The sequence below is a fragment of the Halomonas sp. GXIMD04776 genome (assembly GCF_049808615.1).
Classification (GTDB): Bacteria; Pseudomonadota; Gammaproteobacteria; order Pseudomonadales; family Halomonadaceae; genus Modicisalibacter.
The window spans coordinates 57,521-170,208 of record NZ_JBNCAN010000004.1 but is presented as its reverse complement, the minus strand read 5'-3'; the positions used below and the strand labels follow the sequence as shown (position 1 = coordinate 170,208).

Annotated in this window: 108 protein-coding genes, 5 tRNA genes, 1 pseudogene and 1 riboswitch (2 of these 115 running past the window's edge); of the genes and pseudogenes, 72 read left to right on the top strand and 42 right to left on the bottom strand. The window is 58.3% G+C overall.

Features of this window, described 5'->3' with window-relative positions; translation table 11 throughout:
- From rpe to ACPF7Z_RS04120, 5 genes are all read left to right on the top strand, one after another.
- A protein-coding gene (rpe, locus tag ACPF7Z_RS04140; RefSeq protein ID WP_425191899.1) for a ribulose-phosphate 3-epimerase crosses the window boundary here: on the top strand, positions 1-332 show its 3' portion. It extends 391 nt beyond the left edge of the window; only the last 332 of its 723 coding nucleotides appear in the window; its start codon lies beyond the left edge, outside the window; the stop codon is at positions 330-332.
- A gap of 7 nt (positions 333-339) precedes the next feature.
- Positions 340-651 (top strand): GIY-YIG nuclease family protein, encoded by a 312-nt coding sequence (locus tag ACPF7Z_RS04135; RefSeq protein ID WP_425191898.1) that lies wholly within the window; start codon positions 340-342, stop codon positions 649-651.
- Between the two features lie 110 nt (positions 652-761).
- Positions 762-2,030, top strand: coding sequence for a PQQ-dependent sugar dehydrogenase (locus ACPF7Z_RS04130; RefSeq protein ID WP_425191897.1), 1,269 nt, complete (start codon positions 762-764; stop codon positions 2,028-2,030).
- 72 nt (positions 2,031-2,102) lie between these two features.
- Entirely contained in the window at positions 2,103-2,435 is a 333-nt protein-coding gene (locus ACPF7Z_RS04125; RefSeq protein ID WP_425191896.1) for a c-type cytochrome, read from the top strand.
- Positions 2,436-2,527: 92 nt separating this feature from the next.
- Positions 2,528-3,193 carry a phosphoglycolate phosphatase gene (locus ACPF7Z_RS04120; protein ID WP_425191895.1) on the top strand — a complete coding sequence of 222 codons (666 nt, stop codon included), beginning with the start codon at positions 2,528-2,530 and terminating at the stop codon, positions 3,191-3,193.
- Positions 3,194-3,249: 56 nt separating this feature from the next.
- Here ACPF7Z_RS04120 and ACPF7Z_RS04115 read toward each other — a convergent pair whose 3' ends face one another.
- Complete coding sequence (locus tag ACPF7Z_RS04115) at positions 3,250-3,381, bottom strand: hypothetical protein (RefSeq protein ID WP_425191894.1); 132 nt, start codon at positions 3,379-3,381, stop codon at positions 3,250-3,252.
- Positions 3,382-3,454: 73 nt separating this feature from the next.
- Between ACPF7Z_RS04115 and trpE the strand changes: the two genes are divergently transcribed.
- From trpE to trpC, 4 genes are all read left to right on the top strand, one after another.
- Positions 3,455-4,942: an anthranilate synthase component I gene (gene trpE / locus ACPF7Z_RS04110; RefSeq protein ID WP_425191936.1), complete on the top strand. Its 1,488-nt coding sequence runs from the start codon at positions 3,455-3,457 to the stop codon at positions 4,940-4,942.
- Between the two features lie 61 nt (positions 4,943-5,003).
- On the top strand, positions 5,004-5,594 hold the full coding sequence (locus ACPF7Z_RS04105; protein ID WP_425191893.1) for an anthranilate synthase component II: 591 nt from the start codon (positions 5,004-5,006) through the stop codon (positions 5,592-5,594).
- A 64-nt stretch (positions 5,595-5,658) separates the two neighbouring features.
- Entirely contained in the window at positions 5,659-6,681 is a 1,023-nt protein-coding gene (gene trpD, locus ACPF7Z_RS04100) for an anthranilate phosphoribosyltransferase (RefSeq protein WP_425191892.1), read from the top strand.
- 30 nt (positions 6,682-6,711) lie between these two features.
- Entirely contained in the window at positions 6,712-7,518 is an 807-nt protein-coding gene (gene trpC / locus ACPF7Z_RS04095) for an indole-3-glycerol phosphate synthase TrpC (protein ID WP_425191891.1), read from the top strand.
- Between the two features lie 42 nt (positions 7,519-7,560).
- Here the strand turns inward: trpC and ACPF7Z_RS04090 are convergent, their stop codons facing one another.
- Together ACPF7Z_RS04090 and ACPF7Z_RS04085 are read right to left on the bottom strand one after the other, a co-directional pair.
- On the bottom strand, positions 7,561-9,378 hold the full coding sequence (locus ACPF7Z_RS04090; protein ID WP_425191890.1) for a cation:proton antiporter: 1,818 nt from the start codon (positions 9,376-9,378) through the stop codon (positions 7,561-7,563).
- 19 nt (positions 9,379-9,397) lie between these two features.
- Complete coding sequence (locus tag ACPF7Z_RS04085; protein ID WP_425191889.1) at positions 9,398-12,634, bottom strand: FAD-binding and (Fe-S)-binding domain-containing protein; 3,237 nt, start codon at positions 12,632-12,634, stop codon at positions 9,398-9,400.
- Between the two features lie 157 nt (positions 12,635-12,791).
- On the opposite strand from ACPF7Z_RS04085, the gene crcB reads away from it, so the two are divergent.
- Together crcB and serS are read left to right on the top strand one after the other, a co-directional pair.
- Entirely contained in the window at positions 12,792-13,169 is a 378-nt protein-coding gene (gene crcB, locus ACPF7Z_RS04080) for a fluoride efflux transporter CrcB (protein ID WP_425191888.1), read from the top strand.
- 25 nt (positions 13,170-13,194) lie between these two features.
- Complete coding sequence (gene serS / locus ACPF7Z_RS04075; protein ID WP_425191887.1) at positions 13,195-14,472, top strand: serine--tRNA ligase; 1,278 nt, start codon at positions 13,195-13,197, stop codon at positions 14,470-14,472.
- Here serS and ACPF7Z_RS04070 read toward each other — a convergent pair.
- Entirely contained in the window at positions 14,462-15,244 is a 783-nt protein-coding gene (locus ACPF7Z_RS04070; RefSeq protein WP_425191886.1) for an SIMPL domain-containing protein, read from the bottom strand. The two genes, serS and ACPF7Z_RS04070, sit on opposite strands and share 11 nt — an antisense overlap.
- 83 nt (positions 15,245-15,327) lie before the next feature.
- Between ACPF7Z_RS04070 and ACPF7Z_RS04065 the strand changes: the two genes are divergently transcribed.
- A complete protein-coding gene (locus ACPF7Z_RS04065; protein ID WP_425191885.1) occupies positions 15,328-16,233 on the top strand; it encodes a cobalamin-binding protein in 906 nt (301 codons plus the stop codon).
- A gap of 7 nt (positions 16,234-16,240) precedes the next feature.
- On the opposite strand, the gene cobO is transcribed toward ACPF7Z_RS04065, so the two are convergent.
- From cobO to ACPF7Z_RS04025, 8 genes are all read right to left on the bottom strand, one after another.
- Positions 16,241-16,840 (bottom strand): cob(I)yrinic acid a,c-diamide adenosyltransferase, encoded by a 600-nt coding sequence (cobO, locus tag ACPF7Z_RS04060; RefSeq protein ID WP_425191884.1) that lies wholly within the window; start codon positions 16,838-16,840, stop codon positions 16,241-16,243.
- Positions 16,841-16,935: 95 nt separating this feature from the next.
- Positions 16,936-17,229 (bottom strand): winged helix-turn-helix domain-containing protein, encoded by a 294-nt coding sequence (locus ACPF7Z_RS04055; protein WP_425191883.1) that lies wholly within the window; start codon positions 17,227-17,229, stop codon positions 16,936-16,938.
- A 96-nt stretch (positions 17,230-17,325) separates the two neighbouring features.
- Positions 17,326-18,399 carry a PA0069 family radical SAM protein gene (locus ACPF7Z_RS04050; protein WP_425191882.1) on the bottom strand — a complete coding sequence of 358 codons (1,074 nt, stop codon included), beginning with the start codon at positions 18,397-18,399 and terminating at the stop codon, positions 17,326-17,328.
- Between the two features lie 85 nt (positions 18,400-18,484).
- Complete coding sequence (locus tag ACPF7Z_RS04045; protein WP_425191881.1) at positions 18,485-20,092, bottom strand: glucan biosynthesis protein; 1,608 nt, start codon at positions 20,090-20,092, stop codon at positions 18,485-18,487.
- A gap of 347 nt (positions 20,093-20,439) precedes the next feature.
- A complete protein-coding gene (locus ACPF7Z_RS04040) occupies positions 20,440-20,817 on the bottom strand; it encodes a hypothetical protein (RefSeq protein ID WP_425191880.1) in 378 nt (125 codons plus the stop codon).
- An 11-nt stretch (positions 20,818-20,828) separates the two neighbouring features.
- Positions 20,829-22,184 (bottom strand): molybdopterin-dependent oxidoreductase, encoded by a 1,356-nt coding sequence (locus ACPF7Z_RS04035; protein WP_425191879.1) that lies wholly within the window; start codon positions 22,182-22,184, stop codon positions 20,829-20,831.
- Between the two features lie 191 nt (positions 22,185-22,375).
- Complete coding sequence (locus ACPF7Z_RS04030) at positions 22,376-24,247, bottom strand: TonB-dependent receptor domain-containing protein (protein ID WP_425191878.1); 1,872 nt, start codon at positions 24,245-24,247, stop codon at positions 22,376-22,378.
- Between the two features lie 147 nt (positions 24,248-24,394).
- Positions 24,395-24,600: riboswitch (cobalamin riboswitch) on the bottom strand.
- Between the two features lie 43 nt (positions 24,601-24,643).
- Positions 24,644-25,426, bottom strand: a complete 783-nt coding sequence (locus ACPF7Z_RS04025; protein WP_425191877.1) for a glycerophosphodiester phosphodiesterase family protein — start codon at positions 25,424-25,426, stop codon at positions 24,644-24,646.
- Positions 25,427-25,578: 152 nt separating this feature from the next.
- Between ACPF7Z_RS04025 and ACPF7Z_RS04020 the strand changes: the two genes are divergently transcribed.
- The 3 genes from ACPF7Z_RS04020 to ACPF7Z_RS04010 all read left to right on the top strand — a co-directional run bounded on the left by ACPF7Z_RS04020 (position 25,579) and on the right by ACPF7Z_RS04010 (position 27,495).
- Positions 25,579-26,349 (top strand): 3-hydroxybutyrate dehydrogenase, encoded by a 771-nt coding sequence (locus ACPF7Z_RS04020; RefSeq protein ID WP_425191876.1) that lies wholly within the window; start codon positions 25,579-25,581, stop codon positions 26,347-26,349.
- Between the two features lie 117 nt (positions 26,350-26,466).
- Positions 26,467-27,039, top strand: coding sequence for a hypothetical protein (locus ACPF7Z_RS04015; RefSeq protein ID WP_425191875.1), 573 nt, complete (start codon positions 26,467-26,469; stop codon positions 27,037-27,039).
- 18 nt (positions 27,040-27,057) lie between these two features.
- A complete protein-coding gene (locus ACPF7Z_RS04010; RefSeq protein WP_425191874.1) occupies positions 27,058-27,495 on the top strand; it encodes a GNAT family N-acetyltransferase in 438 nt (145 codons plus the stop codon).
- Between the two features lie 130 nt (positions 27,496-27,625).
- Here ACPF7Z_RS04010 and ACPF7Z_RS04005 read toward each other — a convergent pair.
- From ACPF7Z_RS04005 to ACPF7Z_RS03995, 3 genes and pseudogenes are all read right to left on the bottom strand, one after another.
- Positions 27,626-27,787: pseudogene (locus ACPF7Z_RS04005) on the bottom strand (ISL3 family transposase); the annotation flags it as partial.
- Between the two features lie 182 nt (positions 27,788-27,969).
- Positions 27,970-28,896, bottom strand: coding sequence for a DMT family transporter (locus ACPF7Z_RS04000; RefSeq protein ID WP_425191873.1), 927 nt, complete (start codon positions 28,894-28,896; stop codon positions 27,970-27,972).
- A 94-nt stretch (positions 28,897-28,990) separates the two neighbouring features.
- Positions 28,991-29,107 carry an SDR family oxidoreductase gene (locus ACPF7Z_RS03995; protein ID WP_425191935.1) on the bottom strand — a complete coding sequence of 39 codons (117 nt, stop codon included), beginning with the start codon at positions 29,105-29,107 and terminating at the stop codon, positions 28,991-28,993.
- 144 nt (positions 29,108-29,251) lie between these two features.
- Between ACPF7Z_RS03995 and ACPF7Z_RS03990 the strand changes: the two genes are divergently transcribed.
- From ACPF7Z_RS03990 to ACPF7Z_RS03975, 4 genes are all read left to right on the top strand, one after another.
- Complete coding sequence (locus tag ACPF7Z_RS03990) at positions 29,252-30,133, top strand: LysR substrate-binding domain-containing protein (RefSeq protein WP_425191872.1); 882 nt, start codon at positions 29,252-29,254, stop codon at positions 30,131-30,133.
- Positions 30,134-30,501: 368 nt separating this feature from the next.
- Positions 30,502-31,050, top strand: a complete 549-nt coding sequence (locus ACPF7Z_RS03985; RefSeq protein WP_425191871.1) for a DUF488 family protein — start codon at positions 30,502-30,504, stop codon at positions 31,048-31,050.
- A gap of 153 nt (positions 31,051-31,203) precedes the next feature.
- Complete coding sequence (locus ACPF7Z_RS03980) at positions 31,204-32,181, top strand: NADPH:quinone reductase (RefSeq protein ID WP_425191870.1); 978 nt, start codon at positions 31,204-31,206, stop codon at positions 32,179-32,181.
- A 39-nt stretch (positions 32,182-32,220) separates the two neighbouring features.
- Positions 32,221-32,643 (top strand): septal ring lytic transglycosylase RlpA family protein, encoded by a 423-nt coding sequence (locus ACPF7Z_RS03975; RefSeq protein ID WP_425191869.1) that lies wholly within the window; start codon positions 32,221-32,223, stop codon positions 32,641-32,643.
- A 98-nt stretch (positions 32,644-32,741) separates the two neighbouring features.
- Here ACPF7Z_RS03975 and ACPF7Z_RS03970 read toward each other — a convergent pair whose 3' ends face one another.
- From ACPF7Z_RS03970 to betI, 4 genes are all read right to left on the bottom strand, one after another.
- On the bottom strand, positions 32,742-35,192 hold the full coding sequence (locus ACPF7Z_RS03970; protein ID WP_425191868.1) for an acyl-CoA dehydrogenase: 2,451 nt from the start codon (positions 35,190-35,192) through the stop codon (positions 32,742-32,744).
- A gap of 156 nt (positions 35,193-35,348) precedes the next feature.
- Complete coding sequence (gene betA, locus ACPF7Z_RS03965) at positions 35,349-37,034, bottom strand: choline dehydrogenase (RefSeq protein ID WP_425191867.1); 1,686 nt, start codon at positions 37,032-37,034, stop codon at positions 35,349-35,351.
- Positions 37,035-37,257: 223 nt separating this feature from the next.
- Positions 37,258-38,742, bottom strand: coding sequence for a betaine-aldehyde dehydrogenase (gene betB, locus ACPF7Z_RS03960; RefSeq protein ID WP_425191866.1), 1,485 nt, complete (start codon positions 38,740-38,742; stop codon positions 37,258-37,260).
- 42 nt (positions 38,743-38,784) lie between these two features.
- Positions 38,785-39,381, bottom strand: a complete 597-nt coding sequence (gene betI / locus ACPF7Z_RS03955) for a transcriptional regulator BetI (protein WP_425191865.1) — start codon at positions 39,379-39,381, stop codon at positions 38,785-38,787.
- Positions 39,382-39,503: 122 nt separating this feature from the next.
- Between betI and ACPF7Z_RS03950 the strand changes: the two genes are divergently transcribed.
- The 13 genes from ACPF7Z_RS03950 (at position 39,504) to ACPF7Z_RS03890 (ending at position 51,579) form a co-directional block, all read left to right on the top strand.
- The gene (locus ACPF7Z_RS03950; RefSeq protein WP_425191864.1) at positions 39,504-40,457 is read left to right on the top strand and encodes a choline ABC transporter substrate-binding protein; all 954 of its coding nucleotides are present in this window, start codon (positions 39,504-39,506) and stop codon (positions 40,455-40,457) included.
- Between the two features lie 66 nt (positions 40,458-40,523).
- Positions 40,524-40,600, top strand: a tRNA-Met gene (locus tag ACPF7Z_RS03945).
- 191 nt (positions 40,601-40,791) lie between these two features.
- A tRNA-Asn gene (locus ACPF7Z_RS03940) sits at positions 40,792-40,867 on the top strand.
- 28 nt (positions 40,868-40,895) lie between these two features.
- Positions 40,896-40,971 (top strand) — tRNA-Asn (locus ACPF7Z_RS03935).
- 28 nt (positions 40,972-40,999) lie between these two features.
- Positions 41,000-41,075 (top strand) — tRNA-Asn (locus ACPF7Z_RS03930).
- A 222-nt stretch (positions 41,076-41,297) separates the two neighbouring features.
- Positions 41,298-42,641 (top strand): flavin-containing monooxygenase, encoded by a 1,344-nt coding sequence (locus ACPF7Z_RS03925; RefSeq protein WP_425191863.1) that lies wholly within the window; start codon positions 41,298-41,300, stop codon positions 42,639-42,641.
- Positions 42,641-43,066 (top strand): RidA family protein, encoded by a 426-nt coding sequence (locus ACPF7Z_RS03920; protein WP_425191862.1) that lies wholly within the window; start codon positions 42,641-42,643, stop codon positions 43,064-43,066. The genes ACPF7Z_RS03925 and ACPF7Z_RS03920 overlap by 1 nt, the downstream gene beginning before the upstream one ends.
- A complete protein-coding gene (locus ACPF7Z_RS03915) occupies positions 43,063-43,737 on the top strand; it encodes a DUF1028 domain-containing protein (protein WP_425191861.1) in 675 nt (224 codons plus the stop codon). Before ACPF7Z_RS03920 ends, ACPF7Z_RS03915 begins: the two co-directional genes overlap by 4 nt.
- A 33-nt stretch (positions 43,738-43,770) precedes the next feature.
- The gene (gene argE / locus ACPF7Z_RS03910) at positions 43,771-44,982 is read left to right on the top strand and encodes an acetylornithine deacetylase (protein ID WP_425191860.1); all 1,212 of its coding nucleotides are present in this window, start codon (positions 43,771-43,773) and stop codon (positions 44,980-44,982) included.
- Positions 44,983-45,159: 177 nt separating this feature from the next.
- A complete protein-coding gene (locus ACPF7Z_RS03905) occupies positions 45,160-46,110 on the top strand; it encodes a LysR family transcriptional regulator (RefSeq protein ID WP_425191859.1) in 951 nt (316 codons plus the stop codon).
- 226 nt (positions 46,111-46,336) lie between these two features.
- Positions 46,337-47,824, top strand: coding sequence for an aldehyde dehydrogenase (locus tag ACPF7Z_RS03900; protein WP_425191858.1), 1,488 nt, complete (start codon positions 46,337-46,339; stop codon positions 47,822-47,824).
- Positions 47,825-47,914: 90 nt separating this feature from the next.
- Positions 47,915-49,330: an APC family permease gene (locus tag ACPF7Z_RS03895; protein WP_425191857.1), complete on the top strand. Its 1,416-nt coding sequence runs from the start codon at positions 47,915-47,917 to the stop codon at positions 49,328-49,330.
- Between the two features lie 179 nt (positions 49,331-49,509).
- Positions 49,510-51,579 (top strand): FAD-dependent oxidoreductase, encoded by a 2,070-nt coding sequence (locus ACPF7Z_RS03890; protein ID WP_425191856.1) that lies wholly within the window; start codon positions 49,510-49,512, stop codon positions 51,577-51,579.
- Here ACPF7Z_RS03890 and ACPF7Z_RS03885 read toward each other — a convergent pair.
- Positions 51,557-51,703: a hypothetical protein gene (locus ACPF7Z_RS03885; RefSeq protein WP_425191855.1), complete on the bottom strand. Its 147-nt coding sequence runs from the start codon at positions 51,701-51,703 to the stop codon at positions 51,557-51,559. The genes ACPF7Z_RS03890 and ACPF7Z_RS03885 overlap by 23 nt on opposite strands.
- Positions 51,704-51,736: 33 nt before the next feature.
- On the opposite strand from ACPF7Z_RS03885, the gene ACPF7Z_RS03880 reads away from it, so the two are divergent.
- From ACPF7Z_RS03880 to ACPF7Z_RS03855, 6 genes are all read left to right on the top strand, one after another.
- Positions 51,737-52,483: a hypothetical protein gene (locus ACPF7Z_RS03880; RefSeq protein WP_425191854.1), complete on the top strand. Its 747-nt coding sequence runs from the start codon at positions 51,737-51,739 to the stop codon at positions 52,481-52,483.
- A gap of 48 nt (positions 52,484-52,531) precedes the next feature.
- Positions 52,532-53,131, top strand: coding sequence for a cysteine hydrolase family protein (locus tag ACPF7Z_RS03875; protein WP_425191853.1), 600 nt, complete (start codon positions 52,532-52,534; stop codon positions 53,129-53,131).
- Between the two features lie 350 nt (positions 53,132-53,481).
- Positions 53,482-54,867, top strand: coding sequence for a tyrosine-type recombinase/integrase (locus ACPF7Z_RS03870; RefSeq protein ID WP_425191852.1), 1,386 nt, complete (start codon positions 53,482-53,484; stop codon positions 54,865-54,867).
- 97 nt (positions 54,868-54,964) lie between these two features.
- Positions 54,965-55,762, top strand: coding sequence for a hypothetical protein (locus ACPF7Z_RS03865; RefSeq protein ID WP_425191851.1), 798 nt, complete (start codon positions 54,965-54,967; stop codon positions 55,760-55,762).
- 89 nt (positions 55,763-55,851) lie between these two features.
- The gene (locus tag ACPF7Z_RS03860) at positions 55,852-56,157 is read left to right on the top strand and encodes a hypothetical protein (RefSeq protein WP_425191850.1); all 306 of its coding nucleotides are present in this window, start codon (positions 55,852-55,854) and stop codon (positions 56,155-56,157) included.
- Between the two features lie 364 nt (positions 56,158-56,521).
- A complete protein-coding gene (locus tag ACPF7Z_RS03855) occupies positions 56,522-59,011 on the top strand; it encodes an AAA family ATPase (protein WP_425191849.1) in 2,490 nt (829 codons plus the stop codon).
- 524 nt (positions 59,012-59,535) lie between these two features.
- On the opposite strand, the gene ACPF7Z_RS03850 is transcribed toward ACPF7Z_RS03855, so the two are convergent.
- The 3 genes from ACPF7Z_RS03850 to ACPF7Z_RS03840 form a co-directional block, all read right to left on the bottom strand.
- The gene (locus ACPF7Z_RS03850; protein WP_425191848.1) at positions 59,536-59,853 is read right to left on the bottom strand and encodes a hypothetical protein; all 318 of its coding nucleotides are present in this window, start codon (positions 59,851-59,853) and stop codon (positions 59,536-59,538) included.
- 95 nt (positions 59,854-59,948) lie between these two features.
- Positions 59,949-60,389 (bottom strand): hypothetical protein, encoded by a 441-nt coding sequence (locus ACPF7Z_RS03845; RefSeq protein WP_425191847.1) that lies wholly within the window; start codon positions 60,387-60,389, stop codon positions 59,949-59,951.
- A gap of 353 nt (positions 60,390-60,742) precedes the next feature.
- Positions 60,743-60,819: transfer RNA gene (locus tag ACPF7Z_RS03840), tRNA-Pro, on the bottom strand.
- A gap of 224 nt (positions 60,820-61,043) precedes the next feature.
- Between ACPF7Z_RS03840 and ACPF7Z_RS03835 the strand changes: the two genes are divergently transcribed.
- Both ACPF7Z_RS03835 and ACPF7Z_RS03830 read left to right on the top strand, forming a co-directional pair.
- Positions 61,044-61,406, top strand: coding sequence for a CidA/LrgA family protein (locus tag ACPF7Z_RS03835; protein ID WP_425191846.1), 363 nt, complete (start codon positions 61,044-61,046; stop codon positions 61,404-61,406).
- Positions 61,403-62,131, top strand: coding sequence for an LrgB family protein (locus tag ACPF7Z_RS03830; protein ID WP_425191845.1), 729 nt, complete (start codon positions 61,403-61,405; stop codon positions 62,129-62,131). The genes ACPF7Z_RS03835 and ACPF7Z_RS03830 overlap by 4 nt, the downstream gene beginning before the upstream one ends.
- Positions 62,132-62,141: 10 nt before the next feature.
- On the opposite strand, the gene ACPF7Z_RS03825 is transcribed toward ACPF7Z_RS03830, so the two are convergent.
- Positions 62,142-62,540, bottom strand: a complete 399-nt coding sequence (locus tag ACPF7Z_RS03825; protein WP_425191844.1) for a hypothetical protein — start codon at positions 62,538-62,540, stop codon at positions 62,142-62,144.
- A 228-nt stretch (positions 62,541-62,768) separates the two neighbouring features.
- On the opposite strand from ACPF7Z_RS03825, the gene ACPF7Z_RS03820 reads away from it, so the two are divergent.
- The 5 genes from ACPF7Z_RS03820 to ACPF7Z_RS03800 all read left to right on the top strand — a co-directional run bounded on the left by ACPF7Z_RS03820 (position 62,769) and on the right by ACPF7Z_RS03800 (position 67,342).
- The gene (locus ACPF7Z_RS03820; protein ID WP_425191843.1) at positions 62,769-62,942 is read left to right on the top strand and encodes a DUF2970 domain-containing protein; all 174 of its coding nucleotides are present in this window, start codon (positions 62,769-62,771) and stop codon (positions 62,940-62,942) included.
- Positions 62,943-63,073: 131 nt separating this feature from the next.
- On the top strand, positions 63,074-64,192 hold the full coding sequence (gene coxB / locus ACPF7Z_RS03815; RefSeq protein ID WP_425191842.1) for a cytochrome c oxidase subunit II: 1,119 nt from the start codon (positions 63,074-63,076) through the stop codon (positions 64,190-64,192).
- Between the two features lie 41 nt (positions 64,193-64,233).
- Positions 64,234-65,883 carry a cytochrome c oxidase subunit I gene (ctaD, locus tag ACPF7Z_RS03810; protein WP_425191841.1) on the top strand — a complete coding sequence of 550 codons (1,650 nt, stop codon included), beginning with the start codon at positions 64,234-64,236 and terminating at the stop codon, positions 65,881-65,883.
- Between the two features lie 38 nt (positions 65,884-65,921).
- Positions 65,922-66,485: a cytochrome c oxidase assembly protein gene (locus ACPF7Z_RS03805; protein WP_425191840.1), complete on the top strand. Its 564-nt coding sequence runs from the start codon at positions 65,922-65,924 to the stop codon at positions 66,483-66,485.
- Positions 66,482-67,342, top strand: coding sequence for a cytochrome c oxidase subunit 3 (locus ACPF7Z_RS03800; RefSeq protein WP_425191839.1), 861 nt, complete (start codon positions 66,482-66,484; stop codon positions 67,340-67,342). The genes ACPF7Z_RS03805 and ACPF7Z_RS03800 overlap by 4 nt, the downstream gene beginning before the upstream one ends.
- 35 nt (positions 67,343-67,377) lie before the next feature.
- Here the strand turns inward: ACPF7Z_RS03800 and ACPF7Z_RS03795 are convergent, their stop codons facing one another.
- Complete coding sequence (locus ACPF7Z_RS03795; RefSeq protein ID WP_425191838.1) at positions 67,378-67,572, bottom strand: DUF2909 family protein; 195 nt, start codon at positions 67,570-67,572, stop codon at positions 67,378-67,380.
- Positions 67,573-67,587: 15 nt separating this feature from the next.
- On the opposite strand from ACPF7Z_RS03795, the gene ACPF7Z_RS03790 reads away from it, so the two are divergent.
- Genes ACPF7Z_RS03790 through cyoE form a run of 4 tightly spaced genes read left to right on the top strand, consistent with a single transcriptional unit; the run spans position 67,588 to position 70,886 of the window.
- Positions 67,588-68,310 (top strand): SURF1 family protein, encoded by a 723-nt coding sequence (locus tag ACPF7Z_RS03790; RefSeq protein ID WP_425191837.1) that lies wholly within the window; start codon positions 67,588-67,590, stop codon positions 68,308-68,310.
- Positions 68,307-68,891, top strand: a complete 585-nt coding sequence (locus tag ACPF7Z_RS03785; protein WP_425191836.1) for a hypothetical protein — start codon at positions 68,307-68,309, stop codon at positions 68,889-68,891. The genes ACPF7Z_RS03790 and ACPF7Z_RS03785 overlap by 4 nt, the downstream gene beginning before the upstream one ends.
- A gap of 14 nt (positions 68,892-68,905) precedes the next feature.
- Entirely contained in the window at positions 68,906-69,982 is a 1,077-nt protein-coding gene (locus tag ACPF7Z_RS03780; protein WP_425191835.1) for a COX15/CtaA family protein, read from the top strand.
- Positions 69,975-70,886 carry a heme o synthase gene (gene cyoE / locus ACPF7Z_RS03775; protein WP_425191834.1) on the top strand — a complete coding sequence of 304 codons (912 nt, stop codon included), beginning with the start codon at positions 69,975-69,977 and terminating at the stop codon, positions 70,884-70,886. The genes ACPF7Z_RS03780 and cyoE overlap by 8 nt, the downstream gene beginning before the upstream one ends.
- A gap of 98 nt (positions 70,887-70,984) precedes the next feature.
- Here the strand turns inward: cyoE and ACPF7Z_RS03770 are convergent, their stop codons facing one another.
- Positions 70,985-72,445: an SLC13 family permease gene (locus ACPF7Z_RS03770; protein WP_425191833.1), complete on the bottom strand. Its 1,461-nt coding sequence runs from the start codon at positions 72,443-72,445 to the stop codon at positions 70,985-70,987.
- A gap of 150 nt (positions 72,446-72,595) precedes the next feature.
- Between ACPF7Z_RS03770 and ACPF7Z_RS03765 the strand changes: the two genes are divergently transcribed.
- Positions 72,596-73,063: a DUF2489 domain-containing protein gene (locus tag ACPF7Z_RS03765; protein ID WP_425191832.1), complete on the top strand. Its 468-nt coding sequence runs from the start codon at positions 72,596-72,598 to the stop codon at positions 73,061-73,063.
- 346 nt (positions 73,064-73,409) lie between these two features.
- The gene (locus tag ACPF7Z_RS03760) at positions 73,410-74,309 is read left to right on the top strand and encodes an OmpA family protein (protein WP_425191831.1); all 900 of its coding nucleotides are present in this window, start codon (positions 73,410-73,412) and stop codon (positions 74,307-74,309) included.
- Between the two features lie 87 nt (positions 74,310-74,396).
- Here ACPF7Z_RS03760 and ACPF7Z_RS03755 read toward each other — a convergent pair whose 3' ends face one another.
- The 3 genes from ACPF7Z_RS03755 to ACPF7Z_RS03745 all read right to left on the bottom strand — a co-directional run bounded on the left by ACPF7Z_RS03755 (position 74,397) and on the right by ACPF7Z_RS03745 (position 78,183).
- Complete coding sequence (locus ACPF7Z_RS03755) at positions 74,397-75,320, bottom strand: LysM peptidoglycan-binding domain-containing protein (protein WP_425191830.1); 924 nt, start codon at positions 75,318-75,320, stop codon at positions 74,397-74,399.
- Positions 75,266-76,138 (bottom strand): acyltransferase, encoded by an 873-nt coding sequence (locus tag ACPF7Z_RS03750; protein ID WP_425191829.1) that lies wholly within the window; start codon positions 76,136-76,138, stop codon positions 75,266-75,268. Before ACPF7Z_RS03750 ends, ACPF7Z_RS03755 begins: the two co-directional genes overlap by 55 nt.
- Positions 76,139-76,233: 95 nt before the next feature.
- The gene (locus ACPF7Z_RS03745; protein ID WP_425191828.1) at positions 76,234-78,183 is read right to left on the bottom strand and encodes an acetoacetate--CoA ligase; all 1,950 of its coding nucleotides are present in this window, start codon (positions 78,181-78,183) and stop codon (positions 76,234-76,236) included.
- Positions 78,184-78,579: 396 nt separating this feature from the next.
- Between ACPF7Z_RS03745 and ACPF7Z_RS03740 the strand changes: the two genes are divergently transcribed.
- On the top strand, positions 78,580-79,908 hold the full coding sequence (locus tag ACPF7Z_RS03740) for an MFS transporter (RefSeq protein WP_425191827.1): 1,329 nt from the start codon (positions 78,580-78,582) through the stop codon (positions 79,906-79,908).
- Positions 79,909-79,939: 31 nt separating this feature from the next.
- Here the strand turns inward: ACPF7Z_RS03740 and ACPF7Z_RS03735 are convergent, their stop codons facing one another.
- From ACPF7Z_RS03735 to ACPF7Z_RS03705, 7 genes are all read right to left on the bottom strand, one after another.
- Positions 79,940-80,707, bottom strand: coding sequence for a DUF1338 domain-containing protein (locus ACPF7Z_RS03735; protein WP_425191826.1), 768 nt, complete (start codon positions 80,705-80,707; stop codon positions 79,940-79,942).
- Between the two features lie 188 nt (positions 80,708-80,895).
- Complete coding sequence (locus ACPF7Z_RS03730; RefSeq protein WP_425191825.1) at positions 80,896-81,171, bottom strand: GrxA family glutaredoxin; 276 nt, start codon at positions 81,169-81,171, stop codon at positions 80,896-80,898.
- A 154-nt stretch (positions 81,172-81,325) separates the two neighbouring features.
- Positions 81,326-82,147: an inositol monophosphatase family protein gene (locus ACPF7Z_RS03725; protein ID WP_425191824.1), complete on the bottom strand. Its 822-nt coding sequence runs from the start codon at positions 82,145-82,147 to the stop codon at positions 81,326-81,328.
- Between the two features lie 74 nt (positions 82,148-82,221).
- Positions 82,222-82,764, bottom strand: a complete 543-nt coding sequence (locus ACPF7Z_RS03720) for a response regulator transcription factor (RefSeq protein ID WP_425191823.1) — start codon at positions 82,762-82,764, stop codon at positions 82,222-82,224.
- A 25-nt stretch (positions 82,765-82,789) separates the two neighbouring features.
- Complete coding sequence (locus tag ACPF7Z_RS03715) at positions 82,790-84,067, bottom strand: ATP-binding protein (RefSeq protein WP_425191822.1); 1,278 nt, start codon at positions 84,065-84,067, stop codon at positions 82,790-82,792.
- Positions 84,068-84,145: 78 nt separating this feature from the next.
- Positions 84,146-85,300: a hypothetical protein gene (locus ACPF7Z_RS03710; protein ID WP_425191821.1), complete on the bottom strand. Its 1,155-nt coding sequence runs from the start codon at positions 85,298-85,300 to the stop codon at positions 84,146-84,148.
- A gap of 22 nt (positions 85,301-85,322) precedes the next feature.
- A complete protein-coding gene (locus ACPF7Z_RS03705; RefSeq protein ID WP_425191820.1) occupies positions 85,323-85,490 on the bottom strand; it encodes a hypothetical protein in 168 nt (55 codons plus the stop codon).
- Positions 85,491-85,763: 273 nt separating this feature from the next.
- Here ACPF7Z_RS03705 and ACPF7Z_RS03700 point away from each other — a divergent pair, with 273 nt between their 5' ends.
- Genes ACPF7Z_RS03700 through ACPF7Z_RS03690 form a run of 3 tightly spaced genes read left to right on the top strand, consistent with a single transcriptional unit; the run spans position 85,764 to position 88,637 of the window.
- On the top strand, positions 85,764-87,353 hold the full coding sequence (locus tag ACPF7Z_RS03700; RefSeq protein ID WP_425191819.1) for a peptide chain release factor 3: 1,590 nt from the start codon (positions 85,764-85,766) through the stop codon (positions 87,351-87,353).
- A 19-nt stretch (positions 87,354-87,372) separates the two neighbouring features.
- Entirely contained in the window at positions 87,373-87,855 is a 483-nt protein-coding gene (gene mscL, locus ACPF7Z_RS03695) for a large conductance mechanosensitive channel protein MscL (protein ID WP_425191818.1), read from the top strand.
- Positions 87,856-87,869: 14 nt separating this feature from the next.
- Positions 87,870-88,637 carry a TatD family hydrolase gene (locus ACPF7Z_RS03690; protein WP_425191817.1) on the top strand — a complete coding sequence of 256 codons (768 nt, stop codon included), beginning with the start codon at positions 87,870-87,872 and terminating at the stop codon, positions 88,635-88,637.
- 22 nt (positions 88,638-88,659) lie between these two features.
- Here ACPF7Z_RS03690 and ACPF7Z_RS03685 read toward each other — a convergent pair whose 3' ends face one another.
- Complete coding sequence (locus ACPF7Z_RS03685) at positions 88,660-89,706, bottom strand: YgfZ/GcvT domain-containing protein (protein ID WP_425191816.1); 1,047 nt, start codon at positions 89,704-89,706, stop codon at positions 88,660-88,662.
- Between the two features lie 284 nt (positions 89,707-89,990).
- Between ACPF7Z_RS03685 and ACPF7Z_RS03680 the strand changes: the two genes are divergently transcribed.
- From ACPF7Z_RS03680 to ACPF7Z_RS03625, 12 genes are all read left to right on the top strand, one after another.
- Positions 89,991-90,161, top strand: a complete 171-nt coding sequence (locus ACPF7Z_RS03680; RefSeq protein ID WP_425191815.1) for a hypothetical protein — start codon at positions 89,991-89,993, stop codon at positions 90,159-90,161.
- 25 nt (positions 90,162-90,186) lie between these two features.
- Positions 90,187-90,597 carry an OsmC family protein gene (locus ACPF7Z_RS03675; RefSeq protein WP_425191814.1) on the top strand — a complete coding sequence of 137 codons (411 nt, stop codon included), beginning with the start codon at positions 90,187-90,189 and terminating at the stop codon, positions 90,595-90,597.
- A 31-nt stretch (positions 90,598-90,628) separates the two neighbouring features.
- Positions 90,629-92,656 carry an excinuclease ABC subunit UvrB gene (gene uvrB, locus ACPF7Z_RS03670; protein ID WP_425191813.1) on the top strand — a complete coding sequence of 676 codons (2,028 nt, stop codon included), beginning with the start codon at positions 90,629-90,631 and terminating at the stop codon, positions 92,654-92,656.
- A gap of 3 nt (positions 92,657-92,659) precedes the next feature.
- Positions 92,660-93,481, top strand: coding sequence for an endonuclease VIII (gene nei / locus ACPF7Z_RS03665; RefSeq protein WP_425191812.1), 822 nt, complete (start codon positions 92,660-92,662; stop codon positions 93,479-93,481).
- Positions 93,482-93,830: 349 nt separating this feature from the next.
- Positions 93,831-94,943, top strand: a complete 1,113-nt coding sequence (locus ACPF7Z_RS03660) for a branched-chain amino acid ABC transporter substrate-binding protein (RefSeq protein ID WP_425191811.1) — start codon at positions 93,831-93,833, stop codon at positions 94,941-94,943.
- Positions 94,944-95,035: 92 nt separating this feature from the next.
- Positions 95,036-95,956: a high-affinity branched-chain amino acid ABC transporter permease LivH gene (gene livH, locus ACPF7Z_RS03655; RefSeq protein ID WP_425191810.1), complete on the top strand. Its 921-nt coding sequence runs from the start codon at positions 95,036-95,038 to the stop codon at positions 95,954-95,956.
- Entirely contained in the window at positions 95,956-97,209 is a 1,254-nt protein-coding gene (locus ACPF7Z_RS03650) for a high-affinity branched-chain amino acid ABC transporter permease LivM (RefSeq protein WP_425191809.1), read from the top strand. The genes livH and ACPF7Z_RS03650 overlap by 1 nt, the downstream gene beginning before the upstream one ends.
- Positions 97,202-97,972 (top strand): high-affinity branched-chain amino acid ABC transporter ATP-binding protein LivG, encoded by a 771-nt coding sequence (livG, locus tag ACPF7Z_RS03645; protein WP_425191808.1) that lies wholly within the window; start codon positions 97,202-97,204, stop codon positions 97,970-97,972. The genes ACPF7Z_RS03650 and livG overlap by 8 nt, the downstream gene beginning before the upstream one ends.
- Before the next feature lie 14 nt (positions 97,973-97,986).
- Positions 97,987-98,688 carry an ABC transporter ATP-binding protein gene (locus tag ACPF7Z_RS03640; protein WP_425191934.1) on the top strand — a complete coding sequence of 234 codons (702 nt, stop codon included), beginning with the start codon at positions 97,987-97,989 and terminating at the stop codon, positions 98,686-98,688.
- A gap of 153 nt (positions 98,689-98,841) precedes the next feature.
- Positions 98,842-100,347, top strand: coding sequence for a fumarate hydratase (locus tag ACPF7Z_RS03635; protein ID WP_425191807.1), 1,506 nt, complete (start codon positions 98,842-98,844; stop codon positions 100,345-100,347).
- A 93-nt stretch (positions 100,348-100,440) separates the two neighbouring features.
- Positions 100,441-101,859 carry a cardiolipin synthase gene (gene cls / locus ACPF7Z_RS03630; protein ID WP_425191806.1) on the top strand — a complete coding sequence of 473 codons (1,419 nt, stop codon included), beginning with the start codon at positions 100,441-100,443 and terminating at the stop codon, positions 101,857-101,859.
- A gap of 118 nt (positions 101,860-101,977) precedes the next feature.
- Entirely contained in the window at positions 101,978-102,895 is a 918-nt protein-coding gene (locus ACPF7Z_RS03625; RefSeq protein WP_425191805.1) for a LysR family transcriptional regulator, read from the top strand.
- A gap of 23 nt (positions 102,896-102,918) precedes the next feature.
- On the opposite strand, the gene ACPF7Z_RS03620 is transcribed toward ACPF7Z_RS03625, so the two are convergent.
- Positions 102,919-103,989, bottom strand: coding sequence for a bifunctional nicotinamide-nucleotide adenylyltransferase/Nudix hydroxylase (locus ACPF7Z_RS03620; RefSeq protein ID WP_425191804.1), 1,071 nt, complete (start codon positions 103,987-103,989; stop codon positions 102,919-102,921).
- 123 nt (positions 103,990-104,112) lie between these two features.
- On the opposite strand from ACPF7Z_RS03620, the gene ACPF7Z_RS03615 reads away from it, so the two are divergent.
- Together ACPF7Z_RS03615 and ACPF7Z_RS03610 are read left to right on the top strand one after the other, a co-directional pair.
- Complete coding sequence (locus tag ACPF7Z_RS03615; protein WP_425191803.1) at positions 104,113-105,345, top strand: O-antigen ligase family protein; 1,233 nt, start codon at positions 104,113-104,115, stop codon at positions 105,343-105,345.
- Positions 105,346-105,422: 77 nt separating this feature from the next.
- Complete coding sequence (locus tag ACPF7Z_RS03610; protein WP_425191802.1) at positions 105,423-106,337, top strand: YihY/virulence factor BrkB family protein; 915 nt, start codon at positions 105,423-105,425, stop codon at positions 106,335-106,337.
- A gap of 33 nt (positions 106,338-106,370) precedes the next feature.
- On the opposite strand, the gene ACPF7Z_RS03605 is transcribed toward ACPF7Z_RS03610, so the two are convergent.
- Positions 106,371-107,420, bottom strand: coding sequence for a Glu/Leu/Phe/Val family dehydrogenase (locus ACPF7Z_RS03605; protein ID WP_425191801.1), 1,050 nt, complete (start codon positions 107,418-107,420; stop codon positions 106,371-106,373).
- Between the two features lie 132 nt (positions 107,421-107,552).
- On the opposite strand from ACPF7Z_RS03605, the gene ACPF7Z_RS03600 reads away from it, so the two are divergent.
- Entirely contained in the window at positions 107,553-107,825 is a 273-nt protein-coding gene (locus ACPF7Z_RS03600; RefSeq protein ID WP_425191800.1) for an acylphosphatase, read from the top strand.
- Between the two features lie 251 nt (positions 107,826-108,076).
- On the opposite strand, the gene ACPF7Z_RS03595 is transcribed toward ACPF7Z_RS03600, so the two are convergent.
- From ACPF7Z_RS03595 to ACPF7Z_RS03585, 3 genes are all read right to left on the bottom strand, one after another.
- Positions 108,077-109,018: a nucleoside hydrolase gene (locus ACPF7Z_RS03595; protein ID WP_425191799.1), complete on the bottom strand. Its 942-nt coding sequence runs from the start codon at positions 109,016-109,018 to the stop codon at positions 108,077-108,079.
- Positions 109,019-109,102: 84 nt separating this feature from the next.
- On the bottom strand, positions 109,103-110,023 hold the full coding sequence (locus ACPF7Z_RS03590; RefSeq protein WP_425191798.1) for a ribokinase: 921 nt from the start codon (positions 110,021-110,023) through the stop codon (positions 109,103-109,105).
- Between the two features lie 55 nt (positions 110,024-110,078).
- On the bottom strand, positions 110,079-111,011 hold the full coding sequence (locus ACPF7Z_RS03585; RefSeq protein WP_425191797.1) for a D-2-hydroxyacid dehydrogenase: 933 nt from the start codon (positions 111,009-111,011) through the stop codon (positions 110,079-110,081).
- A gap of 164 nt (positions 111,012-111,175) precedes the next feature.
- Here ACPF7Z_RS03585 and ACPF7Z_RS03580 point away from each other — a divergent pair, with 164 nt between their 5' ends.
- Together ACPF7Z_RS03580 and aspS are read left to right on the top strand one after the other, a co-directional pair.
- Positions 111,176-111,487: an FmdB family zinc ribbon protein gene (locus tag ACPF7Z_RS03580; RefSeq protein ID WP_425191796.1), complete on the top strand. Its 312-nt coding sequence runs from the start codon at positions 111,176-111,178 to the stop codon at positions 111,485-111,487.
- 74 nt (positions 111,488-111,561) lie between these two features.
- Positions 111,562-112,688: the 5' portion of an aspartate--tRNA ligase gene (gene aspS / locus ACPF7Z_RS03575; protein WP_425191795.1), read on the top strand. 652 nt of this gene lie beyond the right edge of the window; 1,127 of the gene's 1,779 nt are visible here — the first part of the coding sequence; the start codon lies at positions 111,562-111,564; its stop codon lies beyond the right edge, outside the window.

Here is a 112,688-nt window from a genome sequence, read left to right as displayed (position 1 = left end):
CCGCCACGCCCCTGACCTATCTCGATCATGTGATGGACAAGGTCGACATGATCTTGTTGATGAGCGTCAATCCAGGTTTCGGCGGTCAATCCTTCCTCCCCAGCACTCTCGATAAACTGCGTGAGGTACGCAGTCGTATCGACGCTAGTGGTCTGGATATTCGTCTGGAAGTCGATGGCGGTATCAAGATCGACAACATCGCCGAGGTCGCGGGCGCCGGTGCTGACACCTTCGTCGCCGGCTCGGCGGTGTTCAAAGGCCGTCGCGAAGAGGATGCTCACCGTTACGACAGCGTGATCCGAGCGTTTCGCAACGAGCTAGCCAAGGTCTGAATACGACATGAGCGAGTCTTCGTCTGGTGAGGCGGCGAGAGAAGAAAGCATCGATATCGGTATCCGTTGGTATCTCTACCTGGTCGAGACGGCGTCGGGTGCGCTTTACACCGGCATCACCACGGATGTGGAGCGACGCTTCAACGAACACCAGAATGGCAAGCGCGGCGCCCGGGCGCTGCGCGGCAAGGGGCCGCTGCGTCTGGTTCATCAGCAATCTGTCGGTAGCCGCGGCGAGGCGCTGAAACTGGAGGCGTGGCTCAAGAAACAGTCTGCAACCGCCAAACGTGCCTGGCTCGCTGCCCGGTACGAGCCCTGAAAACAAGTCTCGAAGGAGCGCGACACAACGACCTTGACGTTTCGAGAGCGGCTGTCTGTACTCGTTGAATGCCGATGCCGGTGAGGCATCGTCAACAATGGAGAACAACAATGAAAATCACGCTGCTGTCAGCGAGCGTCGTCGCAAGCACGCTTGCTTCCTCATTGGTACTGGCCCAGAACGATGACACTCTGGAGAAACTCGGCAACTTCCAGACCACTGGCGAGACCGAGTTCACCGTCATCGACCAGAACAGCCCCAGCGCCGATGCGATCCGCGAGACCCTGAAGCGGATCGAACTTCCGCAAGGCTTCACCATCGATCTCTACGCGCTCGTGCCGGATGCGCGCCACATGGCGGTTGGTCCCCAAGGTGTCGTTACCTTCGTTGGCACTCGCAAGACCGAGATCTGGGCCGTCACCGATCGCGACAAGAACCGTGTCGCCGACGAGGTCAAGAATTTCGCGCCGTCCCTGGCCAAGTCGATTCCCAATGGCCCCTGCTTCTCGCCGGCGGGCGTGCTCTATATTGCCGAACAGAACCGGGTGCTCGCTTACCCGGCGGCGGAGTTCTTCTATGAGAGTCCGGACGTGGTCGCCGAGCCGGTCATCCCTGGCGGTGAACTCATTCCCGAAGAGTTCGTCAGCTACAATCACACTGCTCGGGTCTGCGATATAGGTCCCGACGGCAAGCTCTACATCTCCCTGGGCCAACCGTTCAACGTCGCCCCGGAAAAGCATCTCGATGTCTTCTCCGAATACGGTATCGGCGGCATCATCCGGGTCAATCAGGACGGTAGCGAGCGCGAGGTCTATACGCGGGGCATTCGCAATTCGGTTGGCCACGACTTCCATCCCAAGACGGGCAATCTGTGGTTCACCGACAATCAGGTGGACGGCATGGGGGATGACATCCCTCCCGGTGAAATCAATCGCCAGACCGCCCCGGGTCAGCACTTCGGGCACCCTTGGTATGGTGGTGGCGATGTGCGTACCAGCGAGTACAAGGGCGAGGAAGTACCCGTCGAGGTCGTTTTCCCGGTGGTTGAAACCGCGGCCCACGCTGCGGATCTGGGCATGGTCTTCTACACCGGCAAGATGTTTCCCGAAAAGTACCGGGGCGGCATCTTCGTCGCGCAGCACGGTTCCTGGAATCGCACCGAGCCCGTCGGCGCACGGGTGATGTTCACCCCGGTTGACGCGGAAGGAAATGTCACCGGCGACACGGTGCCCTTCGCACGGGGCTGGCTCGACGAGAATGGCGAGTACCTTGGTCGCCCGGTGGATGTCGCGCAGCTTCGCGACGGTTCGCTGCTGGTTTCTGACGATCTGGCCGGGGCGGTCTATCGAATTGCCTACACCGGTTCGTCTGCCCAGTAGAAGTGCAACGCTTATGACATATTGGCAGGCGTCTACCGCCTGCCTGCTTCTTTATTGCCGCGAGGAGACGTCATGCCATTTTTACGTCCGGCCATCGTGCTTGTGGTCGCCAGCGGTCTGGCGCTGACGACCAGTGCCCAGGCAGCCGATCCCGAAGCCGGTCGCAAGCTGGCACGTCAGTGCCAGACTTGTCATGGCTTGGACGGTATCGCGACGATTCCGATCGCGCCACACCTGGCGGGCGAGAGCCAGATCTATCTCGAGACACAATTGAAGGCGTTTCGTAGCGGCAGACGCGAGCACGAGATCATGTCGGTGGTGGCCAAGGGCCTAAGCGACGAGGAGATCGCCAACCTGGCCGCCTGGTATGCGTCGATAAGGATCACCGCCACCATGCCGGACTAGGGAATTCCTCAGGGAATCGATAGCCTGTTTTTTCCTGCCCATGCAGGCATAATTCATGCCTGTCTCACATCTTTACGTGTTCTGGAGAAGTCATGCTGTCGAGTCTTGATGGACTCCGCCTCGTCGCCTTCGATCTGGATGGCACCCTGATCGATTCCGTTCCCGATCTCGCCGCTGCGGTCGATGCCATGCTCATTGAGCGTGAATTGTCGCCAGCCGGCGAGGCCCGGGTTCGCGACTGGGTCGGCAATGGTTCGCACAAGCTGGTCGAGCGAGCGCTGGAATACGCCACCGGTAGCCCCCCGAACGAGCAGGCTGTTGATAGTGCCCACGACAGTTTTCTTGAGCATTACGGCCGAGCATCCTGTGTTCATACCCGTGTTTATCCCGGGGTGAACGAGGCGCTGTCAGCGCTGAATGAGCGAGGTCTGGTCCTGGTGGTGATCACCAACAAGCCACATGCCTTCGTGGCGCCAATTCTCGACGCCCTTGGCCTGGCCGGTTATTTCGGACTGACCCTGGGGGGTGACTCGCTGCCGCAAAAGAAACCCGATCCCGCGCCGCTACTGCATGTGGCCAAGCACTACGGTATCTCCCCTGGAGAGTGCCTGATGATCGGTGATTCTCGACATGACATCGAGGCCGGCCGACGGGCTGGATTTCATACCCTGGCGGTGCCCTACGGCTATAATCATGGTGAGCCGATAACCGATAGTCAGCCAGACGGGATAGTTGAATCGCTGAGAGAACTCGTTTAGGGTTGTTCAATATCGCTATAAACGGCGAAAAATCAATAAGATTCAGCAATTACGGATCACTCATGACGCTGGATGCCCGCCATTTCTCTCAGGTCTCTCAAGACAGCGTCACGCTTGCTCGCGCCGTCAAGCGCTGGCGATGGTGACATCCCTGCGATCGTCAAGTCGGCGATCGCCTGGTCAGGCATATCGATATCCTTGTCGACTCACCTGTTTCGATCCAATCCGTCTAGATTCACCCTGAAGGAACTGCCGGGCATGATGACTCCCGAACGCTTCGCCGACCTGGCGCAGGCAGGCTTCAACCGCATTCCGGTCACCCGGGAAGTGTTGGCCGACCTTGATACACCGCTGTCCACCTACCTCAAACTGGCGGATGCACCCTGGACCTTCCTGCTCGAGTCCGTGCAGGGGGGGGAGAAGTGGGGGCGTTACTCCATCATCGGCTTGCCGTGCCGCGAACGTATCGAGGTGCGCGGCCACGAGGTGCGTCATATCGTCGATGGTGAGCAATCCGGTGTCTCTCACGCAGACGACCCACTGACCTGGATCGAACAGTTCCAGACTCGCTTCAAGGTTCCGCGTCTCGACGACCAACCGCGCTTCGACGGCGGACTGGTGGGGTATTTCGGCTACGACACCATTCGCTACATCGAGCCGCGCCTGCGCGGTGTCGAGAAACCCGATCCCATCGGCGTGCCGGATATCCTGCTGATGATCAGCGACGAGTTCGTGGTATTCGACAATCTCTCGGGTCGCCTGACACTCTGGACCCATGCCGATCCCGCCGATAGCCGGGCGCTTGAATATGCCAACGAGCGTCTTGACTCCCTCGAGAACGAGCTACGAGGCGCCACCTTGGCGTCTGCGAGTCCCGGAACCGGCGCTGCCGCAGTGGAAGAAGGGCACTTCACGTCGGGTTTCACCGAAGAAGGGTTCAAGGCGGCGGTCGAGACCATCAAGGAGTACGTGCTGGCCGGCGATGTCATGCAATGCGTGCCGTCGCAACGCATGTCGATCCCGTTTCGGGCGCCACCGCTCGATCTCTACCGCGCCCTGCGCAGTCTCAATCCATCGCCCTATATGTTCTTTCTCAATCTTGGCGATCATCAAGTGGTGGGGTCGTCGCCGGAGATTCTTACACGGCTCGAGGAGGGCGAGGTCACCGTGCGCCCCATCGCCGGAACCCGCAAGCGAGGTCGCAACGAGGAAGAAGATAGGGCGCTCGAAGCGGACCTGCTGGCGGACCCCAAGGAGATCGCCGAGCATGTCATGCTGATCGACCTGGGGCGCAACGATGTAGGACGTATCTGCGAGGCGGGGTCGGTCAAGGTCACCGATAACATGGCCATCGAGCGCTATTCCCATGTCATGCATATCGTCTCCAACGTGACCGGGCGTCTGTCGCCGGGATTTTCGGCGATGGACGTGCTGCGAGCGACCTTTCCCGCCGGTACGCTCTCCGGGGCACCTAAGATTCGCGCCATGCAGATCATCGACGAACTGGAGCCGGTCAAGCGGGGTGTCTACTCCGGTGCGGTGGGCTATCTCTCCTGGCACGGCAACATGGATACCGCCATCGCCATTCGCACGGCGGTGATCAAGGATGGCGAACTGCACGTCCAGGCCGGGGCCGGCATCGTCGCCGACTCGGTGCCGGAACTCGAATGGCAGGAGACCCTGAACAAGGGGCGTGCCCTGTTCCGCGCCGTGGCCATGGCAGAACGCGGCCTGGACAACCTCGAATGACCCTGCGAATCCCTGATGTCGACGCATGGGTTAGCCCGTGCGTGTGCCGGAGTAAGTGCTAATGGCCGTGTTGATGATCGATAACTACGACAGCTTTACCTTCAATATCGTGCAGTATCTGGCGGAATTGGGCGCCGAGGTCGAAACCTACCGCAACGATGCCTTGAGTCTCGCGGATATCGAGGCGCTGGCGCCGAGCCATATCGTGATCTCTCCAGGGCCCTGCACGCCCAACGAGGCGGGTATATCCATGGATGTGATCCGCCATTTCGCCGGCAAGCTGCCGATTTTGGGGGTTTGTCTAGGCCATCAGGCGATCGGTCAGGTGTTTGGCGGTCGGGTGGTGCGCGCACCTCAGGTGATGCATGGCAAGACTTCCCAGATACATCATCGTGGTGAAGGCGTGTTTGCCGGATTGGACGATCCGTTAGAGGTCACGCGTTACCACTCGCTGATTGTTGAGGCCGAGAGCCTGCCGGAAGCACTCGAGGCTACCGCCTGGGTCGGTGATAATGATGTCACCCCCGGGGTGATCATGGGATTGCGTCACCGCAGCCTGGATATCGAAGGGGTACAGTTCCACCCTGAATCGATCCTGACTCGGCAAGGGCATCAGCTGCTGGGCAATTTCCTCGAGCGAGGTCGCGCCTGATCGTTTATAAAGGCTTATACCGTTATCTTGCGTCGTCGCTAACACGACAATCAAGGAGACCAATATGCAGATGCGAGAAGCGATCGATGCGGTCATGAGAGGCCGCAATCTGAGCTACGCTGATACCCACGCGGTGATGCGCCACATCATGACGGGGGACGCTACGGATGCACAGATCGGTGGCTTCCTGATCGGTTTGTCGATGAAGGGCGAGACGGTGGATGAGGTCGCCGCCGCTGCTCAGGTGATGCGCGATCTGATGACACCGGTCGAAGTCGTGCTTGACGATCTGGTGGATATCGTCGGTACCGGTGGCGATGGCGCGAACCTGTTCAATGTCTCCACCGCGTCCAGCTTCGTGGTCGCCGCGGCAGGGGGGCATGTCGCCAAGCATGGCAACCGTAGCGTCTCCTCGTCTTCCGGCAGTGCCGATCTGTTCGATGTCGCCGGTATCAAGCTCGATCTCGCGCCGGATCAGGTGGCGCGCTGCATCGAGCAGGTCGGTGTGGGTTTCATGTTCGCCCCCATGCATCACCCGGCCATGCGCCATGCCATCGGCCCGCGTCGTGAGATGGGTGTGCGTACCGTGTTCAACATTCTCGGGCCGCTGACCAATCCAGCTCGTGCCCAGCACCAATTGTTGGGCGTCTATCAATCCAGTCTGGTGCCGCTGATGGCCGAAGCGCTGGGTCGCCTGGGCAGTCGGCATGTGCTGGTGGTTCACGCCGAGGATGGCCTGGACGAGATTTCCCTTGCCGCGCCGACGCGAGTCGCTGAATTGCGCGACGGCGAGATCGAGGAATATGTCATCACCCCCGAGGAGTTGGGAATAGAGCGTCAGGCGCTCGAACCGCTCAAGGTCGTCACTGCCGAGGATAGCCTGCGGCTGGTCAAGGAGGCCTTGGTGGGCGAGGGCGCGGCAGCGGATATCGTGGCCTTGAATGCGGGGGCGGCCCTGTATGCCGCTGACATCGCCGACAGCATCAAGGAAGGGGTGGCGCTGGCTCAGGATGCCATGGCCTCGAAACTGGCGCTGGAAAAGATGAAGGAACTGACCGACTTCAGTCGCGTGTTCAGCGATCAATGATTATCCATTCATCGACACAAGAGGCCTGACATGACCACCACCGATGATTTGCCCACCATCCTGGCCAAGATACTCGAGCGCAAGGATGAGGAGGTCGCCGAGCGCCGTGCTCGGGTCTCCGAGGCGGTGCTGTTGGAGCGCGCCCGAGAGCAGAGCGCGCCGCGAGGCTTCGTCGCGGCCCTGAATCGGACCATCGAGGAGGGAGATCCAGCGGTGATCGCTGAAATCAAGAAGGCCTCGCCTTCCCGCGGTGTGATCCGCGAGAACTTCCAGCCCGCCGAGATCGCCAAGGCCTATGCAGAGTCCGGGGCCAGTTGCCTGTCGGTGCTGACCGATGCGGATTTTTTTCAGGGCCATGAAGACTTCCTGATCGAGGCTCGCGATGCCTGTGAGCTACCGGTGATTCGCAAGGATTTCATCGTCCACGACTATCAGGTCAGCGAGGCGCGGGCCATCGGCGCGGACTGCATCCTGTTGATCGTCGCTGCTCTCGACGATGCACAGATGAAGGCGTTGCATCAGCAGGCCGGCGAGCTGGGCATGGATGTGCTGGTTGAAGTGCATAATGCGCTGGAACTGGAGCGGGCGATGGCGCTCAATCTGGAACTGGTGGGCATCAACAATCGTGATCTGCATAGCTTCGAGACCACCCTGGATACCACCTTTCAGCTGCTTTCGCGGGTTCCTGAAGGGGTGACGGTGATCACGGAGTCGGGCATCAATACCCGGGGCGATGTCGAACACATGCTCGAGTACGGAGTGAATGGCTTTCTCGTCGGAGAAGCGTTCATGTGCGAAAAAGATCCCGGTGCTGCCTTGCGGCGCATGTTCTTTTGAATGTCTTTTGAACGTTCTGTCGCATTGACGCCTTTTTGGAACTCATGCAGCCTCTTGTCGGCCGAAGGCCGGTGACTCCGGATAGACCAGGCTGATCAGTGTCTCCCCGGGTTGTGGGTCCAGAGGAACTTCGTCGTTGGCCACACGGATGCGCTCGTTTGCATCGATGCAAAATAGCGGCATGAGCTTGTCTTCATGCAAGGCGCGGTACTTTTCCAGGGTGATTTCATCAGTCAGATGAGCGCTGCGTAACTCGGCGCCCTGCTTGATCAATTCCTGCAGTCGCGCATAGGTCGCATTCTCCTCGAAGAGTACCGGCAGGTGTCCTAACGCCTGTTCACGATAATGGCGATCGCTGCGGGTGCGGGTTTCCGCCAACTGGAAGACCTTGCCATAGGCGAATTCCTGAGCGTAGTGCAGCGCCGCCAGGTTGTTGAGCTCCCGATAGGGCGACAAGGGCAGCAAATGACCGATACCGGTCAAGTCCATGTGTCGGTCGGCATGATGTGAAAGAAGGTTGCCGTAATAGACCGGCAAACCTGCCATGCGAGCTTCCTGAGTGGCTTCCCAATCCGTATCCGCTAGACGCACCCTGAATCCGGCTTCCTGTAGTTCCAGGGCAATGGCTCGCGCCACCGAGTTGGCGCCGAGGATCAGAAACCCCGAGGGTGGGGGCTCGACGACCCCGAGCATCCTTGCTATGGGGCGGGAAAGCAGGCTTTGTAGCACAACGGTGGTGATGATGGTGAGGAAGGCCACAGGTACCAGCATCTCGGCACCGGCAACACCGATCTCCTCGAGCTTGAGGGCAAACAGCGAGGCTACCGCCGCTGCCACGATGCCGCGGGGGCATAGCCAGGCGAGGAGCGCCTTTTCCCGCCAGTGAAGGTCACTGCCCAGAGTGCACAGCCAGACCACGAGTGGGCGTCCGAGCCATACCAATACGCCAAGAAAGCCCCACGCCGGCCAGGAGAGTAGCGCCAACTGATCTACCGTCAGACGCGCCGCCAGCAGAATGAAAAGCCCCGAGATCAGCAGGATTGTCAGGGTTTCCTTGAATTCGAGAATCTCGTCGGTGGGCACGCCGCGCATATTGGCCAGCCAGATGCCCACGACCGTTACGGTCAGTAGGCCGGACTCATGGAACAGCACATCGGAGGTGGTGAACAGCGTCAGCACCATCATCAGGGTGCCGAAGCTGTGCAGCCGCGGGGGCAGCCAGCGGCGGCGTAGTATCTGCCCCCAGGCGTACCCGCCAAGGCTGCCCAGGCCGAAACCAATGAGCAGCGTCTTGCCGAACAGCAACAGAGTGTGAGAAGCCGCCCCTTCGGTATAGCCCAGGGCGACGAATTCATAGACCAGGACGGCACCGATCGCACCGATGGGATCGATGAGGATCCCTTCCCAGCGCAGTATTTGGGTGAGGTGTTCCCGGGCGCGCAGCGTTCGCAACAATGGCGATACCACGGTAGGGCCGGTGACTACCAGCACTGCACCCAGCACGCTCGCCATTTGCCAGGACAGGCCGAGAATGTAATGGGCGGCCACACTGCCGATGATGGCGGTGAGCAGGGCACCCCAGGTAACCAGATGCCATACCGTGGGGCCATGACCGCGCAGGTCCTTGATGTTCAAGGTCAGGCTGCCTTCGAACAGGATGACGGCAACGGCCAGCGACACCAGCGGAAACAACAGATCGCCGAACAGGGCGTCTGGGTCGAGCAGGTGTCCCACAGGACCGACGAAAATGCCGGCAATCAGCAGCAGAAGGATGGCGGGTAAACGGATGCGCCAGGCCGTCCACTGGCATAACAGCGCCAACAGCCCGATGCCCGTCAGCGCAATGGCAGGAGTTTGCATGATTGTCAGGAAATCCTTTTCACGATCGCTTGATCGCTTTCAACAACCCCTGCAAGGGGTGATCGAGAGAGAGGTCGGAAAGCCGTTTGGCCTGGCTGCGGCAGGAATAGCCCGTAACCAGTAGTCGTCCGGAATTGTCCTCGTTTTCGACATGACGCTGCCAGGATTGGCCGTAAATGGTCTTCGATGTTTCGAGGTTCCGGCTTTCATGGCCGTAGGTGCCGGACATGCCGCAGCAGCCGCTGGCGAGCAGTTCCAGTTCAAAACCGAAGGCCGAGAACACCTGTTGCCAGGCTTTGGGCGAGCCCGGGGCGGTGGTTTTCTCGGTGCAGTGCGAAAGCAGCTTGAAACCCGGGTCGTCACTCTTGAACCCACCGGGCACCAGGCGCTGGCCCAGGGAGACCAGCCATTCTTGCAGCAGCAGTATCTCGGGGGTGGCATTCGCCCCCAGCGCCTTGGCGTACTCCTGGCGGTAGGTCAGGGTCATGGCTGGATCGATACCCACCAGCGGAACGTCGAATGCCGCCAAAGCCTTTAGACGCCGTGCCTGCTTTTCGGCAGTGCGCTCAAAAGCGCCCAGAAAGCCCTGAACGTTGAGCGGTTTGCCATTGGGTGAGAAGGGCGCCACGAACACACGAATATCCAGGCGTGACAGCAATTCGACGATATCCATCACCAACCGGGATTCGAAATAGCTGGTGAAGGCATCCTGGATGATGACCACGCTCCGTGCTTTCTGCTGCTCCGTGAGCAGTCCCAGGCTGGTCGGCGTAGCCTCGGCGATACCCCAAGCGGCGAGTTGTTTCTTGAGGCTGGCCCGAGAGAGTTGCGGACTGTCGACCATGCCGATGCGACTTGTCATCAGGCGATCGATCAGCCGGTTCTGCAGCGCTGCATTGTAGAGCGGCGCGACCGTCGACAAGTAGGGCACCATGAATTCGAGTCCGCCGATCAGGTAGTCGCGCAGCGGACGCTGGTAACGCCCGTGGTAGACCTCCAGGAACTGGGAGCGGAACTCCGGCACATTGACCTTGATAGGGCATTGCCCGGCGCAGGACTTGCAGGCCAGGCAGCCGGCCATGGCGTCATGGACCTCGTGGGAGAAATCTTCGTCACCCTGGCGTCGGCGGTAGGTATTCCACAGGCGCAGCGGCATGTCGCGCACAAACCCCCAGGCGCCTTCGGCTTTCTTCTTGCGCGACTCCTCGACTACATCGGTGCCGCTGTTGCCCTGCAGACGCAGCCATTCCCGCATCAGACTGGCACGGCCCTTGGGTGAGTGGATGCGCTCCCGGGTCGCTTTCCAGGAAGGGCACATGGCGTCATCGGGGTCGTAGTTATAACAAGCGCCGTTTCCGTTGCAGTAGACCGCGCTCGAGTGTGCCTGCCATACCCGTTCGTCGATCTGGCGGTCGAGCTGGCCCCGGGTGGTGACCCCATCGATGGCCAGTAATCCTTGATCCACCAGCCGGACCGGCTCAAAACCCCCGATGTTGTCTGCCGATCGATGTAAAGTGTTGGCGACGTCTTGGGGTCGGGTAGAGGGTTCGGCGCCCTCGGAACGGATAAAAGGTGTGGCGATCTTGCCCGGGTTCAACTGGTTGTGCGGATCGAAGGCCGCCTTGAGCCGTTGCAGGCTGGGGTAAAGTGCGCCGAAGAACTTGGGGGTGTATTCCGAGCGTACCCCCTTGCCGTGTTCGCCCCACAGTAGGCCGTGATACTTGTGGGTCAGGTCGGCGACTTCATCGGAAATCTCACGGATCAAGACTTCCTGCTCAGGGTCTTTCATGTCCAGCGCTGGGCGCACATGCAGCACCCCGGCATCGACATGACCGAACATGCCGTATTCCAGCTCTCGGGCATCCAGCAGAGCGCGAAACTCGGTAATGTAATCCGCCAGGTGCTCCGGTGGAACGGCGGTATCCTCGACGAAGGGGATGGGGCGCTTCTCGCCCTTGGCATTGCCGAGCAGACCCACCGCGCGCTTGCGCATGGCATAGACCTGGTCGATCTGTTCGCGACCCTCGGCCAGGGTGTAGCCAAGACGCCGAACCTGAGTATCCGCTGACAGGTGATCGGTGAAAGCGGACACCTTGGCGTCGAGTTTGTCCGGGTCGTCGGCGTTGAACTCGACCAGGTTGATGCCGCGGATCACGGGAGAGCGCTCTGCGTGATGAGTCGTGACGGTATTACTTGTGGTTTTGGTATCCTGGGCAGCGGCCTTGGTCTGCGCGCTGGGAAAGAACTCCGCCACGCTGTCCCAGACGAAGTCCTCCATCGCCAGGCCCAGCACCTTGTCGTCCACGGTTTCGATAGAGGTGGGTCGATTGGCTTCCATTCCCATCAGTGCCTTGGCGTCCCGCAGGGCATCCATGAAGCTCGCGTAGCGCACATTGACCAGGGTGGAGTGCTTGGCCATGGGCAGAACGTTGAGTGTGGCCTCGTTGAGGAAACCGAGTGAGCCTTCGGCGCCACACAGCACGCTATTGAGATCGAAACATCCATCCGGCGTACGCAGGTGCGCCAGGTCGTAACCCGTCAGACAGCGATTGAGTCTAGGAAAGGTGGCGTCGATCTGCTCGCGTTGTGTATCGATGATCTTTCGGGCGGTACGATGCACCTCACCGACGATATTGTCCTGAGCGCAGAGTGCGTCCAGTTCATCTTCCTCGAGGGGATGGCTTTCCAGCCGCTCGCCGCCCAGCAGTACCGTGTTCAGAGCCAGCACATGATCCCGGGTCTTGCCGTATTCGCAGCTGCCCTGACCGCTGGCATCGGTTGAAATCATGCCTCCAATGGTGGCCCGGTTGGAGGTCGAGAGTTCCGGAGCGAAAAATAGGCCGTGAGGCTTCAAGGCCGCGTTCAACTGATCCTTGACCACCCCGGCCTGAACTCGTACGCGACGATTCTCCACGTCGATGTCGAGAATACGATTCATGTGTCGCGAAACATCCACCATGATGCCCTCGGTCAGTGACTGGCCGTTGGTACCGGTGCCACCGCCGCGGGGCGCAAATGCTATTTCTTGGAACTCCTCGCATGCTGCCAGGCGCGCAATACGCTGCAGATCTTCAGCGCTGCGCGGGTAGAGCACCGCCTGAGGGAGGCGCTGATAGATGGAGTTATCGGTGGCGAGCACCGTGCGGTTGGCGTAATCCGCCGCGATATCCCCGGCGAAGCCTTCCGTCTTGAGGGCCTCGATGAAGGCTAGATAATCCTCATCGACCCGAGAAAGAGGTTTCAGTCGTGCGATCATGATCTCTTCGTATCAAGCAGGACACTATGCCCCTACCTTACCCGAGAAGCCGTCGCAACGCATTGCGATGTTGCAACGGCAACATTGGGTGCCATGGCCCAGCGGGTCGCTTTTCCTTACAATGGAAAGCCGATTTTTACGGTGCCTGGAATTGACCATGATAACTTGGCTGGCCGTGGCCGCCGGCGGCGCCTTCGGTGCGCTAGGGCGTTACTTGCTGAGTGGTTGGCTCACCTCGACGCTGGGGCGTGGATTTCCCTGGGGCACCTTCGGCGTCAACCTGTTGGGGTGTTGTTTGATCGGCGCGCTCTATGTATGGATTAGCGAAGAGCTCAAGCTCGCGCCCATTTGGCAAGCGGCGCTGGTGGCGGGGTTTACCGGCGCCTTCACCACGTTTTCTACCTTCGCGCTAGAGATCCTGACATTGCTGGAAAGCGGCCGTGCGTCGATCGCTTTTCTCTACGTCACCGGGAGCTTGTTACTCGGAGTGGCCGGGGTGGCCGCCGGAATGAGACTGGCGCGACTTTTTGTATAACTCATTTTTCAACGGATAAGACTTCATGCTCGATCCCAAACTGCTTCGCAGCGACCTTGATACCGTCGCGCAGCGCCTTGCTAAACGCGGTTTTGCTCTGGATGTGAATCGTTTTGAGACCTTGGAGACCCAGCGGCGGGAGCTGCAGACCGAGACCGAGCGTCTGCAGAACGAGCGCAATACGCATTCCAAGGCAGTCGGCCAGGCGAAAGCGTCTGGGGAGGACATCGAACCTCTATTGGCGGAAGTCAGCGATCTGGGTGATCGTCTGGATGCGGTCAAGGCGCGGCTGGCAGAGAATAGTGCGGCATTGGACGATTTCTTGACGGGATTGCCCAACCTGCCGCACGACAGCGTGCCCGAGGGCGATGATGAGAACGATAACGTCGAGTTGCATCGGTGGGGCACACCCCGGGAGTTCGATTTCAAGATCCGGGATCACGTCGATCTTGGCGCCAAGCTGGGCTATCTCGATTTCGAAATGGCGGCCAAGCTGACCGGTTCGCGCTTCGCGGTGATGCGTGGCCCGATTGCTCGGCTGCATCGGACGCTCGGCCAGTTCATGCTTGACACTCAGACCCTCGAACACGGCTATGAAGAGTGCTACGTGCCCTACATGGTCAATAGTGACTCCTTGATGGGCACCGGACAGTTACCCAAGTTCGGTGAGGATCTGTTCAGATTGGAAGGCGACAACGGCTACTATCTGATTCCTACCGCCGAGGTGCCGCTGACCAATTTCGCCCGCGATCATATCTTCGAGGCCAAGGAGTTGCCGCTGCGCCTGACTGCTCATACGCCTTGCTTTCGTAGTGAAGCAGGCGCCTACGGTAAGGACACCCGAGGCATGATTCGCCAGCACCAGTTCGACAAGGTCGAGATGGTGCAACTGGTCTCGCCTGATTCCAGCTACGCGGCACTCGAAGACATGCGCGGACACGCCGAGGCCATTCTGCAGGCGCTGGGACTGCCGTATCGGGTGATCACTCTGTGTGCCGGCGATATGGGGTTTGGCGCGGCCAAGACCTACGACCTCGAAGTCTGGGTGCCGAGCCAGCAGACCTATCGCGAGATATCCTCGGTCTCCAATTGCGAGGATTTTCAAGCCCGGCGCATGCAGGCACGCTTTCGCGACCCGGAGTACAAGAAACCCCAACTGCTGCACACCCTGAATGGCTCGGGGCTGGCAGTGGGGCGTTGTCTGCTAGCGGTGCTGGAAAACTATCAGAATGCCGATGGCTCGGTCACGGTACCCGAGGCGCTTCGTGGATACATGGGCGGTGTCGAACGGATCAATTCTTGATCTCCCAGGCGACGCTGACCCCTGCATCGATGGTGATCTCCCCTGAGCGATATTCCGGGGTGGAGCCGCCTTGCTTGGCCTCGGCGCTCATGGCCATCATGCGCGGAGCAAAGATGGGCGCATTGGTTTCCTGAATATTGAGCACTGGACCCAGCTCGACACCCAATGTGCTGGCCATCAGCTGAGCCTTGTGATGCGCCTTCTCCAGCGCCTGGGTCAATGCCTTGTCGGTGGCGGCATCCCGGTCCTTGAGATCGTAGGTGACGCCATCCAGTGCATTGACGCCGGCCTGGGTCAGCGCATCGAGAATGGCCGGCAAACGATCGAGATCGTCGATGCGCAGGCTCACCGGTCGTTCGAGCTGGGTACGCACCAGTGTTTCGGGTGGCTCATCTTTCTTCACCGGGCGATGTACGTAATCCGGACGTACTGACAGGGAGCCGGCGGTAATGGACTTGCTTTCGAGTCCAGCCTGCTCCAGCGTGCGAATCAGTTCTCCGGTACGCTCTTCCAGGCGTTTGCGGGCATCCGCCAGCGCCTGCGGGTCCGATGGTGTGTTCTCGGTTCGAGCGATAGTCGGCGTGCGCTCCCATAGACGCGCATTCAGCATCGCCATGTCGGGCTCGGCCTTGATCTCGGCCTGGGCCTGTACTTGAACACGCTGGGTTTCGGGCATCGATGATTGAGCCTGGGCGGTCGTTGCCCCACCCAGCAGGCTTCCCAGTAGCAAGGCGCCGGCTAGCACGTGGCGTGAATGGGGGATGAGCTTCATGACGTTTCCTCGTGCATGATAAGAGTTTAAAGGATGTCTTCTTGGAGCGATCACTAAAACCAAGGTTTCTCCAGGGTAGGCTAATGCACATTGTTTTCTTTATCGAGAGACGAGACCGGGTGTTGGGCAACGCAGCATGGTTAGCGCCGCTGGTACTGGTGTTGATGCTCTTCTTCAGCATGCCGAGCCACGCAGCGGCTATCACGGTGACCGATGATGCGGGCAAGAAAGTCTCTTTATCGGCGCCCGCCGAGCGTGTCGTGGCCTTGGCCCCCCACGCAGTAGAAATATTCTATGAGCTGGGAGCCGGCGAGTCATTGGTGGGGGTGATCGCTGGTAGTGATTATCCCACCGAGGCGCGTGCATTACCTCGCGTCGGTAGTTATCGGGGCATTTCGCTGGAAGCGATACTGGCGCGCGATCCGCAACTGGTGATCGCCTGGGGCAGCGGCTCGCCTCAGGCAGTGATCGAGCGACTACGCAGTCTCGACATCCCGGTTTATGTCAGCGAGCCGCGACATTTGCTCGACGTCGCCGATAACCTGCGCGATCTGGGTCAACTGACCGGACGCCGCGTGCAAGGCGAAGAGGCGGCTCGGAGATTCGAACGACGACTGGCGTTCCTGGAGCAGTCTTTCGAACAACCACCGCGTGTCTTCTATCAACTGGGCGCCGAACCATTGACCACTCTGGCCGGTGGTCACATCGTCACGCAGGTCATTCATCATTGCGGAGGGCAGCCGCTGTTTGCGGAAAGCCCGGTGCTGGTTCCGCAGATCGGTCGTGAATCGCTGATTCAAGCGCAGCCCGATATCATCCTGGCGGCCAGCAAAAACGATCGCTGGCAGGCTGCCTGGCAACGCTGGTCCGTCTTGCCAGCAGTTCGAAACGAGCGTCTCCATACGCTCGAGCCGGACTGGGTCAGCCGCCCCGGGCCACGCCTCGTCAAGGCAGTGGAACAGGTGTGCCGGGCATTGGAGCCACACTAGTATTTCCCTAATAGTCGATGCCGCGCCGCGCCTGCAACCCACTATTGAAGGCATGGCGGGTTTCCTGCATCTCGGTCACGGTATCCGCCATGGCAACCAGCTCGCGATGGGCATTGCGCCCGGTGATGATGACGGTCTGTTCCACGGGGCGATTCTCAATGGCTTGCTTGACGAGATCGATATCCAGATAACCGAACTTGAGCATGTAGGTGATCTCGTCGAGCACCACCAGATAGACCGACTCATCAGCCAGCATGCGTTCGGCTTCCCGCCAGACCTCGAGACACGCCTTGGTATCGCTTTCCCGGTTCTGGGTGTCCCAGGTAAAGCCGGTGGCCATCACCTGGACCTCCAGGTTGTCATCCGCGATCAGTCGTTCGCGCTCGCCACACTCCCATAGCCCCTTGATGAATTGGATCACCCCGACTCGATAACCGTAACCCAGTGCTCGGGTCACCGTGCCCCAGGCGGCAGTGGTCTTGCCCTTGCCGTTGCCGGTGAATACCAGCAGTTGCCCGCGCTGCTCCTGAGCGCTGGCGATCTTCTCGTCGACATGGCTCTTGAGCTTCTGCATCGATTGCTTGTGACGGGTATCGCGGTCGGTCATGAGATTGTCTACCTGGGACTGAAAAGGAAATATCAGGTTACGTAGCAAGCGAGCAGCCAAGGCCACCATGCAACGTATCTGGTCGGGAAAGCGGCTCAGGGATAGCCCAAGGCTGTCTTGAGATGAGCATGATGCTGGGACACCCAGTGTTTGTCGATCGCCCCCCAATCCCGAATGACATAGCGGCCGATATTATGGCGGGCGCCGGCGTCACGCTCGAATTCGCAGACGATATTCAACTCCGCAAGCGCAGTGATGGTGTCCTGGGCGGTTCGCCGGGGCATGCCGGTCGCGGCGATGATATCCGGCACGCTAGCTGTACCGTTGTCGATCAGATAGGCAACATAGAGCCGACGATAGAAGCTGGACTGGGTCTTGCTGATGGGCATGTAATAAGGCTCTCAAAAAGGCGCTTGCAACAACCTGTTGGCTCTCATGTTAACGCAATCGACTCTTGATCGGTTCTCCATCAGCACTTTATCAGTTCAGAGAAATAGGTCTCCTTGGGCATGAGGTGCTCGAAAAGCGCTAGAGTCCAGTGCTACATCTGTGCGTCTACTGATGCCCAGGCGCTGACTGGCCTTGTTGAAACGCTGGGCCAGCAGGTCGGCGAAAACGCCTTGACCACGCATACGATGCCCAAAGCGAGAGTCATAAGTTTCTCCGCCGCGGCACTGGCGCATCAAACTCATGACCTTACCGGCCCGCTCCGGATAATGGGTCATCAGCCACTCCTCGAAAAGGGGGGCGACTTCCCGAGGCAAGCGCAGCAGCATCCAGGTGGCGGTGCGGGCACCTGCATCATGAGCCGCCTGCAATAGGTGTTCCATTTCATGGTCATTCAGCCCCGGGATCATCGGTGATAGCAACGCACCGGTGGGCACCCCGGCAGCGCTCAATTCACGCAGGATCTTGAGACGTGCGCCGGGGGATGCGGTGCGAGGCTCCAGGGTACGCTTGAGTTCGTCATCGAGGCTGGTAAGGCTGACGAAGACTCGTACCAGGCGTTTGTCCGCCATCTCGCCAAGCAGCGCCTTGTCCCGCAGGATCAGCGCGCTCTTGGTCACCAGGGTGACCGGATGACGACACTCGAGCAACAGTTCGAGAATGGCGCGGGTCGTGCGGCGTTCCGCTTCCAAAGGCTGATAGCAATCGGTATTGCCCGACAGGTTGATGGGCCGGCAGACATAGCCAGGCTTGCATAGCTCCTCGCGCAGACGTTCGACGAGGCCGGTACGGGCGATCAATCGAGTCTCGAAATCGATCCCCGGGGACAGATCCCAATAGGCATGGCTGGGCCGGGCGTAACAATAGATGCAGCCGTGCTCACAGCCACGATAGGGATTCAATGAACGATCGAAACCGAGATCCGGCGAGTGATTCCAGGACAGGGCGCTCTTGGCGGGTTCATGCCGTACCGTTGTTGCCAGGCGTTGCGGCAGAGCCTCTTGCCACCAGCCATCGTCGATAGCCTCGCTACGGGTGGGTGCGAATCGATTGTGAGGATCGAAGGTGGCACCACGGCCTTTCCGTGGAAATGAGGAGTGTTGGATAGCCATGAAGACTGATTACTCTATACTGTACTTAGATACAGTATAGAGTCGTTGCGGGTGGCTGCAACTCTTTCCGTGGTTACGCAAATAGCTAGCCGGTGTTACGTAGTTCTCGCTCATCACCCGGCGGCGGTGTCCACTGATACATCCAGGTTTCAGTCAAGGGTTTATCGTCGTCCTCGAGCTTGAGGTAGAGGCTTAGATTGATGTGGTCGGACCCTTCATCCGGCGGTACTACATCGAACATGGCCCGGTAGCCCTGGATGGCGTGCAAGGGGCGCGCCGAGGTGATCTCGATCCGGCCAGCGGAATTCTTGATGACCGGAATGACCTCGACCTCTTGATCCGCATTGAAGGGGAAGGGCCCGCCTCTGAAGTCGACCACGAAACGCCAACTGAAGTATTCCCGTTTTTGCCCGACGACACCCCCGAGCCCGGTACGCGTGGCCACACAGCGGGCCTGTTCGGTTTCTGCGGGAGGTCGTTCGCGCCAGTAGATGCGGTAGCCATAGAGCATTTCACTACCCGGTTCGACGGCTTCCCTGGGATTCCAGAAGGCAACGATGTTGTCGAAGGTTTCATCGAGGGTCGGGATCTCGATCAGTTGTACCGAACCAGATCCCCAGTCGGACTTGGGTTCAATCCATACGCTGGGGCGCTGATCGTAGAAGACGCTGTCGTCCTGGTAATGATCGAAGTTGCGGTCACGCTGGATCAAGCCGAAGCCCTTGGGATTTTTATCCTGATAGGCATTGAAGCGTAGTCTTGGAGGGTTGGCGATAGGGCGCCACAGCCACTCACCGTCACCCGTGTGCATGGAGAGACCATCGGAGTCGTGGATTTCCGGGCGCCAGTCCCAGTTCGCCTGCTGATCGTTCTCACCCACCATGTACATGCTGGTGAGCGGCGCGATACCCAGGCGCTCGATCGCCTTGCGAGGATAGAGAGCAGCGTCCACGTCCATGACCACGCCATCGCCGATAGTGATACCGAAGCGATAGGCACCGGTCACGCTGGGGGATTCGAGTAGGGCGTAGACATTGACGACATCGCTGTCGGCGTCAGGCCGCTCGAGCCAGAAACGGGTAAAGCGGGGGAATTCCTCGGGCCGCGGCATGCCCGTATCGACGGCCAGCCCGCGGGCCGACATGCCGTACTGCATCGACTCACCGACGGCACGGAAGTAGCTGGCCCCAAGAAAGGAGGCCACATCGCGCGTCCAGTCACTTTGATGATGAAGACGGAAACCGGTAAAGCCCAAGTTCTCGGGCAAGGCGTCGCCATCGATACCGGACTTGCCGTAATCGAACATGGCCGGGTCGTAGGCGATTTCACGAGCCTGACCATCGACGATTTCATAGATGCGCACCGGCTTTTTGAAATACAACCCGAGATGAAAGAGCTGCGCACGAATGTTTGACTGCTGGTCATCGGCCCAAAGAGCATGATCCGGCTTGAAGGTGATTGCCTGGTAGTCGTCCCAGCTCATATCCTGCAGCTGCTCAGGCAGTTCGGCGTTGACGGCCGAAGCCTCCTGCTGGGATAAATGCCGGGCCAATCCCTTGAGCCAGGCGTAATCGAAGGACTTCTCCGAGCCGATCGACTGAGTTTGACGTTCGATGGCGGCAAGCACGGTGGAAAGCGGTAGAAGTGCGCTGCTCATGACACTCGCGGCCTTCAAGAAATCGCGTCGATTCATGGTGGTCATCCCTGAACGATATCGAATCTATGGTAAATACTTGAATCCCTGCGCTTGTGACTTCTCGCATACGCTACGGTAACCGCAAGTAAATCGCTATAGACCGATGATTAAACGCGAGTATGAAAAAGCCCCCTACGATTAAATGGGTATTTAACCGTAGGGGGGCAGTGCAATCTAATGAACCACTGCATAAATGCCTACGCGCGCGAATCGCTTCGTTGCGCGGTGCTCAAAAACTCTCCTAACATCAAGTTATGTCTCGTTTTTTGTGCTCCGTGCGCCTCGCGCTTCATCTCGTTCGGCAATTTATTCAGCGATTCCCTAAGGCTGTTGCGATCAGATATTTAACCAGAAGCGTTGTCTGTTTGCTTGTAGGGATTGTCCGGCAATAGATCGCGCGCCAGTGGTGGGCGTCGTGCATCCTCCTTGGGGCCATAATGCTTGGCCAGATAGTCCAGGATGGTGTTTTCCATTTCCGGCTGGAATTGCCAAAGTCCTTGAGTCTTTTGCATCCAGCGGATGAGATATTCCCAATGATTGCGTGAACCGCTGTTCTGGGTCACCAGCTTGGCGGAATGGCAAGCGGTGCAGTTGGCTTTGACCACCTGCCAACCTTCATCGATGATGAAGCCGCTGTCAGGATCGGTTTCCTGGGCGTGGCTGGCCAACGGCAGGAAAACCGCCAGAACCAGCGCGACGCCAAACGTTTTGTTTGCGTTCATGAGCTCTCCCCTTAGGCGACCTGAACCGCAATACGATGGCAGGCATTGTTGAGGTAGCCCTTTGGATTCCAGCCGGGTACGACCATCGGCTGGGCGTTGCCTTCGCTGTCCGTGGCCTTGGCCCAGATTTCGTAATAGCCGGGTTCGGGGAAGCTAACCTCGGTGGTGAAGCGCTGCCAGGCCAGTCGGTTGGGCGCGTCCTTGAGTTCGGCTTTTTGCCAGGTAGTACCGAAGTCGGTGGAGATCTGTACCTGCGTGACTGATAGGTCCCCCGCCCAGGCGTGACCGCGCACCTCGAGAGGGCCGGGATCTGCATGGGTGATGCCGGACTTGGGAAAGGTAATGAGGGATTTCACCGGCATGGAGTGGATGGTCACGAACTCGTCGAGCGGCACATCGGTGCCCGGTGCCACCGGATGTTTCGGAACACTGTAGGACGGCGGCGCCATCTTGGTGCCGTCATGCTTCTGGTTGCGAATGACGATCTTGTTGAGCCATTTGCCCGATACCGAGCCCGGCCAGCCACCGCACACCAAACGCAACGGATGACCATTCTGGTAGGGAATGTTCTCGTCATTCATTGCCCAGGCAATCAGAGATTCATCTTCCAGCGCCTTTTCCATGGGCACCCCGCGGGAGATGGGCTCCTTCTCCGGATCGCCGCTGAGATGGGTATCGGCACCGTAATAGCCGATATACACCGCGTCATCCTTGATGCCGCAGGCCTCGAGCACATCCCTCAAGCGCACCCCAGTATACGCCGGGCAGGCCACGGCACCGGTGGTCCACTGATTGCCGCTGGCGGAGGGATTGAATTCCGCACGGCCGTTGCCGCCGCATTCCACCGTTAATTGATAGGTGTGATGCTCGAACTGCTCCTTGAGCTCGGCGATGGTGAAGGTCTTGGGGGTCTGGCAGGATTCGCCGGCGATTTCCAGCGTCCAGTTGTCGACATCGATGCTCGATTGCTCCGGCGGCAGGCCATTGTTGCGTACGAACATGTGTTTGGCCGGGGTGATGTCATCGTCGAGCAAGTGCGGCGGCGTTTCGGCATTGACCGGCCGGTCGTTGAGCACCACCAGCCCTTCCTTGCCTTCGATGCTGAAAGGCTCATCGCTTTGTGCCAGCGCCGCCGGGATCAGCCCCGCGGGCATCTTGTGAGCGAAAGGAATGGAGGCACCGACGGCAGCGGCCATGGCGAGCAAGCTGCTGCGTTTGAGGAAGCCGCGGCGGCTAAGTGGATCGGTTTCCCGGTCCCAGAGTTTCTTGTCCGCGGCAATGGGGTCTTCGGCATAGAGTTCGTGAATGCCACGGGGCTGTTTGTCACGATGCTCTGTGTCACGGTTATTTAGAGGTAGCTTGCTCATTGCTGTATTCCTCGGCGACAGGTAATAGTCATTGTTATCGACATCGCTAAGATCTCTGCGACAAAAGACCACAGGATGTTAAACAAAGACTAGCAGCTACCCGACAGGAAGAGCAGAGGCGTGATGGTGCCAACCAGGCTAAACGGTTGGCACCAGTTCAGGAGGCTTTATAAGGTAAAGACAGAGGCCGCTCAGTAGCGCACGGTAACGCCACCCTCCACATAGCGATCTAGCGTGTTGTAGCCGTCGACGAGTTGATGCTGCTTATCGAAGACGTTTTCGACCTTGGCGGACAGTTCAACCTTGGAGGTCACTTGCCAGGCGGCGCGTAGATCGAGCAGGCCGAAGCCCCCCACTTCGCGACCGCCATAGGAGGTGCGTTCGCTGTAGGCACGCAAGGTCGAGCCCACCTGAACGCCATCGATCAAGGCATAATCGACATCCAGTCGCGCAAAACGCTCGGCCCGATTCAGCAGACGATCGCCTTCTTCGATCCCGGCGAAAGGATCGGACCAGTTTCGCACCTCCGGATCCTGGAACGTCAGCGCCAGGCGAGTGGACAGACGCTCGCCTTCCCAGCCGCCAGAGAGCTCGATGCCACGAATACGCGCTTCATCCACGTTGCGGTAGGTACCGCCCGAGAAGTCCTCGTTATCGGTATAGACGATCAAGTCGTCGATACGGTTTTGAAAGACGGTGATGCGGGTATCGAAGCCGTCGTGACGATATTCCCAGAACGCCTCGATGTTCTTCGAGGTCTCTGCGTCAAGGTCTGGATTAGGGCTGAAGGTGCCGTACAGGTCGCTCAGACTCGGTGCCTTGTAGGCGGTACTGTAGCTGGCACCCAGGCGCTGGCTCGGCGTCAGACGATAGCCGTAGCCGAGGCTGCCGGTGGTTTCATTGTCAAACAGCGAGTCGTCGTCGTGGCGTAGCGATCCGGATAGCTGGTGCGAGCCGTAGTTGCGCTCCACCAGGCCGTAAATACCGACATTCTCGCGACTGTCTTTTTGATATTCTTCATTGGCCCGGTTCGAGAAGTCGACGCTCTCGTGGCGATAATCGACCCCCAGTGTGGTCACGCCATTATCTTGATAGAACAGGTTTTGCACACTGACTTCGTCCCGCTGAGTATCCGTGCGCGATTGGCGCTCGTGACGGTAGTACTCTCGGCGCACCTCATCGAAATGCCCTGCGGAAACCTGTAAATCCCAATCCTGTTGAAGTTCGACATCCACTCGTCCTGCAAAACTCTGCTGGTAGCCGTCGCTGATACAGTCGTTGGAGGAGGGTGCAAGGAAGTCGCCGCTGCGAAAGCAGTTGTCATACTCGGCCTTGAAGTCCTGCCTGAGGGCGCTGACCTGAGCGCTGACCCGATCATCGAAGCGGTGCGACAGAGCGAGTTGCCCACCACGCCCCTCATAGCCGTCGCGCTCGCCGCTGGCATCGTCGGTGCGGGCATTGAAGCCATCGGTCTTGCGATTGAACAGGGTGGCGTTGAATCGGGTATCGTCGCTGCCCGTGCCGACCCACAGGTTCTGGCGCTGGCTGTCGTTGCCGCCAACGCGAGTTTTCAGGCTGGCCTGGGTGGCTCCCTGGCTGCCTTGACGGGTGAATATCTGAATTACGCCACCGATGGCATCGGCGCCATAGGTTGTGGCCCGAGGTCCACGCACGATCTCGATACGCTCGATGGCGGACGGATCGAGAAATTCGAGGCTAGTGCCGCCGTTCACGGCGGAGTTGATGCGCACGCCATCCACCAGCACGACGCTATGATTGGAATTGCTGCCGCGCAGAAACAGGCTGCTGACGCTGCCCGGTGGTCCATTCTGACTGATTTCGACTCCGGCTCGGGCCTGCAACAGATCGATCACGGAGGATGCTTGCAGACGCTCGATCTCGTCTCGATCGATGATGGTGGTGCTGGCCAGTACGTCGGCCTGGGATTGGGACAGGCGGTTGGCGGTGACTTGAATATCCTCCAGGCGCTGCTGGGCATGCGCCTGGGAACCTGCTGCGAGGGCCGCGATGGCCAGCCACAGGGTATTCTTCTTGTACAACATGATGGGGATGTTCCTCACGCGCGTAGAGTTGGTGTTGCATTAGTACGCGATGAGAAGGACAGGGGGTGACGGCCCGCAGGTTCTTTAGCGATAGGAATTTGCGCCCAAGTATGCTCAAAGCCGTCACTGGCGAAGCCCTCCGCATCAGCCAGTGCAGAGATTCAGGCCGGTCTCCGGACTGACGCGGGGCAGAATTCAAACATTCCGCCATCAATGACACCTTCCCATCCATCAGGACAGTGGTCGGCTTGCAATCACTTCCAAAGCCTAGTCATCGATGCACGCGATCACCGTTGCGGGGGCAGTGCGGAGGTTTCATCCGCTTCCCGGGCACCTGGAACTCAACGATCGAGAAGTTTGATCGGCGTGATAGAGCAAGTCAATTACTGCGACGCGTCAGGGCGTCGCAGTCGAGAATAAACGGCCAGGATCGTCGCTGATGGCGCTGTCCATGCCCCAGGTGCGTAGTCGCGCAAAGACGCGGGGATCGTTGACGGTGTAACACAATAGCTTGTAGGGGCTTGCGGCCATGGCGAGCGCTGTCCTGGCATCCAGGCGTCGCCAGTCGATATGCAGACTATAGGCGTTGAGTCGTGCCGCCGATTCGGCCCAATCCAGAGCGGGCTTCTTGTACAGGATGCCCAGATGCAATCGCTCCGGATCGGGCTCTCGAGCACGCAGGGTCTCGAGAGCAATAGCGCTGAACGACGAGAGAATCAATCGTCCGGCCGGTACCGCCTCCATCACTCGAGGCAGCACGGCGCCGACCAGCGCGCGGGCGTCGCGACCACGATTGACCTTGATCTCGAGGTTGAGACCCAGCTCCAGAGCCTCGATCAGCTCGAGCATCTCGTCCAGGGTTGCCATGCGTTCATCCCTGAACGTCGCATCGAACCAGCTACCGACATCAAGCCTCTTGGCACGCTCGGTATTCAAGTCACGCAATTTGCCCCGGCCATTCGAGCAGCGCCTGACACCGCTATCGTGCCAGATGACCGGCGTACCATCCCCCAGCAACTGAACATCGAGCTCGATCCAGCGTGCTCCCGAGGCATGGGCGGCGCGGACGGCGGATAGCGTGTTCTCAGGGGCCCAAGCAGAGAGCCCGCGATGGGCCATGGCGAGCGGAAGCGCTGGAGCCGATTCGGTATCGGTGAGCGGTGAAGGGCTGATGCTCATGCGCGCTGGGCTCCCAGAATAACGTGCAAACCGTCAACTATGGATTGTTCAAAGTCGTGCGCTAGGCTAGCGTAGTTTGATGTTAGAAATCATCTTCCCGATACAACGGATCGAGATGATCCCCTGTTACTGCAATGACAAGGAGAGTGAGCATGGAGTTGAACGGTAAAGTCGCTGTCATCACCGGGGGTGCGAGCGGCATCGGCTACAAGATCGCCGAGCGCTTTGTCGAGGCGGGCGGCCGGGTGGCAATCGCCGACGTCGATGAAGACAAGGCTAAACAAGCCGCCGAGACACTTGGCGATCAGGCAATGGCCGTCGAGATGGATGTCACCGACGAGCAATCGGTCAACGAGGGGGTCGACAAGATCGCAGAGCAATGGGGCAGCATCGATATCCTGCTCTCCAACGCCGGTATCCAGATCGTTCATCGACTCGAGGATTTCCCATTCGATGAGTGGAAGAAGCTGACCTCCATTCATCTGGATGGTGCCTTTTTGACGACCAAGGCCTGCATCAAGCATATGTACAAGCAGAATTCGGGTGTACTCCTGTACATGGGCTCGGTGCACTCCAAGGAGGCCTCGCCGCTGAAATCTGCTTACGTGGCCTCCAAGCACGGCATTCTCGGTCTGGCGCGGGTGATGGCCGTGGAAGGCGCCAAGTACGGCGTGCGCTCCAATGTCATCTGCCCTGGATTCGTCGAGACGCCCCTGGTCTCGAAGCAGATCCCCGAGCAAGCACAGAATCTGGGCATCTCCGAGCAGGAAGTGCGGGATGACATCATGCTCGGCGGCACCGTCGACAAGGAGTTCACCCAGACCAGCGATATCGCCGAGCTGGCCCTGTTTCTCGCGGCGCATCCGACCAATGCGTTCACCGGCCAGTCGATTGTTGCCAGTCACGGCTGGTACATGAACTGAGTTCGTGTCGTAAGGAACCGGCCTTGGTGAGACTCGTGAAAGCCTGCTAATCTGCAGGCTTTTGCCTGCCGGCATCCTGTTTGTGGGCAGGGTCGATAAACGCTTGGAGCAATGCCGATGAAAGTGGTGCACGTAAAGAATGAAACGCAGCGCGATGCGTGTCTCGCGCGGCTGTGCGCCGAGGTTTACGGTCACGAAGCGGGTATTGCGCCATTGGCCACCTTTGCAGGCACCCTGAGCGTGTTGGTTGCCCAGGAAGCAGCCAGGGTGTTGGCACTGATCGACAATGAATCGCGCCCGATCGCTCTGGCACTGTTGGTGCTCGACGAGCTGGGCGAAAGCATGGAAGTCGCGTTGCTCACCTCGTTGGGCAGCGAGAGCGTTGACCAGCCTGCCGAACGCTTGGTCGGTGAGCTGGCGCTCAAGGCGCCGCTACGGGTCAATGCGCATGACGACGCGCAAGAAAAGATGTTTCGCGAATGCGGCATCAAACGCTGGTTCGATGGCCCCAATGGCATGCGTATCGGTGTGGGCCCCCGGCACGCTGCCGCCGAGCTGGACGATATTCCAAGAACCATGCGCTTTGACCAGCGTGCGGTGATTCAAGCCTTCAAGCAGGACAAGTCCATCTTCGAGGGTTACAAGCAGCGCTTCATCCGCGGGCTCGAGTCCTTTCCGGCGGTGTTGTGAATCGCGAGGGAGGCAAGCATGTCTCACCAGGTGAGAGCCCCGGTCGGCGCCGATGTGCCCGTATTGGTCGCGCTGACAGAGGCACTGGGCTATCCCTGCTCTGAGCCCGACTTGCACGAGCGATTAAGCCGACTAAGCGCCGTGCCAGGACAGGTCGTATTCGTCGTCACCGATGCGACCGATTGTCCGCTGGGTTGGGTTCACGCGTTCGAGGGCATCCAGCTCACCTCGCCGCCCTTCGTCGAAATCGCTGGTCTAGTCGTCGATGAGCAGGCACAAGGCCAAGGGCTCGGCAAGATGCTGGTTGACGCCGTGGCCGCCTGGGCCAAGGGGCGCAACGTGGCTCGCCTGCGGGTGCACACGCGCATTTGTCGCGAGGGAGCTCATCATTTCTATGTCCGCCAGGGCTTCATGCAGATGAAGACACAGCATGTTTTTCAGTGCGAGCTGAAGTAAGCCTCATGAGCAAGAAAAGCAACCCCGCTGTGCATTCCACTGACTAACTCGTTAAATGCAATGCTAGCTTTACCACGATGTCTAATAGCTTCAAGGCCTACGCATCGTGGCAACCAATACTCCCGCGTCTATCTCTCTTGCAGAATCTGACAAGCTCACTCCCTACGCCGCATTCCTCGCAGGCCACAGGGGCCTGAGCTTCAACCTCTAAGTGGAGATCATGTTCTTCCACCTTGGTGTCCAAAACGTGATATTCCGGCAAGTGGAGGATGTTATCGGGCATGCTGGTCATGCGGTGTTCTCTTTATGATGGCCAAGCCTCACCAAGGCCGGTAGCATCCGGCTCGCTCGGCCTGGATTCGTTCTGATTCCATCTATGAGATGAGGCGTCAAATTCAGCACTTCACTTGCGAGTGGAATTTTGTCGAGCCGGATGCCTCATTGAGATGCCAATACGATCAGAAACAGCAACGGTCATCTGGAACTCAACCTGTTCTTCAATCTGTCACCGAATCGGGATGGTGTGATGCTGCGCTTCCTTCCTGTCTGGATCAGCACCACGCCCACGAGGATCAATGCCAACGCAAGGATGACGGCACCGGTGATTTCCTCGCCGACCACCGCACCAATGATCACCGCCACCACTGGAGCGATGTAGGTCGCGCCGGATGCCTGCACGGAACCGAGTTTTTCGATGATGAAGTAATAGCAGAAGAAGGCGCCGCCGGTGCCTAGCATGCCCAGACCAACTACAGCTCCCAACAGTGCTCGCGATTCCGTCGTTATTGCAGCCATGCCGTCAAAGTCGGTCAATATCAGCAGGGTCAGAAGCGCAAGGCCCGTCTGCCAGGTCGCCAAGGCCAGCGGGGGCAGCTTCAGCGGCGACAGGAACCGCTGGGCATAAACGAATGACACCCCTAGGCTCAGCGTCCCGGCCAGCATCCAGAAGACCCCGGCCAGCACCACCCCATAGCTGCCCTCCCAGGGACGGGCGCTCAGTGCGATACCGATGAAGCCCAAGGCAACACCTGTTGCCATCTGAGCGGTCGGGCGATCCTGACGCAGGAACAGGAAGGCGCAGATGAAGGTGAAGATGGGGATCGAACCGCTCAGGAGTCCGGCGATGCTCGAGGGAAGCCGAGCGGTGCCGGCCACGAATCCGTAATAGTAGAACGTGGTCGCGAGCACCGACATGACCGCGAAGTACGGCAGATGACGGAGCTGATCGCGAGTCAGGACCTTGGCCCACCATGCCACCAGGGCCAGGGGAAGAAAACCGAACAGCACACGCAGGAATACCGTCTGCGTGGGCGAGATCAGAGCAGTGGCCCACTTCATGAAGATGAAGTTCGAGCCCCAGATAATGCCGAGCGCGGCGAGCGCAGCATAGGCACGCAACATGACGTTTCTCCTTCAGGAAAAGTGCAACGAGTGCTTTCCCGCGGGAAAGACGGCTCGTTGAAGCGGAAGGGCAGGAGTCATCAGATGGAGCGGGTCAGCCGCCATCGATGCGGATATTCTGACCGGTGACGTAGCCTGCGACCGCCGATAGCAGAAAGGCCACGGTGCCTGCGACTTCATCGACGGTCCCATAGCGGCTCCCATGCCGGATCCGCCGCCCATGATGAGTGCCACTTTTTCTTCAGTCATGGCAGCCTCTTTTGGTCAGTTATGGAGGCATTGTGCCAAGTGACGGCCGGCGTTTCGCGCGATAAATAAACGTGCAAGACTGTAGAAAAACTACGGGGTATGTATCATGACGCCATCCCGCCGCAAGCTCCCCCCTCTCAATGCCCTGCGTGCCTTCGAGGTCTCGGGCCGCCGACTGAATTTCCGGGCCGCCGCCGATGAGTTGGGCGTCACTCAAGGTGCCGTCGCGCAGCAGGTGCGCGCGTTGGAAGAACATCTGGGTCAGGCCCTGTTCCAGCGCTTGCCGCGCGGCCTCGCCCTGACGCTACAGGGCGCGGCCTACCTGACAGACGTGACCCGCGCCTTCGATACGCTCCGGGACGCCACCGGACGACTCCTGGAGCGACCGGACACTGTCACGATCAGTGTTACGCCGACCTTCGCCGCGAAGCTGTTGATTCCTCGTCTGACCGAGCTGAACGCCACTCTTCTCGGCGTGGAATTGCGCACGGTCGCCACCGAGGCACTCTCCGATTTTGATCGCGACCAGGTGGACATCGCAGTGCGGCTGGCCCGTCCGCCGTTCCCGTCCGGGCTGGAGGCCACGCTGCTGTTTCACCAGGAGCTGGTCGCTGTCGCTAGTCCCCATCTGGTCAAAGAGTTATCGCTACCCCTTTCTACCGAACAGCTTGGGGAACTGCCGCTATTGCATGACGCGCACGATCATTGGCCGATGTTTCTGCGTAGCGGGGGCACGCTGCCCGGTGCGGTATTCAACCAGACGACACTAGCGCTGGATGCAGCCTTGGCCGGCCAGGGCGTCGCCTTGGCATGCCGGGCGTTTGTGGCAGGGGATCTTGAGGCCGGGCGCCTGGTGCAGGTCACGAATGTGACAATGATCAAAGAGCCCAGCTACTTCCTGGTCCGCAAGCGGTCCCCCTTGCCTCTCGATTCGAGAGATGCGGTATGGGACTGGTGCGTGGCTCGGCTCTCGCTCAGTGCCGATTAGCGGGGCTAGGCACCGCCTTGCGGGTGGCTTCACTGTTAACAGATGGGGAGTCTTCAAAACAATCTGGTCAACCAGCCAGTCCGTTGCGACGCTTGCTGTTTATCTGACATTACAGCGTGTGCAGCAACCAGCTAATCCGGATACCCCATTTTTAAGGCAATTTCGATCATGGTGTAAGCTCGACCCAAGCAATGGTTCAAACAAGTCTAGAGAGTGACGACCGCGGCATCGCTGCTGCCGATCAGCAGCGGTCATTGCACGATACGCTTGATGCCACCACTGATTCCTTGGTACGACATACAAGGTAAGCTCGAGTAATAACGAGGCTGAAAGCACTCCCGGCCCGGATCAGATAAGAGATTTCCATCGTGAAACATGCCTTCTATACGGTAGGGCACTCGACTCGCACGCTCGATGAGTTCGTCACGCTGCTAGGCGCGGCCGGGATCGAGCATGTCGTCGATGTCCGGGCCATGCCGCGCTCGCGTACCAATCCGCAATTCAATCACGATGAGTTGTCGGGCTCGCTTGCGCCGCTGGGTATCGGTTATACGCACAGCGCTGAACTGGCAGGTCTGCGTAATCGGTCGAAAACCGTCGAGGATGACGTCAATGGCTACTGGCGCAATCGCAGCTTTCATAACTATGCGGACTATGCCTTGTCGGAAACGTTTCGCCGGGGGCTCACTAGGCTAATCGAACTCGGTCACCGCCAGACTTGCGCGATCATGTGCGCGGAAGCGGTATGGTGGCGTTGCCACCGCCGCATCATCGCCGATCATTTGCTTCATTGCGGCGAACAGGTCTATCACCTGATGAACGCTGACCGTATCCAGCCCGCGGTGATGACCAAGGCGGCGCAGGCCAGGGAAGACGGTGACCTCATCTATCCGAGTCCTGATGAAAGGGATTCATAAGGCGCAAATCATGATAAAAGCTCAACGCTCGATAGCGGTTTCTTGGTGCCGCATCGAGGTGCACACTTCATTTGCGTACTAATGACAGGGCTGCTCATTCCTGCGACCCTTGTATGAGCTCGAATTTTTCCCAGCCGAATAAGGAGTGTTCCCATGCCAAAACGTATTCAGTTCTCCCAGACCGGAGGCCCCGAAGTGCTCGAGGTCGTGGACTTTACGCCGGAGGAACCCAAGGAAGGTGAGGTGCGGGTCAAGAACCACGCCGTGGGCTTGAATTTCATCGATATCTATTTCCGCACCGGCCTCTATCCGGCGCCGTCCATGCCGTCAGGACTCGGCACCGAAGGTGCCGGCATCGTGGATGTCGTGGGCAAGGGCGTATCTCATGTGAAAGAGGGTGATCGGGTCGCCTATGCATTGGGACCGCTAGGCGCCTACGCTGAGGTGCATACGTTGCCGGCGGAGAAGCTGGTGAAACTGCCCGAAGCCGTCGCCTTCGAGACCGCGGCGGGCTGCATGCTCAAGGGACTGACGGTGCAATACCTGCTGCGTCAGACCTATCGTGTGCAAAAAGGCGATACCATCCTGTTCCATGCAGCGGCCGGGGGTGTCGGCTCCATCGCTTGCCAATGGGCCAAGGCGCTGGGGGTAAAACTGATCGGTACGGTCAGCTCCAAGGAGAAGGCGGACTTGGCGATGAAGAACGGTGCCTGGGCAACCGTCGATTACACCAAAGAAAACGTGGTCGAGCGGGTACGGGAACTGACCAAGGGCGAGATGGTGCCGGTGGTCTACGACTCGGTGGGCAAGGATACCTGGGAAACGTCCCTGGATTGCCTGCAGAAGCGGGGCCTGATGGTCAGCTTCGGCAACGCTTCTGGATCCGTCGAAGGCGTGAATGTCGCCATCCTCAATCAGAAAGGATCGCTTTATCTTACGCGGCCAAGCCTCGCTGGCTATGCCGATACCCATGGGCGACTGGAACAGATGGCCGCTGAGCTATTCGAAATGCTGGAAAGCGGCAAGATCAAGATCGACATCGCCCAGAGCTATCCTCTGGAAAAGGCTGGGGAGGCTCAGACAGCGTTGGCGGAGCGCAAGACGACCGGCTCGACGGTGCTGTTGCCTTGAATGATCATGAAAGCCCTCATGCTATGAGAAATGACCGCGATGCTTATCCCGCACGATGATCGACTCTGTCGCCGAGAGCGTATCCGCCAGGTTCTGATTCTGGCCCTGAGCGTCAGTGTGCTGGCCGGCTGCGCAGGAGGCCCTGCCTCGTTCAATGGCGACGTATCATCCTATGTCGATGAGGGGCGGGCGTCCTATTACAGTGACGCCTACCAGGGCAAGCAGACCGCCAGCGGCGAACGCTATGAGCGCAGTGCCATGACCGCCGCCCATCCCGTACTGCCGTTTGGGTCTCGGGTCGCGGTCACCAATCTCGATAACGGTCGTGAGGTGGTAGTGCGCATCAATGATCGCGGTCCCTTCGTGCGGGGTCGTATCATCGATCTTTCCTATCGCGCCGCCGAACGACTCGGGATGATTCGCAGTGGAGTCGTGCCGGTAAAGGTACAAGGAATCGATTGATCTTTTTTTCATCGTAAACACATCGCCCCGGCCAGTAGCCGGGGCGATGTGTTTCTGCTGTGGGATATCAATCAGCTCTACCCGTCAGCGCTTGCCCATCAGGCAGCGTCATGCCAGACCACCTTGTCCTTGTGAGTCGCAAAGGCGTCGAAGGCAAAATCATCGACGGTGAGCATTTCAAGCACCTCTTTTTCATAGCGACGCATGAAGTCTGCATCCTCCTGATTGATCAGTTCCGCTTCCAGCGCGGCTTCGATGCGCTGCTCCGGATGCAGGGCCTCTGCCGGCAGCGTGCCCTTGGCATAGGCCTTGTTGATGGCGCGATAGATCGGGTCTGCGCGGTCGTATTCGGCCAACAAGGCGTTGTAGCGTGCCAGGGGATTGTCCTGCTGACCTTTTTCCTGGGTGTTCCATGTGTCGGCGATCAGCTTGTGACGCAGCGCGGTATCGGTGGAAATGGCCCGGGCGATCTCGCGTGTCAGGCTGTCCTCGGGGCGCTTCCAGCGACGACCCAACGGCATGGTGATCACCGCCAGCGCCTTGCCCAGCGCGCGGTTGGGCAGGTTGTCGAACAGCTCGGCCATTGCTTGTTCGGCGCGATAAAGCAGGGTCTGGCAGCTGTAGTGCAGGAGTGCCGCCTCATGCTCGACGCTGTTCCCCGCATGCCACTGTTTGAGCACCATGGAGGTCAGGTAGAGGTTGGAAAGCACATCTCCCAAGCGCGCCGAGATCATCTCCCGCTTCTTGAGTTCGGAACCCAGGCTGACCATGGCGGCGTCGGCACATAGACCGAAGGCTGCCGATAGACGCGCCACATCCTTGGCGTAGGGGGCTGCGACCTCATCGAAGGGCACGCTGGGCTTGGCCAGGCCCAGGCCTTGAACGAAGGCTCGGGCCGCGTTGCCGAAGATCAAACGAGCATGACCGAAGAACGCCTTATCGAAAGCACGTGCATCATCGGCGTCCTTGGCGGCCAGTTCTTCCAGCACATAAGGATGGCAGCGAATCGCTCCCTGACCGAATATCATCAGGTTGCGGGTCATGATGTTGGCGCCTTCCACGGTGATTGACACCGGCACCGCGCTCCAGGCAGGGCCGAGATAGTTGCGCGGGCCAAGTGTGACGGCGCGTCCGCCATGCACGTCCATGGCATCCGCCAGGATGCTGCGCTGGAATTCCGTCAACTGACTCTTGAGAATCGCCGAGGGCACGGCGGGCTTCTCGCCGTGATCGATCAGATTGGCGGTCTGCATGACCGTGGCCTGGGCGATATAGGCGTGAGCAGTGAGGCGTGCCAAGGCCTCCTGTACGCCCTCCATCTCCGCTACCGGCATATTGAACTGACGACGAATGCGCGTGAAACCACCGGCCCAGCCAATCGCATAGCGGCCAACCCCGGAAGCGCCGGAGGGCAGGGTGATGCAACGACCCACAGACAGACATTCCACCAGCATGCGCCAACCCTGGCCGGCCATCTCGGTGCCGCCGATCAGGTAGTCAAGTGGGATGAAGACATCCTTGCCGACGATAGGGCCATTCATGAAGGGACTGCCGATGGGGTGATGGCGGCGGCCAATCTCCATCCCTTCCGTGTGGCGTGGAATCAAGGCACAGGTGATGCCGAGGTCGGTTTCTTCACCCAGCAGCTTGTCTGGATCGAACATGCGGAATGCCAAGCCGACGACAGTAGCGATCGGTGCCAGGGTGATCCAACGCTTCTCGAAGGTGAGCTTCAGGCCGAGCACTTCTTCACCGTTGTGCGTGCCGCGGCACACGATGCCCACATCGGGCAGGGAGGTGGCGTCGCTACCGGCGCGTGGGCCGGTCAGGCCAAAGCAGGGAATCTCGCGACCATCCGCCAGACGCGGCAGATAATAGTCTTTCTGTTCTTCGGTACCGTACTTGAGCAGTAGCTCGCCCGGCCCGAGGGAGTTGGGCACACCCACGGTGACGGTCAAGGTCTCGTTGATCGACAGCTTCTGCAGCACCGCAGATTGCGCCTTGGCCGAGAAGCCCAGCCCGCCGTATTGCTTGGGAATGATCATGCCGAAGAAGCGCTCTTTCTTAAGGTAGTTCCATAGAGGCTCGGGCAGGTCGGCGCGTTCTTCGGAGATTTCCCAATCGTTGCACATGCCGGCGGCGACAGAGCATTGGTGATCCAGGAAGGCGCGCTCTTCGTCGCTCAGACCATCATCGCGGAAGTCGAGCAGGCGTTGCCACTGCGGCTTGCCGGAGAATAGCTCACCATCCCAGGAAACGGTGCCGGCTTCCAGCGCCGTGCGCTCCGTGTCGGACACCTTGGGCGCCACCTTGTGGAATAGCGCTAGAATGCGCGGCGTAAGCCAGGCACGACGAAGCACAGGCAGGCCGCAAGCGGCGATGATGATGGCGCCAAGAACGAAGAGCACCCCGATGACCGGCGCTCCGAACAATAGACCGATGACGCCAAGAATGGCCAGTATTCCCAAGGCCGACATGGCGCCCGCTTCGCGGCGCATCACCTCTACAAGACCGACGATGGCCAACACGACCAAGAGTAATTGAAGCATGTGCGTCTCCAGGCAATCAGTAGCTGCGTATTCGAACGGTTGTTTGAATTAGTCAGCTTAGTTCAAATATTCGTGACTGGCCAGGGAACGATCACTGGATTCCTGCTCATATTCGACTCATTAGTCTTATATGGCTTTTAACTTAAGCATCGCTTATCAAGAAGCTCTGCGTCGGGCAGGCTGATCATCGGCCACGTAATAAGGCACATCCGCAGCGGGTAGTGGCTCTCGACCGCGTACCTTGTCCGCCACCTTCTCGGCGATCATGATGGTGGGGGCGTTGAGGTTGCCCGTGGTGATCAGCGGCATGATCGAGGCATCGATCACACGCAGGTTCTCGAGACCATGTACGCGCCCGGCCCCATCGACCACCGCCATGGGGTCATCCTTGCTACCCATCTTGCAGGTCCCGCAGGGATGATAGGCAGTCTCGGCGTTCTGACGAACGAACTCATCGAGCTGAGCATCCGTCTGCACCTCGGGACCGGGAGCTATCTCGCGACCACGATACTCGTCCATCGCAGGTTGAGCGATGATGTCGCGAGTGATACGGATGGCATCACGAAACTCTTCCCAGTCTTTGTCATGGCACATGTAGTTGAACAGGATGCTGGGAGCTGCTGCGGGATCGCGAGAGGTGAGGCGCACGCGACCGCGGCTCATGGAGCGCATGGAGCCTACGTGAGCCTGGAAACCGTGGGCATGCACTGCGCTCTTGCCATTGTAGCTGATGGCGATGGGCAGGAAGTGGTATTGCAGGTTGGGCCATTCCTCGACGTCGCTGGTGCGAATGAACCCCGCCGCCTCGAACTGGTTGCTGGCGCCGATACCCTTGCCCTGGAACAACCACTGAGCACCGATCCTGGGCTGGTTCCACCATTTCAGGGCGGGGTAGAGCGAGATGGGTTTCTTGCACTCGTATTGGATATACATCTCCAGGTGATCCTGGAGGTTCTCGCCGACCCCGGCCAATTCATGCACCACTGGGATGTCGAACTCCCTGAGCTGTTCGGGGTTACCCACACCGGAGCGCAACAAGATTTGCGGTGAAGCGATGGCGCCACCGCACAGCAGCACCTCGCGGCGAACGCGAACTTCCTGAACTCGGCCCTTGCGCGCATAGCTGACGCCCACTGCTCGCTTGCCTTCGAAGAGGATGCGATCGGTCAGGGCGTGGGTTTCGATGGTCAGGTTGTCGCGCTGCTTGGCGATGTCCAGGTAGCCGCGGGCCGTGGAGGCGCGACGCCCCTTGGGGGTGGTGGTGCGATCCATCGGCCCGAAGCCCTCCTGCTGGTAGCCGTTGACGTCCTCGGTGGCAGGATATCCGGCTTCCACGCCGGCCTGGATGAAGGCGCCGTAGAGTTCGTTGTTGCCCTTCTTCGGCGTGGCCACCGAAACCGGCCCGTCACCGCCGTGATAGTCATTGGGGCCGATGTCGCGGGTTTCCGCCTTCTTGAAGTAGGGCAGACAGGCGAGATAGTGCCAATCCTCCAACCCTGGTGCCTTGGCCCAATTGTCGTAATCCAGCGCATTGCCGCGCAGATAGCACATGCCGTTGATCAGCGACGATCCGCCTAGCCCCTTGCCGCGGCCGCACTCCATGCGTCGGTTGTTCATGTAGGGTTCAGGGTCCGTCTCGAAGGCCCAGTTATAACGCTTGCCTTGTAATGGATAGGCCAGCGCTGCCGGCATCTGGGTACGAAAATCGAAGCGATAATCCGGGCCGCCGGCTTCCAATAGCAACACCCGGACATCCGGGTCTTCGGTCAGCCGGGTGGCGAGCACGTTGCCCGCCGAACCTGCACCGATGATGACGTAGTCGTATTCTCGTGGCTGCGCCATGAATGTCTCCTGTAGATGGCTTGAAACTCCTTTCACAATCTGGCGAATAGAAGAATGGGCTTTTCCGGGGGCAAGACTCCGCAAGGGGCGCTACTTTTGCCATCTGACCGCCATGGATGGCGGAAATGCCGGAATTGCATGGAGCCTTTTCCGGCCATGGCAAAAGACCCTTGCTCCGCCTTGCCCGCGGCGTCCACCTTCGCGAGCGTTTGAAAAGGAGTCTTTAGAAAACTGCCGGGAATGGTCCCATCTCGACCTGCACGGATTTGATCTGGGTGTAGTGCTCAAGCGATGAAAGGCCGTTTTCGCGCCCGATACCGGACTGCTTGTAACCGCCTACCGGCATTTCCGCCGGGGAATCGCCCCAGGTATTGATCCAGCAGATGCCGGCCTCGAGGCGATGGATGACGCGGTGCGCACGGTTGAGCCCTTCGCTGAAGAGCCCCGCTGCGAGGCCATAGGTGGTGTCGTTGGCCCGCCGGATGACCTCTTCCTCATCGTCGAAGACCAGGATCGACATGACCGGGCCAAAGATTTCCTCTTGCACGATGCGCATGTCATCCGTGCAATCGGTAAAGACTGTCGGCTGAGCCCAGGCGCCCTTGGCGTACTCATAATTAGAGTCAGCACCCTCGGTCATGCGTTTTCCCCCGGCAAGCAGTCGCGCGCCTTCCTGAGGGCCGAGTTCCAGATACGAGAGCACCTTGTCGAGATGCTCGAAGCTGACCAGCGGGCCGAAGTTGACTTCAGGGTCCAGCGGATCACCGAACTTGATGCGCGCCACGCGTTCCTGAATCTTCTCCTCGAAGGCCTCCTTGACCGAGCGCTGCACGAAAACCCGGGTGCCGTGGGTGCACACCTGTCCGCTGGAATAGAAGTTGGCCATCATCGCCGCATCCGCGGCGCGCTCGAGATCCGCATCGTCGAACACGATCAGCGGGGACTTGCCGCCGAGCTCCATGGTCACTTCCTTGAGGGATGAGGAAGCAGCGGTAGCCATGACCTTCTTGCCGGTGCCGGCTTCGCCGGTGAAAGTGATCTTGTCGATGCCTTCGTGTTCGCTGAGCATGGCACCGACATCACCGGCACCTTGGACGACATTGAACACGCCATCCGGCAGACCGGCCTCGCTGAATATCTCCGCCAGCAGGAGGGTGGTCAGCGGCGTGACCTCGCTGGGTTTGAACACCACCGCATTACCGGCGGCCAGGGCCGGAGCCGATTTCCAGCAGGCGATCTGAATCGGGTAGTTCCAGGCACCGATGGCGCCCACCACCCCGAGCGGTTCACGCCGGGTATAGACGAAAGAATCTTCGCGCAGCGGAATCTGGGTGCCCTCGATGGCCGGCGCCAGTCCGGCATAATATTCCAGAGAATCTGCCCCGGTGACGATGTCTACCGTCGAGGTTTCGCTGATCGGCTTGCCGGTGTTCAAGGTTTCCAGGTGGGCCAGCTCGTCGTTGCGTTCTCTCAAGAGCGCCACTGCACGCTGAAGGATACGGCTGCGCTCCATGCCGCTCATGGCGCCCCAGACTTTCTGGCCTTTACGAGCGGAGGCGACGGCGCGATCCACATCCGCTTTCGAGGCCCGCTGAATGGTCGCCAGATGCTCACCGTTGGCAGGGTTGGTGACTTCGAAGGTCTCGCCGGATGTGGCGTCTACCCGCTGGCCGTCGATAAAGAGTTGTTGGGTTTCCAATGAAGCCATGGTGCCTCCTGCAGATTGAAAATTGTCGAAGTACAGCGTTGCTCAGGCGAAGGTTTCGGCGCGTTGAAGCTGGCCGTCGAGATAGTCGTAGGCGATACGGCGAGCACGTTCGACGTCGAGGGTTTTCGAGGCCAGGGCGCCACGCAGCCAAAGCCCATCGATCAAGGCAGCTAGTCCGCGTGCCGCATCACGAGCGTCTTGCCGATACAGGCAGCGGCGAAACTGAACACAAAGGTTCGAATAGAGGCGCCGATCATTGACCTGCTGTAACCGCTGCAAATTGCTGCGATGCATGCTCGAGGCCCAGAACGCCAGCCAGGTTTTCATCACCGACTGACTGACCTGATGCTCGTCGAAGTTGCCATCGATGATGGCGCGAATCTGCGCACGGGGAGAGTCCTCTGCCCGTGCCCTGCGCTGGGCGATGCCCTTGCCTAGCTCGCCCAGCACCTGGCGCATGGTGGCGTCGAGCAATCCTTCCTTGCCACCGAAATAGTGGCTGATGATGCCGGTGGAGACATTGGCTCGATTGGCGATGCGCGAGATGGTGGCATTGGCAAGCCCAGCCTCGTCGATCGCCTGCAGGGTGGCTTGCACGAGTTGATGACGTCGAATGGGTTCCATTCCAAGCTTGGGCAATGGATCGTCTCCTTCGCAATCCGCTCCGAACGTTTGATGACTCATTTGTGAGCGATTGGACAATAATTGATAGTATGAGATATGTTAATTGAACGTTCAATCAATAAAAAGGATTGCCCTGCATGAATTACAAGACGTCTACCCAATACATAATGGGAGGTTTGCTGATCGCTGGTGCTCCCTTGGCCATGGCGGAGGTACCACAGAGCTGCCAGACGGTACGCCTGGCTGAGGTGGGCTGGACCGATATCACCGCCACCACTGCACTGACCAGCGAAGTGCTCGAAGGGTTGGGCTACGAGACCCGCAGCGATACCGTGTCGGTGCCGATCGCCTATGCCGGCATGAAGAACGGTGATTTCGATGTTTTCCTGGGCAACTGGATGCCCTCCATGGCCTCGATCAGCGACCCCTACATCGAAAAAGGGCAGGTCGATCGGGTGGCGGTCAATCTCGAAGGCGCCAAGTACACACTTGCGGTGCCGCAATATGTACACGATGCCGGGGTCACGTCCGTAGCCGATCTCGATAAGCACGCCGACAAGTTCGACAGTCGTTTGTACGGTATCGAGGCCGGCAACGACGGCAACATGATCATCCAGAACATGATCGATGATGACGCCTTCGGCCTGGGTGACTGGGAGTTGATCGATTCGTCCGAAGCTGGAATGTTGTCCGAGTTGAAGTCGAAGACGCGTAATGAAGACTGGATGGTGTTCCTGGGCTGGGAGCCACATCCAATGAATACCAATTTCGATATGACTTACCTGAAGGGCGCCGACGATTACTTCGGCCCGAATCTGGGTGGGGCGACGGTACACACCAATACGCGCAGCGGCTATATCGAGGAGTGCGGCAACGTCGGCACTCTGCTCGAGAATCTGCAGTTTTCCCTGGAAATGGAAAACCAGATCATGGGCGCCATCATGGATGGAGGCGAAAAACCCCGTGAAGCGGCGCGTAGCTGGCTGCAATCCAATCCTGAGGTGTTGGATGGCTGGCTCGAAGGCGTCACGACCGTAAAAGGAGAGCCGGGACTGCCGGCGGTAAAAGAAGCCATAGGTATCCAGGGGTGAGTGTTCAGCCCACAGGCGAGTTGCCAAGCCGCCTGGCAACGGGCATAATCTGCCCCCGTTGTTCAAGGCTACGTAGCTCAGCTGGTTAGAGCACATCACTCATAATGATGGGGTCCCCTGTTCGAATCAGGGCGTAGCCACCAGAATCGGAAAAGCGCCCACCGTCTGAATGAACCGTCCAACTTTATGGGGTCAGTTCATTGTCGGTGGGCGCTTTTGCATCGATCTTACCGGACTGCGCGCCTGGCCGTTCGGAAGAGGGGCGGGCGTCAAGAGCCTTGTGCTCTTGACGGACGTTTCTCGTTACGTATACTACGCCGCGTGTTCGAGATGTTCCCCGATAGCTCAGTTGGTAGAGCAAATGACTGTTAATCATTGGGTCACAGGTTCGAGTCCTGTTCGGGGAGCCAACGTCTATGAACACCGATCTTCGGCGATTCCCCGATAGCTCAGTTGGTAGAGCAAATGACTGTTAATCATTGGGTCGCAGGTTCGAGTCCTGCTCGGGGAGCCAACCTCCCTCCGAAGTCCGCTTTCGATGTTCCCCGATAGCTCAGTTGGTAGAGCAAATGACTGTTAATCATTGGGTCACAGGTTCGAGTCCTGTTCGGGGAGCCAGCGCTTTTCTACTCGAAAGCCTTTCTTATTGGCTCACTTCCTGACTTGTCACCAGCCAGCACCATAAACGTTGCGTTGGGCTATCGTTCCTGACATCAGCGTCGAACCATTCTTCTGCTTTGAATAGCTTTTTATGATGCTATAAAAAGAATAACTATATTTTATTTAAGCAGGCGTGGCTCTTAAGGTCTTTGCTACAAGTCAAACAAGGAGCCTTTCCCCATGACCGCATCTGCTGCTGAAAAAACCGATACATTGGTGGTTGGCGCCGGGCAGGCGGGTATCGCCATGAGCGAGCATCTGAGCAAGCTCGGCGTACCTCATCTCGTGCTGGAACGCAATCGTATCGCCGACTGCTGGCGCACGCGGCGCTGGGATTCACTGGTAGCCAATGGCCCGGCCTGGCACGATCGTCTGCCCGGCCTGGAATTCGATGACGTTGAACCGGATGCCTTCGCACCTAAAGAGCGGATAGCGGATTACTTCGAGGACTACGCCAAAAAGATCGACGCCCCCATCCGCACCGGCGTGGAAGTGAAGAGGGTGGAGCGCAACGTCGGTCGACCGGGCTTCACCATCGAAACCTCCGAGGGCGTGATCGAGGCCAGCCGCGTAGTCGCTGCCACCGGGCCGTTCCAGCACCCGGTGATTCCGCCGATCGCCCCCAAGCATGAGAAAATCGCGCAGATTCACTCCGCCGAGTACCGTAATCCTGAGCAGTTGCCGGAAGGTGGCGTGCTGGTGGTCGGTGCTGGATCCTCCGGAGTACAGATCGCCGATGAGCTTCGGCGTGCCGGAAAAAAAGTATATCTCTCGGTGGGGCCGCACAATCGGCCGCCGCGAGCATATCGCGGCCGTGACTTCTGCTGGTGGCTGGGCGTACTCGGCGAATGGGATGCGGAGGCCATGAAGCCGGGCACGGAGCATGTCACCATTGCCGTAAGCGGCGCTCACGGCGGCAACACCGTCGATTTTCGAGAGCTGGCCCATCGGGGGATAACGCTTGTCGGTATGACAAAGTCCTTCGACGCCGACAAGGTGACCTTCCAACCGGATCTCGTCGACAACCTGAAATATGGCGACGAGAACTATCTCTCGCTGCTGGATGCCGCGGATAACTTCATCGCCGACAATGGTCTCGACCTTCCGGAAGAGCCCGAAGCTCGCGACATTCTTTCGGATCCGGCGTGTGTGACCGCCCCCTTGAGCGAGCTCGACCTTGCAGAAGCGGGCGTGACCTCCATCATCTGGGCCACCGGCTTCAAGGTCGATTATGGCTGGTTGAGGCCTGAAAATGCCTTGGATGAAATGGGTAGACCCAAGCATCATCGCGGCGTGTCGAGCGCGCCCGGCATCTACTTCCTGGGGCTGCCGTGGCTGTCCCATCGGGGCTCCAGCTTTATCTGGGGCGTTTGGCACGACGCCAAGTATATTGCGGATCAGATCGGCAAGCAGCGCAAGTACCTGGCCTATCACCAGGCCGCCCAAGATCGGGCATCCGATGAGCCCGATAGCGTATATCCTGCTTCGGGTATTCAAGAAGCCAGCAATCTGGGAGCCAACTGATGCCTACGCATACGCGAATCCGCATGTTCAATACCAAGGAGACGTATCCGAACCAGACGCTGGATAACGATCTCTGCCAGGCAGTGCGGGCGGGTAATACCGTTTACGTACGCGGTCAGGTCGGCACCGATTTCGAAGGCAAGCTGGTGGGACTGGGCGACCCGAGCATCCAGGCCGAGCAAGCGATGAAGAACGTCAAGCAACTGCTCGAGGAAGCCGGTTCTGACTTGAGTCATATCGTCAAGACTACCACCTACATCACCGATCCGCGTTTCCGCGAGCCGGTCTATCGCGAGGTGGGCAAGTGGCTCAGGGGCGTCTATCCCATCTCCACTGGGCTGGTCGTGGCGGGCCTCGCTCAGCCCGAGTGGCTGATGGAGATCGACGTCATTGCAGTGATCCCCGATGAGGAGAATGCATCATGACCTTTTCCATTGCCGGTTTTTGTCGCGAGACAGGCCAGTTTGGCACTGCCATCAGCTCCTCGAGCATTTGCGTTGCCAGCCGCTGTCCCTTTATCGCCCCGAGCAAGGGCGTGGTGCTGACTCAGAATGTCACCAACCCGGTATTGGGCCAATTGGGTGTGCAGTGGCTGGAGGAGGGGCTTGACGCCGAAGGCGTACTGGCACGCATGATCGAGCACGAAGAGTACCCCGAGTGGCGCCAGCTTCAGGTGCTCGACGCTCAGGGGAGAAGCGCCGTGCACAGCGGCGACGAGACGCTTGGCATACACGCGACTCATCAGGGCCACGATTGCGTAGCTGGCGGCAATATGCTTGCCAATGAAGACGTTATTCGCGCCATGGTGAAGGCATTCGAGGCTCATGATGGTGAACTTGCCGAGCGGCTTTTGGCGGCCATGGATGCGGGTCTGGCGGCAGGGGGTGAAATGGGTCCGGTTTACTCGGCCGGACTCAAGGTCACCGACAAGGCCAGCTGGCCGGTGGTCGATCTGCGCGTCGATTGGCATATCGCGCCGCTGAGTGAACTGCGCATGGTATGGGAGAACTACCTGCCTCAACGTGATACCTATGTGCTGCGCGCAACCCGCCCTGATCAGTCACCGTCCTATGGCGTGCCCGGGGACGAGCGCTAGGCTTTGCCCGAAACGCACTTCGAGAAGGTAACTATGTCCCAATCATCTGTCGAAGAACTGCTCGGCGAACTGATCGCCTTCGATACTACCAGCCATCGCTCCAACCTTCCGCTGATCGATTTCATCGAGGAGTATCTGGCCCGTCATGGCGTGGCCTCGAAACGCATCCTCGACGACACCGGCGAGAAGGCCAATCTCTATGCCACCATCGGCCCCGCGGAGCGCGCTGGCGTGATGCTTTCGGGACACACCGATACCGTACCGGTTACCGGCCAGTCCTGGTCTTTCGAACCGTTCCAATTGACTGCCGAAGGTGAACGACTTTACGGGCGTGGATCCGCCGACATGAAGGGCTTTCTCGCTTCGGTGCTAGCCGCAGTGCCGGCGATGGTCAAAGCCGATCTCGCCGTGCCCATTCATCTGGCTTTTTCTCACGATGAGGAAGTAGGCTGCCTTGGAGTGCGCAATTTACTCGCCGATCTGGCCCAGCAACCGGTTCGGCCGGCGGCCTGTCTGGTCGGCGAACCTACTTCCATGCGTCTGGCCACGACTCATAAGGGCAAGCTTGCCGTGCGTCTGCACTTGCGGGGCAAGGCCTGTCATTCCGGCATGGCGCCGGAGGGCGTCAATGCCATTCATGTCGCTGCTCGATTGATAAGCTGGGTCGAGGAAAAGGCTGTACAGAAGGCTGCTGAAGGCCCCTTCGACGAGCGTTTCGCAATTCCTCATACCACGCTGCAAGTGGGGGTCATTCAGGGCGGAACAGCACTGAACATCGTGCCCCAGGATTGCCATCTTGATCTGGAGATTCGTAACGTTCCCGAGGACGATCCAGAAGCACTACTGGGCGAACTGATGGGCCTGGCGGCAAATCTCGAAGCGCAGATGCAAAAAGGACATGCCGAAGCCGGTATTCGCCTGGAGCGTCTCAGTGACTATCCGGGGCTGTCCATGGCGGACGACGACGCCTTGGTGGAGTTCATCCTGGCACTGCTTGACGACCAGACCCGGGAGCGCATTGGCTTCGGCACCGAGGGCGGGCTCTTTCAAGATGAACTGGGTATTCCCGCCTTGGTGTGTGGTCCCGGCAGCATGGCCCAGGGCCATCAACCCGATGAGTTCGTCACTCGCGAGCAAATCGCCAGTTGCGAGGCCTTCCTGGCGCGATTGATCACCGTTCTCGAGGGTCCCGAGGCGCGTCGTCGCTTGGCCAGGGGCGCTCTATCGATCGATGAATCAGCCTGATGATGGAGCGCTGACATCCAATGTAATCGCTCTATCTTCGAGAAGACGCCCTTATCGCTTGACGAGGCGAGTGCCGACCAGCGCTTTTTAGCGCCGCTCTTGATATGCTGACGAATCCGCTGTCCGGCTCGCTCCATGGGATAGCGGCTCTTGTTCAGCGATGGTGTATCCCGGTCGATGCGTAAATTCACTCTCAAGCAGTTGCGCTATTTCGTGGTCGCCGGCGAACTCTCCAGCGTGACACAGGCAGCTGGAAAGCTGCATGTCTCCCAGCCCTCCATTTCTGCGGCAATCCAGCAGGTCGAGGAGATCACGGGGCTGCCGTTGTTCGTGCGCCATCATGCGCAAGGATTGTCGCTGACACCCGCCGGCAAGCAGCTACTGCTCCGTGCTCGCCAGTTGCTGCACGATGCCGAAGGGCTCGAGAAGTTTGCAGCATCGCTGGGTGAGGAGATCGGGGGAGAGCTGCGGCTGGTGGCCTTTCCTACCTTCGCCCCGGTATTCCTGCCCAAGTTGTTGCGCCGCTTTGTCGACCGCCATCCGGCGGTGAGCCTTTACTGTGATGAGATGACCCAGGTAGATATCGTCCGTGGGCTCGGTCAGGGCGACTACGAACTGGCTTTCACCTACGATCTACAGATCCCCGAGGAGATCGACTTTACCCCCTTGTATCGTTTCCCTCCCTATGCGGTGGTCGCCATCGACCATCCGCTGAGCAGCCGGGACAGCATCAGTCTCAAGGAGCTCGTGACTCACTCCATGGTATTGCTCGATTGGCCCTTGAGCCGCGAGTACTTCATGTCGATTTTTACTCACCATGGGCTATCCCCCAAGGTGGCCCATCGCGCCAAGTCCATGGACATGCTGAGAGGTCTGGTCGCAAACGGCTTCGGTTTCTCGCTGTTCAACACTCCGCTTAGCGTCTTCGAGTCTCTGAATGGAGGCCGCCTCAAGGCGTTGATCCTGGAAGATGAAGCGCCGCCACTATCGCTGGGCATTGCCTGCCTAGGAGGGCTGCGCCTGGCGCCTGCAGCCGAAGCCATGCGCCAACTGGCGTGCAACCCCGAGGCGCTTGCGGAAATATTCACGCAAATCGAAGCGCTGCCTACCGAGAAAGCTCATCTTTGATGCCCCGATGAGTGATTGATTAGAAAAGCGGCGGTAAACAATACCGTGAGAAATGGCGAGCGGCCGGCAGCAACCGGGGAGGAGTGTTGCATAGGAAAAGCTGAAGCTGTCGTTCGTATAATAATATTTTAGTTGATCAATACCTGGGAGATATCGTGATTCCAGGCGTTGTGATTCAAATTGTCGCAGCCCGCTATAACAACATTCTGGCAACGGAGCTATTCCGATGGCGGCACCCGATCTCTCATATTGGCATAAATTGCGTTCTCAACTGACGATACCCCACGAGGCTTTTATCGATGGTCGCAGCGTTTCTGCCGGTGATGGCCAGACGCTGACGTCCTGGAATCCGGCGACTGCCGAACGCCTGGTCGAAGTTGCGGCCTGCGGCGAAGAAGACGTTGAAACGGCCGTGGCCGCGGCCCGTCGCAGCTTCGAGGCAGGCGACTGGTCTCGGGCCGCACCGGCGGAGCGCAAGGCAGTGCTGCAACGCCTTTCCGCATTGATGATGGAACACCGGGAAGAGCTGGCGCTGCTCGAGACGCTTGATACCGGCAAGCCGATCCGCGACGCCTATGAACTCGACATTCCCGGTGCCGCCGGCTGCTTCGGCTGGTACGCCGAGACCATCGATAAGCTCTATGGTGAGGTGGCGCCCACCGATCGTGACAATCTGGCCATCATCACCCGAGAGCCGGTAGGCGTGGTCGCAGCAGTCATCCCCTGGAACTTCCCGCTGGATATCACCGCCTGGAAGCTGGCTCCGGCACTGGCCGCCGGTAATAGTGTGATCTTGAAGCCCGCCGAGCAGTCACCGCTGACGGCGCTGCGCCTGGCGCAACTGGCCAAGGAGGCAGGAATCCCGGACGGCGTATTCAACGTACTGCCCGGGCTTGGCCATATCACCGGCCAGGCGCTGGGCCTGCATGCCGGCGTGGACTGCCTGACCTTCACTGGCTCTACGGCCACCGGCAAGCGCTTCCTGGAGTACTCTTCCAGGTCGAACATGAAACAGATCTGGCTGGAGTGCGGGGGCAAGAGTCCCAACCTGGTCTTCGCCGACTGCGATCTTGATGCCGCCGCCAAGACGGCAGTGCAGGGCATCTATTTCAATCAAGGCGAGGTGTGTTCCGCCAACTCGCGAATCCTGGTGCAGCGTGACATCAAGGATGCCTTCGTCGAGCGCTTCGTTGAGGCGGCATCCAGGCTCAAGGTTGGTGATCCGCTTGACCCGACCACGGATGTCGGCTCGCTGATCGACGCCGACCATGCGGGCAAGGTTCGCGGCTACATTTCCTTGGGCCTGGAGGAGGGCGCACGGATGGCTATGGGCGAGATGCCTTCCAAGGAAGATAAGAGCGCCTTCGTGTCACCGACGCTGTTCGAGAACGTGACTCCAAGCATGACCATCGCTCAGGAAGAGATCTTCGGGCCCGTTGCGGCGCTGATCGAGTTCGCCGACGAGGATGAGGCGGTGGCCATTGCCAACGACTCCATTTACGGTCTGGCCGCCTCGGTATGGACCCGCGACCTGTCTCGTGCCCATCGGGTTTCACGACGCCTGCAGGCGGGCACCGTCTCGGTGAATACCGTGGATGCCATCGACTTCACCACGCCCTTCGGCGGCTACAAACAGTCGGGATTCGGACGCGATCTATCCCTGCATGCCCTGGACAAGTTCACCCAGCTCAAGACGACTTGGATCCGTCTATGACACGCCTGTTTCTGCATCAAGCAATATAGGTCGTCTGTCATTTCCGAACAGATGGCGCGGTGTACCCCGACAATTACAACGAGGGTTGAAATGATGGAATCACAACTATCCGGCAAGGCGGATACGTCGATCGCCGCCAACAAGAAAGCCAGTGGTGTTCTAGGTCTTAAATCCCTTACCGCCGTTGCAGTGGGTCTGGTCGTCTCCCAAGGCGTCATGGTGCTGATGCTTCAGGGCGTGGGTATTGCCGGTGCGGCCTTCATCGTACCGCTCGCCATCGCCTGGGTTCTGGCGCTGTGCTATGCGGCGTCCTTCTCCGAGTTGTCACTGCTGATACCCCGGGCGGGCAGCTTGAGCGCCTACACAGAAGTGGCCCTGGGTCAATTCCCGGCAATTCTTTCGGTGTTCTCCGGCTATGTGGTAGTGGCCATGTTCGCACTCTCCGCGGAGCTGCTGCTGGTCAACTACTTTCTCGGCGTGCTCTATCCAGCGGTTGAGAGCACCAACTACGTCGCCTTTGGCATTCTTGGCGTGTTCACGCTGCTCAACCTGCTGGGTATCGACATTTTTGCCAAGCTACAGAGTGTCCTGGCCTTTGCCATGGTGGTAGCGCTATTGCTACTTGGAGTAAGCGCTGTCACTGGAGGCTTTGCGCCTCAGACCTTTGAAGCCTCCAAGCTGGCGGAAGGGTTCAACCTCGGTGACGGTGCCTTCACACTGATCGCACTGGCCATCTGGGGTTATGTCGGGGCGGAGTTCGTCTGTCCATTGGTGAATGATTCACGCGATCCGGCACGTAATATTCCGCGCTCCATGTATATAGGCCTGACCGTGATCTTCGTGGTCTTCGCCATCTACTGCCTGGGCGCGCTCTTTTATGTGCCTCGAGACGTTCTGCTCTCCGCCGATCTGCCGCACCTGGAGTATGCCAGCGCCGTCTTCGGCGGCTCTGGTACCTTCCTGCTGGCCGTGGCGGCAATAACCGCGACCTGCAGCACCGTCAACAGCTCCCTCGCCGCAATCCCGCGCATGATGCAGGGCATGGCGGAACAGGGCCAGGCCTTCCCGATGCTGGGCTGGTTGACCCGCTCCACCCAAGTACCTTGGGTCGCGGTGCTGTTCATTGCCGGCGTTACCGGCTTGCCGCTACTGGTATGGGGCAATGATCCAACCACCGTGGGGCTCTTGCTGATCTCTGCCGCCATCGCCTGGCTGCTGGCCTACATCATCGCCCACGTCAACGTGATCGCGCTGCGCGTTCGTTACCCCAACGCCAAGCGTCCCTATCGTTCGCCGTTTTATCCGCTACCCCAACTGGTCGGTATTGCCGGCATGGCCTACGCCATCGTCTACGCTTCACCGGCTCCGGAGCTGACGGTCAAGATCTTCACCAATGCCGGCGTCGTGCTGGGCATCGTCAGTGTCATCGCCGTGGTGTGGATCAAGCTCGTGATGCGCAAGCCGCTGTTCAAGCCCGAACCCCTCGACGAGATCATCAAGCGCTGAGAGCTCAAATCAATCGCGAGACAGCCACATAGACGTTCATCACATTCCGCTCCATTCATGCAGTTGAATAGAGCGGGAAGGAGATTCCCATGAAGACAGGAATCGTGCTGGACGCAGACCCGGTGGGCATTGCGACGTAAGACCGTTGCAAACCAATAAAGAAATAAAGGAGTAGAACAGTGCGCGATCCACGTTATGACATTCTTTTCGAGCCAATGCAGATCGGGCCGGTCACCGCTAAGAACCGGTTCTATCAGGTACCGCATTGCAATGGCGGCGGCTATCGCGATCCTTCGGCTGCCGCTGAAATGCGCGGAATCAAGGCCGAAGGCGGCTGGGGCGTCATCTTCACCGAGCAATGCGAGATGCATCACACCTCGGAAATCACCCCGTTCATCGAGCTGCGGCTGTGGGAAGACAAGGACATCCCGATGCTGCGCAAGATGTCCGAGAGGATGAAGCAGCACGGCGCCTTGGCCGGCATTCAGCTCGCCTATTCCGGCATCAATGGCCCCAATCTGTATAGCAAGGAAGTACCTTTGGCACCGTCGGCCCTGCCGATCCGTACCTTCACCAATGATCCGGTACAGGCTCGTGCCTTGGACAAGAAGGACATTCGCGATCTGCGCCGCTGGTTCGTCAATGCGGCTAAACGCTCGAAAGAGGCAGGGTTCGATCTGATCTGCCTGTACGGTGCCCATGGCTTTGGCATTTTTCAGCACTTCTTGAGCCGTGCCACCAATCAGCGCACGGATGAATATGGCGGCAGCCTGGAGAATCGCTCGCGGTTTTCCCAGGAGGTGATCGCCGACATGCGCGACGCGGTGGGAGACACCATGGGCATTACCCTGCGTGTCAGCCTGGACGAGACCATCGGCCAGCTGGGGTTCTCCAACGCGGAGGTGCGCGATTACATCGAAATGAACAAGGATCTACCGGATCTTTGGGACCTGGCCCAGGGCACCTGGGAAGAGTGCTCCGGTCCGTCCCGTTTCAAGGAAGAGGCCGCTCAGCAGGAGCTGGTGCGCGGCATTCACGAGCTCACCGACAAGCCCATCGTCGGTGTTGGCCGCTTTACCAGCCCGGATGTCATGGTCAAGCAGATCAAATCCGGTGTTCTCGACTTCATCGGCTGCGCGCGCCCGTCGATTGCCGACCCGTTTCTGCCAAAAAAGGTCGAGGAAGGCAGGATCGAGGATATCCGCGAATGCATCGGCTGCAACATCTGCATTACCGGCGACATGACCATGTCGATCAGCCGCTGCACCCAGAACCCTACCTTCATGGAGGAGTGGCGCAAGGGCTGGCATCCCGAGAAGATGAATCCCAAGGGTGATAGCGACAACGTGCTGATCGTCGGCTCGGGTCCCGCTGGGTTGGAGGCGGCCTGGGCACTCTGTCGTCGTGGCTATCAGGTAGCGGTGGCGGAGTCGCGCACTGAAATCGGCGGTCGCGTGATCCGGGAGTGCAAGTTGCCCGGACTCAGCGCCTGGGGCCGAGTCGTGGATTATCGCCAGTACCAGCTTTCCCAGCGTCCGGATGTCGATATCTATCTGGACAGCAAGCTGAGTGCGGACGACATCATGGAGTTCGGCTTCGAGAACGTGGCGATTGCCACCGGCGCTACCTGGCGCCGGGACGGGGTGGCTCGACAGCACGTCGTGCCCATGCCGATTTCACCGGATGCCAAGATCTACACGCCGGACGATCTGATGGATGGCACGATCCCTCAGGGCAAGGTCGTGGTGTTCGACGATGATCACTATTACATGGGCGGTGTCTTGGCGGAGCTACTGGCGAAAAATGGCGCGGACGTCACGCTGATCACCCCGGCGGCCTATGTATCGGACTGGACCAACAACACCCTGGAGCAGATCGCCATCCACCCCCGGCTGGTCGAGGCCGGTGTCGATATCGTGCTCAATCGCGGCATTACAGAAATCGCCGCTGACCACGTTATCAGCAACTGCGTCTATACCAACCGGACCCAGACCTTTGCCGCGGATGCGGTAGTCCTGGTCACTGCTCAAAAAGCAGACGACGAGTTGTTCAACGCGCTGAAAGCCAGGGAGCCGGAGTGGACGGACGCGGGAATCAAAACGGTGAAGCTCATCGGTGATGCCAATGCGCCGGGCCCGATTGCCTGGGCGACTTACGCCGGACACCGCTATGCCCGGGAACTGGATGCTGACGATCTTGGCGATGACCTGCCTTTCCGCAGAGAAATCACGGCTCTGGCAGTGGATTGAAACGAATGGAGACGTGCGGTTGCTTGCGTAATAGGTAAATCGCCAGCTCGTCGTTAGATTCAAGTTCACCGCTAAGCATCATTGCAGCGGCTTCGGTAACGGACGCTGCATTTTTGTCGTACATTTAGTGTTCCTATATTCACAAAGACTGAGCAAGATGGAGCAGCGGCGCGACAAGGCTCGGTGCGAAGGCGACGCACACAAGCCTGAACCATGGTACGCAAGACGAAAGCGTTCTCTTCTTGCTGTAGCCGCTTTCGGCGCATTGGCGGGGCTTGCCTTCTTCTATCTGCACAACGGTCGAATCGAAGGGGGCGCCTTCGTCAGCCTTTTGACATTGGCTTTCGGCGTGGGGCTGGTCACGCTGATCTGGCATCGCATCACCCATATCACGATCCTCGGCAGCGAAATCAAGCTGCAGCGCCTGACGAAAGAGGCGGAAACCCTGGTAGGCGAGCTCGATGCCGGCAAGGCCGATCTTTATCGAACGGCGCTACGCCTGATGCAGCAGTCTAGCCAGGTTCAGGAGGATGAGGGTAGAGCGCTCAGCGAACGTAGTGCAACGCTCATCGAATTACTTGGCAGCGTCGAAAAGGCACGGTTGCTGGAGGTATTGAACGAGGAAGCCCTGTCAGCCACGGATAGGGTCATCGACGAGCTGACACGTAATCTGTCGCATCAAGCGGATTTGCCTATGGATAACTATACGAAAACCTCGTCTTCAAGGGCTCAAGCGGTGATCGAGCAGTTCAACGAGGGGCACTCAATGAATGAACCTCAAGGAATATGGGGAGCAAAAGACGCTGATTCGAGCCCTGATCTAACAAAAAGCGTCGATAGCCTGAAGATTCTGCTGCGCTATCGACGTAAGATCGAAGGTGCACATCAAAAGGACAATGAATAGCGATTATTCAGTGACCTGTACATACAAGGATGAAACCGAGAATCCGATATGAATAATGAACCGACTACGCTCAGAGCGTTGCAAGGGCTCCCTGCTCAACCGGCGAGTCTCAAGGACTCTGCATTGATCCTTATCGACTGCCAGAACACCTATCGTGAAGGCGTGTTGCAGCTGACAGGCGTCGAAGAGGCTTTGCAAGAAGCCAGAAAGCTGCAGGACCAAGCGCGCAGGGTCGGTGCTCCGGTCATTCATATCCGCCATGATGCGGGCGAAGGTTCACCATTCGACATCAACGGTGACAGTGGCGCCATCGCCGATATCGTTGCTCCCCAGGAAGGGGAGCTGATAGTTACAAAAAACTATCCGAACTCTTTTTTTCAGACCGATCTGGATGAGCACTTGAATTCATTGGGTGTCACCAACCTTGTCTTGGCTGGATTCATGACCCACATGTGTGTTCTCGCGACTGCCCAGGGTGGATTCAATCTGGGTTATGCACCGACGGTGGTTGCCAATACCACCGCATCAAGATCTCTGGAGACGGCGGGTGGAAAGCATCTCTCCGCTGAAGATGTGCATGACGCCGCCTTGGCCTCGATGAAGGATTTATATGCGGTGGTAATTGAAAGTGCTGAGGGTTTGTCTTGAGCGGTCCATGACTTCGAGTGATACGATTAGCGGCTAAGGCGGCTGGTCACTTGAAAAACGTTGCCACGAGGCGCGATAAGCAGAAAATGAAAAAAGCCATGTCTAGGAATTCCTAAAGATGGCTTTAATATCAGTAATCTATGGTCGGAGCGACAGGATTCGAACCTGCGACCTCTGCAACCCCATTCCGTTTATGCCATATTTAAGTAGGAACTAACAGAAACAAGAATAGCCAATAAAATAAATAAAAACATTGCATTACATGTTGATTAGTTGTTTCTCATTGTTCCCCATCATGCCCTATTGTATCCTATAGCTGTCACCTATTTGTCACCTAGAGGCGGACTACCATGTCAGACCCTACCAAGATGAAGCTGACTGCCAGGGCATTGGAGCAACTGACCAAGACCCCGCCAGCAGACGATATATGGGATACCGAACTGGCAGGCTTCCATGTTCGCCCTGGCAAGCGGGGCCTGACCTTCCGCCTCTACTACCGCACCAAGACCGGCCAGCGCCGCATGATGACTATTGGGCGCTATGGTGCGCTCACGGCTACCCAGGCCAGAAAGGATGCCGCCGAAGCCCTGGCTGTCGTGGCCCAAGGTGGCGATCCCCGCGCCGTGCTGGAAGAGGCCAAGGCCGAAGCCCAGCGCCAGCAACAACAGACACTTAGGGCTTACCTGGCTGGTCCCTATACCGCTTTTCAGAATCGCCGCAAAGACGGAAAGGGAACGCTACGCAGGATCGAGAAGGACTTTGCCGATTGGCTAGACAAGCCGATGAGCAGCCTTTCCCTTGCCGATGTGGAGCGCTGGCAGGCCGAGCAGGAAGGAAAAGGCAGGCCCTTGGCCTTTGGCAGCCTCAAGCGATCCTATGACGCGCTACATGCCTTACTGGTGCACGCTGCCGAGCGCAAGGCAATCCCTATCAACCCATTGGCTGGCGTCAAGCTGCAAAAGCCCGCCATGAGTGATGAGGCCATGACCGAGCAGGCAGCCAGCCGCCGTTACCTGGAAGAGAAGGAAGTGAAGGCGCTATTCGCTGGCCTGGACGCCTACCAGGAGAAGAGGCGGGAGCAGCGGCGCCAGAGCCGCGCCCATGGCAAGGCGTATTTACCCAGCCTCGATGAAGTAGCGTTCGTGGATCACGTCAAGCCCTGGATACTGACCATGTATTACACCGGCTTTCGGCCTGGCGATATAACTGGCCTTCGCTGGGAGCACGTCAATCTGACCTTTGCCACGATCCGTAAAGTAATCGAGAAGACCGCACATCATCACCCGGAGCCCCAGACCTTCCCGCTATCTGGTCCCGCCGTGGACATACTCAAGACATGGCACCAGCAGCAGGGTGAGCCTAAGGCTGGCCTCGTCTTCCCTTCAACGTGCAATGGTAAGCGAATGGATCGAACGGCCATGCAAAAGCCGTGGGCGACAGTGCGCCAACTGGCTGGCCTGCCCAATGACCTGCTGCTGTATTCACTGCGCCACCACTTCGCCAGCCAGTTGGTGATGGCAGGCACCGACCTTCTGACCGTCTCCAAGCTGATGGCCCATAGCGATATCCAGACGACCATCCAGCACTACGCCCACCTGCGCCCCGACCATACTCGCGATGCGGTAGAGGCGTTTGCCAGGAAGGTGCCGGAACAAGACACCCAAAGATATTCGTCGAATCGAAGTCATGGAAGTCATGAAGTCATGCAAGGGCTGGCGCCGAGAGAGCAAGCCTGACCCCATTGGCTGGCTAGGGCCGATCACCCGAAAGCGTGGCAACTCCACCACGCCCGCCAGCCAACCCTTCAAATGGAGTGCGTCAGGAGTAGCGCAAATGGCACCCCATATTGTCCAGCTACCCAAGTGGTTCAACGAAAAGCGCTACACATGCAAGCCACCAAATGAAGCGGCGTTGCGAGAGGCAGCCCTGGCGGTCCTGGATCGCGTCCCTTTTTACCAAGCCGTCATGGGGCGGGGTTTTGATGCCGAGCGCCTTGATGAAGGAAAGCGTAAAAAGGCGCTCAGCATCCTGGAAGAGTGGTCCGCCAACCCCTACCAGCGCCCCGATGAGTGTAGCCGAATGACTCTATATGCTTGCCTGACCTCCACTATACGGATGGCAGATAGCAGTGACGTAGTAGAGGTATTTACCGCCGTTTTAGAGCGGGAAGACGCCAGGAATGATGAGGCCAGTCAAGAACAAGAGGCCTACCAGAGGAGGGAGTTGGAAACACTTCTGAAAGATTCTCTCGGCCAGCTTAAGCAGACCGCAGTTCATCCGAGCGAGGTCAGGCAAAAGTTGATAATGGCGCTTAGCTTGCCAGAAATGGAGGAAGAACAAATAGACCCTTCCGGGCCAGCATGGATAGGTAAGCTGCTTGATTACTACGTCGCGGCCTATATGGACTTGATGCTATGGGCTGCTCTGGAAGGTATCCACCTTGGAAAAAGCATTCACGGAAAAGTAAGTGCTTTGCAACAGGTACTTTGCCTAGGCAACAGCGATCCACGCCAAGTGGTAAGGCTACTGAAAGACTTTCAGGATGAAAAACTTCTCCCCTACCTGGTCAGGATTGAGGAAGGAGGCATCATCGAAGCCATAGTGAAGAACCAGAAAAGGCGAAAAACCTGAGCAAAAATGTATTTTGCCATTCTTGCATGAACCCCTCGTGAGCACCCCCCACTATTGAAGGCGTCAACCCACGACGAGGATCGCCCTCAATGCTCACCAAGACTCAAGACCCCAGCAACATCCTAGCCAACGCCCTGGCCCGCTATCGCGATGGCTTCGATCCAGCATTCATCGAACTGACCGAGCAAGCTGTATTCCCTGGCCTTATACCGGCCCAGCCCACCACAGGACGGAAAAGCCGCTCAACTGGTGTGCTACTTGGCCGACCAGCACCGCGTTTCGTGAAACGTGGCCGCTCTGTCAAATATCGCCTGAGAGACATCCTCGATTGGCTGGCGGAAGCCCCCGACTATGGAAGCACCGCCGAAGTAGCGACCAAGGGGAGGGATGCCTGATGCTTGATTTTGAGATTGAAGCTATCAGAACGGCCAGGAAAGCCATTCGAAAGAGCAGAGATACTGCCACCGCCATGCGTCCCCTTGTGAAAGCGCTACAGAGGGCCACCCCTCGATTGGAAGGCGGTATCCCCCAGCGAGCGCTAACAAATGAAGAAAGGTCCGGGTTACTTCTGGCTTTAACTCTGCTCGTTGAGGACGCTAGAAGTGAGGCGGATAACGCCGATTCAGACCTATGCATTATGCTTGTGCGCTTAGGGGAGGTGTGGTGATGGATCAAGTGACAGAACCCCCCGAGACGGCGGCAACCGCTCTCGGGGGTATAACACAACAGCATTCCACAAACGTTATAGCAACTGACCCCGTGGCGCAAGCCGTTACGGTGCTACGCTGCGACCCTTCGCTGGTTCTGGCCAAGACCTGGACGGCAGACGGCACCATCGCCCCCTATGGCCAGGTTAGAACCTTCTCGATTGCCAGCCAGGGGGTTGAGGGAATAGCCGCGCTATCGACATTGCTGACCCAACTGGAAGGCGACCCTCGCGCCTGCATCATCCGTGGCGGGTTGAAGCCTGATGCCATCCCGGAAGAAGGTGGCAGATACCGCCGCACGAAAGAAAACTTCGCGGATGCCCCCCGCCAGTGGCTGGCGCTGGATATTGACGACTTCACGCCGCTAGGTGCCGATCCGCTGGATCAGCCCCAGGAAGCCATCGAAGAATTTCTACAGGCTCATCTACCCGAGTGGGGGACGGCCAGCTTCCACTGGCAACTGACCGGCTCCGCTGGCCGCCCCGATGCTCAAGGCAAGCTCAAGGCACGCGCCTGGTTCTGGCTGGAAGCGCCCCGTACCAGCGGGCAACTCAAGGCATGGGCCAAGCACCGATGGCCCAAGCCCAGCAAGCCACCTTTCGATATCGCCCTGTTCAGCGCCACGCAAATCCATTACACAGCTGCGCCGATTTTCGAGGCAGGCGTAAGCGATCCCGTGGCGGTGCGCTCAGGCTTCAAGGAGGGGACGAGGGAAGCCGTGAGCGTCCCCCTGGTGGAAGAACCTACCTACCAACGGGGGCAGCCGGTAGCGCCTGCCAGTGGTGGTGAGATGACACCCTACGTTCGCCGCTCCCTGGACGGCATCTACAACGACATCACCGAAGCCATGGAGGGGGAGCGTAACCGAGTGTTGTACCGGAAGGCATATCGCGCATTCAGCTTCGTACATACTGGGCAAGCGGAGGAAGGCGAAGTGAGGCAAGGACTGAAAGCGGCAGCCCTGGCGGCTGGGCTCGATGAAGAGGAGGCAGGGGCTACGCTGGCCAGTGCATGGAGCGCCAGCCAGAAGGCGCCGGATGATGTGGCCCCATCGGCGGGTGATGGCTTCGAGGCCGAGTGTTCAACAGAGGGGGGCATAGGAGGTGTACTGACCCTGCGCGATGCAGAAGATTCCCAAGAAGCTCCCAGGAAGGCAACGGAGGGTGGGGGTAGGCCACCCTTTGGCTATACGCTTGTCGGCGACCTGGTGGGCCGCCTGAAGCCGATAGCGTGGCTGGTGAAAGGCTTCCTGGAGGCGGACAGCTTGGGGCTGATCTACGGACCCCCGAAGTCTGGCAAATCCTTCCTGGCCATCGACTGGGCATGTTGTGTCGCTACCGGCACTCCCTGGAACGGCCACGAGGTTAAGCAGGGTGCAGTATTCTACCTGGCTGGCGAGGGACACACCGGCCTAGCCCGGCGATTCGCCGCGTGGGAACAGGCCAAAGGCGTCTCGCTGAAGGGCGCGCCGCTGGCAGTATCAAACAAGGCCGCGCCCCTCACCGACCGCAACGCAGCTGGCCAGGTGCTACGCGCTATTGAAGAAATGGCACAGGATACCAACCGCGCGCCGGCCATCGTCGTCGTGGACACCCTGGCCCGCAACTTCGGTGCTGACGAGAACAGCACGGAAGACATGGGCCGATTTGTCCAGCATCTAGATGAAATCCGAGCCAACTGGCGTTGCACCGCCTTGGTCGTCCATCACACCGGCAAGGACGAAGGGAGAGGAGCAAGGGGAAACTCCTCACTCCCTGGAGCCATCGACGCCGGCTATCTGGTCAAGAGGGACGCGACCGGTAGCGTGACCCTCACCCCTACCGAGATGAAGGATGCAGACCTGCCGCCCCCCATCTACTTCACTTTGGAGAGCGTCAAACTACCTTTGGTGGACGAGGATGGGGGCGACGTGTTCGGAGCCTGCCTCGTTCCGGAGGACGCCCCTGCTATGCCGACCAGGGGGAGGAAGCCCGGCAAGAACCAGACTACCGCTCTGGCCAAGCTAACCGAACTAAGCCAAGAGCGTGAAGCGGAAGCGCTCCGGGCGGGGGCTCCTCCTGCCCCGGTATGGGTGGACATAGAGGAGTGGCGGCAGGCTTGTCGAGAGACAGTAGATCGTCGCCGCTGGCCAGGGGTGCTGAGTTCACTGGAAGAGGCAGGTTCTATCCAAGTCGTCGGCCAACACGTCCGCTACGGCGGCCTCCCCTCAACGCCAGCCGGTGGGGGAATAAACAAGAGTGCCGCTCATGTTGGTGTTGCCTCCACTTCCTCCCCGGGTGCCGGTTGTCCTATCCGGCCGGCCCCTCTAGGGGGACCGGACAGGACAGGACACCCGCCAGAAGCACCAACCGGACAAACCGGCTGTAAACCGGCTGTAAACCGGACACTAAACCGGACATTCCGGCAGCCACAGCCAGGCGTGCGCCGAAAAACAAAACCGGACATTGAGCCAGATGTATTTTCACCCCCTCCTGGTCGGCAAAGGAAGGCTCCTCCTGGAGAAAGAAGAGATGATTCAGGAGAATACGACTACCTACTCTGAGGAAGGGGAGCCGGTGGACGCTACTCAGCACAAGCCTCCCCTCGCGTGCGCGAGTGTCCGACCAGTGGTGGGGAGAAAGCTGGCTGGCTTTGGCATCAAGTCGAAACAGATACGAATTGATTTCCTGACCAAGAAGGGCTACCTGCTGGCTGACTTCCAAGATGCCTTTAAGCGTTATCTTTCTCTACACCCCCCTGTCCCACCCGAAACAACGAAACAAATCAATAAAAACAATAGCTTATCCTCATATCCATCCGAAACACACCACCCTGATGTTTCGGATAGAATATCGTCTAAGTCATTGATAAATAAGTCTTGTTTCGGTGTTTCGGGTAGAGCTACCCCTCCTAGAGAAAGAAGAGATGATTCTGGAAAATACGGCTACCTACTGTGAGGCAGGCGCTGCCGTTGCCAGAGGCGTTACGTCCTTTTGGTGAAGGGGGAGGGAGGAGAGCCCCTCTCCCTGCCAGCATGGGCGGCATCCTCCCCTCGCGTGCGCGAGTGTCCGACCAGTGGTGGGGGCATTACTGGACTGGCACGACCACCAGCGTGCTGGCGCTAGGGTCTCTCTGGCGAACTTCACCAGGGCCATACTCGACTAACTTACCGTCTTTCAGGATCACGACATAATCAGTACGGTCCCAGGACCAGCCACTAATCAGACGATTGGTATACTGCAATGCTTCGTACTCCCCGTCTCGCTTGAAGCCATCCGGCTGCCCGAGTTGGGAAACAACCTCCGCCTTGGTCATGCCCTCTCGAAGGTTCTGTGCCTTCTCTCCAGTGGCGCACCCCTGTAACGCCATGGCCAAGATAAAAACAACGTAAAGCAATCTCTTCATGCCCCTGCACTCCTCAAGAAATTATTATTTTTCAAAGCTGAGATGATCCCCCCGCCAGTGGTGGGGGCATTCAGCCTCTGCCACCTTACCCGCCCCTAATCAATGCTGCTTTCACGCTGCGTCAACTCGCGCACCGCTGCGAGATGCATATCGACGCTGCCTTGCACCCGCATATCTACCTGCGACCTGTCACCGAACAGCTCTCTGTCGTACCGAGACGCCAGCCACTGTCGGATGCTCGCGGCAGCGCTGGCCGCCTTTGGATCGAGTTCACCTGCCTCGACACGCTCCGCCGATAGCATCATCAAATCGGCCAGATTGGCAGCGAGCGCCCGCCGAGCGAAGGCGATAGAGTCGCCATGCTCTCGGGTTATCCAATCATGGAAGGTACTGATGGGGACATCATGCTCAGTGGCTAGAGCACGAATGCTATCCCCGCAAGCTATCCGATTGATGCAATCCTGCGCGAAGCCTGGATCGTCTTGCAGCGCCTGCCAGCGGGTCTTGCGTGCTTGCTTCATTGGGCTACCGGCCATCGCTGTTCTCCTCTATTCATCGACTAGCGCCATTATACCCTGTCACTACTGGCTGGCCGACCAGTAGTAGATAAACGCAGCAAGGTGGGACGAGAAATATCAGAATTTTCTACAAAATATAATTTTTGCGCGTGCATCCAGGCCAGTATTTGGCGGGGGGAAGGGACCCATGGGCCGGGGGGTCGAAAGCCGGTTCCAGCCAGGAGAGGTAGGAGTCCCATCTTGGCCCGCCTTGCAGAGGAAAGCGGGCGGGCGTCATCCGCAGCCTGTCACCTATATGTCACCTAGAGCTAAACACAACAAAAAACCGCCACCCGGCATGATCCGTAAGTGGCGGTTTTTAATAATCTTTCTGGTCGGAGCGACAGGATTCGAACCTGCGACCTCTGCAACCCCATTGCAGCGCGCTACCAAGCTGCGCCACGCTCCGATTCCTGTTGTTGAATTCCCGCCTCCCAATAAATCAGCGTGTGCTGATATGGCTGGCATGGAACGAGGCATATACTAGCGATTTCCTTGCCAAATGCAAGCCTGGAATCGGCTTTCGTTTCAATCGCTTGTCACTGATGTAGCGTCTTTTTGAAAAGGACGGCGCTCGCAATGCCCCGCTTTCATTGTACTATTTCGCGACTTGAATACAGACGGGAGAGATCGATGCCTTTGATCATCGGCATGAGCGTATTGCTTGGATGCCAGTTTCTCGGCGAGTTGTTGTCCAAGGGCCTGACGATTCCGGTGCCCGGGCCGGTGCTGGGCATGGTGATCCTGTTGGTCGGGCTGCTGATCAACGGCCATGTCCCGGATGCGTTGCGTAAGACCGGCGAGGGGTTGCTGCGTTATCTGACACTGCTGTTCGTGCCTGCTGGCGTTGGGCTGATGGTGCACTTCGAATTGATTCGCGCCGATTTCTGGACCTTGGTGATCACCTTGGTGCTGTCGACTGCGATTACCCTGGCAGTAACTGCGAAAGTTCTCGATTGGCTGGCCAGGCGCTATACAGGAGGGGGCAAGCGATGAATCTGGTTGCTATCGATCAGCTCTGGGTTTATCTGTCTGGCAACCCGTTGTTGTCATTGCTGGCGACTCTCGTTGCTTTCGTGCTGGCGACACACATCAATCGCTGGTTGGGTGGCTCGCCGTTCGCGCACCCGGTACTCGTGGCGATTGCGCTGCTAATTGGTTTTCTGCTGCTCTCGGGGATCGAATACAGCACCTATTTTCAGGGTGCGCAGTTCATTCACTTTCTGCTGGGGCCGGCGACCGTAGCCTTGGCGATCCCGCTGTTCGATCATCGCGAACGCGTGCGGCGCATGCTGCTGCCGATATTGGCGGCCTGTGTGACCGGCATTGGCGTCGCTGTTGCTTCGACACTGGGTATTGGACTGCTGCTGGGGGCGCAGCGTGAAACCCTGCTGTCCTTGGCACCGCGTTCTGTCACCTCGCCCATTGCCATGGGGATCGCTGAACAGATCGGTGGTATTCCTTCATTGGCCGCAGGATTGGTGCTACTGACAGGCTCCGTCGGGTGCGCCTTAGGGCCGCTGATCTTTCGTGTGCTCGGAATCAAGGACCCTAGCGTTCAAGGCTTTACCATGGGACTGACGGCCCATGGCTTCGGTACGGCACAGAGTTTTGCATCGCTAGGCGCAATGGCGGGAGCATTTGCCGGTCTGGCCATGGGCCTGACCGGCATGCTGACCGCTTTCCTGCTGCCCCTGATCGTTAGGTTGTTCGGTTTGTGAAAAGAGTCTATCAGCCTATTTCGTCCCATAAGCATTCACGAAAATCCTGGGAGAGCTCGGTGACCTTGTTCATGCGATTCATCGTCGCCTGGGTGATATCGTCGGCAACTTCCTGGTAGTGAGCCACCATGGCGGAGGGATCCCGCAGTAAATCCTGGTTCATCGCGCCATGGGCCAGTTTTTCAGTTGAGACAGCCATGATCTTGAAGAACTCAGCTTCTTGTTGCATGGCGCTTCCCAGCATATTCAACCAGACCAGTTGTAGCCGAGTGGTCGTATTCACCGTCTCCATCCACTGCTGCATCCACCAGGCAGGGGAAGTGGTTGTGTCGGCGTTTGCCAGCGGAAAGGGTAGGGTATCGACATTTATCAGCGGGAAAGGGAAGCGATTGAAGTTGGACGTTGCCATGGGACCCTCCGAGTAGCTTGCATCTGGGTTTGCAATGCTACGCCTTGGTGATTGTACTGACCTACGCTCAGTGTAGTCTCTCACGGCAGTTATGATTATCGATTCATATATTATCTGGATATAACTTGATCCGAATCATCTTCAAGCGTTGAATCGAGTCAGGCGCACAACAGCCCGCTAGCTGACCTACGGGTAGGGTGCGGGCCTATCTGTCAGGTGGGAGGCATCATGTGGGACGTCGTCAAATCGGTGTTGGCAGCATTCTTTGGCGTGCAGCAGGATCAACGACGCCGCAAGGACTTTGAGCAGGGCAAGCCGGGGGCGTTCATTCTGATGGGCATCGTGTTGGCCTTGGTCATGGTCGTCATCGTGTTTCTGGTGGCTAGCATGGCGGCTCGTTGAATCCGTAAGCGTTTAATTTTGTGACATATCATTTCTCGCAAATCTCAAAGCTCTTCTATACTCGTCAAGAACCCGCTAATTTATTCATTGAATAGTCGCTCCAATGTATTAAAACAACTAAGGAGGGATGGATGCGCAAGATGTTCGTTCTCGCCACTCTGATGGCGAGCATCAGTGATCTTTTCCAACCATCCTATGCTGCGGGGTGGAACATGCCGGTGGGCGTCACGCAGGTCAGTCGTGATGTCTATGATTTGCATATGATCATCTTCTGGATTTGCGTGATCATTGGCGTGATCGTGTTCGGCGTGATGTTCTATTCCCTGTTTCGTTACCGACGATCCAAGGGCGCCGAGGCTGCGCACTTTCATGAGCATACCACCGTCGAAGTGATATGGACGGCCATCCCGTTTCTCATCCTCGTCGCCATGGCGATCCCCGCCACTGCCACCCTCAAGAATATGTACGACGCCTCCGAGGCGGATTACGACGTAATGATCACAGGCCATCAGTGGCGTTGGCAGTATGACTATATGGGAGAGGACGTGATGTTCTTCTCCAACCTAGATACCCCCCGCGAGCAGATTGCCGGCACGGCGGACAAGGGCGAGCACTATCTTCTTGAAGTCGATCAGCCGCTGGTGCTGCCGGTGGATCGCAAGGTTCGGCTATTGACGACCTCGGCGGATGTCATTCATTCCTGGTGGGTGCCGGATCTGGCCGTCAAGAAGGATGCCGTGCCCGGGTTCGTCAATGAATCCTGGACGCGCATCGAGGAGCCCGGCATCTACCGCGGTCAGTGCACCGAGCTGTGTGGCAAGGACCATGCGTTCATGCCGATCGTGATACAGGCCATGGAGCAGGAGCAATTCGATACCTGGCTTGCCGAGCGTAAGCAGGAAGCCGCTGCGGAGGCGAGTGGCGTCGATCGTGAATGGGCGCTGGAGGAGTTGGTCGAGCGGGGCGAAAAGGTCTACGGCAGTATCTGTACGTCTTGTCACCAGGCGGAAGGCCAGGGCATGCCGCCGACCTTCCCGGCCCTGGCAGGCAATCAGGCGTTGATGGATGACCTCGATCGGCACATCGACGTGGTCGTCAATGGCGTGTCCGGCTCTGCGATGGCGGCCTTCAGTGGCACGCTCAGTCCGGTGGATATCGCCGCGGTAATCACCTACGAGCGCAATGCCTGGGGTAACGAGACCGGTGATGTGGTTCAACCGGCGGATATCCAGGCGCTTGTTGCCCCCTAGCAGGCATGAGTACGCAAGCTGACGTACGAGGAGAATGATCGATGGCTCCCAAATCACCCCCCAAGGCAACCCTCGAGCACAGCCAAAGCGCCGCAGGCAGCGCAACGGCGCATGGGGCGCAGGAAGAAGAGCATCACTACCGTGGCGGGCCACTGCGCTGGTTGTTGACCACCAATCACAAGGAGATCGGTACGCTGTATCTGATCTTCTCGCTGTCGATGTTTATGATCGGCGGCGTCATGGCCCTGGTAGTGCGTCTGGAGCTTTTTCAGCCGGGGCTGCAATTGGTACAGCCCGAATTCTTCAACCAGATGACCACCATGCACGGTCTGATCATGGTCTTTGGGGCCGTCATGCCGGGTTTCGTGGGCCTGGCCAACTGGATGGTGCCGCTGCAGATTGGAGCGCCGGACATGGCGCTACCGCGGCTCAACAACTTCAGTTTCTGGCTGCTGCCTATCGCCTTCACCTTGCTGTTGTCGACCCTGTTGATGCCTGGTGGCGGTCCGAACTTCGGCTGGACATTCTATGCGCCGCTGTCCACCACCTATGCGCCGCCGTCGACCACCTTCTTCATCTTCGCGCTGCACATGGCGGGAATCAGTTCGATCCTCGGGGCGATCAACATCATCGCGACGATTCTCAATCTGCGTGCTCCGGGCATGCGCCTGATGGATATGACTCTGTTCGTCTGGACCTGGTTGATCACCGCCTTCCTGCTGATCGCGGTCATGCCGGTGCTGGCCGGTGTCATCACCATGATGTTGCTGGATATCAACTTCGGCACCAGTTTCTTCAACGCCGCTGGCGGTGGCGATCCGGTGTTGTTCCAGCATCTCTTCTGGTTCTTCGGGCATCCCGAGGTGTACATCATGATCCTGCCGGCCTTCGGTATCGTCTCGGTGATCATTCCCACCTTTGCCCGCAAGCGTCTATTCGGCTATGCCTCCATGGTCTACGCCACCGCATCCATCGCCATTCTGTCGTTTCTGGTCTGGGCGCATCATATGTTCGCGGTGGGGCTGCCCCTGGTGGCCGAGCTATTCTTCATGTACACCACCATGCTCATCGCGGTGCCCACCGGGGTGAAGGTGTTCAACTGGATCACCACGCTGTTTCGCGGTTCGATCACCTTCGAGACACCGATGCTCTTTGCCTTGGCGTTCGTCGTGCTGTTCAGCATCGGGGGATTCTCGGGGTTGATGCTGGCGATCGCTCCTGCGGATTTTCAGTATCACGACACCTATTTCGTGGTTGCACACTTCCATTATGTGCTGGTGCCCGGGGCGGTGTTCTCGATCATGGCGGCGGTGTATTACTGGCTGCCCAAATGGACCGGTCATTACCCGGACGAACGCATTGGCCGTTGGCATTTCTGGCTATCGGTGATTGGCGTCAATTTACTGTTCTTCCCCATGCACTTCGCAGGGCTGGCGGGCATGCCGCGCAGGATTCCGGATTACGCCCTGCAATTTGCCGACTTCAATATGGCGTCGAGCATCGGAGGATTCCTGTTCGGGTTTTCTCAGCTGCTGTTCATCTGGGTCATCGTTAAATGCGTTCGCGGTGGTGTGAAGGCGCCGGCAAACGCCTGGGATGGAGCTACCGATCTGGAATGGACCGTGCCCAGCCCGGCACCGCTGCATACTTTTGAGACGCCGCCGGATCTACGTGGGTTCAAGTTTCATTGAGTTGAGTAGCGGGCTGGCATTGCCGGGGAGAGCGTAATATGACACCAGTACAGCGCACGGTGACGAAGACCTTGTTTGCGTTGGTGATGATGGTGGGGTTCACCGTGGCTCTGGTGCCGCTGTACGACGTGTTCTGCAATATCACCGGTCTCAATGGCAAGGCGGCAAGTCAGCCCCGTGCGATCGTCAGTGGTGAGGTCGATGAATCGCGCTATGTCACCGTGCAGTTCATTACCCGCACCGGCAGCGGACTGCCTTGGCGGCTGACGGCGTTGGATCGTCAGGTGCGGGTACATCCCGGTCAGGCCTACGAAGTACGCTTCGCTTTTGTCAATCATGGCAAGGTCGCTCGGCGTGGCCGAGCCGTACCCAGCGTCAGCCCTTCGGAAGCCTCCTTGCACCTGCGCAAGATCACCTGTTTCTGTTTTCAGGAGCAGCGCCTTCAGGCTGGCGAGCGACTCGAGTTGCCCTTGATGTTTCAACTTTCCAAGGATTTGCCAGAGAACGTTCATACCGTGACGCTGGCCTACACCCTGTATCCCGCGGCGGAAGACCAACTGTCCTTCAGCGAGATCGCACCTACCCAAGGAGGTGACGCATGAGCGGTGGCAGCTATTACGTACCTGCAAGCAGCAAGTGGCCCATTCTTGCCGGCCTGGCGGTAGGCCTGTTCATGGTTGGCACGGGCATCCTGCTGGTGTTCGACACCGGTATGGTGCTGATCCCCATCGGGATAGCGGCGATCGTTGCGGTCATGGCGCTGTGGTTCCGCGATGTGATCAAGGAATCCCGTGAAGGGCTCTACGATGCGCAGATGGACCGTTCCTTTCGCTGGGGCATGGCCTGGTTCATCTTCTCGGAAGTCATGTTCTTTCTCGCCTTCTTCGGTGCGTTGTTCTACGTGCGGGTCTTTGCGCTGCCGTGGCTCGATGGTGATGGAGCGAAAGGCGTCAGCGCCTTGCTGTGGCCGGATTTCGTGGCCAGTTGGCCTTTGATGAGTCCGCCGGATACGGACGTGGTCGGCCCCCAGGCGGTCGTCAGTCCCTGGCAATTACCGCTGGTCAATACGCTCTTCCTGGTGTCGTCCAGTATCACCCTGACGCTCTCCCACGAGGCGCTGAAGGAAGGGTATCGCGATACCGCGCGCAATTGCCTGTTGGGCACGGTGGTGCTGGGCGTGCTGTTCCTGCTCGTGCAGGGCTTCGAATACTACGAAGCCTATCATCATCTCGGCATTACCCTGGAGGCCGGAATCTATGGTTCGACCTTCTTTCTGCTCACGGGCTTTCACGGCGCCCACGTCACCATTGGGGCCATCATCCTCAGCGTGATGCTATGGCGACTCCAGAAAGGACATTTTTCCGCGCACAATCACTTCGGCTTCGAGGCTGCTGCCTGGTATTGGCACTTCGTCGATGTGGTATGGATCGGGTTGTTCATCTTCGTCTACGTGTTTTGAGCGGGTCAGTTTGAACAGGGTCAGTTTGAATGAGCTCAGCCATGGCCAAGTTCGCCGACATAAAAACCATACAGCAACAAGGCGATGAGTAGCGTTGCCAGGCTGACGCGGATCTTGAGAGAGGTCAGCAGTCGCTTGGACTGGCTGTCATCCTTGATGAGGTAGCCAGCCCCCATCAGCAAACTGGTGAGCATGGCCAGAAAGACAGCGGCGATCAGTACTTTGAGCATGAGGCACTCCCTGTGATGAGCACTTTCAGTTCAAACAAGCTTGCCTCCGGCGTCAAGAAAAAGTCGCTGTGGTGGCTGGGGTGGAGTCTCGTGATCGTACTCGGCCTGATGTTGGGAGCCTGGCAATGGCAACGCGCCGAGGAAAAACGGCTCTATCTGGAGCGCCTCGAGGCGGCACCCACGTTGACCATGCCAGAGCAATCGCCTCCACTAGGCGCCGAGGTGCTCGTCAAAGGCCGCTTTCTGGCAGAACAGACGCGCTTTCTGGACAACCGGATACTCGACGGGCGTGTAGGCGTCGCGGTGCTCACCCCTCTGATCGATGACGCTGGGCGTTACTGGTTGATCGAGCGGGGGTTCGTCCCTTCGGGACCGGAACGACTCGATCCGGTGATCGAGACCCCGGCGGGGCAGGTAGAGATCAGCGGTCGTTGGCAGGCGCAAGGAGAAGACGAGGCATTGCTGTTCGGTCCGAACCAGGAAGGCAAGCGGGTGCAGCGTATCGACCCTTCTGTATGGGCAGGTAGCCTGGCGTTTGCTCATGCCGGCTGGCTGCATCAGCAAACCGGGGAAGGGCATTTCGCCTCGTGGTGGGTGCCGACGGTAATGCCGCCCAGTCGCCATGTGGGTTACGCCTTCCAGTGGTGGGGGCTTGCTCTGGCCGCAGCGGCCATCATGTGGTTGGGCCGGCCGCGAAGTGTGCCGCGTCATCCGATTCTGGAGGAGAAACCGCGATGAAATCTCTGACGTCCAACCAATGGCAAAAACTGAAGTTAGTGGCGCTGATCGGATTGTTTTCGGCACCCGTTGTGACCGCCTGGGCCATGGTGGAATGGCGGTTGGGCGTTCCCGATGAGCGTGTCGCGCATGGGCAATTGATGCCGGAATTACCCGTGCTGGCGCAGTGGCCGCTGCAGCACGCCCCTTTGGCGCCTGGGGGAGAAGATCGAGATGACTGGGTAGTGGCCTACGATTGCCGGAGCGGCTGCGACGAGGTTGCCGACCGGCTGTGGCGCCTGCATCGTGCCTTGGGGCGTGAGGCGCCCCGAGTATCCCGTCTGCGCCTTGGTGGCCAGGCGGATCCGCTACCGGGCGAACAGGTAAGGCAGTGGCGAACGCGGCCCGAGTGGAGTGATGGCGAGTCGATATGGTTGATCGATTTCGAGGGGCGAGTCGTGTTGCGTTATCACCAGGAGGATGATGCCGCAGAAATTCTCAAGGACGTGCGTCGCCTGCTGCGAATGAACCCGGAGATCGAGCGCATTACGGGGAAGCAGGCCGCGCGCTCGAGTGAGCAGAGCACGGAAGGCGTCATGTAATGGTGGAGGGGCACATGACGATGGATAGGGCGGTAGATATGACAATAAAAAGACGTGTTCGTCTGGCCAGAGTTCTATGCCTTGGCGGTGTCACCTTAACGCTTTTCGTGGTGATGCTGGGGGCCTGGACACGCCTGGTCGACGCGGGGCTTGGCTGTCCCGATTGGCCCGGCTGCTATGGCAAGCTGGTGGTGCCGGATAACGCGACGGCGCTCGCCCATTCACCCCATGTGCCGCTGGATACCGGCAAGGCTTGGGCCGAGATGATTCATCGCTACATGGCCGGCAGCCTCGGGCTGCTGGTGATTGCCCTGGTTCTGCTGGGCTGGCGTCTGCGGCGTGTGGCAGGCTATCCATGGCACATCGGACTTGTGTTGCTGAGCGCCATCCTGGTTCAGGGCGCTTTTGGTGCCTTCACCGTCACGCTCAAGCTTTGGCCGCAGATCGTGACGCTGCATTTATTGGGGGGCTTGAGTATCGCCTTGCTTTTTCTGTGGCTGTATCTGCGTCTTGGGCAAGTCGACGGCCAGGCCTGGCGCGGTTATCAGCGCTTCCGGCCAGGGAAGCTATGGTTACTGGTCGTCGGCCTATTGCTTATGCAACTGGCGCTGGGCGGGTGGACATCGAGCAACTACGCCGGAATCGCCTGTCAAGGCTTTCCCACCTGCAATGGTCAATGGTGGCCCGCGATGGATTGGAGAGAAGGCTTCAACCTGACTCAAACCATTGGTCCTAATTATTTATACGGACAATTGCACAGTGAAGCGCGCACCACCATTCATGTCGCGCATCGATTGGGGGCATTGGCGTTGGGTGGAGCGCTGCTGCTGCTGACCTGGTGTTATTGGCAACAGCGCCGGTTACGCCCTTACTTGCTGGCGCTGTTAGCAAGCTATGGCTTTCAGGTTGTCCTAGGCATCGCAAATGTTCTCTTGTGGCTACCGCTGGGCCTGGCGTTGGCGCATACCGCCGGGGCGGTGCTGCTGGTACTGGTCATGGCCCTGACGCTATGGCGCCTGTCCAATCTTCCCGAGATGGTCGGGAACAGAGTACGCCTTGGATTGAAAGAAGAGGAATGGGCCCATGGGTAGTGCACTGATTGCTCGAGCGGAGCAACCCATCCGTTCATGGCAGTGGCAGGATCTCGTGACGCTGGGTAAGCCCCGGGTCGTTCTGGTCATGTTGGCCTGTGCCCTGGTAGGCATGGCCCTGGCGGTTCCGGGACTTCCTCCCCTTGGCGCGATGATTTTCGGTCTGGTAGGAATCGGCCTGGCGGCCTCCGGCGCCGCTGCGTTCAATCATGTGCTCGACCGACGTCTGGACGCCATGATGCTGCGTACTTCGCGTCGTCCGGTGGCGTCCCGGCGTTTGCCCACTCCGCTGGCGCTTGCCTGGGCGTGCTTGCTATCGATGTGTGGCATCGGGCTGTTGATGTGGCAGGTCAACATGATGACCGCCTGGCTGACCCTGGCGTCATTGATCGGGTATGCGCTGATCTATACGGCATTTCTCAAGCGCGCCACTCCTCAGAACATCACCATCGGCGGTCTGGCGGGAGCCGCCCCCCCGTTACTGGGCTGGACGGCGGTGAGTGGGGAAGTGCATCCGGATGCCTTGTTGCTGGTGCTTATCGTCTTCGCCTGGACACCGCCGCATTTCTGGGCGCTGGCCATTCACAAACGCGATGAATACGCTCGCGCCAAGGTGCCCATGTTGCCGGTCACCCATGGTGAGGCATTCACGCGGCTACAGATATGGCTCTATGGATGGCTCACCGTGGCCATCACGCTGCTCCCCTTTGCCACCGGCATGGCGGGGCCCGTCTATCTGGTCGGTGTCACTGTGCTGAATCTGCGCTTCATGCTCTGGAACTGGCGTGTCTGGCGCGGCCATGATCCAAAAGCACCGATCGCCGCTTTCTGGTTCTCGATTCGTTATATTCTGGGGCTTTTTGCGCTGCTCTTGCTGGATCACTATGCCGGGTTGCTGGGGTGATTCTGGGAGCTGTATGCAGACGCCTCCGAGGGTCCTGACCTCGGTGGCGTTTGTATTTAGCGTTCTAGACAGTTGCGTAGGAAAGGCAGAGATGGGAGTTACCACAAGGTGCTGACCAACACATACGCCAGGCCGGTGACTACCACGGTGCCGATGAGATTGAGCAGGAAGCCGGCGCGGATCATGGACTGAATCTTCATATGGCCGGTGGCAAAGACGATCGCATTGGGAGGCGTTGCCACGGGCATCATGAAGGCGCAGCTTGCAGCGATGGCCGCCGGCACGGTGATCAGTATCGGGGATACGTCCATGGACAAGGCGAGCGCGCCGAGTAAGGGCAGAAAGGCGGCGGCAGTTGCGGTGTTAGAGGTCAGCTCGGTAAGGAAGATGATGACCAGTACGACGATTCCGATCAGCAGGATCAATGGCAGTGCCTCGAACAGCGAGAGTTGATTGGCGATCCACTCCGCCAGCCCGGAACTCTTGATCACACTGGCCAATGCAAGACCACCACCGAAGAGCAGCAGCACTCCCCAGGGCAGCTCTTTGGCCTCGTCCCAGTTGAGCAGCCGCTTACCGGGGCTAGTGCCGCTGGGGAGCAGGAACAGCAGCAGGCCGGCAGCGATGGCAATATTGGTGTCCGATAGCCAAGTGACGCCGAGATCATTGATCACCGGCCGGAGGATCCAGGACAGGGCGGCAAGGAGGAAGACGACGCCGACGCGATTTTCGGCGCTGGACATGCGGCCAAGCTTGCGCAGCTCATCTCGAATCATGCCGGCGCTGTCCTGATTGTTGCCTAGAGAAAAGCCACCTCGGGTCAGCCACCACCAGGCCGCCAGCATCATCACCACGCTGACGGGAACGCCTACCAGCATCCATTGGGCAAAACCGATATCGATACCCCGATCATCCGCCAGATAGCCTACCAGCAAGGCATTGGGCGGGGTGCCAATTAGCGTTGCGATACCCCCGATACTGGCCGAATAGGCAATCGCCAAGAGCAGCGCGGTGGCGTAACGATTGAGCTCCTTGGGATCGCTGTCTTCCAGCAAGGAGATCACCGACATGCCGATCGGCAACATCATGATGCTGGTTGCGGTATTGGAGACCCACATGCTGAGAAAACCGGTCGCGATCATGAAACCGGCGATCTGACGGCGCGGCTGAGAACCTACGACCTGAAGCACCTTCAAAGCGATACGCCGGTGCAGATCCCAGCGTTGCATCCCGATACCAAGCAGAAAGCCGCCCAGGAACAGGAAAACGATTGGATTGGCATAACTCGGTGCTGCTGCTTCAAGCTCGCCTATGCCAAGGGCTGGCACCAGGACCAACGGCAGTAGCGCCGTGGCAGGAATGGGAATGGCTTCGGTGGCCCACCAGGTGGCCATCAACAAGGCAAGACCAACGCAGGCCCAGGCCGGTCCCGACATGCCCGACGGCGCAGGAATAAGCAAGACCATGAGGACCCAGAGTGGGCCCAGCCAAAGACCGATGCGCGCGGCATTGGAAGGATGCGTGTTCGACTCGTCAGGTGTCTGCGTCGATGGGGACATGGCTTACCTCGAAGCTATGCGGAACAAGGAGAACAAAAAGCGAAGTGACTCTACTACACCCTAGCCCAACTCGGAATCAATGACTAAGCGGTTGGGGCGATCGATGCGTGCCCGTATACTGTTCCATTGAAATCTGTTGCTGGGGTCGGCATGAGTGAAATCATCGCTTGGGGATTGTTGGGCATCGCGATAATCGTGATCATCGGATTGGCCGGGTATGCACTGACGCTATGGCGTGAGGTCAAGCGGCGCCGAACGTTTCGCGAGGAAGAGGTTCGCCGTGCCAATGATAATTGTCTCGAGAGTCTTGATGTAATCGCACGGGCGATGCTGGCCGAGCAGGTCGATTTGATCGAGGGTAGCCTGCGCTGCAAGGTACTGCTCGAGATCATCGACCCGGCATTGCTCGAGCGGCCCACCTTCAAGCCTTTTGATGACGTGCATCAGCGCACTGCTCATCTTCACACCCACTCGGCGCGTCGTGAGTTGACTCCGCGCGAACGCTTCAAAGAGGACCGGGAACGCATCGGGGTTGAAGAAGCGCTACACGACGATATTCAGGCAGCGGCGGCGGCGGTCATCGATTTCAAGCAGCAATGGCCGGCGAGTATGCGTTAGAGATCTCACTGTCGAGCATCGTTCATTGGATTTGTGGTGGGTTTCTCCCTTGTCATCTTGCATAATCGTCGAGAATTCTGCAGCCTTGTAATTTGCTAATTCAAGGTGTGGCTTGAAAAGAATTATCTGTCCAAGCCAAGTTGATGCTCGCGACATGGCAGAATGTGTATCGTTGATAAACTTTGCAACGATATCGGGAAAGCACTGGCCCGAAAGGCATAAATGTGCTTTCTTTTGCGTGGGAAAGTTTGAGTGACCGTCACTCTGCCTCCTATTGGGGCTCCAGGATAGACCCACTAAGTAACATCTTGTTACGTCTAGCGTTGTGCGAATGAAGGAGTGTTACATGAAGAAATCAACAACTGGCTTGCTACTAGGTTCTGCTTTGGTGGTCGGTCTGTCAGGTTGCGCCAGCTCCGGCGGGCAATCCTCGCAGTCCTCCATGAGCAGTGACAGTGATCAGAAAGCGTGGTATCAGACCCCGTTCGTTTGTGGTTTGGCGGGCGGTTTGATCGGTGGCGGCATTGGTTATGCCACCAGTGGCGAATCGGATGAAGATGATGGCGCAGCCATCGGTGGCGTCGCAGGCGCAACCGCTGGTGCATTGCTGTGTAGCGATTACTCCAGCGCTACGGGTGACAGCGATGGTGATGGCGTTCCCGATGATCGCGACCAGTGCCCCAATACGCCTGCAGGTGTAGCGGTAGATGCCAATGGCTGTCCGCTTGATACCGATGGCGATGGCGTGCCCGATTATCAGGATGAGTGCCCGGGAACGCCGGCAGGTGTTGAAGTCAACGCTTCCGGATGCCCGCTCGACTCCGATGGCGACGGTGTGCCGGACTACATGGACCAGTGCCCCAACACCCCGGCCGGTGCTCAGGTCAACGCGCTTGGTTGTGAAGCCGACGTGGTCCTGCGTGACGTCAACTTCGAATTCGACTCCGCAACGTTGACCTCCAACGCTGAGCAGATCCTCAACGGTGTCGCCGATAAGCTGCGTGGCAACGAGAACGTTCGCGTTCGTGTCGAAGGTCACACTGACTCTATCGGTTCCGATTCCTACAACAAGGATCTATCCCAGCGTCGTGCGGATTCAGTGAAGTCCTATCTGGCGTCTCAGGGCATTGCCGAAAGCCGCATGCAGGCGATCGGCTATGGCGAAGAGCAGCCGGTTGCCAGCAATGAAACCAAGCAAGGTCGCGCCGAGAACCGTCGCGTCGAGCTGGGTGAGTGGCAGCAGTAAGCATCGGAAAATCGCTACCGAATTTAAACGGTAGTCAGCGAAAGGGGCGCCTCGGGGCGCCCCTTTTTTCTGCCTCGAGTTTATGATTCAACGCAGCACCTTGCGTGGATCGATGGGTTTACCCCCGTGACGCACATCGAACAATAAATCATAGCGCTGTGTCGCGCCGCTATAGCCGACCGTGCACACCGGAGTGCCGGCCTTGATCTGGTCGCCATCATTGACCTTGAGGACATCGCACAGGGCATAGACCGTCTGTAAGTTGTCCGCATGATGAACGATCACGACTCGGCCAAGCTGACGCATGCTACTGGCGAAACTTACCCGACCATCGGCCACTACCTGAGCCTGATTGCCGGCGCGGGTGCTTAGTAACATCGGCTGCAAGGTGCCATGCTTGTCGGGACCGAAGTGGCGCACGATACGGTAATCGTTGAGAGGCCAAGACCAGTTTTTAGAACGGCTCGGAAGCGGTTTCGGGGCAGGGCGGCGCGCTGGCTTCGATGCCTTGCGGGGAGCGGACTTGGAAACGGCAGCGGTACTTCTCATCCTGCGACCACTGCCGCTCAAGGGAACCTGTAACAATTGTCCGACGCGCAGCGATGCAGGGTTCGTGGAGCGATTGGCTGTTTGTATGCGTCCAACCGTGGTGCCGAAGCGTCGAGCGATGCTCGAATAGGTATCGCCTGGCCTTACCTGATAGCGATAAGGGCCACCGGAGGGGGCGCGCTCGTTTTTGCTGGGCACCAGAATGCGCTGCCCCACGGCAAGGCGCCGGGCATCGACACCAGGATTGAAGCGCTGCAAACGTACCAAGGGCACATCGGCGCGGCGCGCGATGGCCCCCAATGTGTCGCCGCGCTGAATGGTGATCCAGTTGCCCGCCAAAGGGGCGCCACGCCAGGTCGTCGATGGTGATGAGGCGCAGCCATTCAGTAGGATGAGCGCCAGCACTATCAGCGCAGCGAGGCAAGTAGGTGGTCTTTTTCCTGCCACAAGGCATTGAGCCATGTCTGGAAGCGTTCCTTGTACTGCGGATCCCGATGGTAATCACCACCGTGCATCCAGTTAGGCAATTCGATACAGCGTGCGTAAAGCACGGCCGGGGCCTCGCGGCCACATAAAAAGTCCCAGAAGTTGGGAGATTCCCGGGTATAGGCCAAGGTGACATCGAGAATACCGCTCAGGCGTTTCCCCAGTAGGCTCACTACCTGGGCGGTGCCTCCAGCCTTGGGCTTGAGTAGACGCTTATAGGGGCTGGCTTGAGCGTCATGCTTGACCACCGTGAATCGAGTTCCCTCGACGAAGTTGTAGATCGCCATGGGCATCTGTTGGGCACGCTCGCATAGCCGTTCGGTGGCCTCACGATCGCGCCGGGCAAGGCGTGGATTGCGTTCCAGGCGATCACGCTTGTAGCGTCGCATGAAAGGGAACTCCAGCGCCCACCAGGCGAGCCCGATGACCGGTACCCAGATCAGCTCGCGCTTCAAGAAAAAACGCGGCATGGGAATGCGCCGATGTAGGGCCAGTTGCAGCATGAAGATATCGGTCCAACTGCGATGATTGACGATGACCAGCCACCACTGTTGTGGCGATAAACCTTCGGGTAGATGAATCTCCAAACGCGGCTTGAGCCAACGCTTCATCCACCACAGATTGGTGCCGATCCATGCCAATGCAATATGGTTGAGCCCCTCGAGCACATACCTGCGCAGCCGTCGAGTCGGGGTGATCAGCTTCAATAGCGCCAGCAGGTACAAAGGTATCGCCCAGATGAGTGTGCTGAGCACCAGCAGCAGCATGCTCACGAGCCCCTTCAGGGTCGACATGCCATTCTCCTTCAATGACTTGGGGGTATGCTACTGGATGGCATTGATGCTGCCCAGCCCAGGATGGTCTTCTGTCGACCCTCCTGGGCCGGCGCTTACTGTTGTAGATCGGGCAAATTCTCGTAAAACTTTAGCGCCTCGGGATTGGCCAAGGCATCCTTGTTCTTCACCGGGCGGCCATGCACCACGTTGCGCACCGCCAGTTCGACGATCTTGCCGGATAGGGTACGCGGGATATCCTCGACCTGAATGATCTTTGCCGGTACATGGCGTGGGCTGGTATTGGCGCGGACGGTGCGCTTGATCTCGTCGCGGAGTGCATCGTCCAGGGTCATGCCTTCGCGCAGTCTCATGAACAGCACCACGCGCACGTCATCGTTCCATTCCTGGCCGATACACAATGATTCCAGCACGCCCTCGACCTTCTCCACCTGGCGATAGATCTCGGCGGTGCCAATGCGAATGCCTCCCGGGTTGAGCACGGCATCGGAACGGCCGTGGATGATCAGGCCGTCCTCAGGCGTGATCTCGGCGTAATCGCCATGGGCCCAGATACCCGGGTAGGTATCGAAGTAGGCATCCCGGTAGCGCTCGCCCTGTGGATCATTCCAGAAACCGATGGGCATCGAGGGGAAGGGTCGCTTACATACCAATTCCCCCTTATCCTCGCGCAGTGGGTGGCCTTCATCGTCGAAGACATCGACCGCCATGCCCAGGCCACGGCATTGCAGTTGGCCACGATAGACGGGGCGAATCGGGCAGCCCAGCGCGAAACAGGAAACGATATCGGTGCCGCCGGAGATCGAAGCCAACAGCACGTCCTGCTTGATCTCTCGATAGACATAATCGAAGGACTCGTGGGCCAGGGCGGAGCCGGTGGAGAGCACTGCTCGCAGCGCACTCAGGTCGTGCTGCTGGCCCGGTGCAAGTCCTTCCTTCTCGCAGGCGGCGATATACTTGGCGCTGGTGCCGAATACCGTGATCCCTTCGCGCTCCGCGAGCTCCCAGAGCACACTGGGCTCGGGTGAGAAGGGCGAGCCATCGAACAGCACCAGGGTCGCGCCACAGGCCAGCCCGGATACCAGCCAGTTCCACATCATCCAGCCGCAGGTGGTGTAATAGAACAGCACGTCGTCGCTGCGTAGATCGGTGTGCAGACGATGCTCCTTCAGATGCTGGAGCAAGGTGCCGCCCGCGGAGTGGATGATGCACTTGGGGGCGCCGGTGGTGCCGGAGGAGTAGACGATATACAGGGGATGATCGAAGGATTCGGGTTCGAAATCGATCTCATGAGCGTCGTTGTCGAGATACTCGTTCCAGGCCACGGCTTTACCGATATCGCTGATATCGGGATCGTCATCGAGGAAGGGAAAGACCACGACCTGGGTCAACGACTCGATGGCATCACTGATCTGAGCGACGCGCTCCCGGGTGTCGATGGACTTGCCGTTCCAGGTGTAGCCATCCGTGGCGATCAGCACCTTGGGCTGAATCTGACCGAAGCGATCGAGTACGCCGCTGAACCCGAAGTCCGGTGAACAGGACGACCAGACGGCACCGATGCTGGCTGTCGCCAGCATGCCTATGACGGCATGCTCGCTATTGGGAACGAATCCCGCGACGCGATCACCCTCGGTGACGCCGCTGGCTTTCAGGGCATGGGCCAATCGAGCGACTTGCGTATAAAGCTCGGCATGGCTCAATACCCGACGACGCCCGCGCTCGTCGCAGGCGACCAGCGCGGGATGATCATCACGGCGTTGCAACAAGTTGGCGGCAAAGTTCAGTCGGGCCTCGGGAAACCAGCGGGCGCCCGGCATGGCGTCAGGACGGGCGAGCACATTCTCGCCGCGGCGGTCGGCAACGACATTGCTGTCTTCCCAGACGAGCGACCAGAATTCTTCAAGATGATCGATGCTCCAGGCATGCAGGTCGGCATAGTCCTTGAGCGAAAGGCCGTAGTCATGATTGATGCGTTGCATCAAGGCGTGCATTTGAGTCGCCTCGATTTGAGCTCGAGAAGGTTCCCAAAGTGGTTGCGACATGCCGTTCCCTCCTTTTTATGTCCTGGTCATCATGGTTCAAGAATATCTGCCGACAGCGTATCACGACAGTTGTAAGCCGTTGTTTAGACGTTCGACATAGGTGAGTCGCTCCGCGGGGAGGATGAGAAGGCTGGTGAAAAAATAACCGTCGACTGCCAGGCAGGCAATAACCGTTATCGCGATCCACTTTGCAGCGCTCTTGCACAGTCTTGTTCACAGTTTCTGTGCACAACTCGACTCATGCCTTAGGGTCGGTTCAATTTGGGGTGGCGGATCGTAAGGCGTTATAATTGCAAAGGTTTTCGTTAACCTCTCGACCAGTTGGGCGCTGACCGCGCTTATCGATCTCGGCCGTAGATCACGTATTTCTCGACGATAATGATAGGAGACCCGCTCTTGCGCAGCTTGCCGGCGACGTTGCCGATACTGTTCGTGTGTGAAATCAGTTTTCTGCTGGGTCATGGTCTGATCATGACCTTGTTGGGTGTGCGCATGTCACTCGAGGGGTTCCCCTCGCAGATGGCCGGTCTGTTGATGTCCAGTTTCTCGATGGGGTTCGTGCTGGGAAGTTACTTTCTCGAGAAGCGTATCCGTTCAGTGGGTCATATTCGTGTCTTTGCCGCCTGTGCCGGCACGCTCGCCGTCACAGCGATGTTGCACGGCCTGTGGATCAATGCCTGGGCCTGGCTGGCTTGGCGTGTGGCGGGGGGTGCCGCCACCGCAGGCATGTTGATGGTAATGGAGTCCTGGGTGTCGGGGGAGTCGACCAATCAGAATCGCGGTAAGGTGCTTGGTTGGTACATGGTGATTTCCACCTTGTCCCTGGCCGGGGGGCAATGGATGTTGAATCTCGCCGATCCAGGCACGGCGGTGCTGTTTTCAGTGACCGGTATCCTGTTTGCCCTATCCTTGGTGCCCTTGTCGATTTATCGCATCCATGGCCCTTCCCAAGGCAGTCATGATGTTGCCCATAAGATAAAGCTACGTGAGCTGTTAACACGCGCTCCGGTAGGCTTGGTAGGGGCTTTTACGGCAGGTCTGATGGCGCAGGCGTTCTTCGCCATGACGCCTTATTACGGCCAGGAGATTGGCCTGAGCACCCGGCAAACGGCGCAGTTCATGGCGATCACTACCTTGGTGGCGCTGGTCGCGCAGTGGACACTGGGACGCGTGTCGGATCGGTTTGATCGGCGTAAGGTGATCCTCGGCATGGCGATGGTCATGGCGATCACAGGGACCGTCATATCCTTGGCGGCAGGCTATAGCTATGTGGCCTTGGTCATAGTGGCGTGCTTGCATACTGCGATGTTGCACACGCTCTATTCGATCAGTCTAGCCCATACTCACGATTGGCTGGAGCCGGCAGAGATCATCGCGGCCAATGCCAAGCTGATGATCTGGTACGGCATCGGTTCGGTCATCGGTCCATTCAGCGCCTCGCTGCTGATGAAGGTTGTGGGCCCGGAGGGGTTGTGGCTGTTTCTCGGTGCGGCTGCCCTGTCCCTGGCGATGTTCGTCACGGTGCGCTTGCACGGCCGTCAAGGATTGAAGCCCGAGGTGGAACAGGCGCCTCTGGCGCCCATGCCGCTGATGGAAACCTCGCACTACATCAATGAGCTGGAAGAGGCGCGTCACGAATTGCAGCAGCTCGAGTTCGATTTCGAGCCGGGCGCGCATTTCGGTGAGGCAGAGGATCGCCTGACATTGAACACCGCCGCATCTTAACTTCGCGACTGCTTGAATGTCAGAAATCGTTTCAGGCGATTTCACAGCGCGTGTGGTGTGGAAGCAGTAGCTCAGCGGCGCGCTCATGAGTGCCTGCCAGGCTTTTCTGGACCAACGCGATGCCACCGGTCGAGATACGATGTTCATCACCTCCAGCAAAGGGCAGGCGCTGAGCACAGGCAGGATAAAAGCGATAATTGAGCAAGGGTGAAACAGGAAAGACGTTCTGCATTGGATCGATGCTTCCCAGTAGGCCTGCCCGTTGCATGCTGCGATCCAGGGAGTTCAGGTCACTGCCCAGGCGATCGCAGTCAAAGCCTGCATGGTGGAGTCTGGGGCCCATGATCGCCAGCCAGGCGGCCAGGGGATGTTCCGCTTCCAGTCCCTGATAGGTTGCCCAGTCCGGCATGGGCCAGGGACGCCCTCGACAGAGAAGGTTCTGGCCACGGTAATCCTGGGGTTGAGTTCGGTCGACGAGCGCCTGAAGTCGCTGGCGATGCTCACGCGTCAGCGCACCGGTCTGGAATTCGCCCAGTAACAACCAGGCACCATCGTCCGGTGGGGCGAGGAGAGTGACCAGCAGGCCACGATCGACGATGGCAAAGCGGCCGGTGGGTCGATATCCAAAACGCATCAATGTGCTCTGTACGGCTTCGGCACAGAAGGCACCGATATTGAGCGTCAGTATGGCCAGGTACTCGGCGTCGTCACCGCGCGCCCAAGGATGCTCGCCGCCCAGCTCCGGATGCAAATGGATATAGTCGAGCCACAACTGCTGTAAGAATTCTTCACGTTGCATGGTTGGCAACCTTCCCTGCGCCGGCGCTCTATTGACCCTCGCAAAAGTATAGGCGTTAGGATCGATGCTTATTCAACGGCCCGGACACGTTGAGTAGAAAATTCCAGGCAGAGCTATTATTTCGCCATAAACAATGACGCCGACCCAAAGGCCGGCGTCATTGTGAAGGGGTGCAGGGGGAGTCAGGCCTAGCTCACCGTGGAACCAGACAGCAGGGCGTTATCGCGCACATACTGATCAAATTCGGTATAGCCGCCGATATGCGTTTGATCGACAAAGATTTGCGGTACGGTATCCACCGGTTTGCCGATGGTCTTTTCCATATCCGCCTTGGTGATGCCCTCTTCATGGATATCGATATAACGATAGCTGAAATCATTCCGTTGACTGGCAAGGTTGTCAGCCAGTTCCTTGGCACGTACGCAGAAAGGACAGCCAGGACGACCAAAAATCACAGTAAGCATAGAGACTCCCGTTAGAAAATTGAAATGAGCTAGTAAAAGATTGGCGCCATTGTTTCTCATGCTGGCAAATAACGCCAATAGAGTGTTGCTACACGTATTATTGCGTGCCGCTATCGACTTGTGCCTTTTCCCTACGCTTTCAGGCGCGTATTCCTCAGGAAACGGATATGCGATTCTCGTCGGCATTGATCAATAAGGTCTTGAGAGGCTTGTAGAGGTCCGGTGCCGCCGCCAGGATATGTTCGCCATAGAGTTCTTGGGGGATGTTGTCTGGACAAGGATAAAGATGGCCGGTCCGTGCGCCGGCTTCCTGGGCAATCAGGAAACCCGCTGCAAAATCCCAGGGCGATACACTCTCGTAATAGGCGTCCAGACGGCCGCAGGCAACATTGCATAAATCCAGTGCAGCGGAGCCACAACGACGCATGTCCTGACAGGCATCCATGACGGCAGCGAGACGCCTCATCAATGGCGTGCGGCCCTCTCGGCGATAGGGAAAGCCGGTAGCGATCACGCTGTGTTCGAGTCGTGTGGCCAGGCTGGATCTCAAGCGTTCGCCATTGAGTCGTGCGCCGCCCCCACGTAAAGCGGTAAAGGTCTCATTTAGAAAGGGCGCATGCACAACACCAACCTGCACCTTGCCACTGTGAGCCCAGGCGATGGATACCGCTACATGGGGCAGCCCGCGGGCGAAGTTGACCGTGCCGTCGATGGGGTCGATCACCCATAGGTCGCTCTCTTGCTCCAGAACGTCCCGCTCCGGTGCGAGCTCCTCAGTCAGTCTGGCTTCGCCGGGAAAGTGCGCGTCCAGTCGGTCTGCGATGAAGCGATCGACGGCGATATCCACATCGGTGACCAGCTCGGTGCCGTGTTTGTAGTGCTGATCGAAATTCTGTTTCTGCCGTGCCTCGAGAATCATGCGCCCGGCCTGTTCGGCGATCTCTACTGTAGTGGCGAGTCGCTGCGAGAGTTGCATCTGGCCTCCTGCCATCAGGAATGAAAAAACGTCTCTTCAGTTTACCACCGGCGTCTTTTGCGATCCTGCGCGAGTCAACGCCTGACCGGACGCTTTTGTAGCTTGCGTTGCAGGGTCCGGCGATGCATGCCCAATGCCCGGGCGGTCGCGGAAATATTGCCGTCGTGCTCCTGTAATACTTTCTGTATATGTTCCCAGGTGACGCGATTGACGGAGGGCGGATTGTCAGAGATATCGATGTCCGGGTCACCACAGTCACGGTTGAAGGCGGCCAGAATTTCGTCTGCATCGGCAGGCTTGCATAGATAATTGATCGCACCGAGCTTGATGGCCTCGACTGCGGTCACGATGCTCGAGTATCCCGTGAGCACCACCACACGGCATGCCGGCGCTATCGTCAGAAGCTCCGGTAACAGCTTGAGGCCAGAAGAGTGTTCGAGTTTGAGATCGAGCGTCGCCAGTTGTGGCGGGGAACGGCGCGCCAATGACAATGCCTGATCGGCATCGCTGGCAACGGTCACGTCGAAGCCACGGCGGCTGAGTGCCCGCTGCATGACATAACAGAACATCTCGTCGTCATCGATGATCAACAGTTGTTCCGGGGTGTCGCTGGCCATTGTCTGATGAACCTCTATTTGCTTTCTAAACAGCCTGACCCGCGATGGCGCGAGGCAGCTTCACTTCGGTCAGGGTGCCACCTTCCTCATGATTGTACAGGCTCACTCCGCCGCCGAAGCGGTTAATGGTGGCATGAGTGAGAAATAATCCGATTCCCATCCCTTTGCTCTTGGTCGAAACGAACGTATCGCCGAGCTGGTCGGCGATCGACATCGAGACACCAGGGCCGTGATCGCGAATATCGACGATCACTTCTTCCTGATTCCAGTCGAGACAGATCAAGATGTTGTCCGGGTTGGCATCCGCCGCATTGTTGAGCAGATTCATCAATGCCTGTTCCAGGGTTGCGTCTACGGCCAGCTCCGGCGAACCACGCCTGCCCAGAATCTCGATACGATGGGTAACGTCCGGACGCAATACCAGCCAACGCTGAACCAATTGCTGTAACCATTCTTCGGCATTGCGTAGCTCGGGTTCCGCCAGGCGTCGACGATCCGCGTTCGCTACCAGATGTTGCAAGCGGGACTTGCAGGTATCCACCTGTTGGCGTAACAGGTCGATATCGCTTTCCAGGCCCGGGTTGCTTGCCGCATCGTGGCGCATCTCGTTGAGCAATACCGCCATGGTCGAGAGTGGGGTGCCGAGTTCGTGGGCGGTGCCCGCAGCCTGAGTCGCCACCGCCAGCACCTGTTCGTTGCGCAGTACCGCTTCGCGGGTACGCGACAAGGCCATGTCGCGACGGCGCAGCGCCAGCGCCATCTTATAGATGAAGAAGGTCACGAGCCCGGCGGATAGACCAAAATTGAGCCACATGCCCAACACGTGCAAGCTGATGTCCGGACTCAATAAGCCGTGGCTCATTTGCGGCACGCGATCATAGAAAAGCATCAGGAAGGTATAGCAGGCCATGGCTGCACTGGCGACAATCCAGGCATACAGCCAAGGCAAGGTCGCTGCAGCAATGGTCACCGGTATCAGATAATAGCTGATGAAGGGATTGGTGGCGCCGCCAGTGTAGTAGAACAGCATGGCGAGTCCGGCGATCTCGACGAGCAGGTGCAGAAGATATTCGATGTTGGTGACGGCGCGAGGCCGGCCCAAGCGCCACCAGGTGACGATATTGATCAGCCCCATGGCGACGATGACGCTGATCGCTGGTATGACGCGCAGCTCGAAACCAAGCACCTCGATACCAAAGATGATCGCCCCTAGAAAGCCAGTCCAGCTGATACCGCGAATTAGCGTCAGGCGTACCAGATTGCGATTGGGCGTCGACAACGGCAGAGGAAGGGGGGACTGCATGACGGCTCCGTCAGAGAGAGTGACGCCATGATAACCGATCGTACCCTTGGCCCGCAGGTTGTATTACCCAAGAGGCCTCTACTCGTCCCCAGTCGCCATGCCCGGAAAACGATCCCGGCGATAGTCTTTGCCCCGGTTGGCGCGAATGCGAAAGAAATCCCTTGAGTTCGTGACTTCGATATTGCCAAACGTAAAAGACGTGTCGCCCCAGGTTGGGAAGCCTCGCACCGAGCTGCCTTTCTCGATGTAGAGCTGGCCGATAAAGCCACCATGGGTCCAGCCATCCGGAAAGCGACCTATCAGGCCAGCTACGGTAGCCTTCTTGACATGCATCAACTGAACCGAATTGCCATAGGAGTTGGCGTCGTACCAGCCAATGCCACACCAGGCGACATCGACCATGTCATAGCACCACAGGCTGAAATCCACGCTGTCTTGATACACGCCACCGCCAATGGCGAACTGCACTTCGTCGCCGCTCGAGACATCCTTGCCAACTCGAGGAAAAACCTCAATATGAGTGCTATCCATGACTCGGGCAATGCCGTACATATTGCCATTGATCACGATAACGCTGCGCCCGTTATCTTCGATATGGGGCGGTGCCGGGGAGGCCAGCGTAATGGTGGAGCGCTCCCGGCCATGCTTGTCGTCGTTGTCGGTATGCGCCACATAGCGACCGGTCCATGCTTCCAGTGCATCATTCTTGTCGGATAGCCCACAATCGTTGCAATATACCAGTCTGTGATGAACACGACTGTTGGAGCCGATGTCCTCCACGGCATCTGCTCCCTTGCCGACTTTCTGCACCCCCCACAGCAGCGCACCCGAGACGTACAGCGAGTCGAACAGGGTATGCCGCACATTATCGCCGTACACGACGCCATGGGTCATGTTGCGTCCTTCAGGCCAGCGGCGACCGGTCACGCCTTGGATCGACAACTTGCCGCTGAACACACAGCCTCGGACGCCGGCAATCTCGACACCGGGCCCTGGATTATGAATGGAGCGATCGATGATCAAGGTGGCTCTCAGGCGCAGGTCGCTTGTGGCGAAGTGCTTTTGCTCGGGATCGGAAGGGCGAAATTTAATGGTATCGGTGACGCGAAAGGTACCGACGAACTTGGCTTCGAGCACAATATGATCGGCGGCATAGGCAAGAAACTCGTTGACGGCCTGGGTGTCATCCGTTCTGCCATCGCCGACGGCGCCAAAGTCGTAGGGAGTCAACATGATAAAGCTCGCTGCTGATCAATCAGGATGATGAACGCCTTCTTTCTAGCTCACTGGCCGCGTGCTGAGCGTCAGCCTCAGACGAATGAGACGCCATCACTTGATTATCTTGCTCGGTATCGATCACCTTCCAGCCGATAACCTCGTCATCGTCATCGAATTCCTTCACCACCGCATAGCGATCGCTCATGGGGTTCTCCCGACCAATGACAGGACATATTGAAAACAGCTTGCCATGTTTTGCTGCGGAGGTCCTGGTTTTTAGATCAACGTTCAGGTCAAAGCGACATGGTCGTCGACGGTCATTTGTGAAGTGTTTGCATTAATCGCTTCGATAGTCACTGGCAATAGCGACGCAACGCTACACTAGCGCGGCCGCAGTGATTACAATCTCCTGCCAGAACACACCTCCTTCGGCCTTGGATCCGTTACAGCGCCGAGTACAAATTAGCGATACCGCTCAATGTCAGATAGTCAGATAGCCCAGCAGGCCGATCTTCGCAGAACCTTTGCCATCATCAGTCACCCGGATGCCGGCAAGACCACCATTACCGAGAAGCTCCTGCTGTTTGGTAATGCCATTCAGTTGGCCGGCTCGGTGAAGGGGAAGCGCAACGAGCGCCACGCCACCTCCGACTGGATGAAGATGGAGCAGGAACGGGGTATTTCCGTGACGACCTCGGTCATGCAGTTTCCCTATGGCGGGCGCATCGTCAATCTGCTCGATACGCCAGGGCATGAGGACTTCTCTGAAGATACCTACCGCACCCTGACCGCGGTGGACTCCGCGCTGATGGTCATCGATGGGGCCAAGGGGGTCGAGGAGCGCACCATCAAGTTGATGGAGGTGTGCCGCCTGCGTACCACGCCGATACTGACCTTTATCAACAAGATGGACCGCGATATTCGCGATCCGGTCGAGGTCATGGATGAAGTCGAAACGGTACTCAACATTCAGTGCGCACCCATGACCTGGCCCATCGGCATGGGGCGTCACTTTCGTGGGGTCTATCATCTCTACAACGATGTCGTCCATCTCTACAAGCAGGGGCAGGGCAGTCGCATTCCCGAGGACGTTCGTATCGAAGGCCTCGATAATCCGCAGGTAGATGAAACCCTGGGGACAGAGCAGGCCGAGGAACTGCGCATGGAGGTCGAGCTGGTGCGCGGGGCCTCCCATGAGTTTGATCTGGAAGCCTATCGTCGTGGCGAGTTGACCCCGGTGTACTTTGGTACCGCCATGGGCAATTTTGGCGTGCGCGAGATGCTCGATGGCTTCGTCGAGTACGCCCCGGCGCCGCAGCCCAGGGAGACCGATACGCGTAACGTCAGCGCCCATGACGAGCGTTTTTCCGGTTTCGTTTTCAAGATCCAGGCCAACATGAATCCCAAGCACCGCGACCGGGTGGCCTTTCTGCGGGTCTGCTCCGGCAAGTACGACAAGAACATGAAGATGCGTCATGTGCGCATCGGCAAGGACGTCAAGATCGCCGATGCCCTGACCTTCATGGCTTCGGATCGCGCTCAGGTCGAGGAGGCCTGGCCCGGCGACATCATCGGTCTGCACAACCACGGCACCATTCAGATTGGTGATACGTTCACCATGGGCGAGGAGATGCGCTTCACCGGCATTCCGCACTTCGCGCCGGAGCTTTTCAAGCGTGTCCGATTGCGCGATCCGCTGAAGATGAAGGCATTGCAGAAAGGATTGCAGCAGCTTTCCGAAGAGGGGGCGACCCAAGTATTCATGCCGCTGGACAATAACGATCTGATCGTGGGTGCGGTGGGGTCGCTGCAGTTCGATGTGGTCGCCCATCGGCTCAAGGAAGAATACAAGGTCGACTGCATTTACGAGGCGGTCAATGTGCAGACTGCACGCTGGGTGTACTGCGATGACGCCAAGAAACTCGACGAATTCAAACGCAAGGTCAGCACCAATCTTGCTCTTGATGGTGGCGGCTATTTGACCTATCTGGCGCCGACTCGTGTCAATTTACAGATGACTCAGGAGCGCTGGCCGGAAGTGCGCTTCAATGCCACTAGAGAACACTAGGAACGAGGATATTGCGGCCATGGCATCGAAATTTCTCAAGGAGTTTCGCGAATTCGCGGTCAAGGGCAACGTGGTCGACATGGCGGTGGGCATCATCATCGGGGCTGCCTTCACGTCCATCGTCAATAGCCTGGTCAAGGACATCTTTACGCCGGTGATTGGACTGATCACCGGCGATATCAATTTCAGTAACCAGTTCATCGTGCTGCGCCCTGGCAGCGGAGAGGGGCCTTACTATACCTTGGAGCAGGCTCAGGCGGCGGGTGCAGCCACGCTCAATTACGGCCTTTTCTTCAATGCCCTGCTCTCGTTCTTGATCGTCGCCATGGCGGTGTTCATTCTGGTGCGCAATATCAACCGGTTGAAGAATCTTGCCTACCCGCCGGAAACCTCCGCCCCGACGGTCAAGAGCTGCCCCTACTGTATCAGCAAGATTTCCCTGGAGGCCACACGCTGTCCTGCCTGTACATCGAAGCTCGACGAAGATTCACACACCAATTAGCAACAGGATCCCGAATGCTGATCGATGCTCATTGCCACCTGGATTTCGCCGACTTCGACGACGATCGCGAGGCCATGTTTGCGCGAGCCCGGGAGGCCGGGGTCGGACGTTTCGTGGTGCCCGGCACGACCCGGGCACGCTGGCCGGCGGTGATCGAGCTTGCCCAACGCGACGACGTCAGTCTGAACCTGGGGCTGCATCCCTACTTCATGGTTGAGCATGGCGATGAGGATGTTGCAGCGTTGGCGTCGATGCTCGACAAGCATCCCGAAATCGTGGCGGTGGGCGAGTGCGGCATCGATGCGCGCTTCAAGGACAGTCTGAACGCTCAGTGGCGTCTCTTCGATGCCCAGCTCAAGCTGGCCAAGCAGCGCCATCTTCCCGTGGTGGTGCACTGCGTTCAGGCCAACGACAAGGTCGCCAAGCGCCTGGGTCAACTGAACTTGCCCGAGGGTGGCTTGATTCATGCCTTTTCCGGTAGCCCGGAGCAGGCCAGAAAGTTTCTCGATCTGGGATTCGTGGTCGGTCTTGGCGGGGCGGCGACCTTCGAGCGTGCCAAGCGTCTACAGCGCGCGGTTGCCTCACTGCCCGACGATGGCTATGTGCTGGAAACCGACAGTCCGGATATGCCGCTGGCCGGGTTTCAGGGGCAACGTAACGAACCTGCTCGGCTGGCGCAGGTGTGTGAACGTGTTGCCCAGCTAAGAGGCGAATCCATCGAACAGATCGCATCGAACAGTACGTCTACCGCACAACGTCTGTTCAATATCGATGTGGAGTGAGAGCCGGTGATGGATGCTGGATTCAGCGCTGTTCGGCGAACTCCTCGGGGTCGAGACGTTCGATGGCATAGGGGAGTTTGAGACGCTTTAGGTGTTGCCCGGTAACCTCGAGGGACTCTTCGTTGGCGCGGGTATTCAAGACCGCGAGTATCTCGGCTTGTCCGTAGGCATCAAGCGCGGCACTCACCACCTCGCCGTGCTGCTTACCCGAATGATCGCTCACTGGACTACCGATCTCCGGCACTTTGTCGCCGTCAAGTTGAGCGCGAATCAGGCGTTTCTTGACCTGGCCACGAAAATGCGCCCGCGCAACGACCTCCTGACCGGTGTAGCACCCTTTCTTGAAGCTGATGCCGGCCAGCGCCTCCCAATTGATCATCTGCGGCAGATAAGTGTCCTGTTGAGAGGCGTTCAACCAGGCGAGCCCCGCCTTGATGTCCTGGAGTTGCCACACGGCATTGCCGACCGGCGTTGCCGAACGTGCCAGTGACTCCCAGAGGGTGCCGGCGTCCGCTTGAGGCAGACACAGTACGAAACGGGGACGGGGTCCTGGATGATGCAGCACGACTCGTTCGTCTTGAATGGTTTGATGCCAGACAGTGGGGGGAAGCATGTCCAGACGCGCTTTCAGCAAGGCAGGAGCGTCCCGACCCAACAGGCCGAGCAGCGCCAGATCCTCCCGAGGGCGGATATCAGCCTTATAAAACACCGCGAACTTGCTCAAATGCGCTTTGAGTGGTTCAACCAGTCCCTGGTCGAGTAGCAGCCAGTAGCGTTCTTCAGTGACACGTAGTAATTGCGCGTTCGCTAACATGCGTCCCTTGACCGAACAGAAAGCGGTCAGAGGGGCGAAATCACCATTCACTAGCTCGAGCTGAGCACTGGTCTGGCCCTGCAGGAAACGCTTGGCATCGACACCGTCGATTTCCAGGATACCTAGGTGAGCCAGGGGCATCAGTGCTGTGCTCTCTTGCACCTGGCGTGCCTGATCGGGGTCGCCGAAATCGATCTGGCGCTCACTGAGGCGGCGCGCACCAAGCGTCTGTAAATGAGCAGTCCAATCGGTCATGGAGGCTCCATTGCGATGCGAATTTAGGATATTGATATTGGGCTTACCGGCCGGAATTGCAAGGCGATATGGGGCTTGGACGCCTTTCGGCAGGATGACGGGGGCCCTGGTCAAAAATAGAACGACATACTCGCTGCCAGTTCTCTTGCATCGTCATCGCCTTCCCTGATGATTCTTGACGTGTGGGTACTACTTTCCATCGATCAAGACTCTATACTGCATACTGCAAGCAAGAGACGTCACCCGCGACATGGAGATTTTTGTGAGTTCTATATCGTTGAGCTTTGAAAAAAATCGAAAGTGTTGAGCAGCTCAACCGCGTTACTACCGCACTAATGACCCTGGACGGTGTCGAGAGTGCAGAGGTTGGACGTCACGGTGCCGATGTGGAAGGCAAAGTGCGCCGTGAGGCCTTGATCGCCGCAGTGGAAAAGCTCGGCATCAAGGCGTACTGAACACCAAGCCATCAAGGAGAATGTCTTGACTATTGTGGTTACAAGTGCGGACCTTGACGGGCTGCGTCACCGCGCAGAGATCGAGTCCTTCGAAGAGCTGCTGGTCGACGCCCCGGTCATCGTTGGCGGTGAGGGCAGTGCGCCGGATCCGCATGACTATCTCGATCTGGCGCTGGGCGCCTGTAAAGCGATCACTGCACGCATGTACGCTCGACGCAAGGAATGGCCCCTGGAAAAGGTCAATGTCACGGTCAAGCGCGACGACAGCCAGGAACGCCACGGACTCTATCGTCTCGATATCGAAATGGAGTTTCATGGCATCGAGGATGCCGAGCAGCGCAACCGCCTTTTGGAGATTTCGGACCGTTGTCCGATCCATCGCATAGTGACGACCTCCGAGGTGCAGATCACCACGACAATCGGTGCCGGCGCTTGAACTTTACCCTCCTTGGAACCATCTCAAGTGCATGAGTAAATCCTTTCGTATTCAATCCAATTACCAGCCGGCGGGCGACCAGCCGGCTGCCATTGACGGACTGGTCAAAGGCATTGAAGCAGGGCTGGCGCATCAAACTCTGCTAGGGGTGACCGGTTCCGGCAAAACCTTCACCATGGCCAATGTGGTCGAGAATCTACAGCGCCCGACCATCGTCATGGCGCCCAACAAGACCCTGGCCGCGCAGCTCTATGGCGAGTTCAAGTCGTTCCTGCCGGACAATGCCGTAGAGTATTTCGTCTCCTACTACGACTATTATCAGCCCGAGGCCTATGTGCCATCCTCGGATACCTTCATCGAGAAGGATGCCTCGATCAACGATCATATCGAGCAGATGCGTCTGTCCGCGACCAAGGCGCTTCTGGAACGGCGCGATGCGCTGATCGTCGCCTCGGTCTCGGCGATCTACGGCCTCGGCGATCCGGATCAATATCTGAAGATGCGTCTGCACTTCAACCGTGGCGAACTGATCGATCAGCGCTCCTTCCTGCGTCGTCTCGCGGAGTTGCAGTACACGCGCAATGACATGGATTTCCGGCGCGGTACCTATCGGGTGCGCGGCGATGTCATCGACATCTTTCCGGCGGACTCCGAGGAGGAGGCGGTACGCGTCGAGCTCTTCGACGACGAGATCGATACCATCAGCTTGTTCGACCCGCTGACCGGGGAGGCGCGAGGCAAGGTGCCGCGCATGACGATCTATCCCAAGAGTCACTACGTGACGCCCCGGGAGACGATTCTCGGCGCCATTGACTCGATCAAGGAGGAGCTTGCCGGGCGCCTCGATTGGCTGCGCAAGCACGACAAGCTGGTCGAAGCACAGCGCCTGGAGCAGCGCACTCTCTATGATATCGAGATGATGCTGGAGCTGGGGTACTGCAATGGCATCGAGAACTATTCGCGCTATCTGTCTGGGCGCAACCCCGGCGAGCCGCCACCCACGTTCTTCGACTACCTGCCGCCGGATGCCTTGCTGTTCATCGATGAATCCCACGTCAGCGTGCCTCAGGTGGGCGGCATGTACAAAGGTGACCGATCGCGCAAGGAAACCCTGGTGGAGTACGGCTTCCGCCTGCCCTCGGCGCTGGATAACCGCCCCATGACCTTTGAGGAGTGGGAACGGGTCTGTCCACAAACGGTATTCGTCTCGGCGACGCCGGGCAAGTACGAAGCAGAGCACGCCGGCCAGGTGGTCGAGCAGGTGGTGAGGCCGACCGGCCTGGTCGATCCGGAGGTCGAGGTGCGCCCGGCCTCGACCCAGGTCGATGATCTGCTTTCAGAGATTCGGCTGCGTACCGATGTGGGCGAACGGGTGCTGGTCACCACCTTGACCAAGCGTATGGCGGAGGACCTGACCGAATACCTGGACGAGCACGACATTCGCGTGCGCTATCTGCACTCGGACATCGACACCGTGGAGCGAGTCGAGATCATCCGTGACCTGCGTCTGGGCAAGTTCGATGTGCTGGTAGGTATCAACCTCTTGCGTGAAGGATTGGACATTCCCGAAGTCTCTCTGGTAGCGATCCTCGATGCGGACAAGGAGGGGTTCCTGCGCGCCGAGCGTTCACTGATCCAGACCATTGGGCGCGCCGCGCGTAATGCCAAAGGCAAGGCAATCCTGTATGGCGACCGAGTGACCGACTCCATGCGTCGTGCCATCGACGAGACCGAACGACGTCGGGCCAAGCAAATTGCCCACAACGAAGAACATGGCATCACACCCAGGACGGTGACCAAGTCCGTCGCCGACATCATGGAAGGCGCTCAGACCCCGGGCAAGAAGGGCAGCCGTCGCAAGAGCGAGCGTCAGGTGGCAGAAAAAACGGCCATCTACGATCCAAGCTCTCTAGGGCCTCAGGAGCTCGTCAAGGAAATCGCGAGGATCGAGGATGCCATGCACGAGGCAGCGCAGAATCTCGAATTCGAGACGGCTGCTCAGTTGCGGGATCAGTTGCACCCCTTGAAGGAGCAGCAACTGCTCCTGGGAGCGGTCTGAGAGATGCCGGAAGGGCCGGAAATACGTCGCACTGCCGATGCTCTGCAGAAGCAGATCGGCGGCAAACGCCTGGATGAGGTTTGGTTTGCTTTTCCCGAACTTGCCAGTCAGGCGGCATCGCTGCGGGGTCGCGAAGTGACGGCGGTGGACAGCTGGGGCAAGGCGTTGCTGATCCGATTCGACGACGATCGAGTGCTTTACTCGCATAATCAGTTGTACGGCGTGTGGAAGTATCATGACGAGGAACGCGAGCCGGATACGAACCGCACATTGCGCGCACGTCTGACGGCTCAAGGTCGTTCGGCAAGTCTGTACAGTGCCTCGGACATCTCTCTGTGGCAGGCCAATCGGCTTGACGAGCATCCCTTTCTGTCCCGCCTGGGGCCGGATTTACTGACCCACGATGTGAGCGTCGAATCAGCCTCGCAACGCCTTGGCGAGAAACGCTTCAAACGCCGAGCGCTCGGCGGTCTGCTTCTGGATCAGTCCCTGTTTGCAGGCATTGGCAACTACCTGCGCTCGGAAATCCTGTTCTTCGCCGGGCTTTCCTATCGCCGCCGCCCCGATGACCTGACGACCCACCAGCGCGATCACCTGGCGAAGACATTATTGACGGTGGTTGATAGAGCCTATCGACAGGCAGGGGTCACCAATTGTGATGACTGGGCGCGAAAGGCACGCGAGCGGGGAGAAACGCGCCGACATTGGCGTTTTGCCGTGTTCGATCGCGACGGGTTGCCCTGCCACGTCTGCAGCACCCTCATTGACCGCACCTTGGTAGCTTCGCGACGCCTTTATTTCTGCCCAGCGTGTCAAGCAGAGTAGCGACATCGCGTTTATACCGTTATCTTTTAAAGCACCACACAAACTTCTATCTCTTGACACTCACTGCACATGCATGTGTGCACTGGTTTCAGCCTCGCATTTAAAAAGCGTTTATTTGGAACTTTTGGTTAGTGACTGCATCAATTTTTGGTCTTTGTTTTTTTTGAACAGTTTTATCGACCAAAAAATATATAAAAATAGACGGTTTTTTCTGAGTAGACTGCTTCAGGCCGAGAAGTGGATGCCGTGAAGGCGCTTTACAGTTTGCAACGAAGCTGCCAATAATGACGTCGAACAGTCGCTTGAAAGCGGCAGTTTTTCCTAAAGATAACAAAGAGATGGGAAAAATATGAAAAACATGATGCGCAAGTCGCTGTTGGCGTTGGCTGTCGGGGCAGGGATGTCCAGTCTGGCCGCTCAGGCGGAGATCACCATTGGCCTGGCCGGCCCGGTCACCGGTCCTTTGGCCCAGTACGGAGATATGCAGTTCATCGGTGCCGAGATGGCCATCGAGCAAATCAATGGGCAGGGCGGTGTCAACGGCGAGCAGCTCAAAGGCGTCAAGTATGACGATGCCTGCGATCCCAAACAGGCAGTGGCGGTGGCCAACCAGATCGTCAATGACGGTGTGCAATTCGTGGTCGGCCATCTCTGTTCCAGCGCTACCCAGCCCGCCTCGGACATCTATGCCGAGGAAGGCATCCTGATGATCACCGCGGCCTCGACCAGTCCGGCGATCACCGAAGCGGGTTACGAGACCGTGTTCCGCACCATCGGACTCGACAGCATGCAAGGACCAGTGGCCGGCCAGTACATCGCCGAGCAGGTCAAGCCCAAGAACATGGCGATCATTCACGATAAGCAGCAATACGGTGAGGGCATCGCCACCGGCGTGCGTGATACCGTCGAGGAGGCAGGTGTCAACGTCGTGGTGTTCGAGGGCATCACTGCCGGCGACAAGGACTTCTCATCACTGATTTCCAAGCTCAAGCGCGAAAACGTCGATTTCGTCTACTATGGCGGCTATCACCCGGAGCTGGGGCTTCTGCTGCGCCAATCCCGCGAGCTAGGCTTCGATGCTCAGTTCATGGGACCAGAGGGTGTGGGTAATCCGGATATTTCCAAGATCGCCGGTGAGGCTTCTGAAGGGCTACTGGTTACCCTGCCTCAAGCCTTCGAAACCAATCCGGACAACGCCGATCTGGTCAAAGCCTTCGAAGCCAAGAATCAGGACCCGTCAGGTCCCTTCGTCATGCCTGCCTATACCGCCGTCTATCTGATGGCCGAGGGAATGAAAGGAACCGAATCGACCGATCCCTACGAAGTGGCGGATTACCTGCACGAAAACACCTTTGACACACCGATCGGTGAGGTGAAATACGACGAGAAGGGTGATCTTGAGGAGTTCGACTTCGTCGTCTACACCTGGCACGCCGACGGCACCAAGACTGAAGCCAAGTGATTCCATGAGCTTCGGCAGATAACGATAATCGCAACGACCCCTTCGCCCGGCCGGTCACAAGCTGGCCGGGCGATTTACGCAGGTAATTCCTGATGGATGCGACCCTCTACTTCCTGCAGCAGGTCATCAATGGCCTGACTATCGGCAGCACCTACGCGTTGATCGCCATCGGCTACACCATGGTCTATGGCATCATCGGCATGATCAATTTCGCCCATGGCGAAATCTACATGATTGGCACCTATATCGCTTTCATCGTCATCACCGGCCTGGCGATGATGGGCGTCGATAGCACCCTGTTTCTGATCGTGGCGGCGCTGCTGGTGGCCATGATCGTCGCCAGCGCTCATGGCTTTGCGGTGGAGCGAGTCGCCTACCGACCGGTACGCGGCTCGAAACGGCTAATCGCATTGATTTCCGCCATCGGCATGTCGATCTTCCTGCAGAATTACATGCGCTTGGCACAAGGTTCCCGGGACAAGGCGATTCCCAATCTGCTGCCGGGGGGATGGGAGTTCGGCGGTGAGGGCTTTGTCGTCAACCTTTCCTATATGCAGGTGATCATTTTTGTTGTCACCTTGGTCAGCATGGGAGTTCTGGCATTGTTCATCTCCCGCTCGCGTCTGGGTCGTGCCTGCCGTGCTTGCTCCCAGGACCGGGGTATGGCCAATCTTCTAGGCATCAACACCGATCTAGTGATCTCCATGACCTTCGTCATCGGCGCCGCGCTGGCTGCGGTGGCGGGATTGCTGTTGGGGATGTACTACGGCGTGGTCAATCCTTATATCGGTTTTCTGGCGGGATTAAAGGCATTCACCGCCGCAGTACTTGGCGGCATCGGCAGCATTCCCGGCGCCATGCTGGGCGGTCTGATTCTGGGCATCGCCGAGGCCCTCACCGGAGGTTATCTTTCCAGCGAATACAAGGATGTGGTGGCGTTTGGTCTGCTGATCCTGATTTTGCTCTTCCGCCCCTGGGGCATCCTCGGTAAGCCGGAAGTGGAGAAGATCTGATGGCGAGTCAATTAATGCATGCCGGCTTCTCCGCGGGGCTGACGCTGCTTCTCGGCGCCTCGGTATTGGGCGTGGAGCTGCGCTCAGAGGGTGTGAACACCATCGTTGCCGTCGAAGGGCCCATGACCTGGTTATGGTTAGGGTTGGCCGTGGTCGTGGTGTTCTTCCACCAGTTGTTCCGTCCGCGTATCGAGGCCATACGTCATCAGACCTGGATGGGATCGCGTTTTTCCTTACCGCCGCTGCTCAAGAATCATGCCCAGCGGCGCCTGATCATTGCATTGGTCATCGGCGCGTTGCTGCTGTTTCCCTTTCTGGCAGAGCGCAGTGCGATAGATTTGGCCACCTTGACGCTGATCTACGTGATGCTGGGGTTGGGGCTCAATGTCGTGGTCGGACTGGCAGGGCTTCTCGATCTGGGCTACGTCGGCTTTTACGCAGTCGGCGCCTACACCTACGCCTTGCTCAACAGCTATCTGGGGTTTTCCTTCTGGGAGGCGTTGCCCATCGCCGGGGGAATGACCGCGCTGTTCGGTTATTTGTTGGGCTTCCCGGTATTGCGGCTGCGGGGCGACTACCTGGCGATCGTGACTCTGGGATTTGGCGAGATCATCCGCATCCTGCTCAATAACTGGACCGACTTGACCGGGGGGCCTAACGGCATTTCGCGAATCCCCAAGCCGACGCTGTTCAATCTGGAGTTCTCGCGTCGCGCGGATGAAGGTTACATTCCTTTTCATGAATTCTTCGGTATTCCCTACGACCCCAGCTACAAGGTGATGTATTTGTACATTCTAGCCTTGCTGCTTTCTCTGGTGACCGTCTATGTCATCTATCGTTTGATGCGCATGCCCATCGGTCGTGCCTGGGAGGCGCTACGCGAGGACGACATCGCCTGTCGATCGCTGGGCCTCAACCCCACCGGCATCAAACTTTCCGCCTTCACCATCGGCGCCAGCTTCGCCGGTTTTGCCGGCTCCTTCTTTGCAGCGCGGCAGGGCTTCATCAGCCCGGAGTCGTTTACCTTCATCGAGTCCGCCATCGTGCTGGCGATTGTTGTGCTAGGGGGGATGGGCTCTCAGTTGGGGGTGATCCTGGCCGCGATTGCCATGACGCTGCTGCCCGAGATAGCGCGGGAGTTCAATGAATATCGCATGCTACTGTTCGGCTTGATCATGGTGATGATGATGGTGTGGCGCCCGCAAGGGTTGCTACCGCTCAAGCGTCCGCAGATGGAGTTGAAACGTGGCTGAATCCGAATTGCTCAGCGTACGCGATCTTTCCATGCGCTTTGGCGGGTTGTTGGCGGTGGACAGGGTCAGCATGGAAGTTCGTCCAGGAGAGGTCGTCTCGCTGATTGGCCCCAACGGTGCCGGTAAGACCACGGTCTTCAATTGTATCAGCGGCTTTTATCGTCCTACCAGCGGTGAGGTGTTGTTCGAGGGACGTCCCATGCAGCGTCTGCCGGGCTTCAAGATTGCCCGGGCCGGCATGGTCCGCACCTTCCAGAACGTGCGGCTGTTCAAGGAAATGACGGTCATCGAGAATCTGCTGGTCGCCCAGCACATGCAGGCCGAACGTAACCTGCTCAAGGGATTGTTGCTTACCGCGGGATATCGCCGCCGTGAGCAGGAGCTGATGGACCGTGCCGCCCATTGGCTCGAGCGGGTAGGATTAATCGACTTCGCCAATCGGGAAGCCGGTAACCTGGCCTACGGGCAGCAACGACGCCTGGAAATCGCACGCTGCATGGTCACCCGGCCACGGCTATTGATGCTCGACGAGCCGGCGGCAGGACTCAACCCCAACGAGACCCGTGATCTGGATCACATGATCGTCCAGCTCAAGGAAGAAGAGGGTATTACGGTGCTGCTGATCGAGCACGACATGAGCCTGGTCATGGGCATCTCCGATCGCATCTACGTGGTCAATCAGGGCATGCCATTAGCGGACGGTACGCCGGAGCAGGTGCGGCGTAATCCCGAGGTGATCAAGGCCTACCTGGGGGAGGAGTGAATATGACCCTGGAGATGCTGGAAATCGACAACCTGACGACCCACTACGGGCCCATCCAGGCGCTGGAGGATGTCTCTCTCGAGGTACGCCAGGGCGAGATCGTCACGCTGGTAGGCTCCAATGGCGCAGGCAAGACCACCTTGTTGATGTCGGTCTGCGGTGATCCTGTTCCAACCTCGGGCGCGATCCGTTTCGAGGGACAGGAAATCCAGGGATGGCCAACCTCGAAGATCATGCGTTCGGGATTGGCCGTCGTTCCGGAAGGGCGGCGGATCTTCACCGGCATGACGGTGGAAGAGAATCTGGCCATGGGCGGTTACTATCGTAGCAAGAGCGAGATCGCGGAGAGCATCGAGCACGTGCTGACGTTGTTTCCTCGACTCAAGGAGCGTTTCAACCAGCGCGGCGGCACCATGTCCGGAGGGGAACAGCAAATGCTGGCCATCGCTCGCGCCTTGATGAGCCGGCCCCGGCTACTGCTGCTTGACGAGCCTTCCCTGGGGCTGGCACCGATCATCATCGCACAGATCTTCGAGATCATTGCCAAGCTGCGCGAGGAGGGCACCACGATCTTTCTGGTCGAGCAGAACGCCCATAAGGCTCTGTCGATCGCCGATCGCGGCTACGTACTGGAGCATGGCCGGGTAGTGCTGGCCGACACCGGCAAGGCGCTATTGGCCAATGATGAGGTGCGTCGCGCCTACTTGGGCGGCTAAGCGCTGCGATTGGCCATGCGTTGGGCAGGATGGGCTTTTAAACTTATACCGTTACCTTTCATTTATCATTACACTCATCAAACTGCGTCAATCGGTTCAGGTAGGATACAATTCGTCCACTGAACCGTGCTTTATGCCAGGAGTCTCAAGCCCATGACCGTGATTCGCCAGGACGACGTGATTCAAAGCGTCGCCGACGCCCTGCAATATATTTCCTACTACCATCCCAAGGATTTCATCGATGCCATGCACCAGGCATATCAGCGCGAGGAAAATCCAGCAGCGCGGGATGCCATCGCTCAGATTCTGATCAATTCGCGCATGTGTGCGACCGGGCATAGGCCGATCTGTCAGGACACCGGCATCGTCACGGTCTTCGTTCATATCGGTATGAATGTGCGCTGGGAAGGCGACATGAGCCTGGACGACATGATCAATGAAGGCGTGCGCCGCGCCTATCAGTACCCGGATAACGTGTTGCGTGCCTCGATTCTCGCTGATCCGGATGGCAAGCGTCAAAACACAGGCGATAACACACCGGCCATCATTCATCACAAGCTGGTGCCGGGAGATGCGGTCGAAATTCATGTGGCCGCCAAGGGGGGCGGCAGCGAAGCCAAATCGAAGTTCGCCATGCTCAACCCGTCGGACAGCGTGGTGGATTGGGTGCTTGAGCAATTGCCCAAGATGGGGGCGGGCTGGTGTCCGCCCGGTATGCTAGGTATCGGTATCGGTGGCACTGCCGAAAAGGCCATGGCACTTGCCAAGGAAGCGCTGCTTGATCCCATCGATATCCAGGAACTGCAGGCGCGGGGCGCTTCCAATCGTGCCGAAGAGCTGCGTCTCGAGCTGTTTGACAAGGTCAACAAGAGCGGTATCGGTGCCCAAGGCTTGGGTGGACTGACGACCGTGCTGGACATCAAGATCAAGGACTATCCAACCCACGCCGCCAACAAACCGGTGGCGATCATTCCCAACTGCGCGGCCACACGCCATGTTCATTTCACTCTCGATGGCAGTGGCGCCGCCGAATTGCCGGCACCCAGGATCGAGGACTGGCCGGAAATCGCCTGGGAGGTGAGCGACAATGTGCGTCGAGTCAACCTAGACGAGATTACCGCCGAAGACATACAGAGCTGGCAACCCGGTGACACCGTGCTGCTCTCCGGCAAGCTGCTGACTGGTCGCGACGCCGCTCACAAGCGCATGGTGGATATGCTTACCAAGGATGAGCCGCTACCGGTGGATATGCGGGGGCGCTTCATCTATTACGTCGGCCCTGTCGATCCCGTAGGGAACGAGGTGGTCGGGCCCGCTGGACCGACCACGGCCACGCGAATGGACAAGTTCACTCGCACCATGCTCGAACAAACCGGGTTGCTGGGCATGGTGGGCAAGGCCGAGCGCGGGCCGACAGCGATCGAGGCGATCCGCGACAATAAAGCAGTCTATCTGATGGCCGTAGGGGGGGCGGCTTATCTGGTCGCCCAGGCAATCAAGAAGGCGCGGGTGGTCGGCTTCGAGGATCTGGGCATGGAGGCGATCTACGAGTTCGAGATCGAGGATATGCCGGTCACCGTGGCGGTGGATAGCCGCGGCGAATCGGTCCATCAGACCGGGCCTGCGAAATGGAAAGAGATCATTGCTGCACAAGCCTGATAGGATGATGTGACTCATTGTTGCGGCCCCATACGAACTGGGGCCGCGCTGCATTGGCTTTTTGCTACTGTGAAATCGCTATAGGGAGAGGCGATGACCTCTTGGCTGCTGGGTCTGGGAATTTTTCTCGTGCATGTGATGGGGGCAGTGTCGGCGGTGCTGGCACTGATGTCGAGCCGTACCTCTCAAGGAGCGATCGCCTGGATCGTCACCTTGATAACCTTTCCCTATGCGGCGTTGCCGGCTTACTGGATGTTCGGTCGGCCTCGCTTCTACGGCTATGTGTCGGCGCGGGGTGAACGCGACACCGCCTTGCGGCGTATCCTGGCACGCTATCGACCATTGGTTGATCCTTACCTGGTCGATGCCCGAGAAGGCAACGTGCGTGCCATGGAACATCTGGCACAGATGCCCTTGACCACCGGTAACCGTGCAGAGCTCTTGATTGACGGTGCGGCCACGTTCGATAGTTTGTTTGCAGGGATCGATGCAGCCCAATCCTATATTCTGATCCAGTTTTTCATCATTCGTCAGGACCGTCTGGGACTGGAACTCAAACGTCGCCTGGAAAAGCAGATCGAACGCGGCGTTCGCGTCTATTTTCTGTATGACGAAGTGGGGTGCCGTCGGCTGGGAGAGGGGTATCTGAACGACCTGCGCACTGCCGGGGCCGAGGTCAGCGCCTTCAATTCGTCCCGGGGTGTACGCCATCGGTTCCAGCTCAATTTCCGCAATCACCGTAAGGTTGTGGTAGTCGATGGCAAGCTTGGCTGGACTGGGGGGTTCAACGTAGGGGTCGAATATCTCGGTGAAGATCCTCGCCATGGTCCCTGGCGCGATACGCATCTCAAGCTTTCAGGGCCTAGCGTGCTGGGGCTGCAGGAAGCCTTCTGGGAAGACTGGCATTGGGCTACGGGCAATGTCATCTCTCTCGACTGGCAACCTCGCGTCGTCTGCGAGGAGTGTCATGACGTGGTGATCGTTCCCTCGGGGCCGGCGGATAATCAGGAAACCGCAAGTCTTCTTGTGCAGAACGCCATCCACAATGCCCAGTATCGGTTCTGGGTGACCAGTCCCTACTTCGTGCCGGACCAGGGAGTGCAGGATGCCCTGCGTCTGGCGGCCTTGCGGGGCGTCGATGTGCGCGTGATGATTCCCGAACGCCCCGACCATCTCCTGGTATTCTTGTCTGCTTTCTCGTTCTTACCGGACATGTTGCAGATCGGGGTCAAGATATACCGTTATCAACCTGGATTTCTACATCAAAAAGTCATGCTTATCGACGATGGCAGTGCATCGGTCGGTACGGTCAATCTGGATAATCGGTCTTTCCGTCTGAACTTCGAAATCACTGCTTTTATTCCTGATCGCTATTTTGCTGGTGAAGTGAAAGAGATGCTTGAGCACGACTTTGCCAATTGCCGGCAAGTAACCCTGGATGAGCTTAAGCAGCGTCCACTGTGGCGTAAGATCGTTTCCCGTGCCGCATATCTGTTGTCGCCAGTCCTTTAATCTTGGCGAACTGCATGGTGAATCAGCTAATTTTTAATTAAGCTATTGTTAAACTACTGGCTTTACCGGTCTAATCATCGATACCGGCTGTACTGTCAACTTTGAACTAGGAGTCGCGGTGAACCTTGAAACCAAGTGGCTGGAAGACTTTGTCGCCCTGGCCAGCACCCGCAGCTTTTCCGCCTCGGCTCGCCAACGCCATGTCACACAACCGGCTTTTAGTCGACGTATTCGCGCCCTTGAACAAGCGGTCGGTACCGTTCTGGTTGATCGCTCGACAACCCCTATCGGATTGACGCCGGAAGGGCAGCTGTTTCTGGTCACGGCACGCAATCTGGTCGAGCAACTCAACGAAAGCCTGGGGCATTTACGCGGTCTTTCGATTGCTAATGAAGCCCTGGACGTGGTGGCCGCTCATTCATTGGCGCTTGATTTCTATCCACGCTGGATTTCTCGTTTGCAAAAGGGGGTGGGGGAGCTACCTACGCGTTTGGTAGCAATGAATGTCGGCGACGCCATCCATGTCCTTCGGGAAGGTAACTGCGATCTTATGCTGGGGTATCACGATCCTTACGCCACCATGCAGCTTGATGGTGAAATTTTTCCCTCCTTCTCTATTGGCAATGCCAAGATGATCCCGGTCTGTCTGCCCGATGAAACGGGGCAGCCGCTTTTTCCTTTGGCGGGAAACGAGCCGATTCCCTATCTCGCCTACACCCAAGGCGCTTTTCTTGGGCGTAGTGTGCGCATACTGCTGAAAAATGACCCCCTACGTTTGCGCCTGAAGACGATCTACGAAACCGCCATGGCGGAAGGACTCAAGGGAATGGCACTACAGGGCGTGGGTATGGCCTGGATTCCTGACTTCTGCATCCGCACAGAGCTCGATACAGGACGATTCGTCCGCGCTGGAGGTGAAGAGTGGGACATCCCCTTGGAAGTACGACTCTATCGTTGTTCGCTGGTCCATAAACCTGGAGCCGAGAAGTTGTGGAATCAGATGATGACGCTACCCCGGGACTTACTGCAGGCGTGATTTTGCATTCTGATCGGTGAGCGTCAAGGAATGAGTCCGCCTGCGGGCAGCCCCAAAAAATTCTGAATGATGAAGAAGTGATCCTCGAACAGGGTGTCGGGTTCAAGATCCGCCAGTGCGACCCAGCGCGCGCTTTCTCCCCCTTTGACAGGTTTCAAGCGAGGCAACTGTTGATCGGGGCGTAAAGCGAAATAGAAGGCTTCGGCCAGGGTGCGACCACGCCAACTGCGATGAGGTTCATCGAACAACCGCTGACCACGTAGAGATCCCTTGAGAACGGGTTCCGGTACCTTCAGGCGCACTCGCTCACGCAATTCCCGTAGGCAGGCATCGAGCAAACGCTCATGAGGATTGATGAAACCACCGGGCAATGCGAGCAGTCCCTGACCCGGTGCCGCGGTGCGTTTGACCAACAGCACATGACCCGATTGGACGACCACCGCATTCACGGTGACGAAAATAGGCGGATAGGGCGCCTGAGCCCAGGCATTGCGATACTGTTCGAGAAGACGCTGTTCTTCGAGCAGCTGGCGATAGCAGACGGTGTCGTGAAAGGCTTTCAGGGCACGATGCACCCCCGGTGGGAGATCGTGTGCCGCGCCAGTGGAAAGATAGTCCGACGCCGAGGCGCTGGAGCGAAACAAGCGCTCACGAATCTGGCTGGCAGAAATCCCCTCCACCAAGGGGACGCTGACGGACTCCCATTGCGGAAACAGGCTTAGATAATAGCTCGATTGCCCACGACTGGCGCCGATAAGACCGATCCGAGGCAGCTTTCCCTGAGCAGGGCGGGCAATATCGCGGACCTTGCGTTGTACATCACGAACCCAGACGTCGTCGTTGTAGAGAGCGTCTAGCAATGGGGCAATTTCGAGACGCTGATTCTCCTGGGCGTCGAAGCAACTGCGTAGCATGTCGCGCCGCTCCTCGAAACGCCAGGGATTACGCAACGACCGGGCCTGCCAGGCGGAGCCACTGAGCACGATGACCTGGCGCGCGCGTTTGAGCGCCTCGTGCATGACGGCCAGATGGCCCAGATGGGGAGGTTGAAAACGGCCGATGAAGACCAGGCAGTCGAAGTCGTAGTGAGGCATTAGGTCGGATCCGGCGCAATCGCCATTGCTGTTACCTTGGCGAGTCATTTATGGCGGTCAATTTGATGGGGCATTATGGTCGGGGACAGTGTGGGCTACAAGGCGATAGACACGAGAGAGTGCATGAGTCGTTATACGAGTTTGGCAGTGTTTTTACTGGGCGCCGTCGCGCTCGTTGTGCCCTTGGGATATTTCATCGGCCCCACGCTGTTACTGACAGGCAGCCTCTTGTTGCCGATCCGGCCCTCGAGGCTGACACTTGGCCGGCAAGAATGGGCGATCATTGGGACGTTGCTGTTCTATGCTGGCGTGAGCACGCTAGGAGTCTGGTGGGGTGAACAGTCATCAATGAAGCTATCTGGCCCACTGTCTGTTCTTTTCGCCGTTCCCGCCTTGCTGTTACTGCTGGCTTTTCCACCCCCTGCGGCAGCCATGTGGAGTGGCGTGGCGTTAGGTAGCGTGTTCACCGGAATCTGGGCAGGCTGGCAGAAACTCGTGATGGGTGCCAGACGTGCCCAAGGGTTCGTCGACTCGATTCAATTCGGCGATTTGAGTCTGTTGCTGGGGTTTTTCTGCCTCACCGGTCTGGGCTGGGCATTGAGCAGAGACACCCGCATCAGAAGGCAGGCATGGTGCGTACTGTTGGTGCTTGGTGCGATCTCTGGAGTGCTGGGTTCTTTTCTTTCCGGTAGCCGCGGTGGGTGGGTGAGTTTTCCTTTCATGCTTGGAGTATTGTATCTGGGCTACGGGCATCACTTGTCCAAGCGCTGGCTGGCAGGGCTGGCAATCATTTTCTTGGTCGGCCCGGTGATTGCCTATTCGATTCCCCAGTTGGGGGTGCAGGAGCGTGTGCAGCGTATATTCAGCAGTTACACGGAATTCGTGGAAGAAGGAGATCCGACGAACTCGGTGGGCGCGCGCATAGAAATGTGGCGCAGCGCACTCATCCTGATCCCCGAGCGGCCATTGCTGGGTTGGGGGGAATCGGGATATTCACAGGCGCGAGACACCTTGATCGACGAAGGCGCAATCCACCCTTATCTGAAGAAGTTCGATCACGTCCACAACGACTTACTGGATGCCTGGCTCAAGCAAGGAATGGGGGGGCTGATAGCGTTACTAGCCCTTTATCTGGTGCCGTTGTATCTGTTTGCAAAGCGTCTACACAGCCAAGACCTTCGATTGCGCGCTTTTGCCATTGCTGGAACGGCATTACCGGTAGCCTATATGGGGTTCGGCTTGACGCAGACCTTACTCGCCTTCGATAGCGGTATCGTCATGTATGCGTTCTGGCTGGTAGTGCTGTGGGCTGTCTTGTGTCATCGGGAGCGACAATGCAACCCAAAAGAACCTTAGCGTATTATCCATCTCTTCATCGCCTTATATATACTCAACAGGGTTGATAAAGTGTCGGACTCAAGGAAGGGGTAACCATGATAAAAAATGAGATCGTCAGTTGGTTTCGCATCGTACGCAATGCAATTCAGCTCTGGTTGCAGCATAACGCCTTCAGCTATGCAGGATCCCTGGCTTTCTACACCCTGTTTTCCCTGGCGCCCACGATCATCATCGCGGTCACGGTCATCGGCCTGGTACTTGGCGAGGAAGCTGCTCAAGGCCAGATCGTCTCCCAGCTATCCGACGTCATGGGGCCTGGCGCGGCGAGCGCGATCGAGAACGCCGTTTCTCAATCACGCATCGAGACCTCCGGCATCATTCCGACGCTATTGGGAATCGGTGCATTGTTGGTGGGGGCCACGACAGTCTTCGCCCAGATGCAGTTTTCGCTCAATACCATCTGGGGCGTGATACCGCGGCCAGATCGCAGCGGTATCCTGCAGTTTCTCAAGAGCCGCTTTCTCTCACTTGCCGTGGTATTGGCCATTGGTTTCGTACTGCTTGTTTCGTTGGTTGCCGGGGTGGCGATACAGGCAGTATTCCAATTTGCCAGCGGCTGGCTGCCCTGGGTCAAAGGCTTGTTGGGTGGGACGGAACAACTCCTCTCATTGATGGCGGTCACACTGTTCTTCGCGACAATATTCAAGGTGTTACCCGATGTCGTGCTTAGTTGGCGTGATGTATTGGTAGGTGCGATCATTACCGCAGTGCTGTTTTCCATTGGGCGCTTCGGCATCTCCGCGTACTTGGCCTACACCGCTACCGCCTCGACCTATGGCGCCGCGGGCTCCCTGGTACTGATCCTGCTTTGGGTCTACTACTCATCGCTGATCTTGCTCTTCGGAGCAGCGCTGACGCGTACCCATCTCGAAGAACGAGGCAAACCTATCATTCCACGTAACATGGCGGTACGGGTCAAGCGGGAAATGCTGGCCCGGGATCAGTCCTAGTAAAGCGAACGGCAAAACAAATGGTAGAGCAGCTTAGTCGTTGCGTGGAGAAAAACGCTCTTCGGCTAGACGATCGGCGATCGGCGCGGGACTGCATTGTTCACGACTTGCGCGATCGAATATCTCGTCCAGTGTGCGCTCGATACCTGCGATGTGCTCCATGACGAGGTCGTGACGATAATCCTCGCGGCGCTGCCAGGCCACCTCGATGAGACCGCCCGCGTTGGCAACATAATCCGGTGTATAGAGAATCCCTCGCTGGTGCAGCCGATCCGCCATTTCGGGTGTGGCAAGCTGGTTATTGGCGGCACCGACGACGATGCTTGCCTTCAAGCGCTCACAAACCCGCTTGTCGAGTACGGCACCCATGGCGCAAGGAGCAAAAATATCCACCTCCGCATCAAAGATATCAAGCGGAGATGCCATATCGGCATGTAGTTCGTTGGCTAGATGCTTTACGGCTTGCGTGTCGACATCCGCAAGTATCAGATGTGCACCCGCATCGTGCAGATGGCGAGCAAGATGTTCACCAACGTGGCCAACACCCTGAATCGCGACACGCAACCCGGTCAGATCGTCACGCTCAAGGCCATGTCGTACCGCACAGCGCAGTGCATTGAAGACCCCCCAGGCAGTAAACGGTGATGGATCACCGGAGGCATTGCCATGGCGTCGTAACCCCGAGACGTGCTCGGTCACACCGGCGATGATCTGCATGTCCTGTTCGCCGCTTCCCGAATCTTCTGCAGTGATGTAACGCCCGCCCTGAGAGGCGATCAATCTGCCCATTGCCTCGAGTAAGGCAGGTGTCTTGTGACGTTTGGGGTCGGCGATGATCACGGCCTTGCCGCCGCCCAGAGGCAGGTCGGCTATCGCTGATTTGTAGGTCATCCCGCGCGAGAGTCGCAGCGCATCTGCCAGCGCGCGCTCTTCGGTCGGGTAAGCGTGGATGCGGAGTCCCCCCAACGCCGGGCCGCGGCAGGTATTGTGAATGGCAATAATTGCCTGCAGACCACTGGCACGGTCGTTACCGTAGATGATCTGCTCATGATGATCGAAATCCGGATGGGCGAAGAGAGTCATTGTCATTTCCCCCTGTTGGCTGTTTTTTTGCTGCTTTCAGCCTAAGACAAACCAGGAAGAATTTCTCGATTTTGGATGCCACCCACGATAATGCTAGAAAGGGCACATTCGACAGCGCAAGGAGCAAGTGTCATGGACCATCATTGCATCAAGGCAACCGTCAACGGTCGGGTTCAGGGAGTGGGCTATCGTCATGCGGTCAGCAAACGAGCGCGAGAGGCCAATGTGGCCGGTCACGTCAGCAACCTGGCCGATGGCAGCGTGGAGGTGATAGCGTGCGGCGAGCAGGAGAAGATCGATCGTCTCATCGAATGGCTATGGCACGGGCCACCCGCAGCGCAGGTGACCCATGTGCAGATCGAGGAAATTGCCTGGTGTGAGTATACGAACTTCACGACCGGTTGACTTCTTTCCGAAAAGTCGGCGAGCGAAGCTCAGCTCTAAGCCCGCTCCCTGCGGGCTAACGCATTTCCCACATCCATGTGGGTCACAAAGCAAAAATCAGTCGACAAATCGGCCGGACTGCCGATTTGGACAGCTCCGCTGCTCGAAGAGCGAGCAACATGGATGTTGCGAGTCCAAAAACGGAGTTTACGAGTTGTAAATGAGTATTTTGAGCTGATTTTCAACAAAGTATGAGCAAACGCAGCCACTTTTCAACTCAATACATCGACGATCCACGCTACCACCTGCTCGCCCTGAGCAGTAAGGCATACATCCACTGCCGGAGTTTCCGACCAGCGCTCGCCCAGGAAGGGGCGGCCCTCCGGAGCGAAGATGGTCTGGCCCTCGGCAAAACCATCGGTCACGACAGTAAGATGTCCGCGGGCGGTGGTGAACAAATCGGGCCGCATCAGCCAGGCGAGGGCGCAGCTATCATGCGGGCAGCAGCCATCGATACCCAGGAATTGACGATAGAAGTCGCTGTAGAAGCCATAGCTGCCTGCGAGCACCTCGCCAAGCCGCCCCTGGCCAGCGGCGATTCTGTCCATGTCCGCGGGGCTCAACACACAACGATGCGTGGCATCCAGACCCACCAGGGTCAGCGGCCAACCCGCCGTCAGCACTCGGGAAGCGGCATGAGGATCGTTGAACATGTTGGCCTCGGCCACCGGCGTGACATTGCCCCCTTCCTTGATCGACCCGCCCATGACCACCACCTGCTTGACCTTGCCGGTGATCGTCGGATCGAGTTGCAGTGCCGCTGCCAGATTACCCAAGGGGCCTACCGCGACCAGCGTAATTTCTCCGGGACGAGCATTGACCTGCTCGACGATGAACTCGGCAGCGCTTGATGTTTGAGCTTTTCCCTGAATTTGCGGAAGCTCGATATTACCGAGTCCATTGGCACCATGAATATGAGCCGGGGCGGGGTGCTTGGCCTTGACCAAAGGGGCGGCAGCGCCCTGAGCAACGGGAATCTGCTGCCCGGCGAGTTCCGACAGCAATAGCGCGTTGGAGGTCGCCGTATCGATATCGACATTGCCGTAGGTCGTGGTCAGTCCCAGCAGTTCGATGTCAGGATGGGCAAGCGCGATGGCGATCGCCTGGGCATCGTCAACGCCGGGATCGGTATCGAAAATGATGGGTGTGGTCATGAATCCTTCCTTGTAGATGAACCTATGAGGTGAAAGGCGGCTTGAACGACCGCGTGCATCGTCACGAGCGTTGAGTATGTGCGCTCAAGACGTATGCAGTTCGAGTGTCGGCCAATTACGCGTCACATTCTCGACCTCGCTAAGAACGGGGATGCTGGGGGCGGCACCTTCGCGCTGCACGCACAGTGCCGCAGCAGCGCTTGCCCCGCGCAATGCATCCTCCACCTCGGCTTGACGTTGCCGAGCTGCCATGAAATAGCCGATGAAGGTATCACCGGCGCCGGTGGTATCAAGGGCATCCACCTGATACGCATCCAGATGAAGGCGGGTATCGACGTGCTGATAGCATACCCCCTCGCGGCCCAGTGTCAGGACTATCTCCACCGTCGGTAAACGCCTGCGAAGCTCATCGAGCAGATGCTCACTCGGCGTCTGCTCGGGAAGATCAACCAGGCCAGCGGCTTCGCCACGATTGAGAAACAAGAGCTGACAGAGTTCTAGCGGCAGTCGAAGCACGTTGGCCGACATGGGCGCCGGATTGAAGGCTACCAGCAAGCCTCGCTCCGTCGCCAGTGTCATGAGTCTACTCAGGGCATTGCACTCGTTTTGCAGGAGCAGCCAATCGCCGGTGACCGGAGCCGCCAGCAATTCGTCTTGCCGAGCGTCGGTAAAGGCGTGATTGGCACCGGGATAGAGAATAATGGCATTCTCGCCATGATCGTCCACCTGGATCAGGGCGTGGCCGCTGGCGTCCGAGGTCAGCTCGATACCGCGGGTATCGACGCCGGCGCTCGAGAGTGTTTCGAGTACCCAGCGATCGCCTTGGCCGAGACGCCCCCAATGCGCCACATGCCCCCCGGCCCGGGCGATCGCCAGCGACTGATTGGCGCCCTTGCCGCCAAGCACTTGCCGATAATCTCGACTGGACAGGGTTTCACCGGGGCGAACCAGATGGGGTACCCGATAGACGTGATCGATATTGATCGAGCCATAGTTGTAAAGCATAAACCTTCCTGTAGGGCGAGCCGTTCATCGAGTGAGTAGAGCACTCCTGCGTCATTCATGCCTTGAACGAGCGGAGATTGTCTGCGGTCAGGCGCACGACGTTGGCCCGGGCTTCCGGCGTTATCCAGGCATTGTGTGGTGTCACGATGAGATTGAGCGGCTCACTCGAGGCATCGATCAGTGAATGCCCTTCCCGGGGGGGCTCATTGGGCAGCACATCCACACCAAGCCCGCCTAGACGATTTTCTCTCAACGCCTGAAGTGCCGCTTTCTCATCGATGATGCCACCCCGCGCGCAATTGATCAGCAGTGCATCCGGTTTCATCCGGGCCAACAAATCCGCGTTGACGAGATGATGGGTATCATTCGTCAAGGGACAATGCAGGCTGAGCACATCGATCTCGGGAGCAAGATCGGCCAGCGCCGGCCGCTCATCCTGAGTGTCGTTACCGGGACGGGCGGCGAAGATCACCTCCATGCCGAACGCTCTAGACAGACGCGCTACTGCCTGTCCCAGCTCACCGCTGCCAACGATCGCCAGGCGTTTGCCAGCCAACTCCAGGGTGCGATGATCGAGCAGACAGAAGAAAGGGCTCCGACTCCAGCGACCATCGATCACATCGCGCTGATACAGGGGCAAGCGATTAGCCAGGCATAGCATCAGCATCAAAGTGTGCTGCGCTACGCTGGCGGTGCCGTAGGCGGTCACGTTTTTGATCTGGATACCCTGACGCTTCGCAGCGTCCATGTCGATGTTGTTGGTGCCGGTCGCCAGTACACAGATCAGTTTCAAATGGGGCAGAGATGCCAGCAGATCGCCGGATAGCACGACCTTGTTGACGATAGCTACGTCCGCATCCTGCAAACGTTCCAGACATTCCTGAGGCGTCGTGCGATCGTGAATCTCGAGAGTATCGACCTCATCGCGTAGCGGGGTCAGGTCGATGTCATCGCCCAGGGTGGCGGCATCCAGAATGACAGCCTTCATCGATGGCTCCTTGCTTTTGTGTTTGAGGCCTTGCCCCTCGGGGGCTGCTACACGCTATAATATGCGGCTTTCGAAGGCATCTTGGAAAGCGTGCCGCTAGACCGCATATCCTCCGTTACCGCCGGTTATCGATGCGGTCGTTTTGTCTCTGAGAGTTAAAAACCATGCCTATTTATGAATATCAGTGCAAAGCCTGTGATCAGCGACTGGAAAAATTACAGAAAATCAGTGCCGCACCACTGACCCAATGCCCTCATTGCGAGCAACAGACACTATCCCGATTGATCTCTGCCGCAGGCTTTCGCCTCGCCGGCGGAGGCTGGTATGAAACCGACTTCAAATCCGGAGGCAAGAAGAACCTGGCCGGCGATAAAAGCGACACACCGGCGACGTCCGAGCCCAAGGCAGCCGACAATAAGTCTCAGGATAGCAAGCCCCAAAACAGCAAATCTGAGCACAGCACGAAGACCGCCTGATCCAACATCGACTTGGCGCCGCCTCCTGAGGGTGGTGGCGCTTCACCCGTCAAAGCAACAGAACAGGATTTTCCATGCGCAGCCACTATTGCGGCCAATTGAACGAGTCCCTGATCGATCAGGAGGTCACGCTCTGCGGTTGGGTTCATCGCCGCCGTGACCATGGGGGCGTGATCTTTCTCGACCTGCGCGATCGCGACGGTATCGCCCAGGTCGTGATCGATCCCGACACTCCGGATGCGTTTGCTACTGCCGACCGGGCGCGTAATGAATTCGTCCTGCGCATCAAGGGGCGCGTTCGCTCGCGTCCAGAAGGAACGCAGAACCCCAACATGCCCACCGGCATGATCGAGGTGCTGGCCAAGCAGGTCGAGGTGCTCAACAGCGCCGCCACACCGCCGTTTCAGCTTGATGAGCACGGCAAGGTCGGTGAGGAGGTGCGCCTGAAGCATCGCTATATCGATCTGCGCCGTCCAGAGATGATCGACAAGTTACGTCTGCGCTCGCGTATCTCGCACAGCGTGCGGGCCTATCTGGAAGGTCAGGGCTTCCTGGATATCGAGACGCCGATTCTGACCCGGGCCACCCCGGAAGGGGCACGGGATTATCTTGTGCCCAGCCGTACCCATGAAGGGCATTTCTTCGCACTGCCCCAGTCGCCGCAGCTCTTCAAGCAGCTGTTGATGGTGTCCGGATTCGATCGTTATTACCAGATCGCCAAGTGCTTCCGTGACGAGGATCTGCGCGCCGATCGTCAGCCGGAATTCACCCAGATCGATCTCGAGGCCTCCTTCGTCGACGAGAACGACATCATGGTCATCACCGAACGCATGATTCGCCAGTTGTTCTCTGACGTACTCGAGGTGGAGCTACCAGAGTTCCCGCGTATGCCCTATGCCGAGGCCATGCGTCGTTACGGCTCCGACAAGCCGGATTTACGCATCCCCCTTGAGCTCATCGATGTCGACGATCTGATGAAAGGTGTCGACTTCAAGGTCTTCTCCGGACCGGCCAATGCAGACGATGGCCGCGTAGCGGCTCTCAAGGTCAGTGACGGCGCCAGGCTCACGCGCAAGGAAATCGACGAATACACCAAATTCGTCGGCATTTACGGCGCCAAGGGATTGGCCTGGATCAAAGTCAATGAACGTGCCAAGGGGCTCGAGGGATTGCAGTCACCCATCGTCAAGTTCATGGAAGG

Bases quoted from the DNA above. Each gene is read 5' to 3' on its own strand.
- ACPF7Z_RS04040 (WP_425191880.1), bottom strand. From the start codon at position 20,817: ATGAACGCAAACAAAACGTTTGGCGTCGCGCTGGTTCTGGCGGTTTTC.
- ACPF7Z_RS03620 (WP_425191804.1), bottom strand. From the start codon at position 103,989: ATGCCTCACTACGACTTCGACTGCCTGGTCTTCATCGGCCGTTTTCAA.
- argE (WP_425191860.1), top strand. From the start codon at position 43,771: ATGTCCCAATCATCTGTCGAAGAACTGCTCGGCGAACTGATCGCCTTC.
- ACPF7Z_RS03760 (WP_425191831.1), top strand. From the start codon at position 73,410: ATGAAGAAATCAACAACTGGCTTGCTACTAGGTTCTGCTTTGGTGGTC.
- ACPF7Z_RS03970 (WP_425191868.1), bottom strand. From the start codon at position 35,192: ATGCTTCAATTACTCTTGGTCGTGTTGGCCATCGTCGGTCTTGTAGAG.
- ACPF7Z_RS03865 (WP_425191851.1), top strand. From the start codon at position 54,965: ATGGCACCCCATATTGTCCAGCTACCCAAGTGGTTCAACGAAAAGCGC.
- ACPF7Z_RS03990 (WP_425191872.1), top strand. From the start codon at position 29,252: ATGACGCCATCCCGCCGCAAGCTCCCCCCTCTCAATGCCCTGCGTGCC.
- ACPF7Z_RS04090 (WP_425191890.1), bottom strand. From the start codon at position 9,378: ATGCAAACTCCTGCCATTGCGCTGACGGGCATCGGGCTGTTGGCGCTG.
- ACPF7Z_RS04045 (WP_425191881.1), bottom strand. From the start codon at position 20,092: ATGAATCGACGCGATTTCTTGAAGGCCGCGAGTGTCATGAGCAGCGCA.
- ACPF7Z_RS03595 (WP_425191799.1), bottom strand. From the start codon at position 109,018: ATGACCACACCCATCATTTTCGATACCGATCCCGGCGTTGACGATGCC.
- ACPF7Z_RS03585 (WP_425191797.1), bottom strand. From the start codon at position 111,011: ATGAAGGCTGTCATTCTGGATGCCGCCACCCTGGGCGATGACATCGAC.
- ACPF7Z_RS03640 (WP_425191934.1), top strand. From the start codon at position 97,987: ATGCTGGAAATCGACAACCTGACGACCCACTACGGGCCCATCCAGGCG.
- ACPF7Z_RS03705 (WP_425191820.1), bottom strand. From the start codon at position 85,490: ATGAGCGATCGCTATGCGGTGGTGAAGGAATTCGATGACGATGACGAG.
- ACPF7Z_RS04130 (WP_425191897.1), top strand. From the start codon at position 762: ATGAAAATCACGCTGCTGTCAGCGAGCGTCGTCGCAAGCACGCTTGCT.
- ACPF7Z_RS03800 (WP_425191839.1), top strand. From the start codon at position 66,482: ATGAGCGGTGGCAGCTATTACGTACCTGCAAGCAGCAAGTGGCCCATT.
- ACPF7Z_RS04030 (WP_425191878.1), bottom strand. From the start codon at position 24,247: ATGTTGTACAAGAAGAATACCCTGTGGCTGGCCATCGCGGCCCTCGCA.
- ACPF7Z_RS03590 (WP_425191798.1), bottom strand. From the start codon at position 110,023: ATGCTTTACAACTATGGCTCGATCAATATCGATCACGTCTATCGGGTA.
- cyoE (WP_425191834.1), top strand. From the start codon at position 69,975: ATGGGTAGTGCACTGATTGCTCGAGCGGAGCAACCCATCCGTTCATGG.
- ACPF7Z_RS03850 (WP_425191848.1), bottom strand. From the start codon at position 59,853: ATGAAGAGATTGCTTTACGTTGTTTTTATCTTGGCCATGGCGTTACAG.
- ACPF7Z_RS03635 (WP_425191807.1), top strand. From the start codon at position 98,842: ATGACCGTGATTCGCCAGGACGACGTGATTCAAAGCGTCGCCGACGCC.
- ACPF7Z_RS03895 (WP_425191857.1), top strand. From the start codon at position 47,915: ATGATGGAATCACAACTATCCGGCAAGGCGGATACGTCGATCGCCGCC.
- ACPF7Z_RS03905 (WP_425191859.1), top strand. From the start codon at position 45,160: ATGCGTAAATTCACTCTCAAGCAGTTGCGCTATTTCGTGGTCGCCGGC.
- ACPF7Z_RS03925 (WP_425191863.1), top strand. From the start codon at position 41,298: ATGACCGCATCTGCTGCTGAAAAAACCGATACATTGGTGGTTGGCGCC.
- ACPF7Z_RS03765 (WP_425191832.1), top strand. From the start codon at position 72,596: ATGAGTGAAATCATCGCTTGGGGATTGTTGGGCATCGCGATAATCGTG.
- ACPF7Z_RS03880 (WP_425191854.1), top strand. From the start codon at position 51,737: ATGGAGCAGCGGCGCGACAAGGCTCGGTGCGAAGGCGACGCACACAAG.
- ACPF7Z_RS03830 (WP_425191845.1), top strand. From the start codon at position 61,403: ATGAATCTGGTTGCTATCGATCAGCTCTGGGTTTATCTGTCTGGCAAC.
- ACPF7Z_RS03725 (WP_425191824.1), bottom strand. From the start codon at position 82,147: ATGCAACTCTCGCAGCGACTCGCCACTACAGTAGAGATCGCCGAACAG.
- ACPF7Z_RS03860 (WP_425191850.1), top strand. From the start codon at position 55,852: ATGCTCACCAAGACTCAAGACCCCAGCAACATCCTAGCCAACGCCCTG.
- cls (WP_425191806.1), top strand. From the start codon at position 100,441: ATGACCTCTTGGCTGCTGGGTCTGGGAATTTTTCTCGTGCATGTGATG.
- cobO (WP_425191884.1), bottom strand. From the start codon at position 16,840: ATGACCGACCGCGATACCCGTCACAAGCAATCGATGCAGAAGCTCAAG.
- ACPF7Z_RS04105 (WP_425191893.1), top strand. From the start codon at position 5,004: ATGGCCGTGTTGATGATCGATAACTACGACAGCTTTACCTTCAATATC.
- ACPF7Z_RS04115 (WP_425191894.1), bottom strand. From the start codon at position 3,381: ATGCCTGACCAGGCGATCGCCGACTTGACGATCGCAGGGATGTCACCA.
- betB (WP_425191866.1), bottom strand. From the start codon at position 38,742: ATGGCTTCATTGGAAACCCAACAACTCTTTATCGACGGCCAGCGGGTA.
- ACPF7Z_RS03710 (WP_425191821.1), bottom strand. From the start codon at position 85,300: ATGTTGACTCCCTACGACTTTGGCGCCGTCGGCGATGGCAGAACGGAT.
- ACPF7Z_RS04055 (WP_425191883.1), bottom strand. From the start codon at position 17,229: ATGCCCATCAGCAAGACCCAGTCCAGCTTCTATCGTCGGCTCTATGTT.
- ACPF7Z_RS03980 (WP_425191870.1), top strand. From the start codon at position 31,204: ATGCCAAAACGTATTCAGTTCTCCCAGACCGGAGGCCCCGAAGTGCTC.
- ACPF7Z_RS03805 (WP_425191840.1), top strand. From the start codon at position 65,922: ATGACACCAGTACAGCGCACGGTGACGAAGACCTTGTTTGCGTTGGTG.
- ACPF7Z_RS04050 (WP_425191882.1), bottom strand. From the start codon at position 18,399: ATGGCTATCCAACACTCCTCATTTCCACGGAAAGGCCGTGGTGCCACC.
- ACPF7Z_RS03825 (WP_425191844.1), bottom strand. From the start codon at position 62,540: ATGGCAACGTCCAACTTCAATCGCTTCCCTTTCCCGCTGATAAATGTC.
- ACPF7Z_RS03735 (WP_425191826.1), bottom strand. From the start codon at position 80,707: ATGCAACGTGAAGAATTCTTACAGCAGTTGTGGCTCGACTATATCCAT.
- ACPF7Z_RS03870 (WP_425191852.1), top strand. From the start codon at position 53,482: ATGTCAGACCCTACCAAGATGAAGCTGACTGCCAGGGCATTGGAGCAA.
- ACPF7Z_RS03795 (WP_425191838.1), bottom strand. From the start codon at position 67,572: ATGCTCAAAGTACTGATCGCCGCTGTCTTTCTGGCCATGCTCACCAGT.
- ACPF7Z_RS03835 (WP_425191846.1), top strand. From the start codon at position 61,044: ATGCCTTTGATCATCGGCATGAGCGTATTGCTTGGATGCCAGTTTCTC.
- ACPF7Z_RS03785 (WP_425191836.1), top strand. From the start codon at position 68,307: ATGAAATCTCTGACGTCCAACCAATGGCAAAAACTGAAGTTAGTGGCG.
- mscL (WP_425191818.1), top strand. From the start codon at position 87,373: ATGGCATCGAAATTTCTCAAGGAGTTTCGCGAATTCGCGGTCAAGGGC.
- ACPF7Z_RS04065 (WP_425191885.1), top strand. From the start codon at position 15,328: ATGCACATTGTTTTCTTTATCGAGAGACGAGACCGGGTGTTGGGCAAC.
- ACPF7Z_RS03730 (WP_425191825.1), bottom strand. From the start codon at position 81,171: ATGCTTACTGTGATTTTTGGTCGTCCTGGCTGTCCTTTCTGCGTACGT.
- ACPF7Z_RS03580 (WP_425191796.1), top strand. From the start codon at position 111,176: ATGCCTATTTATGAATATCAGTGCAAAGCCTGTGATCAGCGACTGGAA.
- ACPF7Z_RS03720 (WP_425191823.1), bottom strand. From the start codon at position 82,764: ATGGCCAGCGACACCCCGGAACAACTGTTGATCATCGATGACGACGAG.
- ACPF7Z_RS03975 (WP_425191869.1), top strand. From the start codon at position 32,221: ATGCTTATCCCGCACGATGATCGACTCTGTCGCCGAGAGCGTATCCGC.
- ACPF7Z_RS03915 (WP_425191861.1), top strand. From the start codon at position 43,063: ATGACCTTTTCCATTGCCGGTTTTTGTCGCGAGACAGGCCAGTTTGGC.
- ACPF7Z_RS04135 (WP_425191898.1), top strand. From the start codon at position 340: ATGAGCGAGTCTTCGTCTGGTGAGGCGGCGAGAGAAGAAAGCATCGAT.
- livH (WP_425191810.1), top strand. From the start codon at position 95,036: ATGGATGCGACCCTCTACTTCCTGCAGCAGGTCATCAATGGCCTGACT.
- ACPF7Z_RS03885 (WP_425191855.1), bottom strand. From the start codon at position 51,703: ATGTACGACAAAAATGCAGCGTCCGTTACCGAAGCCGCTGCAATGATG.
- ACPF7Z_RS04070 (WP_425191886.1), bottom strand. From the start codon at position 15,244: ATGAAGCTCATCCCCCATTCACGCCACGTGCTAGCCGGCGCCTTGCTA.
- ACPF7Z_RS04085 (WP_425191889.1), bottom strand. From the start codon at position 12,634: ATGATCGCACGACTGAAACCTCTTTCTCGGGTCGATGAGGATTATCTA.
- ACPF7Z_RS03715 (WP_425191822.1), bottom strand. From the start codon at position 84,067: ATGCAGTCCCCCCTTCCTCTGCCGTTGTCGACGCCCAATCGCAATCTG.
- ACPF7Z_RS04120 (WP_425191895.1), top strand. From the start codon at position 2,528: ATGCTGTCGAGTCTTGATGGACTCCGCCTCGTCGCCTTCGATCTGGAT.
- ACPF7Z_RS03615 (WP_425191803.1), top strand. From the start codon at position 104,113: ATGAGTCGTTATACGAGTTTGGCAGTGTTTTTACTGGGCGCCGTCGCG.
- trpD (WP_425191892.1), top strand. From the start codon at position 5,659: ATGCAGATGCGAGAAGCGATCGATGCGGTCATGAGAGGCCGCAATCTG.
- ACPF7Z_RS04000 (WP_425191873.1), bottom strand. From the start codon at position 28,896: ATGTTGCGTGCCTATGCTGCGCTCGCCGCGCTCGGCATTATCTGGGGC.
- ACPF7Z_RS04025 (WP_425191877.1), bottom strand. From the start codon at position 25,426: ATGAGCATCAGCCCTTCACCGCTCACCGATACCGAATCGGCTCCAGCG.
- ACPF7Z_RS03920 (WP_425191862.1), top strand. From the start codon at position 42,641: ATGCCTACGCATACGCGAATCCGCATGTTCAATACCAAGGAGACGTAT.
- ACPF7Z_RS03770 (WP_425191833.1), bottom strand. From the start codon at position 72,445: ATGTCCCCATCGACGCAGACACCTGACGAGTCGAACACGCATCCTTCC.
- ACPF7Z_RS03845 (WP_425191847.1), bottom strand. From the start codon at position 60,389: ATGGCCGGTAGCCCAATGAAGCAAGCACGCAAGACCCGCTGGCAGGCG.
- ACPF7Z_RS03610 (WP_425191802.1), top strand. From the start codon at position 105,423: ATGATAAAAAATGAGATCGTCAGTTGGTTTCGCATCGTACGCAATGCA.
- trpC (WP_425191891.1), top strand. From the start codon at position 6,712: ATGACCACCACCGATGATTTGCCCACCATCCTGGCCAAGATACTCGAG.
- ctaD (WP_425191841.1), top strand. From the start codon at position 64,234: ATGGCTCCCAAATCACCCCCCAAGGCAACCCTCGAGCACAGCCAAAGC.
- crcB (WP_425191888.1), top strand. From the start codon at position 12,792: ATGATAACTTGGCTGGCCGTGGCCGCCGGCGGCGCCTTCGGTGCGCTA.
- ACPF7Z_RS03755 (WP_425191830.1), bottom strand. From the start codon at position 75,320: ATGGCTCAATGCCTTGTGGCAGGAAAAAGACCACCTACTTGCCTCGCT.
- serS (WP_425191887.1), top strand. From the start codon at position 13,195: ATGCTCGATCCCAAACTGCTTCGCAGCGACCTTGATACCGTCGCGCAG.
- ACPF7Z_RS03950 (WP_425191864.1), top strand. From the start codon at position 39,504: ATGAATTACAAGACGTCTACCCAATACATAATGGGAGGTTTGCTGATC.
- ACPF7Z_RS03690 (WP_425191817.1), top strand. From the start codon at position 87,870: ATGCTGATCGATGCTCATTGCCACCTGGATTTCGCCGACTTCGACGAC.
- nei (WP_425191812.1), top strand. From the start codon at position 92,660: ATGCCGGAAGGGCCGGAAATACGTCGCACTGCCGATGCTCTGCAGAAG.
- ACPF7Z_RS04035 (WP_425191879.1), bottom strand. From the start codon at position 22,184: ATGAGCAAGCTACCTCTAAATAACCGTGACACAGAGCATCGTGACAAA.
- ACPF7Z_RS04020 (WP_425191876.1), top strand. From the start codon at position 25,579: ATGGAGTTGAACGGTAAAGTCGCTGTCATCACCGGGGGTGCGAGCGGC.
- ACPF7Z_RS03650 (WP_425191809.1), top strand. From the start codon at position 95,956: ATGGCGAGTCAATTAATGCATGCCGGCTTCTCCGCGGGGCTGACGCTG.
- ACPF7Z_RS03875 (WP_425191853.1), top strand. From the start codon at position 52,532: ATGAATAATGAACCGACTACGCTCAGAGCGTTGCAAGGGCTCCCTGCT.
- uvrB (WP_425191813.1), top strand. From the start codon at position 90,629: ATGAGTAAATCCTTTCGTATTCAATCCAATTACCAGCCGGCGGGCGAC.
- ACPF7Z_RS04010 (WP_425191874.1), top strand. From the start codon at position 27,058: ATGTCTCACCAGGTGAGAGCCCCGGTCGGCGCCGATGTGCCCGTATTG.
- ACPF7Z_RS03780 (WP_425191835.1), top strand. From the start codon at position 68,906: ATGACGATGGATAGGGCGGTAGATATGACAATAAAAAGACGTGTTCGT.
- ACPF7Z_RS03685 (WP_425191816.1), bottom strand. From the start codon at position 89,706: ATGACCGATTGGACTGCTCATTTACAGACGCTTGGTGCGCGCCGCCTC.
- ACPF7Z_RS03600 (WP_425191800.1), top strand. From the start codon at position 107,553: ATGGACCATCATTGCATCAAGGCAACCGTCAACGGTCGGGTTCAGGGA.
- ACPF7Z_RS03700 (WP_425191819.1), top strand. From the start codon at position 85,764: ATGTCAGATAGTCAGATAGCCCAGCAGGCCGATCTTCGCAGAACCTTT.
- ACPF7Z_RS03900 (WP_425191858.1), top strand. From the start codon at position 46,337: ATGGCGGCACCCGATCTCTCATATTGGCATAAATTGCGTTCTCAACTG.
- ACPF7Z_RS04125 (WP_425191896.1), top strand. From the start codon at position 2,103: ATGCCATTTTTACGTCCGGCCATCGTGCTTGTGGTCGCCAGCGGTCTG.
- ACPF7Z_RS03820 (WP_425191843.1), top strand. From the start codon at position 62,769: ATGTGGGACGTCGTCAAATCGGTGTTGGCAGCATTCTTTGGCGTGCAG.
- ACPF7Z_RS03745 (WP_425191828.1), bottom strand. From the start codon at position 78,183: ATGTCGCAACCACTTTGGGAACCTTCTCGAGCTCAAATCGAGGCGACT.
- ACPF7Z_RS04015 (WP_425191875.1), top strand. From the start codon at position 26,467: ATGAAAGTGGTGCACGTAAAGAATGAAACGCAGCGCGATGCGTGTCTC.
- ACPF7Z_RS03750 (WP_425191829.1), bottom strand. From the start codon at position 76,138: ATGTCGACCCTGAAGGGGCTCGTGAGCATGCTGCTGCTGGTGCTCAGC.
- ACPF7Z_RS03605 (WP_425191801.1), bottom strand. From the start codon at position 107,420: ATGACTCTCTTCGCCCATCCGGATTTCGATCATCATGAGCAGATCATC.
- ACPF7Z_RS03660 (WP_425191811.1), top strand. From the start codon at position 93,831: ATGAAAAACATGATGCGCAAGTCGCTGTTGGCGTTGGCTGTCGGGGCA.
- coxB (WP_425191842.1), top strand. From the start codon at position 63,074: ATGCGCAAGATGTTCGTTCTCGCCACTCTGATGGCGAGCATCAGTGAT.
- trpE (WP_425191936.1), top strand. From the start codon at position 3,455: ATGACTCCCGAACGCTTCGCCGACCTGGCGCAGGCAGGCTTCAACCGC.
- ACPF7Z_RS03790 (WP_425191837.1), top strand. From the start codon at position 67,588: ATGAGCACTTTCAGTTCAAACAAGCTTGCCTCCGGCGTCAAGAAAAAG.
- betA (WP_425191867.1), bottom strand. From the start codon at position 37,034: ATGGCGCAGCCACGAGAATACGACTACGTCATCATCGGTGCAGGTTCG.